Genomic DNA, 113,961 nt, shown 5'->3' on the forward strand with positions numbered 1-113,961 from the left:
GGACCGGAGTGGACGCATCACTGGTGTTCGGGTTGTCATGCCAATGGCACTGCCCGGTAGCTAAATGCGGAAAAGATAAGTGCTGAAAGCATCTAAGCACGAAACTTGCCCCGAGATGAGTTCTCCCTGAGACTTTAAGTCTCCTGAAGGAACGTTGAAGACGACGACGTTGATAGGTCGGGTGTGTAAGCGCAGCGATGCGTTGAGCTAACCGATACTAATGAACCGTGAGGCTTAACCTTACAACGCCGAAGATGTTTTGGCGAMGAGACGAACAATCAAAATTCAGCCTGATACAGATGAACAGAATTTGCCTGGCGGCTTTAGCGCGGTGGTCCCACCTGACCCCATGCCGAACTCAGAAGTGAAACGCCGTAGCGCCGATGGTAGTGTGGGGTCTCCCCATGTGAGAGTAGGGAACTGCCAGGCATCAATTAAGTGAAGAGGCCATCCGAAAGGATGGCCTTTTTGCGTTTATACGCCAAAAAAAAGGCAGGCCGGGTAAGGCAAAGCCGCCACCCAGCACGTCAGAGCGCACTCCACGTCACAATAAAGCCCGCAATCCCATCCACATCATTTAAGTCCAGCACCGGAACCTCAAGCGGCAATACCACATCACTGGCCACCGCAATGACATGTTCATCAAGCGTTAACTCGCTGAAATCATGTCCGGCATCGCTTCTGAACAGCAGGATCTTAGGTGCTGCCTCATGCTTAAATCCCTCAATCAGCACCAGATCCAGGGTGGAATGATCCATCCGACTGACCAGATAAGCGAGATCCAGCGGGGCCTCATCCGGCGTTTCTGTCATTAACGCCCAGCGCTGAGGACTTGCTACCATCGTTTGTGCTGCTCCGGCCTTACGCAGCTCATAGCTGTCTTTTCCTGGCGTATCGATATCCATGTTGTGATGACTATGCTTAATCAATCCTGGACGAAGGCCTCTGGCACACAGCGCGGGTATCAGCTTTTTCAGCAGCGTGGTTTTCCCGGTCCCACTCCATGCGGAAATGGCTAAAAGAGGTATCATTTTTTCTCCTGCATCATCTGCAAATCTTCATGCGTATTCACGTTCACGAACGCTGATTTCACATCGCTAAAATCAACGGAATGGCCGCCAGACTCACGCATGAAGACCATCACCCTGCGCTCTCCCGCAGCCAGATAGCTCTGCAGAGCAGGCACTAGCGATCGATGCATCAACGCGATAGCAGGATGGTCACGCTCGCCGTCATGTACCCAAACCACAGGTGCTGTACCACGAAGCAGGAACAGACGCTCGACGAGATCGGAGGGAATAAACGGGTTATCGCAGGGGCAGAAGATAAACCACTCTCCGTGCGACTGTTGCATGACCGAAAGCATACCGGCAAGCGGGCCCGGGTAATTCTCAAGGCTATCCTGATAAACGGTGTACCCGCTTTGCCGGTAAGTGTCGATATGCCTGTTCGCGCTGATGGTCATTGCCGTCACCTGGCCGGCGAGCGTATCGGCGACATGCTGCCACAAGGGTTTTCCATTAAGAAGCTGAAGCCCCTTATCTTTACCGCCCATTCGCGTTGCTCTGCCGCCTGCCAGAACGACCCCGATGATTTCCTGGCTAACATTCACGAATATCGCCTCTTTTATTGTGGGATTGACCCTGCTAACGTGTCACTCTAAATGAAAGGAGCACCACCATGAAATGTAAACGTCTGAATGAAGTTATTGAACTCCTCCAGCCCGCCTGGCAAAAAGAGCCAGAACTCAATCTGATGCAATTTTTACAGAAACTGGCGAAAGAGTCAGGTTTTGACGGCGATCTGGCAGACCTTTCTGACGACATCCTGATCTACCACCTTAAAATGCGCGACTCCGCCAAAGATGCTGTTATTCCTGGTATTCAGAAAGATTATGAGGAAGATTTTAAGACCGCATTGCTGCGCGCCCGAGGCGTAATTAAAGAGTAAAAGCTTGTAAGCGGCGGCACCGAAATCGCCACAAGATGATATCCTGAATCATTCGTATAATTTCCGGATGATCGGATGAACGACCAGGCTTTTACTTTCCAGACATTACACCCGGACACCATTATGGATGCCCTGTTTGAACAGGGTATTCGGGTGGATTCCGGGCTAACACCATTAAACAGCTACGAAAACCGCGTCTATCAATTTCAGGACGAGGATCGTCAGCGCTACGTCGTAAAATTCTATCGTCCTGAACGCTGGTCCGCTGAACAAATTCAGGAAGAGCATCAGTTTGCTCACGATCTGCTGGATGACGATGTCCCCGTTGCCGCGCCCCTGAAATTCAATAACCAAACGCTCCTCACACACGAAGGATATTACTACGCAGTATTCCCAAGCCTGGGTGGTCGTCAGTTTGAAGCGGATAATATCGATCAGATGGAGTGGGTTGCCCGCTATCTTGGGCGTATACACCAGACGGGGCGCAAAAAAGCCTTTATTGCCCGCCCGACGATGGGGATTCAGGAATACCTTCTTGAACCGCGCGAACTATTCGAAACGTCTGCAATGATCCCCGCTGCGCTAAAGGATGATTTCCTCAACGCCACCGATAAGCTTATTGCTGCAGTGAAAACCTGCTGGCGCGATGATATTTCCGTCCTGCGCCTGCATGGCGATTGTCACGCCGGGAATATTCTCTGGCGTGATGGACCGCTGTTTGTCGATCTCGATGATGCGCGTATGGGGCCAGCGGTTCAGGACCTGTGGATGCTGCTCAATGGCGACAAAGCCGAGCAACGCATGCAGCTTGAAACCATTATTGAAGCTTATGAAGAATTTAGCCCGTTTAATTCAGACGAAATTGCCCTGATTGAGCCTTTACGTGCGATGCGTTTTGTTTATTATCTCGCATGGTTAATCAGGCGTTGGGACGATCCGGCATTTCCTCGCAATTTCCCGTGGCTTACCGGAGAGGATTACTGGCGTAGCCAGATATCTACATTTACTGAGCAGGTTAAGGTTCTTCAGGAGCCCCCTCTGCAATTAACGCCGATGTATTAATTGGACACACCCAGGAGAGAGTTAATCATGAAAAAAATTTGGCTGGCGCTGGCAGGTATGATTCTGGCATTTAGCGCTTCTGCTGCGCAGTTTACCGACGGCAAACAGTTCATCACGCTGGACAAGCCGGTCGCTGGCGAGCCACAGGTTCTGGAGTTCTTCTCGTTCTATTGCCCACACTGCTATCAGTTCGAGCAGGTGCTGCATGTTTCTGACAACGTGAAGAAAAAGCTGCCGGAAGGCACCAAAATGACCAAGTACCACGTTGAGTTCCTGGGCCCATTGGGTAAAGACCTGACTCAGGCATGGGCGGTGGCGATGGCACTGGGCGTGGAAGATAAGATCACTTCGCCAATGTTTGAAGCCGTACAGAAAACCCAGACCGTTCAGACCACTGCGGATATCCGTAAAGTGTTCGTTGATGCGGGCGTGAAAGGTGAAGAGTACGATGCCGCATGGAACAGCTTCGTGGTGAAATCACTTGTTGCCCAGCAGGAAAAAGCGGCTGCTGATCTCCAGCTTCAGGGCGTTCCGGCGATGTTTGTTAACGGCAAATATCAGCTGAACATGCAGGGCATGGACACCAGCAGCATGGATATTTTCGTACAGCAGTATGCAGATACCGTGAAATACCTGGTTGAGAAGAAGTAATTTCGTTGATGTAAAAACGCCGGTCACTGACCGGCGTTTTTGTATGAAGATTTTATTTTGTCTATCTGTTCGTCTTTCTCTTTCCAGAGCGTATTAAGCCACTGCTGGAAACGACGTTTGAAGTTCTTATCGTTTACGTAATCACCGTGCAGTTCAGCGTCAATCGGAACCAGGTCGACGTGCACGACAATGCGCGTCAGTTTGCCGCTGAGCATATCGAAGAACGGCGTCCTGTCGTTTTCCGGATAGCAGAGCGTGACGTTAAGAAGTTTATCGAACTGTGCTCCCAGCACGTTAAGCGCCATCGCAATCCCTGCCGCTTTTGGTGGCAACAGGTGCTGATAAGGAGAGCGAGTTTGCTGGCGCTTCTCTTCCGTAAACCGGGAACCTTCAACAAAGTTCACGATGGTCGTAGGATGTGCGCGAAACTTTTCACAGGAACGGCGCGTGGTCTCCACATCCTTACCGCGACGTTCCGGATGACGAATCAAATAGCTGCGCGAATAGCGTTTCATAAACGGCATATCGAGCGCCCAGCAGGCTAGTCCGATAAAAGGCACCCAGGCGAGCTGCTGTTTCAGGAAGTATTTGTTCATCGGGATGTGTTTGCGAAAAAGCACGCATAACACCACGATGTCCGCCCAGCTGTGGTGATTGCAGATCAGCAGGTACCAGTTCTTTTTGTTGAGACTCTCCAGCCCTTTGACATCCCACTTCAGATGCGGGTTAAGGCACAACAGGATCGCCAGCCCTTCGCACCAGCAATACATCATGAAGTTACAAAATGCGGACACGGCTCGCCACACCACGGGTACGGGCAGCAGCAGTTTAATGATCCCAGCGAGAATGATAGGCACGGAACAGGCGATCGTCACCAGGATAGTTAAAATGATGCTTAGCAGTAATGTTATTGCAGCGAGCAATCTCGACATGATGAGCTTTTTCAAATAGTTAGCTGTAAGTGAGCGACCGGCTAGTCGACGCTGGGCGCTGATTTTACCAGAAAACAAACGAATGAATGGCGCTTTCACATGATGATTTGGCGGCTTTTACCCTGGCGCAGCAGATTTCTCTGGGGTTCTGCGCGAATCAAGGCTTATATCCACATAGACTAAATTGCCATCAGTTGACCATATAGATAAGATCTAACAACATAACAGCATGATAATTAAGATATAAATATTACCTCATATGTGTTTTTCGCGTCTGTTATTCATATGAAGTGAAAATATTCACAAACTTATCCACAGTTTTATTTTTGCGAGCGATCCTCATGATCGCAAAATCTTTTCCTGTATCTGGCGCTAATAACTGATGTTTTCATCCTTCTGTGGCATCCTTTACTCATAAATTGATTAAAGGCACGGACATTATGGTTCAGATCCCAGAAAACCCTCTTATTCTCGTCGATGGCTCTTCTTACCTGTATCGGGCATACCATGCGTTTCCTCCTCTGACCAATAGCGCAGGGGAACCTACCGGCGCAATGTACGGCGTGCTGAATATGCTGCGCAGCTTGATCCTGCAGTATCAGCCAACCCATGCGGCCGTTGTGTTTGATGCGAAAGGCAAAACGTTCCGCGATGAGTTGTTTGAACATTACAAATCCCACCGTCCGCCAATGCCTGACGATCTGCGTGCGCAGATAGAGCCGCTGCATGCCATGGTAAAAGCCATGGGGCTACCGCTGCTGGCCGTTTCTGGCGTTGAAGCCGATGACGTCATCGGTACGCTGGCGCGTGAAGCCGAAAAGATGGGGCGTCCCGTGCTGATCAGCACCGGTGATAAAGATATGGCACAGCTGGTGACGCCAGGTATTACCCTGATTAACACCATGACCAACACCATTCTGGGGCCTGAAGAGGTCGTCACTAAGTATGGCGTGCCGCCAGAGCTGATTATCGATTTCCTCGCGTTGATGGGCGACTCCTCGGATAACATCCCTGGTGTTCCTGGCGTCGGTGAGAAAACCGCGCAGGCGCTGCTTCAGGGGTTGGGCGGGCTGGATACGCTCTACGCGGAATCAGACAAAATCGCCGGGCTCTCCTTCCGTGGTGCAAAAACCATGGCCGGGAAGCTGGAAGAGAACAAAGAGGTGGCTTACCTCTCCTATAAGCTGGCAACCATCAAAACCGATGTCGAACTGGAGCTGGGCTGTGAGCAACTGGAAGTACAGCAGCCTTCTGCGGACGAGCTTCTGAGTCTGTTTAAGAAATACGAATTTAAGCGCTGGACCACTGACGTGGAAGCCGGCAAGTGGCTTCAGGCAAAAGGGGCGAAACCTGCGGCAAAGCCGAAGGAGACGATTGTCGTTGATGCAGAAGAGCAGGCGGAAGAAGAAGCTATGGTGCTTTCCTTCGACAACTACGAAACCCTTCTTGAAGAGTCGCAGCTCATTGCCTGGATCGAAAAACTGAAAAAAGCGCCGGTCTTCGCCTTTGACACCGAAACGGACAGTCTCGATAACATTTCTGCCAATATGGTAGGCCTGTCATTTGCGACAGAGCCTGGTCATGCGGCCTATGTTCCCGTGGCGCACGATTACCTGGACGCGCCGGAACAGATCTCCCGTGAGCGCGTGCTTGAGCTGCTGAAGCCGATCCTGGAAGACGAAAAGGCGCTTAAGGTTGGGCAAAACCTCAAGTACGACCGTGGCATTCTGCAAAACTACGGCATTGAACTGCGCGGGATCGCCTTCGACACCATGCTCGAATCCTACATTCTGGACAGCGTCGCGGGCCGCCATGATATGGATTCCTTATCTGACCGCTGGCTCAAGCACAAAACCATCACCTTTGAAGAGATTGCCGGTAAAGGGAAAAATCAGCTCACCTTTAACCAGATTGCTCTCGAAGAGGCAGGACGCTACGCGGCGGAAGACGCTGACGTTACGCTGCAGCTGCACCTGAAGATGTGGCCAAAGCTGCAGAAGCACGAAGGTCCGCTGAACGTGTTCCAGCATATTGAGATGCCGCTGGTGCCCGTGCTGTCCCGCATTGAACGCAACGGCGTGAAAATCGATCCAACGGTGCTGCATAACCACTCCGGGGAACTGGCGCAGCGCCTGACCGAACTGGAGCAAAAAGCGCATGAGCTTGCAGGCGAGCCGTTTAACCTCTCTTCGCCGAAGCAGCTGCAAACCATTCTGTTTGAAAAGCAGGGCATCAAGCCGCTGAAGAAAACCCCTGGCGGTGCGCCTTCAACCTCTGAAGAGGTGCTGGAAGAACTGGCGCTGGATTATCCGCTGCCAAAAGTGATTCTGGAGTACCGTGGTCTCGCGAAGCTGAAGTCTACCTACACTGATAAGCTCCCGCTGATGATTAACCCGAAAACGGGCCGCGTGCACACCTCATACCATCAGGCCGTCGCGGCGACCGGTCGTCTCTCGTCAACCGATCCCAACCTGCAGAACATCCCGGTACGTAACGAAGAGGGCCGCCGTATTCGCCAGGCTTTCATCGCACCAGAGGATTATCTGATTGTCTCGGCGGACTACTCGCAAATCGAACTGCGCATTATGGCGCACTTGTCCCGCGACAAAGGCCTGCTGAGCGCTTTTGCCGAAGGGAAGGATATCCACCGGGCGACTGCAGCCGAAGTCTTCGGTCTGCCGCTGGACAGCGTAACCAACGAACAGCGCCGCAGCGCTAAGGCGATCAACTTCGGGCTGATTTACGGCATGAGTGCATTCGGGCTTTCGCGCCAGCTCAACATTCCGCGTAAAGAGTCGCAGAAGTATATGGATCTCTACTTCGAGCGTTATCCGGGCGTGCTGGAATATATGGAACGTACCCGCGCGCAGGCGAAAGAGAAAGGCTACGTTGAAACCCTGGACGGTCGCCGTCTCTATTTACCGGACATCAAATCCAGCAACGCCGCGCGCCGCGCGGGTGCAGAGCGTGCCGCGATCAACGCCCCGATGCAGGGCACCGCGGCGGACATTATTAAGCGTGCAATGATCGCCGTTGATGCCTGGCTTGAGAAAGAGAAACCGCGCGTGAAAATGATCATGCAGGTACACGATGAACTGGTATTTGAAGTGCACAAGGACGACCTCGACGCCGTGTCGAAGAAGATCCACGAACTGATGGAAAGCAGCATGACGCTGGACGTGCCGTTGCTGGTGGAAGTGGGAAGTGGTGAAAACTGGGATCAGGCTCACTAACGGTTCTTCGCATAACGCGCTGTTTATGTAAGTTTGCAACATAAGAACGCGCGTTTTGTGACGATCATTAGAATTCCCTATGTAAAGAATGAAAAAAAACTACAAAAAGTGCTTTTTCTGCAGCACAAAAAGGGGTAGAGTTATCGGCGTAGGGTACAGAGGTAAGATGTTCTATCTTTCAGACCTTTTACTTCACGTAATCGGATTTGGCTGAATATTTTAGCCGCCCCAGTCAGTAATGACTGGGGCGTTTTTTATTGCGGCAAAGAAACTTTCGGGCAAAAAAAAGCGCGGCTATCGCCGCGCCCGGTATTACTCTTCTTCCGCTTCCGTCGCGGGTTCCAGCTCGTTAAACCAGGTGTCGAGCTTTTGACGCAGCTTGTCCACGCCCTGCTTTTTCAGCGAGGAGAACGGTTCAACCTGCACATCCCCGTTGAACGCCAGCACCGCTTCACGAACCATATTCACCTGCGCTTTACGCGCGCCGCTTGCCAGCTTATCGGCTTTTGTCAGCAGCACCAGCACGGCGATATCGCTTGCCACCGCCCAGTCGATCATCTGCTGATCCAGATCTTTCAGGGGATGGCGAATATCCATCAGCACCACCAGACCTTTCAGGCACAGGCGTTTTTCCAGGTATTCACCCAGCGCACGCTGCCACTTGATTTTCATCTCTTCGGGTACCTGCGCGTAACCGTACCCCGGTAAGTCGACCAGGCGTTTGCCCTCTGCGACTTCAAACAGGTTGATCAGCTGGGTACGGCCAGGTGTTTTTGAGGTACGCGCCAGGTTCTTCTGATTGGTCAGCGTATTCAGGGCGCTGGATTTCCCCGCATTAGAGCGGCCAGCAAAGGCCACTTCAATACCGGTATCAGAGGGGAGGTGGCGAATATCGGGCGCACTGGTGACAAAATGCGTCTGTTGGTAGTTCCAGGTAGTCACGTGGTCGTCTCCAAAATCGTAATCTGAGGGGGATTATACCTGAATGCAGGCAAAAGGCTTTTCTGATTGCTATGCCCTGTAGGCGAATGCCCCCACCGGTGTGAGAGATCGGCCAGTGATGCTATGGGAGATTTCAGAGAATTCGCAGGCGTTAAAAAACGCAAACTGTTTTAAATCATAAGCTTATTTTCGGGTAATTGTCTGAAAATCTCTTTTTATACCGTTTCGTTGCTTGTTAGTTTAACGGAACAAGGTAAAGTGTGCGTCAGGGCGAGGAAGCCAACAGGAAATCGACTTAAGGATTAGGGTCAGGAGCGCCAGGAGGCGAAGACGCAGGATTGTCAGGACGACCAGCGCCTGGAGGCGTTTTAACAGGAAATGGAACCGTATCACGGACGGTATTAGCCAAGGGATAAACAGGGTTTGTTGTTGGCAAACATGGAATGTCTGACCCGCTAAGGGTTGTGAGTCAGGAAAAAAGGCGACAGATTGCTCTGTCGCCTTTTTTCTTTGCTTGCTTTCTGCTAGATTTCGCCGCAATTCTATACTGAAGAAAACGACTTAAAGATAAAACATCATGAAAAAACCAACCTCCGCTGCGGGCGCGAAACGCCCTGCAAAAGCACGCCGCAAAACGCGCGAAGAACTGAACCAGGAAGCGCGCGACCGCAAACGCGACAAAAAACATCGCGGTCATGCTGCGGGTAGCCGTGCCAACGGTGGTGGTGCAGCGGGCGCTTCTGCAAAAGGCAAACAGCAGAAAGATCCTCGTATCGGCAGTAAAACTCCCATTCCACTGGGCGTGACAGACACCCCGGTCACTAAGCAGCACAAACCAAAGAGCGAGAAACCTATGCTTTCACCGCAGGCTGAGCTGGATTTGCTGGAGAACGATGAGCGCCTGGACGCGCTGCTGGAACGTCTTGAAGAGGGTGAAACCCTGACCGCTGAAGAGCAGTCATGGGTGGATGCCAAACTGGATCGTATTGATGAACTGATGCAGAAGCTGGGCCTGTCATACGACGAAGATGAAGAAGAAGATGAGAAGCAGGAAGATCTGATGCGTCTTCTGAAGGGTGGAAACTAACATTTGCACCCGGCAGGCACGATAGTCCTGCTTATAACCCTTCCGGTTATATGTTATCTGGTGTGGTTATTCGTTAAACTACGGCGGTTGTCGCGGCGACAGAAGTGGCTGCGCACCCGAATGATGGCCCGCAATGGGGTCAGAACGGGCCGCCGTATACGAACGCGACACCAACGGAAGGAGTGAGCATGTCAGCACCAACTATCGACTGGGATTTGGCCCTAATCCAGAAATATAACTATTCCGGGCCGCGTTATACGTCATACCCCACCGCGCTGGAGTTCTCCGATGCCTTCGGCGAGGGGGATTTTCAGCAGGCTGTTGCGCGCTATCCTGAGCGTCCGCTGTCGCTCTACGTCCATATTCCGTTCTGCCACAAGCTTTGCTACTTCTGCGGCTGCAATAAAATCGTGACCCGCCAGCAGCATAAAGCCGACCAGTACCTTGACGCGCTCGAACAGGAAATTGTGCATCGCGCGCCGCTGTTCAAAGGCCGTCACGTCAGCCAGCTGCACTGGGGCGGCGGTACGCCAACCTATCTGAATAAAGCGCAAATCAGCCGCCTGATGACGCTTCTGCGCGATAATTTCAGTTTTAACGACGACGCTGAAATCTCGATCGAAGTCGATCCGCGTGAAATTGAGCTGGATGTCCTCGATCACTTACGCGCCGAAGGCTTCAACCGCCTGAGCATGGGCGTACAGGACTTCAATAAAGAGGTTCAGCGTCTGGTGAACCGCGAGCAGGACGAAGACTTTATCTTTGCCTTACTCAACCATGCGCGTGAAATTGGCTTCACCTCGACCAATATTGACCTGATTTACGGCCTGCCAAAGCAAACGCCGGAAAGCTTCGCCTTCACGCTGAAGCGCGTGGCCGAACTTAACCCGGACCGTCTGAGCGTCTTTAACTACGCCCATCTGCCGACGCTGTTTGCCGCCCAGCGTAAAATCAAAGATGCCGATCTGCCTTCTGCCCAGCAGAAGCTGGATATCCTGCAGGAAACCATCACCTCGCTGACCGACACCGGCTATCAGTTTATCGGCATGGATCACTTTGCCCGTCCGGACGACGAACTGGCGGTCGCTCAGCGCGAAGGGGTCCTGCACCGCAACTTCCAGGGCTACACGACCCAGGGCGATACCGATTTGCTGGGAATGGGCGTCTCCGCCATCAGCATGATCGGCGACTGCTACGCGCAAAACCAGAAAGAACTGAAGCTGTATTACCAGCAGGTTGATGAGACGGGCAACGCGCTGTGGCGCGGCATCGCATTAACGCGCGATGACTGTATCCGTCGCGATGTGATTAAGGCGCTTATCTGCAACTTCCGTCTTGATTTCAGCGATGTGGAAGCGCAGTGGGCGCTGAACTTCAGCGATTATTTCGCGGAAGACCTGAAGCTGCTGGCGCCGCTGGCGAAAGACGGGCTGGTGGATATGTCGGAGAGCGCGATTGAGGTCACGCCAAAAGGGCGTCTGTTGATCCGCAATATCTGCATGTGCTTCGACGCGTATCTGCGTCAGAAAGCGCGTATGCAGCAGTTCTCGCGGGTGATTTAAACTGCAATGCCGGGTGGCGGCTTCGCCTTACCCGGCCTACAAAAGTGCGAAATGTAGGCCGGGTAAGCGAAGCGCCACCCGGCTTTTCATCGCCAACTCGCTAGCTAAACAGCCCAACCAGCGCCGCGCACAGCACCGCCGCAACGGCAGTTTGTGGCGTGTGGCTTTCAGCGGCTCCGCTAGAGAGCATATTCACGAATGTTTCCAGCATGATGTTCACCCCCAATTTCCGGGCACGATCATACAAAACTCATCGGAACAGTAAAGCGCAAAATAACGGCAATTTGCGCTCAATTAATAACCTTTACACAAGTGCGGATATTACTCCATTCCCAGCTCTTTCAGCTTGCGCGTCAGGGTATTACGTCCCCATCCCAACAGGCGAGCGGCTTCCTGCTTGTGGCCCTGCGTATGACGAAGCGCGGTAGTTAACAGTGTACGCTCCATCTCAGGCTGCGCTTCAGACAGCAGGTTTTGATGACCGGAACGCAGCGCGCGGTCGGCCCACTGCGCCAGCAGCGTTGCCCAGCTGTCCGGCAAAGCATGCCCGGTGCTGCTTTCAGGCGCGGTCGCTTCAAACAGCTCGGCCGGTAAATCCTGAATCAGCACTTCCTGCCCGGCGGCCATCACGGTTAACCAGCGGCAGGTGTTTTCCAGCTGACGCACGTTGCCCGGCCACGCCAGGCGGGTGAGGGCAGCATCGGTTTCCGGGTGAAGTTGCTTGGCTTCCACACCCAGCTCGCGGGCGGCTACCTGCAGGAAATGGCGCGCCAGGCGGGGAATATCTTCCCGGCGTTCACGCAGCGGCGGCAGATGAACGCGAATGACGTTCAGACGATGGAATAAATCCTCACGGAATTTGCCTTCCTGCACGCGCTGCTCCAGGTTCTGGTGGGTCGCGGCGATAATACGCACGTCCACCTTCACCGGCGCATAACCGCCCACGCGGTAAAACTGTCCGTCGGCCAGCACGCGCAGCAGGCGGGTCTGGACATCCAGCGGCATATCGCCGATCTCATCCAGGAACAGCGTGCCGCCGTCAGCCTGTTCGAAGCGCCCCTGGCGAATGGTATTTGCGCCGGTAAACGCCCCTTTTTCGTGCCCGAACAGCTCGGATTCAATCAAATCCTTCGGGATCGCCGCCATATTCAGGGCAATGAACGGTGCTTTTGCCCGCGGGCTGTGGCGATGCAGGGCATGCGCCACAAGCTCTTTACCGGTTCCCGATTCGCCGTTAATCAAGACGCTGATGGACGAGCGGGACAGACGGCCAATAATGCGAAAGACGTCCTGCATCGCCGGCGCTTCGCCGATGATGTCGGTGGTTGGCCCAAAATCGGGCGCGTGGCGCGGCTGTTGCTGCTCCTGATAGTGGCTAATCGCGCGCTCAACCAGCGCCACCGCTTCGTCGATATCAAACGGTTTGGGCAGATAATCGAATGCCCCTTGCTGATAGGCGCTCACCGCGGCATCCAGATCGGAGTGTGCCGTCATTATGATGACCGGAAGCATAGGGTGGCGTTGTTTGATCTGCTTTAACAGCGCCAGCCCGTCCATGCCCGGCATGCGAATATCCGACAGCAGAACATCGGGCGTTTTGGTGGTGAGTGCGTCGAGCACTTCGCTGCCGCTCTCAAACGTCGTGCAGCTTAATCCCGCCCCCGTGAGCGCGCGTTCAAGCACCCAACGGATGGAGCTATCGTCATCGACTACCCAGACTATCCCTCGTTGCATAAACGTCACCTTTATTTTTTAATCGGCAGGAAAACCGAAAACTCGGTATGTCCCGGCCAACTGGTAAATTCAATTTTTCCAGAGTGTTGATCGATCAAACTGCGGGCAATGGATAAGCCCAGGCCGGTTCCGCCTTCGCGACCGCTGACCATCGGGTAGAACAGGGTGTCCTGAAGATGCGATGGAATGCCGGGCCCGTTATCCTCGACGTCGATTCGGGCCGCAAGCCGGTAGCGCACGCCGTGTAACGTGAGCTGGAAGGCGGTACGGGTGCGTAAAATAATCTCGCCCCCGTCAGGCCCCAGCGCCTGCAGGGCATTGCGCACAATGTTCAACAGGACCTGCTCAATCTGATCCGGGTCATGGGCCAGTTCCGGCAGGCTTGGGTCGTAATCACGTACCAGCGTGACGTTCTCTGGCAGCTCCATCGAGACGAGCTTCACCACCCGTTCAGCCACTTTATGGATGCTTTCTGTGACGTGCATTCCTGGCTGCTGTGGCCCGAGAAGGCGGTCAACCAGATTCCGCAGACGGTCCGCCTGCTCAATGATGACGTTGGTGTACTCCGCCAGCGCAGGGTCTGGCAGCGCCTTGGTCAGAAGCTGCGCCGCACCGCGTAATCCGCCCAGCGGGTTTTTGATTTCATGCGCCAGACCGCGCACCAGGTCTCGGGCGGCAATTTGCTGTGCATGCTGAAGCTGTTCCTGGCTCAGTCGGCGCTGATTATCCATCGGTGCCATTTCCAGCAGGATCAGGCCTTCGGGAAGACGTTGCGCGGTCAGCGACAGAATGTGCGAACGCCCGTCGATCACCAGCGTCACTTCGTTATCGGTGAAACCCTGGCCTGCCTGTAAACTTTCCTGCATCAGGCCGATATTCAGCGAAAAATAGCTCAGGAGTTCCGGAAGTGGGGTGCCGAACAGTTTACGTGCGCTTTGGGCGAGCAGCTGCTGTGCCGCCGGGTTGGCGTAATGAACGGCCAGCTCGTCATCGACCAGCAAAATGCTGTTAATCAAAGAATTGAGGATCTGCCCAGCATCGGGCAGCGTGCCAGTTGCCATTCAGCAGTCTCCTGGAGTCGTTTGCACTAATTTAGTGCAGTATAGCGTTTTCGGCGTCAAAAGCGCGTGAGATCAGATTGTTGGTGGAGAAAAAAGCCCATCCGGAGATGGGCTAAAAGTTTCCACGGCAACTACTCCCGGCGCTTGTCACGCCGGGTAAAACAACTTAATTAAACGCTGTAGTACAGTTCGAACTCAACCGGATGCGGAGTCATACGCACGCGGTCGTTCTCTTCAGTGCGCAGCGCGATGTAAGCATCGATAGCGTCGTCAGTGAATACGCCACCTGCAGTCAGGAACTCGCGGTCTGCGTCAAGCGCCTGCAGGGCTTCTTCCAGAGAGCCAGCAACCTGTGGGATCTCTTTCGCTTCTTCTGGCGGCAGGTCGTACAGGTTTTTATCCATCGCTTCGCCTGGGTGGATCTTGTTCTTGATACCGTCCAGACCGGCCATCAGCAGCGCTGCGAAGCACAGGTATGGGTTAGCCGCTGGATCCGGGAAGCGCACTTCGATACGACGCGCTTTAGGAGATGCCACCACCGGGATACGGATAGAAGCAGAACGGTTACGCGCAGAGTAGGCCAGCATCACTGGCGCTTCGTAGCCCGGGACCAGACGCTTGTAGGAGTTGGTGGTTGGGTTCGCCAGGGCGTTGATCGCTTTAGCGTGTTTGATTACGCCGCCAATGTAATACAGCGCCTGCTCGGACAGACCGGCATATTTGTCACCAGAGAACAGGTTGGTACCGTTCTTGGACAGAGACATGTGGCAGTGCATACCGGAACCGTTGTCGCCAAACATTGGTTTTGGCATGAAGGTCGCGGTTTTACCGAAACGGTGCGCAACGTTGTGCACAACGTATTTGTAGATCTGAATTTCGTCCGCTTTTTTGGTCATGGTGTTGAAGCGGGTAGCCACTTCGTTCTGACCCGCCGTCGCCACTTCGTGGTGGTGCGCTTCAACAACCAGGCCCATCTCTTCCATCACCAGACACATGGTGGAACGAATGTCCTGTGCAGAGTCGACCGGAGGAACCGGGAAGTAACCGCCTTTCACGCCTGGACGGTGACCTTTGTTACCACCTTCGTATTTGGTGGAGGAGTTCCATGCGCCTTCGATGTCGTCGATAGCCACGTGGGAGCCAGAAATAGACGCACCAAAACGGATGTCATCGAACAGGAAGAACTCTGGCTCTGGCCCGAACAGAACGGTGTCTGCGATGCCGGTAGAACGCAGGTACTCTTCAGCGCGTTTCGCGATAGAACGTGGGTCGCGGTCGTAGCCCTGCAGGGTGCCTGGCTCGAGGATGTCGCAACGGATGATCAGGGTAGGTTCTTCGAAGAACGGATCAATGACCGCAGTGGTTGCATCTGGCATCAGAACCATGTCGGATTCGTTAATGCCTTTCCAGCCACCAATGGAGGAGCCGTCAAACATTTTGCCTTCTTCAAAGAATTCGGCGTTCACCTGATGAGCAGGGATTGTGACGTGCTGTTCTTTACCTTTGGTATCGGTGAAGCGCAGATCAACAAACTTCACTTCATGTTCGTTCAGCATCGTCAAAACGTGTTCAGCGGACATACTTAACTCTCCAGATTGGTCATTGTCGTCGTGGTAACGAGGTCTTCAATTTCTGTTTGTACTGGCTGGTGCCATGTATTTTTTATAAAGCGAAATCTGTGCCAACTTTTAAAACACCCCAAAAAGGCGTTATCATGCGCACCATAGTGCAAAAGGGCTGCACCACGATGGATTTGTTGCACCAGTATAGTGCTTCAATGTGAACATTGAGCACCATATTGGTGCAATTTACGTTAAAGTGCCCTTTTACCGCTCCGTGAAAGCGATCACAAAGCATCTCTGCAATACTTGTTTGCGGGGGATGTTTGTGATCCTGTTTTGTAGTGCGATTAATCCGTGTACAATAACGCGCTATTTCTAAATGCCTGAGGCAAAGTTGTGATCGAAAATTTGCGTAACATCGCCATCATCGCGCACGTTGACCATGGTAAAACTACCCTGGTCGATAAGCTGCTGCAGCAATCCGGTACGTTTGATGCGCGTGCCGAAACCCAAGAACGCGTGATGGACTCCAACGATTTGGAGAAAGAGCGTGGGATTACCATCCTCGCGAAAAACACCGCGATTAAATGGAATGACTACCGTATCAACATCGTTGATACCCCAGGGCACGCCGACTTCGGTGGTGAAGTTGAACGTGTAATGTCCATGGTAGACTCCGTTCTGCTGGTCGTTGACGCAATGGATGGCCCAATGCCACAGACGCGCTTCGTGACCAAAAAAGCATTTGCCCATGGTCTGAAGCCAATCGTTGTTATCAACAAAGTTGACCGCCCTGGCGCGCGTCCTGACTGGGTTGTTGACCAGGTATTCGACCTGTTCGTTAACCTCGACGCGACCGACGAGCAGCTGGACTTCCCTATCGTTTACGCCTCTGCGCTGAACGGTATCGCAGGTCTGGACCACGAAGACATGGCTGAAGACATGACCCCGCTGTATCAGGCGATTGTTGACCGTGTTCCTGCGCCAAACGTCGATCTCGACGGTACCCTGCAGATGCAGATCTCTCAGCTCGATTACAACAACTACGTTGGCGTTATCGGCATTGGTCGTATCAAGCGCGGTAAAGTGAAGCCGAACCAGCAGGTCACTATCATCGATAGCGAAGGCAAAACCCGTAACGGTAAAGTTGGTAAAGTACTGACTCACCTGGGTCTTGAGCGTATCGAGAGCGATATCGCTGAAGCGGGCGATATCATCGCTATCACCGGTCTGGGTGAACTGAACATCTCCGACACCATCTGCGATCCGCAGAACGTCGAAGCGCTGCCAGCCCTGTCCGTTGATGAACCAACCGTATCCATGTTCTTCAACGTCAACACCTCTCCGTTCTGTGGTAAAGAAGGTAAGTTCGTTACCTCTCGTCAGATCCTTGACCGCCTGAACAAAGAGCTGGTGCACAACGTTGCGCTGCGCGTTGAAGAAACCGAAGACGCTGATGCATTCCGCGTTTCGGGTCGTGGTGAGCTGCACCTGTCTGTTCTGATCGAAAACATGCGTCGTGAAGGTTTCGAAATGGCGGTTTCCCGTCCGAAAGTTATCTTCCGCGAAATCGATGGCCGTAAACAAGAGCCGTTCGAAAACGTGACGCTGGACGTTGAAGAGCAGCACCAGGGGTCTGTGATGCAGGCGCTGGGTGAGCGTAAAGGCGACCTGAAAAACATGAATCCAGATGGCAAAGGCCGCGTACGTCTCGACTACGTGATCCCAAGCCGTGGCCTGATCGGCTTCCGTTCTGAGTTCATGACCATGACTTCAGGTACCGGTCTGCTGTACTCCACCTTCAGCCACTACGACGACGTTCGTCCGGGTGAAGTGGGCCAGCGTAACAACGGCGTGCTGATCTCCAACGGTCAGGGTAAAGCGGTTGCGTTTGCGCTGTTCGGTCTGCAGGATCGCGGTAAGCTGTTCCTGGGTCACGGTGCTGAGGTTTATGAAGGCCAGATCATCGGTATTCACAGTCGTTCTAACGACCTGACCGTAAACTGCCTGACCGGTAAGAAACTGACCAACATGCGTGCGTCCGGTACTGACGAAGCAACGGTTCTGGTTCCACCGATCAAGATGACTCTGGAGCAGGCTCTGGAATTCATCGATGATGACGAACTGGTCGAAGTGACTCCACAGTCAATTCGTATCCGTAAACGTCACCTGACCGAGAACGATCGTAAACGTGCTATGCGCGGTGCGAAAGAAGACTAATACGGTTAATCCGTAGGCCGGGTAAGCGCATGCGCCACCCGGCAACGAAAAAGCCGCTGAGCGATCAGCGGCTTTTTTATTAGAACGAATACCGTAACCCTAAACGGATCCGGTACTGCTCCCGGTTGTAATCATTCCACCTGTCCAGCCACTGCAGTTCGAGGTACGGCAGCCAGTTCCTGTCGATTTTATAGCTGAACTTGTTGGTAATTTCCCAGTGATGGTCTTTGCCATTTTTGCTGTGGTAATCATTCACCCGCTGGAAAAAGTGCGGCTCAAAGGTGTAGAAAAACGCATCCGTCACTTTGAAATTCCAGTAGTTGGCAAATTCGTGCGTGTCATTCTTATCCATCTGCCCGTTATAGTCCGGCGTATCGTAGTTGTTATGGTTATAGCGATAGCGGAACGTCAGATTAAACCGGTCTGTAAATTTGTAGTTGGTATCTAAATAAACCGCACCGCCGGACCCTGCGCTGCTGTCATTAATCAATCCACCGGGCTGGAAGGTGAGTTTGTCGGTTGGTTTAAAGAGCGGATACCACCCCTCGATTTCGTTATAGCTGTGTTTCAGCTCATCCCATTTGCCCACGTTATAGGCGTTGGTGAACATCAGTCCCGCGCCCATATCGAAGTTATAGCCCGCACGCAGGATCACCTCGTGCAGCTCTGAGGCCGTATTGTAGGCTTCGCGGGTTTCGACATAGGCCCCGGCAAATACCGGGCAGGACACAGACGACACGATCAGTACAGTGATGATTCTTTTCATAATTTGTCCATGTATCAGGTACAGAAAGGCCTCCCTCCTGATAAACAGGAAGGACATAGTGGCCGGATTTATTGTTATAAAGTGACTGCTGACGCTTTATTGTTGGTGGTTATCTCAGGGGTATTCGCGGTTTGTTTCTTCCGTTTTCCAATCTCCTCGATAATAAAGGCGAAGCGCGCTTCGTTGAGTTTATAAAACAGCCCCATGGTCACGGCAGCAACAATCGCCAGGCCGCACGGCCAGAGGAAAATAAGCTGACGCAACCCAAGCAGCGTGCCCGCGCTCTGCACTGCATGGGGAACGTAGCCAATCTGGGTCAGCATAATCCCGGGCAGGAAACCGGCGAGCGCGGCGGAGATTTTGCGCGAGAAGGTATAGCCGGTATACACCGACCCTTCGGCGCGAATGCCGGTTTTCCACTCGCCGTAATCGACGGTATCCGGCACCAGCGCCCAGTTCAGGCTGTTCACAAACGCGGTGCCGAAGAAGGCCATGCAGGAAAACAGCACGAACAGCAGGGAGCTGGTCCCCCAGAAGAAATTCAGCACGTCGCCCACTGCCCACAGCGCCAGGCCACCCAGATAGACCGGTTTCTTGCCAAAGCGCTTCACTGCGCCGGGCACCAGAAACACGCCAATCAGGATGCAGCCCATGCTGAAAAAGCCCATCCACGACAGCAGATGCAGATCGTTCAGCACGTACTGGGTGTAATAGACCTGAATCGCTAGCTTGATGTTAAACGCGGCGAGGGTACACAGGTTGGCGATGCATAGCACCAGCAGCGGCGGATTGCGGAAAATCGCACAGAACGATTTCAGAATGCCGGGCTTGTGGTGATCGGGTGTGAGCTCCACATAGCGTTCTTTAACTCCGCTGTAGCACCACCACATGCAGAACAGACCGCCAGTGACGAACACCAGCGCGGCCACCAGATAGCCGAGGGAGGGCTGGTGGGCGAACAGCGCCTGAATGGGCATAAAGCCGACGGTGCAGAGTAACAGCCCCACCGTTGCGCCGCCCTGACGCCAGGCCGCCAGCTGCGCGCGCTCGTTCGGGTTTTTGGTGATGGCCGGGACCATCGCACCGTAGGCGCAGTTCATCAGGCTGTAGCAGAGGCCAAACATCATGAAGAGCACGGTGGCGAGCGCCGTTTTCACCGTCAGGCTAAAGTCGTTGGCCATAAACTGCGCCGTCGCGACCAGCGCCACCGGCACGGAGGCGTAAAGAATGAATGGCCGGAATTTTCCTCTTGCACCGATGTGACGCCGGGAATCGAGCAGTACGCCGGTTAGCATGTCGGTAAACGCGGTAAAAAACTTCGCCACCAGGAAAATAATGCCGCCATAGAACGCCGGCATGCCCAGTTCGTCTGTATAAAACTTCAGCAAATACAGCGTACCAATACACAGCATCAGGTTCGAGCCAAAATCGCCCATCCCGTAGGCGCACTTCTCTCGCAGGCTCAATTTCAGGGTTAACGGATCAGTGTTATGTGTCATGGTCGATCCTCAGAGCGCCCCGCAGGGCGCTCTATCACGTCATTTATGCCGTACGTTTGCGCAGTTCGATTTCTTCGACGATGCGCACATACATCTTCTCGTTGAGGTTATAGAAGCAGCCCATCGCCACGATGGTGATGACCGCCAGCAGGCTCGGGTAGATAAATATCAGCTGCCGCAGCCCTTCAACCGTGCCACTGGATTGCACCACGTTGGGCACATAGCCGATCTGCGTGAGCATGATCCCCGGGAAGAAGCCTGCCAGCGCCTGGGATACTTTCCTGAAGAAGGTAAAGCCGGTGTAGACCGTCCCTTCGGAGCGCACGCCGGTGCGCCACTCGCCGTACTCCACGGTATCGGACACCAGCGCCCAGTTCAGGCTATTCACAAACGCGGAACCGAAGAACGCCAGGCAGGAGAACGCCACAAAGCTCACCGAGCCGCCGCCGAAGAAGTAGTTGAGCAGATCGCCCGCCACCCAAATCGTCAGCCCGCTGATGTAGACTTTTTTCTTGCCGAAGCGCCGCACCGCGCCGGGCATCATAAAGACGCCGATAAAAATGCAGCCCATGCTGAAGAAGCCCATGTACGACAGCAGGATCGGGTCGTTCAGCACGTACTGCGTGTAGTAGACCTGAATGGCAAGTTTGACGTTAAAGGCACCCAGCGTGCACAGGTTCGCGATGCACAGGATAAACAGCGGACGGTTTCCGGCGATGGCGCGAAATGACTGCAGCAGCCCCGGTTTTTGCGCCGGGTTAGCGGGCTGCGCCTCGACGTAACGCTCGGTCACCCCCTTGTAGCACCACCACATAAAAAACAGCCCGAACAGCGAGAAGAGGGTGGCGGCAAAGATGTAGCCAAGCTGGTCATTGCCTTCAATCAGGTTCATCACCGGAACAAAACCCACGGTACAAAGCAGCAGGCCCAGTGTAGCGCCGCCCTGACGCCAGGCGGCCAGCGAGGCGCGCTCGTCCGGGTTTTTGGTAATGGCGGGTACCATCGCGCCGTAGGAGCAGTTCATCATGCTGAAGAACAGGCCGTACAGCATGAACAGCACCGTTGCCATCACCGTTTTACCGGTGATTTCAAACGGCGTGCCGACGAAGTTGGCAATCGCCAGTAAGGTCACCGGGAACGCCGCGTACAGCACGAACGGGCGAAATTTCCCTTTCGGGCCAATCTTGCGCCGGGAGTCGAGCATGATCCCGGTGCCCATATCGGTGAAGGCGGTAAAAAACTTCGCAATCAGGAAGATAATTCCGCCGTAGGTGCCGGGCAGCCCCAGCACGTCGGTGTAAAACTTCAGCAGATAAAGCGTGCCGATGTCCAGCAGGATGTTTGAGCCGAGATCGCCCATCCCGTAGGCGAGTTTTTCTTTAAACGGCAGGCGTAGGGTTGCCGGATCGGAAGTATGTTGACTCATTATTGTTCTCCGTCTGCCCGCAGGCTGCCCTGCGGGCGAGCCTTATCAAATATCACGTAAGGTGCTAAACAGATCTGCCCATTCGCTGTGCTGGCGGTAGAAGACAGGCGGCTTGCCGAGCGGGGCATCAACGGTCACGTCACCGCCCTGGCAGGTTTCCCCAGTCCACGCATTCACCCAGCCGTCCTGCGGCAGATAGAGCGACCAGTCGCGGCGCCCCTCTTCATAAACCGGCGCCACCAGCAGGTCGCGGCCAAACAGGTACTGGTATTTCAGCGTGTAGGCGCGCGCGTCGTCCTCATAGTGCAGGAACAGCGGACGCATCACCGGCAGGCCGCTTTTTGCGTTCTGCGCGACGGCGGCTTTGATATACGGCTTCAGGGTGGTGAAGACGGTGGTCATGCGCGCGAAGTGCGCGATGGTTTCCGCGTCGCCGTCGAACTGCCAGTTATCGCCTGGACGGTTGCCCTCATGGGTACGCATCATCGGCGTAAAGGCGCTGAAGTCGCACCAGCGCAGCAGCAGCTCTTTGCTGCGCTTCATCTCGAACAGCGTGGTATAGCCGCCGATGTCGCTGTGGTGCAGGCCGTGCCCGGTCATCGCCAGCGACAGCGCCGCAGGGATGACGGATGCCAGACCGTCGTCCAGGCTCCAGTCGACATTCTGATCCCCCGCCCACATCATCACCGAGTGCTTCTGGCTGCCGGTGTAGCCCGCGCGCATGAAGAACAGGATCTCGCCGAGCTTGCCGGTCTCTTCCAGCGCCTCGTAGTTACATTTGGCCCACAGGGCAGGCCAGGCGTTATGCATGATCTCCGCGCTCACGCCGTTATGCAGGAAGGTGTCGGTCGGCAGGTACTCCCCGAAATCGGCCATCCAGCCGCCGCAGCCCAGTTCGATCAGATTCTTTTTGATGACTTCTTTGTACCAGTCGTAGGCTTCCGGGTTGGTCAGGTCGATAACGCCCGCGTAGAACTCGCCGAACTCAACGTGGTAGTCCTTGCCGTCGGCGTTTTTGGTCAGATAGCCGCGCTTCGACGCCTCTTCGCAGAGATCTTTATCGCTGGCGACGTACGGGTTGATATAGGAGAGGAACTGCACGCCTTCCTCTTTCCACTTCGCAATCCGCGCATCAAGCTGCGGATAGAGCGCGCTGTTCCACTTCCAGTTCCACATCACGCGCTTGCCGAAGGAGGTCATGCGAATGCCGGACCAGTCCTGCGCCCAGATGCCGTTGACCTTTACGCCGCCGTTACGCATGGTGTCGAGCTTCTGCTGGCACACCTCGGTGCCGCCCTGAATGCCCAGCGTCACGCCGTCGTACACCCAGTCCGGTAGCTCTGGCTGACGCCCCAGCAGTCCGGTCAGTTTTTCCAGTAGATCGACGTACGTTTCCGCACATTCGAAGCGCAGCGTGGCGTTATCTTCCCAGAACGCCAGCTCGTGGAAGTCCGGCGCGCTGAAGTCAAAGTTCATATAGCAGCTGTTATCCACGTGGCAGTAGTACTTCTGGGTGCTCACGAAGGTAGGCTGCGGGAAGAAGGTCCAGTAGTAGTCGCCCCCCGCATTCTCTTTGCAGTCGGCCTGCCAGGTGATGTAGGTCTGCTTGTTACGGCCCACACCCTGCTCGCTGGTCCACAGCGGGAACGGCTTGCCGCGCAGGTCGAAGTAAGAGAACTGCTCGCCGCAACCGTAGATATGATCTTCCGGCTGTGCTGCCAGCCGCAGCCAGATGCGGTTATGGCTGGCGGCGTCATTTTTCAGCTTCAGCTCCAGACGGCCTTCCGCATCCACGCCCACCAGCAGCGTCGCGCTCACCGCGTCGCCGAGGGTAAAGCGGATTGCCCAGCCCGCGCTTTGCTGCGTGACGGTCGCGTTCGTCAGGGCAATCTTTTCGTTGAGCTTGTCTTTGATGCTGAAGTTGCCGCGAAACATCTCGATATCCGCCTCACCTGCGCCAATCCACAGGCAAGGGGCATCCGCGGTGTGGGATAAAATCAGACGGTCCTGCCAGCGCAGGGTGAAGCCACTTTCGTTATTTTTCAGGTCAATATTGTGTAGGGTACGCATAAACACTCCGTCTTTATTATTTAGCCTGACTGTCCAGTAATCCGGCGGCGACGGCAGGCGCTAAGCCCGGCGCCAGCGGCAGGCGGGGGATCACCAGGCAGTGCAGCAGGTGGTAAATATCCTGCTTGCCGTCCCAGACTTTGGTCGTCACTTCGTTATTGGTGTCCAGCTCCTGCCACCAGGAACCGTTTTCGTAATCCATCAGGTACTTGATGCAGTAATCCCACCACTTCTGATACCAGGCCTCGTACAGCGCTTCGCCGGTCACGGTATAGAGGGCATAGGCCGTGCCCATCGCCTCGACGATTGGCCAGCGCACGCGTTCACGCACAATAGGCTTGCCGTCCCAGCCCACGGAGTAGACAAACCCGTCCGCCCCGTCGGGTGCCCAGGCGTCGCGGATGGTGGCGTGGAACAGTCCTTTCGCATCTTCCAGCAGCCATTCTGGCGGGGTTTCAAAGCGCGCTTCCAGCGCGGCGCGCAGGTGCAGCATCAGGCGGCCCCATTCAATCCAGTGCCCCGGCGTGCCACCGTAGGCGCGGAAACGGTGGGCGGGATTATCAATGTTGTAGTCGCGGATCGGGTTCCAGTTGGTGTCGAAATGCTCGTTAACGCGATACTCACCTCTGCGCGCTACGTCATGAATAATCACCGACGCGATACGCAGGGCGCGGTCGAGCCATTTGCGGTCGTGGGTCACGTCATAAACGATCAGGAAGGCTTCTACGGCGTGCATGTTGGCGTTACCGCCGCGGTAATCTTCTGTTTTGCTGAAGGCTTCATCCCATGACTCCAGGCACATCTGCTCCTGTTCGCTCCAGAAGTAGCGCTCAATCACCTCGATGGCATCGTCCAGCAGCCTCCGCGCCTGCGGGTGGCCGGTGGTGACGGCGCTCGCCGCACCCAGCAGGACGAAGAAGTGCTGATAGCCCTGCTTGGACGCATCAATCACGCCTTCATCGTTAACGCAGGCGTACCAGCCGCCGTGCTGCTTGTCGCGCAGCGGGCCATTCAGGGCATTAATACCGTGCTCAACCAGGGCATACGCACCGGGACGCCCCATGTTCGCCGCCACCGCGTAAACGTGCAGCATACGCGCGGTGATCCACAGATGCGTGCCCATATCGCTACGCACCTGGCCGTTATTGCCCAGCCAGCCAAAGCCGGTCGGTACGGCGGCGTTTTTACCGAAATCGAGAATGCGGTCGGTCTCTTGCTCGAGCCAGCGGTTATGGCTCAGGGTGTTAAACCATTTCATGTTCGGGTCCTTTCTTAACGGCGAGCCATCATTTCGTCGACGATCTCACCCAGACGCTGAAGTTTGGGGACGGAGATATCACGCAGCATCAGCTCGGTGTCCGGCAGGCCAATCACAGAGGACCAGACGGCACGACCGGCTAAAAAACCCGATGCCCCCGCCTGCATGGCGACGCTTACGGCGCGCGGGAATAACTTATCGTCCACGCCGGACGAGAGGATCACCCACGGCATGGCGATGTTCTCATTCAGCTTTTGCGAGGCCGTCAGCAGCGCCTGCTGCGTGCCCTTGCCAAACAGCGGCATCTCCACTTTGTAGAGGTCGGCACCGCTGTCGCCCAGCTCTTTGGCCGCGTCGATAATCGCCTGTTCGCGGTTAAACGCGGCACCGCGACGTGGCGGACGCACCACCGGCTCGATAATGCTCAGCAGACCGTTATCGTGGCAGAGCGTGTTGAACGCTTTCACCATCTCAAGGCGCTGCTGCGGATCTTCATCGCTGCGCCACAGCACCAGCAACTTCAGCGCTTTGCCGCCATCGCGTTTGACCGCCTGCGCGTCGACGTTCTTGTCGATCACTACGCTGTCGACCGGAAGACCGTTCCCCGGGATAAACTCGTCGGCGGCCACAATCATTGCGCAGCTTTTAGCTACGGCCTGCTGCTCGACAATCTGGCGATAGCAGAACTGCTGGTCGACGAGAATGGCAGAGGCGTACGGTGACAGAATTTTTGCCGCGTTGACCTTAAAATCGGTCAGGTGCTGGTCGGTTACCGGAACCGGCGCGCCTGCTGCAGCAAACATCAGGCGCATCGCTTCGCGCTGATCCACGGCCAGCATCGCAAAACCGCCGGAAGGTCGGGTGATATCTTTCAGGGTGTACATCGTCATTCCTCAGTCCTTTCGTATCAGAGTGTTTTTTTCAGCCCGGCAGATGCGCGAACCTGTTCAAGAATGGCCGTCCAGTCCTCGCGCCCGCGCCCAGCGGCGCGTGCCTGGTTGTAAACCTCGCGGGAGGCCGCGCCCAGCGGCATCGGAACGTGGAGTTGGTTAGCCACGTCGAGGGCGATCCCCAGATCTTTATGCGCAAGGTCGATCATGAAGGCGGGTGAAAGATCCCCTTTCAACACCTTGTTCGGCCATGAGGTCGTGAAGTGGCCTTTACCCGCAGGCGTACCGCTCATAACCTTCAGCGCCACATCAAATGAGAGCCCCAGTGCTTCACACAGTACGGCCGCCTCCGCCGAGAGAGCGTTCAGGGCAATGCTCATGTAGTTATTGATAAGCTTCACGCGGATGCCCATGCCCGGCCCGCCGGCATTAATCAGCTCATTGCCCATCGCCATTAAGACCGGAGTGGCGCGCTCAATTTGCTGCGCCGTGCCGCCTGCCAGCAGGAGCAGCGTGCCGGCGATGGCATGATCTGAGGTGCGTCCGACAGGCACATCCATCAGGCTGAAGCCGCGTTCAGCCATGTCGCGGATCAGCGCGTCGGTTTGCAGTGGGTGTATGGTGGACATATCAATGACTAGCGCGTCGCGGGACAATCCTTCGCACACGCCGTTTTCGCCAAACAGCACGCTGCGTACCAGGTCGCCGTTTGGCAGCATGGTGATGACGAATTCGGCGTCCGTGGCGGCCTGCGCGGGTGTTGTCACCGCCCGTGCGCCACTCTCTACCAGCGCCTGAACCGCCTGCGGGTTCACATCGAAGACGTGAAGCTGATGACCTTGTTTCAACAGATTCTTCGCCATTGGCGCGCCCATCTGTCCTAAACCGATAAATGCGATTGCTGACATGCCTCTCTCCTGTCACATCGTGTCAATTTTTGCGCGTTTATGTTGTCTGTTTTTGATCGTATTTGTAATTTATAGTCAAAAAATTGACACGAGTCACTTTTTAAACATTTGATGAAATTAAAATGAAAGCATCAGAAATCGCAGAAGGAATCACCATGGCTCGCATCGTTTGTGTCGGTATTACCGTGCTGGATCGCATCTGGTATCTCGATGACTTACCCAAGGAAGGTGGGAAATATGTCGCAAAGGACTATACGGAAGTGGGGGGCGGCCCGGCGGCAACTGCGGCTGTGGCGGCGGCGAAACTGGGCGCGGAAGTGGATTTTATTGGCCGGGTGGGGGACGACGATACCGGCAGACGGCTGCTCGCGGAGCTGGAATCCCTGGGGGTGAAGACCCGTTACACCCGCGTATTTAAGGGTGCCCGATCGTCACAATCGGCGGTGCTGGTGGACGCGGGCGGAGAACGCGTGATTGCTAACTACCCCAGCCCCGATCTCCCTGCGGCGGCAGACTGGCTGCATGAAATCGACTTCTCGCAGTGGGATATTGTTTTAGCCGACGTGCGCTGGCATGACGGGGCGAAACAGGCGTTTACCCTGGCCCGTAAGCAAGGTGTGCCGACGTTGCTGGATGCGGATGTTACCCCACAGGATATTGCGGAGCTGATTACCTTAAGCGACCACGCGGCCTTCTCCGCGCCGGGGCTGCGGCGTTTAACGCAGCTGGATAAAACCGAAGATGCACTGAAAAAAGCACAAACGCTCACAAATGGACATGTGTATGTCACTCAGGGGCGAGACGGCTGCTTCTGGCTGGAAAACGGCGCATTGCGTCATCAGCCCGGCTTTGAGGTGGACGTGGTGGATACCACCGGGGCGGGCGACGTTTTCCACGGCGTGCTGGCGTTCAGTCTGGGGCAACAATCGTCCACTACAGACGCCGTCCGCTTTGCCAGTGCCGTCGCAGCGCTGAAATGCACGAAGCCCGGTGGGCGTGCAGGTATACCCGACTGTGATCAAACCCGCTCTTTTTTGTCACTTTTTGTATAAAATGCGGGGCGAGATGGTTTTCAGAGGACAGCCCATGAGTCTTACCGAACTGACCGGCAACCCGCGTCACGATCAGCTGCTGACGCTGATTGCCGATCGCGGCTATATGAACATTGATGAACTGGCGCAACTGCTGGATGTCTCCACGCAAACGGTGCGCCGGGATATCCGCAAGCTGAGCGAGCAGGGACTGATCACGCGTCATCATGGCGGGGCGGGCAGGGCATCCAGCGTGGTGAACATGGCGTTCGAACAGCGCGAAGTCTCGCTTACCGAAGAGAAGCGAGCGATTGCCGAAGCCATTGCGGACTATATTCCCGATGGCTCCACCATCTTCATCACCATCGGCACGACCGTAGAGCACGTTGCCCGGGCGCTGCTGAACCATAATCATCTGCGCATTATCACCAACAGCCTGCGGGTGGCGCACATTCTGTATAAGAACCCGCGTTTTGAAGTGATGGTGCCAGGTGGCACGCTGCGCCCGCACAATGGCGGGATTATCGGGCCTGCGGCGACGGCGTTTGTGTCTGGTTTTCGGGCGGATTATCTCGTGACGAGCGTGGGAGCCATTGAGCACGACGGCGCGATGATGGAGTTTGACGTCAATGAAGCCAGCGTGGTGAAAACCATGATCGCCCACTCCCGGCACATTCTTTTAGCGGCCGATCATACGAAATTTACCGCCTCCGCTGCGGTGGAAATTGGCAACGTGGCGCAGGCCACTGCACTCTTCACCGACGAGATGCCTGGCTCGGCTCTGCAAAATCATCTGAAATCCAGTAAAGTTGAAATCGTCCTGGCCAGCACCGGCGATGATATCGCCTGAAGCAAAAAAAGCCGCTGAGTAAATAGCGGCTTGAACATTGTTATTTAAAGCTGTATTTCACCCCCAGCATCCCCTGCGTATCGCTGTAGCCTTTGTCGCCTATCTGCTGAGCCACGTTGCCCCATACGCTAAGCTGCGGCGTAATCTGCCCCTCTACGCCTGTCTTGAGTTCACCGATATTGCGCGTACCACGCATCTCATTGCTAACGTCATCCATGCGGATACGCGTGGTCTGGGTGTTGTGGATCCAGTTCGCTTCGATAAATGGCTGGAAGGTCCGTGATTTACCGTCGTCAATCGCGTTATGTCCGCTGATGTAGGCCTTCACGCCGAGACGTGTCATCAGGTTGCCCTGAGTCTCGTCTTTCACCCGCGTGCCGTTGCGTTCGCGATGGTCGTCAGCCTGCACGTCCATCCAAACGGCCTGCGCTTTCGGCTGGAGCCAGTAGCTGTTGCGGCCGCTTTCGCCCACCTTAACGCTATAGCCTGCTTCTACAGAGGCGGTCACGCCGCTGGAGCGATAGTTTTCAGTGGCCTGATCCTGTCCCATCACCTTATTGTCGAACCAGTTATACAGCACCCAGCTATCAACATAAGTGCCACTTTTATCCGCGTCGTTTGCGTACCAGGTACCGTACAGACCGACGCTATAGCCATTCACTTCACCGCGTGAGTGGTAGCCGGTCAGGCTGGAAGCGCTCCGGCTCTGACTGTTGCCGTAGCCCGCCATCAGGCCAAGATGCCAACGGTCCAGACCGTCGGTGCTCCACTGGGCGACATCGCCACCCAACTGCAGCACGTAGCGATTGGCGGTGGTTTTTAACTGGCCGCCGTCTCTGAAACGCGTATGACCGCCGACGTTACGCATCCACAGGCTCGTCACTTTCTGCTCGCCAGTGAGCATGTCGGTGTACTGCGTTTCACCCAGACGATCGTGCAGGCGGGTCATAAACAGCGTATTTGCCGCATAGCTGTTTGCCAGATAGCTACCAAATTCCGGGCGATACTGATGCTCGCTTTTCGGTGGTGCAGGCGGTGGGACCGGCTCTTGCGGCGGAATCACCGGGTCAACGGGCGGATCTACCGGGTCGACTGGTGGGTCCACGGGGTCAACAGGCGGGTCTACGGGGTCGACCGGTGGGTCAACTGGATCAACGGGCTCGGCCAGGCTGGTCAGAAACCAGTTTTTACCTTTTTGCACCACGTTATAGTCATAACCGCCCGCCACGATACGGCTGACTTTCTCAAACGTCCCGTCAGAGTTACCGCCAACGCTGACAATTTCAATCCCTTCTACGGTTTGCGCGCCAGTACCGCCAATGTTGTTCACTTCCACCCCGGTATGACCGGACGTGTTGCCTTCAACAATCAGTTTGTCCGTTTCCGAAGTGTCGTCAAACAGCACGGTATTGAAAACCAGCTTGCCGCCGTTGCCGATAAAATCATCCTTGATGGTCAGCGTTTGCCACGCCGCGTCCTCTGCATGCTGAAAATTAATCGTGCCGCCCGCATTCAGCGTCAGGCTGGTTAGCGTGGAGCTGTCGCGCAGATTCCAGACGGCATCATTCATCGTCAGTGCGATAGTACCGGTACCCGCGGCGTTGCTCTCAATGAAGGACGCACCATTCCACAAGGAGTTGTCATCCATCGTCAGCGTAATGGTACTGTTTTGTGCGGGAAGTGTGCTGGTGGCCGCGACGCCGCCCGCGGAAAGGACATCGCCGTTGAGGATGAATTTGCCTCCAGCGGACGTGTCAATTACCCCGCCGTTACTGGCGTTCAGGGCATAGCTACCGTTGTCGCGATGGCCTGCGGTGGTAATGGTTGCACCACCCGCGAGGGCTATCACACCGCGTGACCAGGCATACATCCCGTGCGGCGCTTGCGCAGAGCTGCTGGTTTTCTCGCTGCTGTTTACCGCAATGGTGATGTTATCTCCAAGATTCACCGCACCGGTGTAAGCATAGACGCCATGCGCGCTGGCACCGTTGGTCGTGATAGTGGCACCTTCATCAAGGGTGATAGTTGACGAGCCGGTAGAATAAACCCCGGAAGCACTGGCCGCGTCGGTGGTAATCGTCGCGCTTTTGCCTAGCTCAATTTTTGACGCAGAGCCCGCATACAGGCCATAGGCCGATGTGCCGTACGTTTCGATGGTCGCCTCATCTCCCAGACGAACGTAAGAGCCGCTCTGGTTGGTGCGGATCCCTTCGGCGTAGGTACCGCGCGTCACAATATGGGCACGATCGCCGACGATAACGTTATTTTTTGCCTTCGACGCATCATTCAGTGCATAGGCGCTAATCCCGCGTCCTGTGCTGCCCGTGGTTTCGATATAGAGATCGTCCCCCACATAAATATTGGCGGAGCCAAGCGATCCCTGGCTGAAGGAGCTGTAGCCGGCATTGATGCCGTCACCGCTTTGGCCATTAACGTAAATATGGGTGCGGTCGCCGGTAATGATAAATACCGGGTTGTCCGGCGTGTTCATACCGTGAGTACGAATACCGTCGACGTCTTTACCATTATTGGCAGCCACTTTTGACTGGGTGCGAATAGTCAGATCGTCACCAAATATCACCCCCGGACTGCCGGACGTGGAGTTCTGAATAACGGTAACGGAATGCTCAAAGGCTTCCGCCCCAGGCCCTTCGAGGGTGATCCCATCTCCGTAGATCGGGATATTACCGGCGCTGTACTGGTAGACATAGTTAGGATCGCCGGTATTTTTGCTAAAGTTCGTGTTTGCCGTTGCAGGTATCATCGCCTGTATTTCTGCAGGCAAATCCGTTACCGCTCCGGAAGCGGGTAAATTAGAAAAATCTATTACCGCTGCATGTGCGGTAAATAGCGCTGACGACAACGCCAGCGAAATCGCAGCGGCGACTGGTGAGTGTTTCATTAAATATGGCATGACTGCCCCCTTTCTTTCAGGCGTAGAACATCCTCCACACCATTAAATGTGGGTAGGTAAACAGGTTGAAATTACAAAATAGAAACGAGAATTTTATGAATGCTGGTGCCTAACTTCCTCTCAAGTCGTATTTTATGGACGTAAATTTTTTTAACATCAATGCCGTCTGTTTTTATAATCTCCTGAAGGCACGCTCCTGACAAAAATCTGTTAAGTAACGTGAATTCAACAGCATTTAAGATACTGCCGCGTCTGCTATTCACTCGTCTCCCGGTGAATAGATGGCTAATTTTATCTTTTAATATAATGTCACTGTCATCCGAATAAATAACTCCCTTTATTTCACTGCGGTGAGTGAGAAAATAATTGGCCAATGCTTCCAGCTTGCGGTCTGAGATAATCACAATGTTCATGTTAGTTCTCGCCAGACGTTCAATCCATTGCGGATCGGCAAGTGCGCGCAGGTTGTACATCGAAAAGTCTACAAATATAAATCCGCGTAATAAGTGATTCTTGTTTCCTCGCACTATTTTATTTTCTACTGCAATCTGCAGGAAATGGTTATCACCTGGCCAAACTGCGAACGAGGCGTTTCCACAATATTGTGAACGTACTGCGTTATCTGGATATAACTGACAGGACAATTCACAACTTATACAGCGGACAACCTTATGCGACGATGTTATCATCCAGTCCACTCCTGTCTTATTTTCACCGTCAATATTTCACTGCCATGCAAATGTGTCAATCTTGAAACATATCCAGTGGCCCTCTCTTGTTTATGAAAAATAGTGATAAAGAATATAAATTCCTGGTGATGCCTATTCTGTCAGGCCATAGCCATCGCGAAAGGACATATGTTGGTCAACGTATTCCAGGAATATTCGTCAGTACCTTAAGATTATTCGACAAAAAAAATCCCAGGGGAAGATTCACGAAATAGCACTAAAAGCTAAAGATTCGTTTCTTTAATCTGCCGCAACGACCGTCTTTTCTCTTGTTGTGGCTCAATATAATTATTTGGTCTGGCGAAGTGTAATGAAATCTCATTATGTCGTTTTAGATGAGAAAAACCTAAGAAAAACACCTCTTAACCTATTGAAAATAAATGTGTTATTTTTAATCTTAGTTGGAATGGTATCGCGTCCTGATCCTTCTGACCTATACTCTTGTTAAATATACGTATGTCTTTTTGGTGTGTATGGTTAAGTATTGTTATTGCTGAGGAAAGGAAAATTGTATCTCATTAACAAATTGGTCGAGTATGATCCAGAAAACAAAACCCTGGTAAATCATATTTCCGGGCGCTCGATACAATTGCAGCTTCCTGCCAACCTCTGTTTTCTCTATCTCGTCACCCATCCCGGAGAAATAATTTCGCAAAATCAGTTAATGATAGTGGGATGGGGTGAGCGCAATGACGTCACCACACCGAATACCTTTTATCAGGCTATTTTGACATTACGCAACGCCCTGGCTGAGGTGGGGTTACCGCGCGATACGGTAAAAACGATTTCGCGTCGTGGGCTTATGCTTTCCGAAGCCACCCAGGTTGAACGATTTATCCCAGGCGCTGAGCCGATAATAGCCAATAAAGACGCAGTCGTTGCCGATAGCACCGCGGTGAAGAGTCCGGCCTGGATGATAATAACGACCGCAACGCTTTTGCTGATCGCGCTTATCAACGGGGGGATGTTATACAAACAGCACCAGAACATGCCGTTTAGTCACTACATTCCACTTTCTACGGGCAGCAGTGCCTGCCAGCTTTTTTTTGCGCCTAACGAACCTATGCAGGACCATTACTTGCGCTTGTTAAACAATAACCCTGGCCTGTGTGCCGAAAAACGATACGTTTTTCTCATTGGCTACAGTAAAACGGAGCGAATCGCGGCGTTTGCCTGTAATAAGGATCCGCGACGCGACGCGGCCGCGTTTTGTACCACCCATTATTTTTGGGCACACGAGCAATGATGACTCTTCGAAACCGAATTATTTTGCTGGGGGCGATTCTGGTGGCGGCTATTACCAGCGGCTGGTTAGCGTACTGGAATTTGTCGAGTACGCCGATACGGTGCACGGGAAATGTGGAATGGACGATTGGTAAAAACCGATTTGTGGGTACGGTTTCCTGGCGAATGCAGCATCGGGAGGGCGCGACCATCATTAACGGTAAATTATTTGGTCAGACGGTGTCTGAAGTTAACCGGACCATCTATTTTCACTACAGTTACCATCAGAATGCGCGCGTGTTAAATAACGATCGTATTGTTAAAACCTTCGCCGATAATGCGGATGAGGCTGATATCAACGCAACGCTACCGGGCTTTTACCGTACGCCGGGTCGGGACCTGAGCCTGATGATTGATGAGTACCGGGGGGCCTGGCTTTTTGCCGCGTCAAACGTCCCTTCACTTTACTGTCGTAAAAACGCGCCGTAAAAATCGATCGTACACCTTAGAGCGCACACATAGTCAAATCTCTTTATTCCCGCTACAGTTACTTCTCCACGGCGAGCAGGAGATAAACATGCTTTATATCTTTGATTTAGGAAACGTCATCGTCGATATCGATTTTAATCGCGTGTTGGGTGCATGGAGCGACTTTAGCCGCGTACCGCTGGCAACGTTAAAGCAAAATTTCGCGATGGGTGAGACCTTCCATCAGCATGAACGCGGCGAGATCAGCGACGAAGAATTCGCTGAACGTTTCTGTCAGGAGATGGATCTACCGTTAAGCTACGAGCAGTTTTCACACGGCTGGCAGGCCGTATTTGTCGCCATCCGGTCTGAGGTGATCGACATCATGCATAAGCTTCGCGAGCAGGGACATCGGGTCGTTGTGCTGTCAAACACCAACCGTCTGCACACCACGTTCTGGCCTGAGGAGTACCCTGAAGTTAAGGCGGCGGCGGATAAGATCTATCTCTCGCAGGAGATGGGGATGCGTAAGCCTGAAGCGCGAATTTATCAGGCTGTTCTGCAGGCAGAGGGATTCACCGCGGCCGATGCGGTCTTTTTCGATGACAACGCCGATAATATAGAGGGAGCTAACCAGTTGGGTATTACGTCAATTCTGGTGACCGGAAAAGAGACGATACCTGACTACTTTGCGAAGCAGCTATGCTAAAAACCGTTCATCAAAAAGCCACGCACCATACTCGCCCGCTGCGGGCCTGGCTGAAACTGCTCTGGCACCGGATTGATGAGGACAATATGACCACGCTGGCGGGTAACCTCGCTTACGTGTCATTGCTCTCGTTAGTGCCGCTGGTGGCGGTCATCTTTGCCCTGTTCTCCGCCTTTCCGATGTTTGCGGACGTCAGCGTGCAGCTTCGTCATTTTGTCTTCGCGAATTTCATTCCGGCAACCGGGGATGTTATCCAGAACTACATTGAGCAGTTTGTTGCCAATTCCAGCAAGATGACGGCAGTGGGGGCGTGCGGTCTTATCGTCACCGCGCTGCTGTTGATGTATGCCATCGATAACGCGCTAAACACGATCTGGCGGAGTAAAAAAGCGCGGCCAAAGGTCTATTCCTTTGCCGTGTACTGGATGATCCTCACGCTGGGGCCGCTGCTGGCCGGGGCGAGCCTGGCAATCAGTTCTTATCTGCTCTCCCTGCGCTGGGCGAGTGATTTAAACGGCGCTATTGATAATGTGCTTCGCATCTTTCCGTTGATCCTGTCGTGGCTCTCGTTCTGGCTGCTCTATAGCGTCGTGCCGACCACGCGCGTGCCTAACCGAGATGCGGTCGTGGGGGCGCTGGTGGCGGCATTGCTCTTTGAGCTCGGTAAGAAAGGGTTTGCCCTCTACATCACCATGTTTCCGTCCTATCAGCTGATTTACGGCGTGCTGGCGGTGATCCCCATTTTGTTTGTCTGGGTCTACTGGACCTGGTGTATCGTCTTGCTTGGTGCTGAAATAACTGTCACTCTCGGTGTATACCGCGAACTTAAAAAAGCAGCAGCAGCTGAAAAACAACAAGAAGCAGACCAACCATGATTGCATTGATACAGCGCGTAACCCGTGCCAGCGTCACCGTGGAGGGAGAGGTGACGGGTGAAATTGGCCCAGGACTTTTGGTGTTGTTAGGTGTCGAAAAGGATGATGACGAACAAAAAGCCAACCGCTTGTGTGAGCGCGTGCTGGGCTACCGTATTTTCAGCGATGCGGAAGGCAAAATGAACCTGAACGTCCAGCAGGCAGGCGGCAGCGTGCTGGTGGTTTCCCAGTTTACGCTGGCAGCGGATACCGAGCGCGGCATGCGCCCGAGTTTCTCCAAAGGGGCCGCGCCGGATCGTGCAGAAGCACTTTACGAGTACTTTGTTGAGCGTTGTCGCCAGCAGGAAATGAATACGCAAACCGGACGATTCGCTGCAGATATGCAGGTATCGCTGGTGAACGATGGCCCCGTCACATTCTGGCTCCAGGTATGAGCATACTTACGGCATGGCCGCGGGTAACAAGAGAGAGTACAGCTATGTATCACCTTCGAGTACCGCAAACGGAAGAAGAGTTAGACGCTTATTACCAGTTCCGCTGGGAAATGCTGCGCAAGCCACTGCATCAGCCAAAAGGCTCTGAACGCGACGCCTGGGACGCGATGGCCCACCATCAGATGGTGATGGACGAAGAGGGTAACCTCGTGGCCGTCGGGCGTTTGTATATCAACGCCGATAACGAAGCGTCTATTCGCTTTATGGCGGTTCATCCCTCCGTGCAGGACAAAGGTCTGGGTACGCTAATGGCGATGACCCTGGAATCCGTCGCCCGTCAGGAAGGCGTTAAGCGCGTCACCTGTAGCGCCCGCGAAGATGCCGTTGAGTTCTTCGCTAAACTCGGTTTTGTGAATCAGGGGGAAATCACGACCCCGCAAACCACGCCGATTCGTCATTTTTTGATGATCAAACCCATCGCCACCCTGGACGATATTCTGCATCGCGCCGACTGGTGCGGACAGCTCCAGCAGGCCTGGTATCAGCACATCCCGCTCAGTGAAAAAATGGGCGTGCGCATTCAGCAGTACACCGGACAAAAATTTATTACCACCATGCCGGAAACCGGCAATCAGAACCCGCACCACACGCTGTTTGCCGGCAGCCTGTTCTCACTGGCCACGCTCACCGGCTGGGGACTGATCTGGCTGATGCTGCGCGAGCGCCATCTGGGTGGCACCATCATTCTTGCCGATGCTCACATCCGCTATAGCGCACCGATCAGCGGCAAGCCGAGTGCGGTGGCCGATCTGGGGTCGCTGGGCGGCGATCTGGACCGTCTGGCTCGTGGCCGCAAGGCTCGCGTCCAAATGCAGGTTGAACTGTTTGGCGATAAAACACCGGGCGCGGTGTTTGAAGGCACCTATATCGTTCTTCCGGCGAAGCCTTTTGGCGCGTATGAAGAGGGTGGGAACGAGGAGGAGTAATCTCCTGTTCACGCTCCCCGGGCGTGCTGAATCCGCCCGGCGACATCCCGCATAACGTCTCGCGCTGACTGGCTCACGCCGCCAAGCTGAAAGAAGCCATGGATGACGCCCAGCCAGCGCTGAGCGGTACACTTCACACCCTGCTCCGTCAGATGCTGGAACAACATTTCGCCCTCATCGCAGAGCGGATCGTACTCTGCAGTAATAATGTGCACAGGCGGAAGACCGTAAAAATCATCGCGCCACAGCGGACTTGCTTCGGGGTGCTGGCGGTCGGTGTCAGCGAGGTACATTTCATACCCACTGAGCAGGGTATCGCGGGTGATGATGTAATCCGTGCCATTGAGGGCATAGCTTTCAAAACTGGCCGTGGCGTCAAGCATGGGGTAGATGAGAATGAGCTGCGCAGGTTGCCACAGCCCTTTAACCTTAAGCCGCAGCGCCGTTACCAGCGCAAGATGTCCCCCTGCGCTGTCTCCGCAAAGGGTGATCCGGTTTTTATCCACGCCCAGTTTGTCCGCATAGTGCCAGACCAGATCTGCACCTCTTTCCGCATCGTCATGTGCGGCGGGGAAAGTATGCTCCGGCGCCAGCCTGTACTGAATCGCAATCACCCGGCAGTTGCCGTAGCAGGCTAACTGACGGAGTTGGTTGTCATGGGTATCAAAGCCGCCGCTGATAAAGCATCCGCCGTGGTAGTAGATGGCAGCAGGCAATAGTTCAGGTGCATTGAGAGGTGAAAATACCCGAATGGTAAGACCCTCAAGAACAAGCGTCTCCACCTGAACGCGCGTTTCGGTCTCCCCGGCAAGCCCCGTGCTGGCAATATAGCCTGCTCGTCGCACCTCAATGCTCTGGCGACGTGACGAGGGTCGCCCTGCAGCGATAAATCCCTGAACCAGCTGTGCAATACCCTGTTCCAGCGCCATGAATAATCCCTTTTACTGTATGGATGAACAGTTTTATAGCCTGGTTTGATTCAAAAGAAAACAAGAATAGTGTTGAGGGCAACAATCTGGAAAGCGCCTCGCAAATGGAAGGCTAACTATTGCCAGGGACTTTAACCCTACTGGGAGAAAGCGTATGTTGCCTTGAAAATAGACAATGGTGATATACTGAGGTGATATATGAATTTACTGGCGGAGCTTAGCATGGGCAGAATTCTGATCGATTTGTCGGATGACGTTATTCAACGTCTCGATAACCTCAAACAGCTGCGTAACCAACCTCGTGCCGAATTACTTCGTGAAGCAATTGAGCAGTATCTCGATCAGCAAAGCTCGTCCGTTATCCGTGATGCGCTTGGTCTTTGGGGGAACCAGCAAGAAGATGGTTTAGAGTATGAGCGCAAGCTGCGTGAGGAGTGGTAGTGATGGAACACATGGCGGTTTTTGATACCAATATCCTGATCGACCTTTTCAACAATCGCGTCGAGGCAGCAAATACGATCGAAAACACAGCATCGCACCGGTCAATCAGTCTAATCACATGGATGGAAGTCATGGTACGGGCGCGCAAACATGGCCACGAAGCGAAAACCGCGGCGGTAATGGGCGCATTTGAGGTTATCGATGTAACCCGAGAGATCGCAGAAAGAAGCGTCGTGCTCCGTGAGAAGCATGGCATGAAACTGCCGGATGCCATTATTTTAGCGACTGCCCAAAGCAGAAATTGCCCGTTAATCACCCGGAATACCAAAGACTTTCAGGGGATTGCCGGGGTGGTTTTACCTTATCAATTGTAGGCCGGGCAAGCACGCGCCGCCCGGCACTGTCTCAGGGAATTACTCCCCTTCACCCGGGAACAGGAACGGGTTAATCGAGCTGCGGGCAAAGCCCTCCTGCTCCATCTTCGCGTCCAGAATCAGCGAGGCAAGATCGTCGGCCACCGCTTCGACTTTCGGGTCTTTTTCCTGATACAGAATCTTCAGGTAAGTGCCGCAGTCGCCACAGCTTTCGGCTTTCACCGCCGCGTCTTCATTTTCCAGCGACCAGTAGTTCAGATCGCGGGTCTGTTCGCAGTTGCTGCACTTGATGCGCACCACGTGCCACTCGGTTTCACACAGGTTGCAGTGCAGGTAGCGCAGCCCCTGAGTGGTGCCGATTTGCACCATGCTGGAGACCGGCATAGAGCCGCAGACTGGGCAGAACTGGCGCGCCTCGCCGTATTCGGCGCGCGCTTTACCCGGGATCAGGCTCGCCATTTGCGCCCAGTAAAGCGACAGCGCAGCCCAGATAAACGGCGCTTTATCGCTACTGACCAGTGAGAAGTCAGAGGCAAACAGCGCGCTCGCCATCTCTTCCAGCTCTTGTTCGGACGCTTTTTCCAGATTTTCAATGACCGCCAGCGCGGTACCGCTCATCTCCGGCTTCAGCTCGGCAATGAGCGAATGCAGCAGCTTTTGCCAGTGCTTGTCGCGCGGCAGGACGTGAATGTCCAGCGGTGGCTTGCCCTGCGCGTTGGCTTCTTTGATGCGCGCGGTCAGATCCATTTGCAAGGGGTGGTCATACAGCACCACTTCCTGCGCGTGGGCGACCAGTGCGGCAAAACGCAGAAAATCGCCCAGCGGGTTGTTCTCTGCCAGCTCGCGCAGACGCTCTGCGCGGCGGTTGTAGAGGTTCTTGAGTCTGGGGAATAACAACGGCGGAATATAATCCGCCGTGCGTTTCTCGCTCGACCCCAGCTCATCTTGCGGGATTATGCGAATACTCATTCAGATGACTTTTCCTGTTTCTGGCGGACTTCACGGTACCAGCGCGGGTGATGCTTCTTCGCCCACGTACTGGTTACCCATCCTTCCACCATCGCGGTAATGGTGCCTTTCACCCAAAGGGCGGCGTAGATATGCACCATGATAACCACAATTAACGCCACTGCGGCAAATGAATGCAGCATCAGCGCGAATCGGATCACCGGGATTGAGAAAGCAGGCGCAAAGTACGGACGCCAGATGATCACGCCGCTCACCAGCAACAGGACCAGGAAGATAATCGCCGCCCAGAATACGCATTTCTGGCCGAAGTTATAACGCCCGGTATCACCCACTTCCTCGTTGACGACGATCTTACGAATATTCTTCGCCCAAAAGATATCATCCCGATTGATTAGGTTATGGTGCCAGTAGCGGAAAAACATAATGATGAACGACGCGAACATGATGACGCCCACAAACGGGTGCAGGATGCGCGCCAGCTGTGGTGTCCCCATGATCTGCATCAGCCAGTTGAAGGACGGGAAGAAGAACCCCAGCCCGCTTATCGCCGCCAGCATGAAGCAGAAGGCGGTGACCCAGTGGTTGATGCGTTCCGGCGCGGTGTAGCGCACGATGGTGTCACGTTTTTTCATTTGCGCACCTCGTCTTTCTCTTCATGCAGGTTGTCGTCTTCCTCTTCCGCGCGGTTCGGACCGACGCCGACGTAGTGGAAGATGCTCGCTGCGAAGGTGGCAGCAAAGCCCACCGCTGCCAGCGGTTTCCAGATGCCTTTCCAGAACTTCACGGTGGCGCTGATTTCCGGGTTCTCCGGCAGGCCGTGATACAGATTCGGCTTGTCGGCGTGGTGCAGCACGTACATCACGTGCGTACCGCCAACCCCGGCCGGATCGTACAGGCCTGCGTTGTCGTAACCACGGGTCTTCAGCTCGCCCACGCGTTCTGCCGCCAGCGTTTTCATATCCTCTTTGGAGCCAAAGTGGATCGCGCCGGTTGGGCAGGTCTTCACGCATGCAGGCTCCTGGCCGACGGTAACGCGGTCCACGCACAGGGTGCATTTGTAGACGCGGTTGTCTTCCGGGTTCAGGCGCGGTACGTCGAACGGACAGCCCGCGATGCAGTAGCCGCAGCCGATGCACTGTTCGGACTGGAAGTCGACGATGCCGTTGGCATACTGAATGATAGCCCCTTCTGACGGACATGCCTTCAGGCAGCCCGGATCCGCACAGTGCATACAGCCGTCTTTGCGGATAAGCCATTCCAGTTTGTCGTTCTGCTCCACTTCCGAGAAACGCATCACCGTCCAGGACTTGGCGGTCAGGTCTGCCGGGTTGTCGTACACCCCGACGTTGTGACCCACTTCGTCACGCAGGTCGTTCCACTCAGAGCAGGCCACCTGACAAGCTTTACAGCCGATACAGGTCGTCACGTCGATAAGCTTCGCCACTTCCTGCTGGTGGTCCCGCGCCTGAGGCGCGGGCGTGAAACCGTTAGTCGCGGAACGACGGATAATGTCTTGAGATTGATAAGCCATAAGTCGTCTCCGTTACACCTTTTCCACGTTCACGAGGAAGGCCTTAAACTCCGGCGTCTGCGTGTTCGCATCACCGACGAACGGCGTCAGGGTGTTCGCAATGAACCCTTTCTTCGCCACGCCCTCATAACCCCAGTGAATCGGAATACCGATGGTATCCACCTGCTGACCGTGAACGTTCAGCGTGCGAATACGCTTGGTCACCACCGCCTTGGCCTTAATGTAGCCGCGGTTAGAGGAGACCTTAACGGTATCGCCATGGGCAATGCCGAGCTTGTTCGCCAGCTTCTCGCCGATCTCCACAAACTGTTCCGGCTGCGCGATGGCGTTAAGCAGCGCGTGCTTGGTCCAGTAGTGGAAGTGCTCGGTCAGACGGTAGGTGGTACCCACGTACGGGAACTTGTCTTTTTTACCCAGCGCTTCAAAGTCGCCCTTGAAGATACGGGCAGCCGGGTTAGAGACCACGTTCGGGTGCAGCGGGTTGGTGCCCAGCGGCGTCTCAAACGGCTCGTAGTGTTCCGGGAACGGACCTTCCGCCATCTTATCGATAGCGAACAGACGCCCCATCCCTTCAGGCTGCATGATAAACGGCCCAACGTCGCTGCCCGGTGCGGCAGTGCTGTAGTCCGGAATATCCACGCCGCCCCATTTCGCGCCGTCCCACTTCAGCAGCTGACGCTTCGGATCCCACGGGTTGCCCTGCGGGTCAGCGGACGCACGGTTATAGAGGATGCGGCGGTTGAGCGGCCACGCCCATGCCCAGCCCAGCGTATTGCCAAGGCCTGACGGGTCGGCGTTATCGCGGTTGGCCATCTGGTTGCCTTTCGGCGTCCAGCTACCGGCAAAGATCCAGCAGCCGCTGGAGGTGGTACCGTCATCGCGCAGGTGGGCGAAGGTACTAAGCTGATCGCCTTTCTTCGCCAGCACGGTGCCGGTGGCCGGGTCGATAACGTCCGCCAGTGCCTTACCGTTGCTCTCCATCGCCACTTCTTCTGGGGCAGGGTTTTCCGGCGTCGAGTAGTTCCAGGTCATGTTCAGGACCGGTTCCGGATTCGCGCCGCCTTCTGCCGCGTACATCTTACGCAGGCGCAAGAAGATACCGGCCAGGATCTCGCCGTCGTTCATGGCGATGCCCGGGGCATCAGCGCCTTTCCAGTGCCACTGCAGCCAGCGTCCGGAGTTGACGATAGACCCGTTCTCTTCCGCAAAGCAGGTCGAAGGCAGACGGAACACTTCGGTCTGAATCTTCGACGGATCAACGTCGTTCGATTCGCCGTGGTTCTGCCAGAAGGTCGAGGTCTCGGTATTGAGCGGGTCAATCGTCACCAGGAACTTCAGTTTCGACAGCGACTCAACAACCTTGTTCTTGTTCGGGAACGAGGCAACCGGGTTAAAGCCCTGGCACAGATAGCCGTTCACTTTGCCCTGGTGCATCATCTCGAAATACTGCAGAACGTCGTAACCTTTGTCCCACTTCGGCAGCCAGTCAAAGCCCCAGCTGTTTTCCGCCGTAGCTTTATCCCCGAAGAACGCTTTCATCATCGAGACGAAGAACTTCGGATAGTTGCCCCAGTAGTTCACCTGGCCTTCAAGCAGCGGTTTAGGCGTGCTGGCCGTCAGGTAGGTTTGCAGGTCGGTCTGTTTCTCGCTTGGCAGGTTCATATAGCCCGGCAGGCTCTGAGACAGCAGGCCGAGGTCGGTCAGACCCTGAATGTTGGAGTGACCGCGCAGGGCGTTCACGCCGCCGCCTGCCATTCCCATGTTGCCGAGCAGGAGCTGAACCATCGCCATGGTGCGGATGTTCTGCGCGCCGATGGAGTGTTGCGTCCAGCCGAGGGCATACAGGAACGACGCGGTTTTGTCTTTCGCGCTGGTTTCGGCGATCAGCTCGCACACCTTCAGGAAGTCCGCCTTCGGTGTACCACAGATGTTTTCGACAACGTCCGGCGTGTAGCGGGAGACGTGCTCTTTCAGCAGGTTCCACACGCAGCGCGGGTGTTGCAACGTGGTGTCGCGCTTCGCAAAGCCTTTTTCATCCAGCTCGTAGTTCCAGCTGGTTTTGTCGTACTTGCGTTTTTCAGCGTCGTAACCGCTGAACAGGCCATCTTCGAAGTGGTAATCCTCACGCACGATCAGGCTGGCGTTGGTATAAGCTTCGGTGTATTCGCGGTTGTATTTTTCGTTGGTCATCAGGTACAGCAGTACGCCTGACAGGAAAGTGATGTCAGTACCTGAACGAATAGGGGTGTAGAAATCCGCCACTGACGCAGTACGCGTAAAGCGGGGATCAATCACAATCAGTTTCGCACCGTTGTGGATTTTGGCTTCCATCGCCCAGCGGAACCCGACCGGGTGCGCTTCAGCGGCGTTACCGCCCATCACCACAATGAGGTTGGCGTTCTTGATGTCGACCCAGTGGTTGGTCATCGCACCGCGACCAAATGTTGGAGCAAGACTTGCTACCGTTGGTCCGTGTCAGACACGCGCCTGGTTGTCGACCGCGAGCATACCGAGTGCACGCGTAAATTTCTGGGTTAAATAACCGGTTTCGTTACTGGAAGCAGAAGCACACAGCATCCCGGTGGAGAGCCAGCGGTTGACCGTGACGCCGTCGGCGTTCTTCTCAACAAAGTTGGCATCGCGGTCTTCTTTGATCAGTTTAGCGATGCGGTCAAACGCCTCTTCCCAGCTGATTTGCTGCCATTTGTCGGAACCCGGCGCGCGATATTCAGGGAATTTCAGGCGGCTTTCGGAGTGGATAAAGTCCACCAAACCGGCCCCTTTCGGGCACAATGCGCCGCGGTTAACCGGGTGATCCGGGTCGCCTTCGATATGGAAAATAGACGCTTTGGCGTTTTTAGCACCGTCGCCGAGGCTATACATCAACAGCCCGCAACCGACAGAGCAGTACGTACAGGTATTACGGGTTTCACGGGTGCGCAGCAGTTTATACTGCCGCGTTTCCGCCAACGCTACGCCGGGCGCAAAGCCCAGTGCCGCTGCCGTGGTGCCTGCCATACCGCCAGCGCAGATCTTAAAGAACTGCCTTCTGCTGACCTGCATGGGTCACTCCTTGTTTCGACATTGCTTACATATGTAGTTTTGACTTCGCGGTTGAAGAATGACCGCAAAGGAGAAAAATTTGCGTTAATCCCTCAATTCCACGAGGGATATCATCAGAATACCACATTGTCGGTACCGCTGTTCTAATGGCGTTAATACAAAGTGAACGTATTATCACCATGTTGATTATAAAGTGTGATATCGATCACATTAACAGCTCTGCATGTTAAAGCGATGTAGCCGGTGTCAGGTTGCACCCCTGCTAAATGAGTAGGAGAATGGTTGTCGAAAAGTTGATCCATACTATGCGTACAGCCTGTGGTTTATGCTGCAATAGCACGCTCGCTTCCGTGGTTGTTCAGGAATACCGCTGTGTCTAAACAAAACCGTGATCCCCACTCGTCACCCCTGCCTGCCGGCATTGTGGAACTGTCGGTACACCGACCGCCCCGCATAACCGATGCCACGCCCGATTTTCTGGCGGAAGAAGTGCCCGTTGCGCTCGTTTACAACGGCATCTCGCATGTGGTGATGATGGCATCTCCGAAAGATCTTGAGCTGTTCGCCATCGGTTTTTCCCTCTCGGAAGGCATCATCGATCATCCGCAAGAGATCTACGGCATGGACGTGGTCCAGGCCTGCAACGGTCTTGAAGTGCAAATCGAACTCTCCAGCCGCCGCTTTATGGGGCTTAAGGAGCGTCGTCGCGCGCTGGCCGGGCGTACCGGCTGCGGCGTGTGCGGCGTTGAGCAGCTTAACGATATTGGCAAGCCCGTTGCGCCACTGCCGTTTACTCAGACCTTTAATCTGGCGCACCTCGACCCCGCCCTTGAGCATCTCAACGACGTACAGCCCATCGGCCAGCTGAGCGGCTGCACGCACGCGGCGGCATGGGTATTGCCGTCGGGAGAGATTGCCGGTGGGCATGAAGACGTGGGTCGCCACGTGGCGCTGGATAAGCTGCTCGGTCGTCGTGCGCGTGAAAGTCAGGTCTGGCAGCAGGGCGCTGCGCTCGTTTCCAGCCGGGCCAGCTACGAGATGGTGCAAAAGTCCGCCATGTGCGGTGTGGAAATTTTGTTCGCGGTGTCGGCGGCGACCACGCTGGCGGTAGAGGTAGCGGAGCGCTGTAACCTGACGCTGGTGGGCTTCTGCAAGCCGGGAAGGGCGACGATTTATACCCATCCTCAGCGATTAATAGTTGATCAGTAATTTTGAATAATATTAGCAAATCCTTCCGCTTTTAGTTGTTCGCGATGAGGTCTAGTATTTATCTCATCAAGGCACGGTGCCTTACCTAAACAACTTAATGAAAGGGTTTAAATCATGAAAAGCATCAAAACTTTTGTCGCTGTAATCGCTCTGGCTGCTTCTTTCGGTTCTTTCGCTGCGCAGACTGTGACCGCAACCGCCTCTACCATTGATGGTGCAGAAGCGAAAATCGCGGCTCAGGCTCAGGAAGCGGGCGCATCATCGTACAAAATTACCCAGGCATTCTCCGGTAACCGCGTACACATGACTGCTGAACTGAACAAATAAGCGAGTCACACCGTCGAAAGAGCGCCCCCGGGGCGCTTTTTTAGTTTATGCCCGCCACGCGCAGCAATGCCGTCACCACCGCCGCGGCCACAATGACCACGATTAACGGCATTTTCCGCCAGGCCAAAAACACCGCAAACGCCACGCCCAGCACGCGCGCCATGCCTGCGAAGTGTTCTCCCTCATAAAAGGTGGTCGCCAGCGCGACGGAGAACAGCAATACCGTTGCCGCATCTGACAGCAGCGCCTGAGAACGCTCCGACAGCGCCAGCCGGTTGCCGAGTTTGGCGCCGCCAAGGCGCATTAAATAGGTTCCGGCAGAAAGAATGGCGATGCCGAGAATAAAGACCGTCATGTTTTCCATTATTTTTTCCTCGCGGCAAGACCGAGTAAAGAGAGCAGTACCGGCAGGCCTACTGGGGCAAACGGCACGGCGGCCAGCGATAACACAGCGCCGCTGCAGGCGCGGATCAACGTGGTACGGTTTTTAAATGCGGGAACCACTAATGCCAGCAGAATGGCCGGAAATACCGCGTCCAGCCCGATGGTTTCCGGGTCGGGCAACAGTTTGCCCACCATGGCACCCAGCAGCGCGCCCAGCGGCCAGATGATGGCAACGCCTAAGCCGCATAGCCAGTAGGCGGCTTTACGCTGTTCGGCGGTTTTTTGCGACAGGCCAAACACCACGCTTTCATCGTTCATGATGTGGCAGCCCAGCAGGCTCAGACCGCGCTTGCCCACCAGCTCACGCACCGTCACGCCAAACGGCACATGCCGCGCGTTGACCAGCAAACCTGCCGCCGCAGCTGCCAGCGGATTGCCGCCGCTCGCCACGATGCCGATAAACATAAATTCAGACGCGCCCGCCAGCACGGTAATGGAGAGCACAAACGGCACCCAGACCGGGAAACCGTAGGCCATCGCCAGTGAGCCGTAGGACATCCCGACCACGCCCACCGCGAGGCAGACCAGAATGATTGCTTTTATGGTGTCGCCTTTCAGACAAGAGAGATGATGCTTCATACAATTTTAGCCATATCGAACGTGTATCCATTATAATGAACGCAACGAAACTGATTTTCAAGACGAACGATTTGTTCGTTTTATAGAACGCGAGGCCGTTATATGACGCAGCCGATCAGCCTGATCGCCAAAAGTCTGGTGCGAGAACGCCTGCGAACCGGGCTTTCACTGGCGGAAATTGCCCGCCGTGCCGGGATCGCAAAATCCACGCTTTCCCAGCTGGAGTCCGGCAACGGTAACCCTAGCCTGGAAACGCTGTGGTCGCTCTGCGTGGCGCTGGATATTCCTTTCGCCCGTTTGCTTGAGCCACAGTTGCCGACCACGCAGGTGATCCGCCGTGGTGAAGGGACAAAAGTGGTGGCTGGACAGGCTAACTATGAAGCCATTTTACTGGCGGCATGCCCCCCCGGTGCGCGCCGCGATGTCTATCTTCTGATGACCCAACCGGGAGCAGACCGTATTTCACAGCCGCATCCACCTGGCTCGGTTGAACATATTATTGTGACGCAGGGGCGGGCGCTGGTCGGTCTGCTCGACGCGGCGGAAGAGCTCGGCGCAGGGGATTACATTTGTTATCCCGCCGACCAGCCGCATATCTTCAAGGCCCTGGAGCCAGACACTTACGCGCTGCTGGTGGCGGAACAAAACTAACAGAGATACGGAAACTCATGTCGCTTAAAGCCATTGCCAAAGAACTGGGGCTGTCAGTCACCACCGTCAGCCGCGCCCTCAACGGATATGACGACGTCTCCGCCGAGACGCGCGCACGCGTGGAAGCAGAGGCCCAGCGCCGTGGTTACCGACCGAACACCTTCGCTCGCCGCCTGAAGATGGGCAAAATTGACGCCGTTGGGCTGGTGTTCCCGGTCCATCCTGTTCCGCTCAATAACAGCGTATTTATGGACATGGTCGGCGAAATTAGCCACGAACTGGCGCGACATGAAATCGATTTGTTGCTGATTGCCGATGACGATCTGGCCGATAAACACAGCTACATGCGCATGGTGCAAAGCCGCCGCGTGGATGCGCTGATCGTGGCACACACGCTGGATCACGATCCCCGTCTTGAGCAGCTGCAGGCGGCCGGTTTTCCATTCCTGGCGCTCGGGCGCAGCCATCTCCCGCAGCCGTACGCGTGGTTTGATTTCGACAACTACGCCGGTACGCATCAGGCTACCCGCTGGCTGATCGAGAAAGGCCATCAGCGTATCGCGCTACTTGGCGAAAGCAACAATCAGGCGTTTATCACCCAGCGCCGTCAGGGTTATCTGGACGCGTTGCGGGAAGCCGGGCTTTCCAGCGAATGGCTGCGCGCTATGCCGCCTTCGCGCCGTGTCGGGTATGCCATCACGAAAGAACTGCTTGCCCTGCCGCAGCCGCCCACTGCCATCATCACCGACTGCAACACCCACGGCGACGGCGCGGCGATGGCGCTGGCGCAGATGGGGCGTTTATCCGGCGACAACGCCGTCTCACTGGTGGTCTATGACGGACTACCCCAGGACAGCATCGTCGATATTGACGTGGCGTCGGTGATCCAGTCTACCCGCCAGGGCGTCGGGAAACAGATTGCCGATATGGTGCGCCAGCTGATTAACGGCGACGATATTGAACAGCTTCAGGTGCTCTGGCAGCCAGAATTCTCTCCGGGCCAGACGGCCTAAATAGCGCAAAATTTTAAAGCCGATCACAGAACCGAAACGTTTTGGTTTGTATCCGAAACGTTTCGGATCAACACTCAGATCATCCCGATGACAGGAGATGTCTGATGCAAGATTCCGTTTTACGTCTCGAAACCACGACGGTAGACGTGGTGATTAAAACCCATCCGTTCGCCGAAATTCTCTACTGGGGGCCTCACCTTCGGAACTTTTCGCCGCAGGATGTTGCTCTGCTCGCGCGTCCTGTTGCCAACGGCAGGCTTGACGTCGACTCCCCGGTCACGCTGATGGCCGAGCTGGGGCACGGCCTGTTTGGCTCGCCGGGCATTGAGGGGCATCGCCAGGGGCTGGACGGTTCCCCGGTGTTCAAAACCACCCAGGTGCAGCAGGGCGTAAATACCTTGACGATAACCGCCGAAGATGAGCATGCGGGACTGCGCCTGACCAGCGAGCTGGCGCTGGATGCCAGCGGCGTACTGGTGGTTCGTCACGGTTTAACGAATCTGAAAGCGATCCCCTGGCAGGTGGACCGTTTCGCCGTCACGCTGCCGGTGGCCGAGCGCGCGCAGGAAGTGATGGCCTTCCACGGACGCTGGATCCGTGAATTCCAGCCGCACCGCGTAAAGCTTGAACACGACAGCTTCGTGATTGAAAACCGCCGGGGTAAAACCTCCCACGAGCACTTCCCGGCACTGATTGCCGGTACGCCGTCGTTCAGCGAAATGCAGGGTGACGTCTGGGGCGTGCATCTGGGCTGGAGCGGTAATCACCGCCTGCGCGCGGAAGCGAAAACCGATGGTCGTCGCTACCTGCAGGCCGAAGCGCTCTACCTGCCGGGTGAAATGGCGGTTGAGGAGGGCGATACGCTCTGGACGCCGCGCCTGTATGCCAGCTACTCCACGCAGGGTCTGAACGGCATGAGCCAGCCGTTCCATCGCTACCTGCGCAACAACGTCATCCGCTTCCCGGAAAACAAACCGCGCCCGGTGCACCTCAATACCTGGGAAGGGATCTACTTCAACCACGATCCGGACTACATCATGCGCATGGCCGATGAGGCTGCCGCCCTGGGCGTTGAGCGCTTCATCATTGATGACGGCTGGTTCAAAGGCCGTAATGACGACCATGCCGCGCTGGGCGACTGGTATCTGGATGAGAAAAAATACCCGAACGGCCTGACGCCGGTGATCGACCACGTCAAGCGGCTCGGCATGGAGTTTGGCATCTGGGTAGAGCCGGAGATGATCAATCCGGATTCCGATTTGTACCGCGCGCATCCTGACTGGGTACTGGCGCTGCCGGGCTATCCCCAGGCGACCGGACGACACCAGCTGGTGCTCAATCTCAACATCCCGGAGGCCTTTGATTACCTGGTGGAGCGCATGAGCTGGCTGCTGGGCGAGCATGCGGTCGACTACGTGAAGTGGGACATGAACCGCGAGCTGGTGCAGCCGGGACACAACGGTAAAGCCGCTGCCGACGCGCAGACCCGCCAGTTTTACCGCCTGCTGGACGTGCTGGGCGAGCGCTTCCCGCATATTGAGTTTGAATCGTGCTCCTCCGGCGGTGGGCGCATTGATTATGAGGTACTGACCCGCAGCCATCGCTTCTGGGCGTCCGACAACAACGACGCGCTGGAGCGCAGCACCATCCAGCGCGGCATGAGCTACTTCTTCCCGCCGGAGGTGATGGGCGCGCATATCGGTCATCATAAATGTCACGCCACCTTCCGCCAGCATAGCATCCAGTTTCGCGGCTTGACGGCCCTGTTTGGCCATATGGGGCTGGAGCTGGATCCGCTCACCGTGGACGCACAGGAGCGCGAAGGCTATCGCCATTACGCCGCGCTGCACAAGCAGTGGCGAGAGGTGATCCACCATGGTACCCAGTGGCGTATTGATATGCCGGATGCCACCACGCTGGCGCAAGGGATGGTGAGCGAAGATAAGGCGCAGGGGCTGTTTATGGTCAGCCAGCTCGCGATGCCGGATTACAGCCTGATGATGCCGCTGCGCATGGCGGGGCTGGAGGCTAGCGCGCGGTACCGCGTCATGCTGCTCGATCACCCGAATATTCAGATTACGGGCGAGGGAGGGCACACCATGCGCAAGCTGCCAGCGTGGATGGAAACGCCGCAAACGGTGAGCGGCGAGTGGCTGATGCAGGCGGGCATTGCGCTGCCGATTCTGGATCCGGAAACCGCCGTTCTGATTGGCGTTGAACGCGTGTAAAGGTGACGGGCCGGGCAGCCGGCCCTCCGTTGAGGATAAAAATAATGAACACAACAACCTGTACCCACAAAGACAACCCTAACTTCTGGATCTTCGGGCTGTTCTTCTTTCTCTACTTCTTCATCATGGCCACCTGCTTTCCGTTCCTGCCGATTTGGCTGTCGGACATCATCGGCCTGAATAAAACCCATACCGGGATTGTCTTCTCCTGCATCTCGCTGTCGGCCATCGCGTTCCAGCCGCTACTGGGCGTTATTTCGGACAAGCTGGGGCTGAAAAAACACCTTCTGTGGATCATCGCGGTGCTGCTGGTTCTGTTCGCACCGTTCTTCCTGTACGTCTTCGCGCCGCTGCTGAAAGCCAATATCTGGCTGGGCGCGCTGAGCGGCGGGCTGTATATCGGTTTTGTATTTTCGGCCGGATCGGGGGCGATTGAGGCCTACATCGAACGCGTGAGCCGCAACAGCTTCTTTGAATACGGCAAGGCGCGGATGTTTGGCTGTCTCGGTTGGGGCTTGTGCGCCTCCACGGGCGGCATCCTGTTCGGCATCGATCCGTCGTATGTTTTCTGGATGGGATCGGGAGCGGCATTGCTGCTGATGCTGCTGCTGGTGGTCGCGAAGCCGAAGCCCAACCAGACGGCGCAGGTCATGAATGCCCTGGGCGCGAACCAGCCGCAAATCACCGCAAAAACCGTGTTCAACCTGTTCCGCCAGCGCAGAATGTGGATGTTTATCCTCTACGTGATTGGCGTGGCCTGCGTGTATGACGTTTTCGATCAGCAGTTTGCCACCTTCTTTAAAACCTTCTTCGCCACGCCGCAGGAGGGGACCCGCGCCTTTGGTTTCGCAACGACTGCCGGGGAGATTTGTAATGCCATCATTATGTTCTGTTCGCCGTGGATCATTAACCGCATCGGCGCGAAGAACACGCTGCTGATCGCCGGGGTGATTATGGCGACGCGCATTATCGGCTCGTCGTTCGCCACCACTGCCGTGGAGGTGATTGCCCTCAAGATGCTGCACGCGCTGGAAGTCCCGTTCCTGCTGGTGGGCGCCTTCAAGTACATCACCGGGGTGTTTGATACCCGACTGTCGGCGACTATCTATCTGATCGGCTTCCAGTTTGCCAAACAGTCGGCGGCGATTATTCTCTCCGCTTTTGCCGGGAATATGTATGACCGGATCGGCTTCCAGGAGACGTATCTGATGCTGGGCTGTTTCGTGCTGGCGATTACGGTGGTGTCGGCGTTTACGCTGAGCAGCAGGCAGGAGATTGCCGCCGCCGCGGGGGCGGCAGCGCTAACGCATCAGTCCAGGTAAAAGACCTCTTTAAGTTCCGCACTCACCGGGCTGTTATCCGGGTTCGACGGCATGACGTCGCCCATATGTTTCCACCAGCGCTGGCAGACGTCGGTATTCGCTACCGCGTTCCAGCGCTCCTCCGATTCAATCTCCACGGTCGCAAACAGCAGGTTACGGGCTTTGTCGAGATAAATGGCGTAGTGGTGAGCGCCGTGGTCTTTCAGCACCGCTTCAAGCTCGGGCCAAATTGGATTGTGGCGACGCGCGTACTCCTCGTGCGCATCCGGGTTCACCTGCATCACAAACGCTTTGCGGATCATAATGCCTCCAGATAGAGCTCGCGGACTTCATCGCGGCTGGCGGTGCGCGGATTGCATGGCGCACACGGATCCGCGAGGGCTTTATCCAGCCAGCCTTCGATATCGGCTTGAGTGACGCCGAGCTGGCTGAAGCCCGCAGGAATGCCGACGCGAGCGCTCAGGTCGCGAATCGCCTGAATGGCGGACATGCTGGCGGCTTCATCACTCATGCCGCGGGTATCGACGCCCATCGCCTGCGCCACGCGGGCGAAGCGGGTGATTGCGTTCGGACGGTTAAAGCTTTCGACGATCGGCAGCAGAATGGCGTTGCACACGCCGTGCGGCAGGTTATGCGTCGCGCCCGGCTGGTGCGCCAGGGCGTGTACCAGACCCAGACCCGCACTGTTAAACGCCATGCCCGCCAGATACTGGCCAAACGCCATCTGCTCGCGCGCCTCAAGGTTATGACCGTTATCAACCGCTTCCGGCAGCCACAGGTTGATCAGGCGAATCGCCTCCAGCGCGTTGGCATCGGTCAGCGGGTGCGCGCCAACGGACACATAGGCTTCAATGGCGTGGGTTAATGCGTCCATACCGGTTGCGGCGGTCACGGAGGCCGGAATATCCAGCATGACGCTGGCATCGTCCACGGCGATATCCGGGATGATGTTCGGGTCGATGATCACCTCTTTCACCTGACGCGCGGAGTCGATGATCACCGCATTACTGGTCATCTCCGCCGCCGTCCCTGCGGTGGTGTTGATCGCCACCAGCGGCACCCCCGCATTTTTCACCTTGCCGACGCCGGAATAATCGGTTGACGGGCCGGGGTTAGCGGTGAGGATTTTAATCGCCTTGGCGGTATCAATCGGGCTGCCGCCGCCAAAGGCAATGACGTAATCACACTCCGCGTCCCGGTAAGCCGAAAATCCTTTTTGCACCAGCGCTTCTGTTGGGTTCGGGAACACCTCATCGAACAGGTGATACGACATCTGATGGACGTCCAGCGCGGTAAACAGGCTGTCGAGCAGACCCAGCTTCACCAACTGGCCGTCGGTGACAATCAGCGCTTTTCCCCACTGCTTGTTCGCTACCAGATTGACCATATCGCCGATTGCGCCCGCGCCGTGAAGGCTGATTTTTGGAAGCGCCAACATAAAGCTCATGATAATTCTCCTTAACGATCAACGTTTGTCCTGCAAAGGCGTTATGCGTATAAATCCAGCGCGGATTGCAGCGGGCTCACGCCAAAGCGCTTGCCGAGGGCGATGAGCGCTTCCCGGGGAATGGTCTGCTTCATGCCGCCCATGGCGTACACCTTCACCAGCACTTCCGCTGATTTCTCAGCGGTGTCGATCAGGCCAAAGGTTTCATCCAGCGTTGGACCGCTGCCGAACACGCCGTGGAACGGCCATAGCACCAGAGAATGTTTTTGCATATCAACGGCGGTTGCCTGGCCGATTTCGTCGGTACCCGGTACCATCCACGGCAGAATGCCCACGCCATCCGGGAATACCACCAGACACTCGGTACTGCCTTCCCAGAGCTTGCGGGTGATGACATCGGCGCTGTTTTCCAGCACGTAGGTCAGGGCGATCAGGTTGGTGGCGTGGCAGTGCATGATCACGCGGTCCTTGCCATTGGTCGCCTTGATGCGCTCGCAGTGGGAGAGGAAGTGCGCCGGCAGTTCGGAGGTGGGCACCGCTTCATCCGTCAGCCCCCACAGAATGTGGTAACCCGCGCCGTCGCTGTCCACTTTCACCACGCCGAGGTTGGCCTCCGGGTCGAGCTGGACGTTACGGAAAAACTTGCCGGAACCGGTGACGATAAACGGCGTGTTGGCGAGCAGCGGCATCGGCTGGCTCAGCGCGATATAGCGCGGCTTCGCGTGGAAATCGGCCGCGAAAGGTTCGATATCCGCGTCGTCCAGGCGCAGCGTCAGGTTGCCGCCGTTGCGCTCGTCCCAGCCTTTCAGCCAGGCGTCGGAGGTGGCTTTGATCATGCCCTGGACGAACCAGGAGTGGGTGATAGTCTGCATACTGTGGTTCCTTTGAAAATGCCGGGTGGCGCTACGCTTACCCGGCCTACTCTTACCTGTAGACCCGGCAGGCAACGTGCTGCCGGGCGATGTTTTTACTGACGAGCGGCGAGAACGTCTTTCTCATACGCCCGCACGTTGTTCAGCCACTGGCTGCCCGCTGGGGCATCGTTACGCTGGCAGTACATCTCCCACACTGCCTGCCACGGCAGGGATTTCTGCTCTTCCAGCAGCGCCAGACGTGCGGTGTAGTCACCGTTAGCCTCCAGCTGTTTCAGCGTGGCGACAGGCTCCAGCAACGCGCGCAGCAGGGCTTTCTTCATATTGCGGGTGCCGATAACCCACGCCGCGATGCGGTTGATGGAGGCATCGAAGAAGTCGAGGCCGATGTGTACGCGGTCAAAGAGGTCGTGGCGGATGATTTCGCTGGCAATCGCCTGGGTTTCGTCATCCAGCAGCACCACGTGGTCGCTGTCCCAGCGCACCGGACGGCTGACGTGCAGCAGCAGACGCGGCACGTAGAGCATGGCGGCGGAGATTTTGTCGGAAATCACTTCGGTCGGGTGGAAGTGGCCAGCATCCAGACACAGCGCGGTCTGGCGGCTGGTGGCGTAACCCATATAGAACTCGTTCGAGCCCACGGTATAGCTCTCGGCGCCTATACCGAACAGCTTGCTCTCGACGGCGTCGATGTGGTGCGCCGGGTCCAGCTTCTCGCTGAGAGCCTCATCCAGCGCGGCCAGCAGGCGCTGGCGCGGAGCCAGACGATCGACGGTGATATCCTTCATGCCGTCCGGGATCCAGATGTTCATCACCGACGGCGTGCCGAGCTGCTCGCCGAAATACGCCGAAACGCGGCGGCTGGCCTTCACGTGATCGATCCAGAACTGGCGGATGTCGTTGTCCGCGTGGGCGAGAGTAAAACCGTCCGCACTCAGCGGATGTGAGAAGCAGGACGGGTTAAAGTCCAGGCCCAGCCTGTTGGTTTTGGCCCACTCTACCCAGTTCTTAAAGTGTTCCGGTTTGATTTCGTTGCGCGCCACCGGCTCATCGGATTCGAGATAGATTGCATGCAGATTCAGGCGCTTTGGCCCCGGGATCAGGCTCAGCGCCAGTTCAAGGTCGGCGCGCAGTTCGGTCGCGTTGCGCGCTTTGCCTGGATAGTTACCCGTGGCCTGAATACCCCCTGTCAGGGAACCGCCTGGGTTCTCGAAGCCAGCGACGTCATCGCCCTGCCAGCAGTGCATGGAGACGGGCAGACGGTCGAGCTGGCGCAGCGCCTCTTCGACATCCACGCCGACGGCGGCGAAACGCTGTTTAGCCAGATCCCAGGCTTGTTCTAATTGAGTTGTCATGCACAAAGCTCCTTAGTCAGTCGGTTTTGCTGAAACTGCGCGCGAAAGCGAGCAATTTCATGGCAGGGATTGGGTGTGAAGGTGGTCAGACTGGCGTTCGCCGTCACCACCGAACGGAAGTCGTCAACGTTGGAAAGTTCGTCCAGAGTCATCAGCTGAATGCCGATATTGCCGAGCGTGGAGGCCTCCACGGGACCTGCCACCACGGTGATGCCGCAGGCATCGGCGCAGAGCTGGTTCAGCAGCTGGTTCTGGCAGCCGCCGCCCACGATATGCAGCTGGCTGAAGGGTTTTCCGCGAAGGCTCGCCAGCTCGCTGAGGATGTCGGCATACAGCAGGGCGAGGCTGTCAAAAATGCAGCGCGCCAGTTCGGGAGGGCTGGACGGCACCGGCTGCCCGACCTCGACGCAGGCGGCCTGAATTTCGGCGCTCATGTGCGCCGGATTGATAAAGCGCTCATCGTTCGGGTTGATCAGGAACGTGCAGGCCTTCAGCTTCTCGGTTTCGGCGATAAGCGCAGGCAGGTCGGTAATATTCTGTTCTTTCAGTACCCGCTGGAGCAGCCACAGCCCCATGATGTTTTTCAGTACGCGGTAGCGGCCTTCGGCACCCCCTTCGTTGGTAATGTTTGCGGCCATGGCAGTATCGCTGGCGTACGGGGTTTTGCTCTCAAAGCCCATCAGCGACCAGGTACCGGACGAGAGGTAAGCCGCGTCTTTGCTCGCAAGTGGGGAAGCAATCACCGCGCTGGCGGTATCGTGGCTGGCGACGGCAACGACAGGAATTGCGTTCCCCTGTGGGCAAATCCAGTTACCGATCACATTACCCGGGTGGGTTGGTGTACCGAACCAGGAAGGCGACGCTCCCGTCCAGGCCAGCAGATGTTCATCCCAGTTATCCGAGTTGATGTTGACCAACTGCGTGGTGGTGGCGTTGGTATATTCCCAGTTCATGTTGCCGGTCAGGCGGTAGCTCAGGTAGTCCGGGATTAGCAGCGCATGGGCCACGTCCGCCACCAGCTCTGGCTGTTGCTCGACCAAAGCGCGTAGCTGATAAAGCGTGTTAAACGGCAGAAACTGAATGCCGCTTCGTCTGTAGATGTTGTCCTTGCCTAGCTGGGCGATAGCGTGCGCCATCAGGCCGTCGGTGCGGTTGTCGCGATAAGAAACCGGCAAACCGACGCGTTCGCCATGGCTATCAAGCAGAACGTAGTCCACGCCCCAGGTATCAATGCCGATGCTGTCGATGCGAATACCATCGTTGCAGACGTTGTTCAGTCCGATACGGATCTCCGCCTCCAGGGCATCGATATCCCAGGCAACAAAGCCGTCCTGCTTTTGCAGGCAGTTGGCGAAACGGTGCATTTCGCGAAGCGCAAGCGTGTGCTGCTCACGGTCCCAGCTCGCGAGCATTACGCGACCGCTGGATGCGCCTAAATCGACAGCCACACAATGGCGAAAAGTCATAGTCGGGTCCTTTCTTAAGTCATTAGCGGTGAGTGTAAAAAAGGGAAGAAAATGTCACCTTCTCACCACTGACAGGCCAAATCTCGCGCTGGCAAGAAAGCAAAGGTGAATGTGAGGGAGTTCACAGTTTCCAGTGGTGGCGGGATTTTCAGGCAGTGTGACGCTGACCGCATTTCCCGATCTTTCCCCCTGTTTCTTGAAAAATGGACAGCTTTTGCGAGGTTTACTGCCAAAAATTGAAGGTGAGTGCGGAAGGCCTTAATTACTATTTTGAGAACATTTTTCATTGGTGGAGGCCGTTATGACCGTACTGCACAGCGTGGATTTTTTTCCTTCAGGAGGGGCGCCTGTCGCGATTGAGCCACGGCTTCCTCAGGCCGCGTTCCCGGAGCATCACCATGATTTTCATGAAATTGTGATTGTTGAGCGCGGGACAGGTATTCATGTCTTCAATGGCCAGCCTTATACCATCAGCGGCGGTACGGTGTGCTTCGTGCGCGACCACGATCGGCACCTGTATGAGCATACCGACAACCTGTATCTGACGAATGTGCTCTACCGTTCCCCGGATGCGTTCCAGTTTCTTTCGCGGCTGAATCAGCTGTTGCCCCAGGAGCAAGACGGACACTATCCGTCGCACTGGCGCGTGAATCAGTCCACCCTGCAGCAGGTGCGTCAGCTGGTGGAGCAAATGGAGAAGAGCGAGGACGGGGGGGAGACGCACGCCATTGCCACGCGCGAACTGCTGTTTATGCAGCTTCTGGTGCTGCTGCGCCGCAGCAGCCTGCTGGAAGGGCTGGAAGATAACAACGCGCGCCTGAACCATCTGATGGCCTGGCTGGAAGATCATTTCGCTGAGGATGTCTGCTGGGAAACGCTTGCGGATGATTTTTCACTGTCGCTGCGCACCCTACATCGCCAGCTTAAACAGCATACCGGTATGACGCCGCAGCGATATCTCAACCGTCTGCGCCTGATCAAAGCGCGTCATCTTTTACGTCATACCGACGAAAGCGTCACGGATATCGCCTATTGCTGCGGTTTTGGCGACAGCAATCACTTTTCAACGCTGTTTCGCCGGGAATTTAACTGGTCGCCGCGTGATATTCGTCAGGGGAAAGACGCGATGCTTCAGTAACGCGAGGGCAGTCACCGTTTTATTTCCGCAAAAAAGCTAATAGTGTCAGGTTATTCGGTGTAGAGGTCGTGGTGTGGCTGCTCAGTTAATCCTTCGCAAAGATGATTTTTATGCCTCCGCGAGCCAGGCCGTGACGGTGGCCGACCGCTACCCGCAAGATGTCTTTGCCGAACATACCCACGAGTTTTGCGAGCTGGTGCTGGTATGGCGCGGTAACGGCCTGCACATCCTCAACGACCGTCCCTACCGCATCACGCGCGGAGATCTGTTCTACATTCGCGCGGAGGATAAGCATTCCTACGCCTCGGTTAATGACCTGGTGCTGCAGAACGTTATTTACTGTCCGGACAGGCTCAGGCTTAACGTAGACTGGGCCGCAAGCATCCCGGGTTTTCTTGATGCTAAGGGTTCTCCGCACTGGCGCTTAAGCAGTAACGGCATGGCTCAGGTACGGCAGGTTATTTCTCAACTGGAGCAGGAGAGCCAGAAGAACGACCCCGTTTCTAACCAGCTAGCGGAGTTGCTTTTCGCTCAGTTGGTGGTGACGTTAAAGCGCCATCGTTACGCCACTGATAACCCCTCTGCCACGACGCAGGAAGCGCTACTGGATAAGCTCATCACCACGCTTGCGGGCAGCCTGAATAAAAACTTTATACTGGAGAAATTCTGCGAGCAGGAGCAGTGCAGCGAGCGCGCGTTGCGCCAGCAGTTCCGCACCCTGACCGGGATGACGGTCAACCACTATCTGCGCCAGCTGCGCATCTGCCATGCACAATATCTCCTGCAGCATACGGAGTGGATGGTCAGTGATGTGGCGATGTGCTGCGGCTTTGAAGACAGTAACTACTTTTCAGTGGTGTTTAATCGTGAGGTGGGGATGACGCCGGTACAGTGGCGTCATCGCAGTCGAAAGGGGTCGTGATCAGTTTGCCATGCCGAGCCCAACGATATTGGCAGCGATAATGATCACCACGCAGCCGAGGCTCAGTACGCCAACCGGACGATGTCCGGCGTTCTTCCACTCTTTCAGCACCAGACCGACCAGCCCGCCACACAGTACGTAGAAACTCATGTGCAGCATCCAGCTGACGTAGTCGTATTGCACAGGAATGCTGGCATGGCCCCAGGCGTAGAAGAAAAACTGTAAATACCACATCAGGCCGCCGAGCGCGGAGAGTAACACGTTGGTGATGATAAGCGATGTTGCCAGCGAGAAGTCGGTTTTTACCGACAGGTTTTTCACTTTTGCGAGACGAATGAAGCAGAAGCCCAGGTTAACCATCGCGCCGCCACCCATAATCACGACATAGCTTGGCAGCGCAACATACAGTGGATCGACGCCCAGCGCGGCGGCGGCTTCATGCATAGGCCTGGCAGCATTCATCGCGAACGACATACCGGCCGAGAAGATGCCGCACATCACCGCCAGCAGCAGACCTTTCTTCAGGTTAAAATCTTCGGCTTTAATGCCCATCTTGCGCTCTTTCAGCTGCCCCGCGCGAGTCACAATTCCTACGCCAACGACCGCCACCAGCACGCCCAGGAGCGTCATCCGCCCACCCTGAGTATTAATAAGCACCTCGACGTTGCCGTTGAGAACTGGCGTCATCAGGGTTCCGACGATCAGCGTAATGCCAATCGCGATACCAATGCCCATCGACATGCCGAGATAGCGCATGGTGAGGCCATAGTTGATGTTACCGACGCCCCACATCGCGCCGAACAGGAACACCGGCAGCAGGGTGGAGGCGCTGAAGGAGGAGAAGTAGCCCCAGAAATCGGGCAGCAGCATGGCGCTAATGGTCCAGGGCAAAATCAGCCAGGACACGACCCCGCCAACGGACCACATGGTTTCCCATGACCAGCCTCTCACCTTTTTAAACGGAGCATAGAAACAGGCTGCACTGGCAGCGCCTATCAAATGCCAGAAGATACCCATCGTAATCGCATGATTCATTTTTACACCCTCATCGTTTTTATCGTCAGTGGCTTCTCTTCGACTTGAGGAGTGTAAAAATTAGGCAGTCCGGGAACCTTCAGAAGGTTGCCGCACAGGTGTTCTGGATGGCAATCAGCACGTTAACCGCGTGAGCAGACTCACATTTCCGCTATTAATCGAAAACTGAATAACCTTATAAAAACTACGGCATTGATAATCATTTTCAATATCATTTAATTAACTATAATGAACCAACTGCTTACGCGGCATTAACAGCTGTGCCGCCCGACAATAATGGAGAGGATTATGAGTTATACACTGCCATCCCTGCCGTATGCCTACGACGCACTGGAACCGCATTTCGACAAGCAGACGATGGAAATCCATCACACTAAACACCACCAGACCTACGTGAACAACGCGAACGCCGCGCTGGAAAGCCTGCCAGAGTTCGCTAACCTGCCTGTTGAAGAGCTGATCACCAAGCTGGACCAGCTGCCAGCGGACAAGAAAACCGTGCTGCGTAACAACGCGGGCGGCCACGCAAACCACAGCCTGTTCTGGAAAGGCCTGAAGACCGGTACCACCCTGCAGGGCGACCTGAAAGCGGCTATCGAGCGCGACTTCGGTTCTGTTGACAACTTCAAAGCGGAATTCGAAAAAGCCGCTGCAACCCGCTTCGGCTCCGGCTGGGCGTGGCTGGTGCTGAAAGGTGACAAACTGGCGGTGGTTTCTACCGCGAACCAGGACTCCCCGCTGATGGGTGAAGCGATCTCTGGCGCATCCGGCTTCCCAATCCTGGGTCTGGACGTGTGGGAACACGCTTACTACCTGAAATTCCAGAACCGTCGCCCGGACTACATCAAAGCGTTCTGGGACGTGGTGAACTGGGACGAAGCAGCAGCGCGTTTCGCCGCTAAAAAATAAGGTTGCATTGACGCCTGTGAGAAGCGAGTCTGATGGCTCGCTTTTTTTGTATCTGCGTAATGGAGGCAGCGATGCATTACCCGGTGAATGTATTTACAGGCAAGGTAAGGGAGTACGACGGCAGCCGCCCGAGCGCCATCGCCAAAATTCAGGTCGACGGTGAGCTGACGTTAACCGACCTTGGGCTTGCGGGCGACGAGCAGGCCGAAAAGAAGATCCACGGTGGGCCCGAGCGCGCGCTGTGCCACTACCCGCGCGAGCACTATCAGCACTGGAAAACCGAGTTCCCCGAGCAGGCGGACCTCTTCGTCGCCCCCGCGTTTGGCGAGAATCTCTCCACCGAAGGGCTCACCGAAAAGAACGTGTTTATAGGTGATATCTACCGCTGGGGCGATGCCCTGATTCAGGTGACGCAGCCGCGCTCGCCGTGCTTCAAGCTCAACTTCCATTTCGGTATTCATGACATGTCGGCTCAGATGCAAAGCGCGGTTAAAACCGGCTGGCTGTACCGTGTAGTGCTGGCTGGGCAGGTGTCAGCGGATGCGCCGCTTGAGCTGGCATCACGCCTGAGTGAAGTGTCTGTTTACGACGCCTGCGCCATTGCCTGGCATATGCCGTTTGATGACGAGCAGTATCATCGCCTGCTGTCGGCGGCGGGGTTATCGACCAGCTGGACAAGAACGATGCAGAAGCGGCGTTTAAGCAGCAAGATCGAGGATAATTCGCGGAGGTTGTGGGGTAAATAGTCCTCTGTAAAGAGTAGGCCGGGTAAGGCGAAGCCGCCACCCGGCACTAACAGCTACGAACGCTTATACAACGGTAGCCACAGTGTTAACCGCAGCCCACCCAGCGGACTGTCATCGGCTTTCACCCATCCACGGTGCTGCTGCATGGCGGTTTCCACAATCGCCAGACCCAGTCCCGTACCGCCCGATTCCCGGTCGCGCGCTTCGTCGGTACGGTAGAACGGACGGAAAATCTGCTCGCGGTCTTCCGGGCTGACGCCAGGACCGTCGTCGTCGACAATGACGGTGATCCCGTCTTTATCCACCGAGAACGCCACCTCAATCTTCGTGTGCGAGTAGCGCAGGGCGTTACGCACGATATTCTCCAGCGCGCTTTCCAGCGTGTTGGGGTTACCGTACAGCGGCCATGGACCCGGCGGGAAGTTGACGGTGAAGGATTTGCCCATCTGCTCCGCTTCGAACGCCGCGTTATCCAGCACTTCATGCCACAGATGATTGGCTTTCACCGTTTCGCTCACCAGCGCGTTTTTCTGCTGATTGCGCGACATGACCAGCAGATCGTTGATCATGCTGTCCAGACGATGCGCTTCGGTTTCGATACGCTCCAGCTCTTTGCTCTCCCCGCTGCGGCGGCGCAGCAGCGCGGTGCCAAGCTGTAAGCGCGTAAGCGGGGTGCGCAGTTCATGCGAGATATCCGACAGCAGACGCTGTTGTGCCGTCATCATGCGATCGAGAGCGCTCACCATCTGGTTAAAACTGGTCCCGGCGGCAAGGAACTCCTGCGGTCCGGCTTCCAGTTCAGGGTGTTGTCGCAGGTTACCCTGGGCCACTTCGTCAGCCGCATTTTTCAGCTTACGGGCCGGTTTTGCCAGGCTCCACGCCAGCCATAACAGCAGCGGCGAGCTGACCAGCATAGTAACAATCAGCAGCAGGAGAGGGCGGTCAAACAGCAGGTTGATGAAGTCGGACTGGGAGCTGCTCGCGGGGCGAATCAGGTAGAGCTGATAGTTATCCTCGCCATCTCTGACGGAGAACGGCCCCACCATCTCTACGCGGCCATATTTTTTCTTCTGGGGGTGATCGGCGTTATCTGCCTGGCCAATGAAGTTGCGGATGATCTGCATTTCATTGCGATCGGCGCCAATCACGCGGCCTTCGCTGGTCACCAGCAGCAGGCGTTGTCCGGGCGGCGCCCACTTGTCGATAGCGCGAAATAGCCTGCGCCACCACATTAAATCGTTTGGCGGATCGTTTGCCAGCTCGGCTTCCACGTGCTGCTCGATCATCACGCCCTGACGTTGCTCGCTGTCGAGAAGCTCCGTCATCTGGCGTGAGTCGAGTTTTGGCAACATCAGTACGAGCATTAAAACCAGTGCCAGCGTCAGCCAGAAGATGGCGAAGATGCGGGCGGTTAAGCTTCCTATCATGAAGCGGAAACCATCAGATAACCGCGACCACGCAGGGTTTTAAACCATGGGTGACCGTCTTTACGCTCCGGCAGCTTACGGCGCAGGTTAGAGATGTGCATGTCGATGGCGCGGTCAAACGGGGTCAGACGTTTGCCCAGCACTTCCTGGCTTAAATGTTCACGCGAAACCACCTGGCCGAGGTGCTGCGCCAGAAGATACAGCAGGGTGAACTCCGTGCCGGTAAGTTCCAGCGTCTGGCCATCAAAGCTCGCTTCCTGACGGCCCGGGTTCAGGCTCAGGGAGTCGACTTCAAGGGTAGGTGAGCTATTGTCGGTATTCTGCTGCTGCTCGCTCCAGTGGGAACGACGCAGGATCGCGCGAATACGGGCGACCAGTTCGCGGTCGTTAAACGGCTTCGGTAAATAGTCGTCCGCGCCCAGTTCAAGACCGAGTACGCGATCGAGTTCGCTGCCGCGAGCGGTCAGCATGATAACGGGAGTCTGGTGTGTCTGGCGAAGCTCTTTCAACGTATCAATACCGTTTTTCTTCGGCATCATCACGTCGAGCAAAAGTAAATCGATGCTGTCGTCAAGGAGACTCAGCGCCTGCTCGCCATCATGGGCAACCAGGACGTTGAAACCTTCCATGTCGAGCAACTCCTTTAAAAGGGATGTGAGCTCTCGGTCATCATCAACTAACAGGATTTTATTCATTGTTTAAATACCTCCGAGGCAGAAATTACGACATCAAGGCTGTCTAATCCATGACTTTACGTTGTTTTACACCCCCTGACGCATGTTTGCAGCCTGAATCGTAGACTGTCTCTCGTTGAATCGCGACACGAAAGATTTTGGGAGCAAGTGATGCGCAAAGTTACCGCTGCCGTCATGGCCTCAACGCTGGCGTTCAGTGCGTTTAGCCAGGCTGCTGTAGCTATCATCAGCGATAACGGTTCCTCACAAGAGGACACAACGCAGCACAGTAGCCAAAGCCATATGTTTGACGGCATAAGTTTAACCGAACATCAGCGTCAACAGATGCGAGATCTGATGCAGAGGGCGAGACACGACCAGCCCCCTGTTAATGTTAGCGAAATGGAGACAATGCATCGCCTTGTCACCGCAGAAAATTTTGACGAAAGCGCTGTGCGCGCTCAGGCCGAAAAAATGGCACAGGAACAGGTTGCTCGCCAGGTTGAAATGGCGAAGGTCCGCAACCAGATGTTCCACCTGCTAACGCCCGAGCAGCAAGCGGTTTTGAACACCAGACATCAGCAGCGTATGGATCAGCTGCGTGAGGTTGCACGGATGCAGCGAAGCTCAGAAACGACGTTTTTCAGTAGCAATAGCAGTACCCGTAGTAACCAGTAAACCCTGTTTTCCTTGCCATAGACACCATCCCTGTCTTCCCCCACATGATGTGGGGGTTTTTTTTGTCCCGCATTCTGATTTGTTAACCGTTTATTCATCCTTCGACTCCACATGCTTCCGTTATACTAGCGGCATGACATGACAGGAGCGTTTATGAATCAATCCTATGGAAGACTGGTAAACCGGGCCGCCATGGCCGCGACGATCATGGCGTCGTGTTTGCTGGTCATTAAGGTTTTTGCGTGGTGGTATACCGGTTCGGTCAGTATTCTGGCGGCGCTGGTGGACTCGCTGGTCGATATTGCCGCCTCGCTGACCAACCTGCTGGTGGTGCGTTACTCGCTGCAGCCAGCGGATGAAGAGCACACGTTTGGGCACGGCAAAGCGGAGTCGCTGGCCGCGCTGGCGCAGAGCATGTTTATATCCGGTTCTGCGCTGTTCCTGTTTCTCACCGGCATTCAGCATCTCGTCTCGCCGACACCGATGAACGATCCCGGCGTCGGCGTCGTTGTGACGATTGTCGCGCTTATATGCACACTTGTTCTGGTAACGTTCCAGCGCTGGGTCGTTCGCAAAACGCAAAGTCAGGCTGTACGGGCGGATATGCTTCATTATCAATCTGATGTTATGATGAATGGGGCTATTCTTATTGCGCTCGGTCTGGCCTGGTATGGCTGGCATCGGGCCGATGCGTTGTTTGCGTTAGGGATTGGTATCTATATTTTATATAGCGCCCTGCGGATGGGGTATGAAGCGGTGCAATCACTGCTTGACCGCGCCCTCCCGGACTCAGAACGCAATGAAATTTTTTCTATCGTGACCGCCTGGCCCGGCGTCAGCGGTGCGCACGATCTTCGAACGCGGCAGTCAGGGCCGACCCGCTTTATTCAGATTCATATTGAAATGGAAGACAACCTGCCACTGGTTCAGGCTCACGTGATTGCTGAGCAGGTAGAGCAGGCGATTTTGCAGCGTTTTCCTGGTTCAGACGTCATCATTCACCAGGATCCCTGCTCGGTTGTACCCGGACATGTTGGGCTTTCGTAATTCGTTGTAAAAAAGTGAGCCAGGCCAGCATTTTGTGTATAAATTACCGCCATTTGGTCTGACCTGAATCAATTCAGCTGGAAGGGATTGATATACTATTTGCAGTATTCGTTGGTCGATAAGTTTCTTCCGGCAACAGATTTCAATTTTGCATTCCTAAGTTCAGAGGTAGTCATGATTAAGAAAATCGGTGTGTTGACAAGCGGCGGTGATGCGCCGGGCATGAACGCGGCAATTCGTGGGGTTGTTCGCGCGGCGCTGACGGAAGGTCTGGAAGTTTTTGGTATCTATGATGGTTACCTGGGTCTGTATGAAGACCGTATGGTTCAGCTCGACCGTTACAGCGTGTCTGACATGATCAACCGTGGCGGTACCTTCCTTGGGTCTGCACGCTTCCCGGAATTCCGTGATGAACACGTTCGTGAAGTGGCTATCGAGAACATGAAAAAACGTGGCCTGGACGCACTGGTGGTAATCGGTGGTGACGGCTCGTACATGGGTGCAAAACGTCTGACAGAAATGGGCTTCCCGTGCATCGGTCTGCCAGGCACTATCGACAACGATATCAAAGGCACCGACTACACCATCGGTTACTTCACCGCGCTGGGAACCGTTGTGGAAGCAATTGACCGCCTGCGTGACACCTCTTCTTCTCACCAGCGTATCTCTATCGTTGAAGTGATGGGGCGTTACTGCGGTGACCTGACCCTGGCTGCGGCGATTGCGGGTGGCTGTGAGTTTGTCGTGGTTCCGGAAGTGGAATTCAGCCGTGAAGATCTGGTAGCTGAAATCAAAGCGGGCATCGCGAAAGGCAAGAAACACGCGATCGTAGCTATCACCGAGCACATCTGTGACGTTGACGAGCTGGCCAAGTACATCGAAACCGAAACCAAACGTGAAACCCGTGCCACCGTACTGGGGCACATCCAGCGTGGCGGTTCCCCTGGCCCGTACGACCGTATTCTGGCGTCCCGTATGGGCGCGTACGCAATCGAACTGCTGCTGCAGGGCCACGGCGGCCGCTGCGTCGGTATTCAGAACGAGAAACTGGTTCACCATGACATCATCGACGCGATTGAAAACATGAAGCGTCCGTTCAAAGGTGACTGGCTGGACTGCGCGAAAAAACTGTACTGATTGGCTCTGTTGCCCGGTGGCGCTGCGCTTACCGGGCCTACAACAGCACGACTCGTAGGCCGGGTAAGGCGTAGCCGCCACCCGGCTTTTTTATGCGTGCACGCTTTTTTATTCCACTACGTTATAGCCAATCTTTTTTTATTCTTTAATCCTCGATTCGCTTTCTGGCACGCTGCATTCATCAAAACACTACACAAGAGAGCTGGGCGATGAATAAATGGGGCGTGGGTTTAACATTATTGCTGGCATCGACCAGCGTTCTGGCTAAGGACATCCAGTTACTGAACGTGTCATACGACCCGACGCGTGAACTGTACGAACAATACAACAAAGCGTTTGCGGCACACTGGAAACAGGAAACCGGCGACAATGTCGTGGTTCGCCAGTCTCACGGCGGTTCTGGCAAGCAGGCGACCTCCGTCATCAACGGTATCGAAGCTGACGTGGTGACCCTGGCGCTGGCCTACGATGTTGACGCGATCGCCGAGCGTGGCCGTATCGACAAAAACTGGATCAAACGCCTGCCGGATAACTCCGCGCCATACACCTCGACCATCGTTTTCCTGGTCCGTAAAGGCAACCCGAAACAGATCCATGACTGGAATGACCTGATTAAGCCAGGCGTGTCCGTCATCACCCCTAACCCGAAAAGCTCTGGCGGCGCTCGCTGGAACTACCTGGGCGCGTGGGGCTACGCGCTGCACCACAACAATGGCGACCAGGCCAAAGCGCAGGAATTCGTGAAAGCGCTGTATAAAAACGTTGAGGTGCTGGACTCCGGCGCGCGTGGCGCCACCAACACCTTCGTCGAGCGCGGGATCGGCGACGTGCTGATCGCATGGGAAAACGAAGCCCTGCTGGCCACTAACGAGCTGGGTAAAGACAAGTTCGAAATCGTGACCCCAAGCGAATCGATTCTGGCTGAGCCGACCGTCTCTGTTGTCGATAAAGTGGTTGAGAAGAAAGACACCAAAGCGGTGGCAGAAGCTTACCTGAAGTATCTCTATTCGCCAGAAGGCCAGGAAATTGCGGCGAAAAACTTCTATCGTCCACGCGATCCGGCGGTGGCGAAGAAATACGAAAGCGTCTTCCCTAAACTGAAACTCTTCACCATTGATGACGAGTTCGGCGGCTGGACGAAAGCGCAGAAAGAGCACTTCTCTAACGGCGGCACGTTCGACCAGATCAGCCAGCGCTAACCATTAGCCAATGACACGGTAACCCGGCGTGAGAAATCCGCCGGGTTTTTTATTTGGTCATCATTTTGCGTTACTCTTTTGCCTCTATTGAAAACAGGGAACGCGTTGTGAAAAAAATTATCTTATTGATCCTCATTGTCATCGCCCTTGCCGCTGGCGGCGTGTACTGGATGAAAGCGGGTAATCCGAATGCGTTGCGACATATCGTTCTCGACCAGTGCGTGCCGAATCAGATCCAGAATCGTAACCCGGCACCGTGTGCGCAGGTGAAAACGGATGCAGGCTATGTGGTCTTTAAAGACCGCAACGGGCCGCTGCAATATCTGCTGATGCCGACATATCGCATCAACGGCACCGAGAGCCCGCTGTTGACCGAAGCGCACACGCCGAACTTTTTCTGGCTGGCCTGGCAGTCGCGCAGCTTTATGACCCTGAAGCGTGGATCCGAGGTGCCCGACAGCGCCATTTCGCTGACGATTAACTCGCCGACTGGTCGCACGCAGAACCATTTTCATATTCATATCTCCTGCCTGCGCCCGGACGTGCGCGAGAAACTCAACGCCGCGCAGGGAGAAATCAGCACCCAGTGGCTGCCGCTTCCTGGCGGGCTGGAAGGGCATGAGTATCTTGCTCGTCGGGTGACGGAGAATGAGCTGGTGCAGCGCAGCCCGTTCATAATGCTGGCTGAAGAGCTGCCGGAAGCGCGCGACCATATGGGGCGCTTCGCCCTGGCGATGGCGCAGCAGTCGGATGGTTCGTTTGTGTTGCTGGCAACCGAACGTAACTTGCTGATGCTTAACCGCGCGTCCGCTGAGGAACTGCAGGATCATCAATGCGCTATTCTGAATTGACCCCACCATAAATAGCGTTTACTCGCCCTGCCTGTCGCCGTAGACTTGCTGAAAAATTCTACAGGAGACAGGTATGTCGCTCTGGTCAACGTATCCTCTGCTGGTACCCTCACTGATCGTTGGCGTCACTATCGTGCTATGGGCGACGTCGCTGTTGCCGGAATTCATCACCGCGCTGCTGTTCTTTACGGCGGCAATGACCGCGAAGATCGCCCCGCCGGAGGTGATTTTCGGCGGTTTTGCTTCGTCGGCCTTCTGGCTGGTCTTCAGCGGATTCGTGCTCGGCGTGGCGATCCGTAAAACCGGTCTGGCAGACCGGGCCGCCCGGGCGCTGTCGGCAAAGCTCACCGACTCCTGGGTATTAATGGTAGCGAGCGTGGTGCTGCTGAGCTATGCGCTGGCGTTTGTGATGCCGTCGAACATGGGACGAATTGCGCTGCTGATGCCGATTGTCGCCGCAATGGCAAAACGCGCCGGTATCGCCGACGGCACCCGCGCCTGGTTTGGTCTGGCGCTGGCGGTAGGGTTCGGGACGTTCCAGCTTTCGGCGACGATTCTGCCCGCAAACGTGCCTAACCTTGTGATGAGCGGTGCGGCGGAAGGCTCGTACGGCATCCATCTGAACTATGTCCCGTATCTGCTGCTGCACACGCCGGTGCTGGGCATTCTCAAAGGTCTGATTCTGATTGGCCTGATCTGCTGGCTTTTTCCCGGCAGCCCAAAACCGCCGAAGGAACAGGCACCGTCTGAGCCTATGGGGCGGGACGAAAAGCGTCTTGCCTGGCTGCTGGCGGTGGTGCTGGGGATGTGGGTGACGGAGAGCTGGCACGGCGTGGGGCCCGCCTGGACCGGGCTGGCGGCGTCGGTCATCGTTATGCTGCCGCGCGTTGGCTTTATCTCCGGGGAAGAATTTTCAGCGGGGGTGAATATGCGCACCTGCATTTACGTCGCGGGCATTCTTGGGCTGGCGATCGTGGTGACGCAAACCGGCATCGGAACGGCGGTGGGCGAGGCGTTGCTCCGCATTATGCCGCTGGATGCAGATAGACCGTTCACCAGTTTCCTGGCGCTGACCGGGATCACCACCGCACTCAACTTCATTATGACCGCCAACGGCGTTCCTGCGCTGTATACCACCCTGGCGCAAAGCTTCTCGGATGCGACCGGCTTCCCGCTGCTGTCGGTGATCATGATTCAGGTGCTCGGCTATTCCACGCCGCTGCTGCCGTATCAGGCGTCGCCGATCGTGGTGGCGATGGGGTTAGGAAAAGTGCCTGCCAGGGCGGGGATGGTGCTCTGTCTGGCGCTGGCGATAGCGACGTATCTGGTGCTGCTGCCGCTGGATTACCTGTGGTTTAGCCTGCTGGGACGGCTGTAAAAAAGCCCGGTGGCGCTGACGCTTACCGGGCTTACATAACCGTAGGGCGGGTTAGCGAAGCGCCACCCGCCACAAAGGCAATTACGCCTGTTTAGCCGCTTCTGCCGCTTTAACGATTACCGCGAAAGCGTCCGCTTTCAGGGATGCACCGCCAACCAGCGCGCCATCGATGTCTGGCTGGGTGAACAGCTCAGCAGCGTTAGACGCGTTAACGGAACCGCCGTACTGGATGATCACTTGCTCAGCCACTTTGGCGTCAGCTTTCGCAATGTGGTCACGGATGAATTTGTGAACCGCCTGAGCCTGCGCAGGAGTGGCTGATTTGCCGGTACCGATCGCCCAGACTGGCTCGTAAGCGATAACCGCGCCTTCGAACGCTGCTGCGCCCTGGGTTTTCAGCACAGCGTCGATCTGACGTGCGCACACTTCTTCGGTTTTACCTGCTTCGTTTTCTGCTTCAGTTTCACCGATGCACAGAACCGGGATCAGACCCTGCTCTTTCAGCACGGCGAATTTCTTCGCGATGAACTCGTCGGATTCTTTGTGGTAGGTGCGACGCTCGGAGTGGCCGATGATGATGTATTTCGCGCCGATATCTTTCAGCATTTCAGCGGAGGTTTCACCGGTGAACGCGCCAGACAGGTTAACGTCAACGTTCTGCGCGCCCAGAATGATGTGGCTGCCGTCTGCGGCACGTTTAGCCAGATCCAGATACATATCCGGCGGAGCGATAGCAACCGCGCAGCCGGTCACGCCAGCCAGCTCTTTACGCAGGTTCGCAACCAGTTCGTTTACCATGTGGCGGCTGCCGTTCAGTTTCCAGTTACCCATCACTAAAGGATGTCGCATTTCAATTCTCCACGCTCAATAAGCGAATTAAGGAATATGGCCACCCTGTCGGGCAGCATGGTCTGTGAATCAGTATAGAGATTTTCCCTCGAAAGGCTTTGCTTTTTGTCATTAATTCGCCCCGCCAAGGGTGTCAGATAGTGCCAGCTTAATCGGTTCAACAGCGAAGGTCAGTCCTTTTTCGCCGTTGTCCGCCACAACATAGCGGATCGCGCCTTCGGTATCGGCGTAGTAACGCTTGTTTTTACCAGCGGTGAGGAGTTTTTGCAGCTTTTGCTGGCTTTGCTTTTTCGTCAGCGCAGGGGTAAACGCCTGCAAGACCGCGCTCATGTACTCCAGGGCTTTTGCCTTCGCGGCTTTCTGCTCTGGCCCCTGTATTGGCAGCCAGGTGATTTGCATGCTTTTGATTTTTAAAGTCCCGCGCTCCAGCGCCGTGGAGGCATACAAATTCTCGTTAATCTTGCTTGCCGCACGGGTCAGGGTAGGCGTGTCGCGGGGGCCATCAATGGCACGAAACTCATCCAGCGGCAGCGTGGGGTTGGCCTGATTGAAGGCTTCACGAAACTGACTGATGGACTGATCGAACGACGGTGCGCCCGCCAGCAGATACGGTGCGGTGGTCGGGGCTGTGGTTTCGGCGGCGTGCAGGGTAAAGCCCGCGCTGAGTAGCGCTAAACACAGGAAAAGAGAATGTGTCGAACTTTTCATCAACATTGCCCCTGGCCGTAAGTGCTCATGATTAAAACGATATCTGGTCGGCTTGTCAAAAGGTCACAACTCCAGGGTAAAATGCGCGCGATATGATAATAAGGAACCTTACATGACCATACAGCAGTGGCTGTTTTCATTCAAAGGGCGTATTGGACGCCGTGATTTCTGGATCTGGATGGTGACGTGGGTTGTCGCCATGCTGCTTCTGTTTTTCGTTGCCTATAACGCATGGCTAAGCACGCAAACGGCGGCCTTCGCGCTGGTCTGCCTGCTCTGGCCAACGGCGGCTGTCGTCGTGAAACGCCTGCACGATCGCGGACGTTCCGGCGCGTGGGCATTTCTGATTATTCTGGCGTGGATGCTGGTGGCGGGAAACTGGGCGATGCTGCCGTCCATCCTGCCGTGGGTTGTGGGCAGGCTGCTGCCGTCGGTCATCTTCGTGATGATGATTGTCGATCTGGGCGCGTTTATTGGCACCCAGAGCGAAAACAAATACGGTAAAGACACCGTTGAGGTGAAATACCGCTGATCACCAGTAGTGTTCGGCGGTCATATGGCCTGGCCGGCGGCGAAGATGTTTCGTCATCTGCCGGGTATCCTTCAGAAGCTGCTGCGTGTCCCGTACCATCTGCGGGTTGCCACACAGCATGACGTGGCTGGTTTCAGCGTTCAGCGGCAAACCCACCGCCTCTTCCAGGGCACCACTCTCAATAAGCGCCGGCACGCGGCCGGTCAGCGTTCCTGCTACGGTTTCACGGCTGACCACCGTCTGAATCTTTAACTTTCCGCCGTACTGCTGCTCCAGCGCCTGCATCTGCGGCAGGTAGCTCAGATCTGCAGCGTAGCGCGCGGCGTGCACCAGCACGATGTTTTTAAAGCGCTCGAGGTCTTTGCCGTACTGCAAAATAGAGAGATAAGGACCGATGGCCGTGCCGGTTGCCAGCATCCAGAGCGTGTCACAATCCGGGATCTCTTCGAGCACAAAGAAGCCTGCTGCTTCACTCACGATCTGCACCTCGTCGCCGGGCTTAAGGGCGGCAAGGCGCGGGCTGAGTTTACCGTCAGGAACGGTGACCAGATAGAACTCGAGATCCGGGTTATCAGGCGAGTTAACGTAAGAGTAGGCGCGCTGCACGCGCTCGCCGTCGACATCCAGCCCCAGCTTCGCAAATTGCCCGGCTTTAAACGGGTGGACGGGAGCATGCACGGTGAGACTAAATAGCGCATCGGTCCAGAACTGTACCTTTGTGACTTTACCTGTTACCCAGTCCGCCATGATCTTCTCCTGTGCTGTTTCTCTGTTCTATCTTCCGTACTTAACGGGGAGATTTCCAGCCCATTTGGGCCGGAAAGCTCTATCGATCAAACGGTTTTACAGAATGTGCGTCTGTACGTCCGGGTCTTTGCGGTCGAGATAGTGGATAGACTGGATGCGGCGAATGGTGCGCGATTTGCCGCGGATCAGCAGCGTTTCGGTGGTCGCCATATTGCCCTTGCGGCTGATGCCGTCCAGCAGATCCCCTTTGGTGATACCGGTCGCCGAGAAGACCACGTTATCGCTACGGGCCATATCATGTAGCGCCAGCACTTTGTTGGCCTCGATACCCATCGCTTCGCAGCGTGCCAGCTCGTTTTCCCCGATACGGCGATTCTCTTCGCTGTCGCCTTTCACCTCGTGGCGGGGCAGCAGACGAGCCTGCATATCGCCGTCCAGCGCGCGGATCACTGCCGCAGAGACTACGCCTTCCGGCGCGCCGCCGATGCCGTACAGCACGTCCACTTCACTGTCCGGCATGCAGGTCAGGATCGAGGCGGCAACGTCACCATCCGGAATGGCAAACACGCGCACGCCGAGCTTTTGCATCTGCGCGATAGTGGCGTCGTGGCGCGGTTTTGCCAGAATGGTGACGGTGAGTTCGCTCAGCGGTTTGTTCAGCGCGCTGGCGACGTTACGCAGGTTCTCTTCCAGCGGCAGGCTGAGGTCGATTGCGCCTTTTGCGCCAGGACCGACAATCAGCTTTTCCATGTACATATCCGGCGCGTTAAGGAAGCAGCCCTTATCGCCTACGGCCAGCACCGCGAGGGCGTTGGCCTGACCCATTGCCGTCATGCGCGTACCTTCGATCGGGTCGACGGCGATATCCACAGCATCACCTTTGCCGGTACCGACTTTTTCACCGATATAGAGCATTGGCGCTTCGTCGATCTCGCCTTCGCCGATCACGATAGTGCCGTCGATGTTGACCTGGTTAAGCACAATGCGCATGGCATGGACGGCTGCGCCGTCGGCGGTATTTTTGTCACCACGACCCAGCCATTTATAGCCTGCAAGGGCGGCCGCTTCGGTGACGCGGGAAAACTCGATAGCAAGTTCACGTTTCATGAGGTACTCGTGCAATCAAAAGGAATTGCACGAAGTTTATCACAGAGTGGGGAGGGGGGTTTTAAGTCCCCTCTCCCCAAAGGGGAGAGGGGTAAGTTTGTCTTACTCGTCGTGCTCTTCCCACGCAAGGGCGCGTTTGACCGCTTTCTTCCAGCCGCTGTAGCGGAAGTTACGCTCGGTGGTTTCGATGCCCGGACGGAATTCGCGTTCGATCACCGCTTTTTCCTGCAGCTCGTCCAGGTTCTGCCAGAAGCCTACCGCCAGACCGGCAAGGTACGCCGCGCCCAGCGCCGTCACTTCACGCACTTCAGGACGCTCAACGCGGGTGCCCAGAATGTCGGACTGGAACTGCATCAGGAAGTTATTCGCGACCGCACCGCCGTCCACGCGCAGGGCGTGCAGACGAATGCCAGAGTCCGCCTGCATCGCTTCCAGCACGTCGCGCGTCTGGTAGGCGATGGATTCCAGGGTGGCGCGAATAATGTGGTTAGAATTCACGCCACGCGTCAGACCGAAAATCGCACCACGTGCATACGGGTCCCAGTACGGTGCGCCCAGACCGGTGAACGCAGGCACCACGTACACGCCGTTGGTGTCTTTCACTTTGGTCGCGAAGTACTCGGAGTCGAACGCATCGCTGATCAGCTTCATCTCGTCACGCAGCCACTGAATAGACGCGCCGGCCATGAATACCGCACCTTCCAGGGCATAGTTCACTTCACCGCGCGGGCCGCAGGCGATGGTGGTCAGCAGACCGTTTTCTGATTTCACCGCTTTCTCGCCGGTGTTCATCAGCATAAAGCAGCCGGTGCCGTAGGTGTTCTTCGCCATCCCTTCCTTGACGCACAGCTGGCCGAACAGCGCCGCTTGCTGGTCACCGGCGATACCGGCGATAGGAATACGGGTGCCGCCTTTACCGCCGATGTTGGTCTGGCCATATACCTCAGAAGATTTGCGCACTTCAGGCAGCATCGCGCGTGGGATATCCAGCGCGTCCAGCATCTTGTCATCCCACTCCAGGGTGTTGATGTTGAACAGCATGGTACGCGAGGCGTTGGTGTAGTCGGTGACGTGAACGCGTCCCTGGGTCATCTTCCAGATAAGCCAGGTGTCAACGGTACCGAACAGCAGCTCGCCGCGCTTTGCACGCTCACGTGAACCTTCCACATGGTCGAGGATCCATTTCACTTTGGTGCCGGAGAAATACGGGTCAACCACCAGGCCGGTGGCGCTGCGCACGTACTCTTCCATGCCGTCGCGCTTCAGCTGTTCGCAAATCTCAGAGGTACGGCGGCACTGCCAGACGATGGCGTTGTAAATAGGCTTACCGGTTTCACGTTCCCAGACAATCGTCGTTTCACGCTGGTTAGTGATACCAATCGCGGCAATCTCGTCGGAACTGATATCGGCTTTCGCCAGCACTTCGACCAGCGTGGAGCTTTGTGACGCCCAGATCTCCATTGGGTCGTGTTCTACCCAGCCTGGACGAGGGTAAATTTGCTCAAATTCGCGCTGTGACACGCTGACGATGTTCGCGTCATGATCCATTACGACAGCGCGGGAGCTGGTAGTGCCCTGGTCGAGCGCAACGATATATTTTTTTTCGGTCATGGTATGTGTCCCGTAGTCAGATTACAGCGAAGCTTTTTGTTGTGCGGTAGAAGTCGTTTCCTTCTCCTCTTCCACACAGGTGTCGCACGGTAAATGGCGACCAATTAATTTGCGGTAACTGAACGCACCCAGCGCAGCCCCGACAACTGGCGCAAACAGCGGTACCAGGAAGTAAGGAATGTCTTTGCCGCCGGTGAAGGCGACGTCGCCCCAGCCTGCGATAAAGGCGAACGCTTTAGGTCCGATATCACGTGCCGGGTTCATCGCGAAGCCGGTCAGCGGGCCCATGGAAGCGCCAATCACCGCGATCAGCAGGCCAATCAGCAGTGGGGCCAGCGGGCCGCGCGGAATGCCGTTTCCGTCGTCGGTCAGCGCCAGGATAACGCCCATCAGAATAGCGGTAATCACCATTTCAACTGCGAACGCCTGCACAAAATTGATATGCGGGTTTGGATAGGTTGAGAAGATGCCTGCCAGATCCAGACTTTCGACGCTGCCGCGCACCATATGATGCGTCTGTTCGAAGTCGATGAAAAGATTGTAATAAAGCCCGTAAACTAACGCCGCTGCGCAAAACGCGCCGGCAAACTGAGAAAGAATGAAAGGAACTACTTTGCGTCCGTCGAAGCACGCGAACAGCCACAGTGCGATAGTCACCGCCGGGTTAAGATGTGCACCAGAAACCCCTGCAGTCAGGTAGATGGCCATCGCCACGCCCAGACCCCAGATGATACTGATTTCCCACTGACCAAAACTGGCACCCGCCACTTTCAGTGCAGCGACACAGCCCACTCCGAAGAATATCAACAACCCGGTACCAAGGAACTCGGCAATGCACTGGCCTTTTAAGGTTGATGTCTGACTCATAATCGGAATCCTGAAGAAATTGATGTTTATTGTTAGCATGGCCGCCCGTGACAGCCACGATGCCCTGTAGACATAGTGTTAATTTATCGTTAACGAGCAAAAACGAGAAATATCGAAATCAAAATGTGTGGTCTGTGTCAATAAAATGAGCGTTTTCGCGCCATAAAGCACATTTTTACAGCAGTACAGGATCGGTACAGGAATGAGAGCTGAATCATTTCATTAACGAATGAGTTAACAATTTAGGGGGATATGACGCGAACGCACCAGGACCAGACCTAAAAGTGTTGCAAACCGCGATCTGCGCGGTGTGTCGCTGGACACAGAGCGCCGCGCTCCATACAATCGACGGTATATGTCGTGCGCGTTTATGTTAAAGCGTCGCCTTGCAATTCAGGAGAGGTAGCATCATGTCTTTAGAAGTGTTTGAGAAACTGGAATCGAAAGTACAGCAGGCGATTGACACCATCACCCTGCTGCAGATGGAAATTGAAGAGCTGAAAGAGAAGAACAACAGCCTGGCGCAGGAAGTACAGAACGCGCAGCACGGCCGCGAAGAACTGGAGCGCGAAAACAACCAGCTGCGCGAACAGCAGAACGGCTGGCAGGATCGCCTGCAGGCGCTGCTGGGACGTATGGAAGAAGTCTGATCCCCTCAGGGATGACTAAGTAGGCCGGGTAAGGCGAAGCCGCCACCCGGCTTTTTTATGGTTATTGCACGCTGATTTCAACCATAAAAAAGGCCGCCCGAGGCGGCCTTAACGCTACTTGTCCTGCGCTGTCATAGCAAAAGCAACGAACACATTCGGTTCATCACTCTTTACAACGAGTACGCTGGCGACAATGAACGCGATACATAAATAGCGTTTCATTATGCGGTCCCTGCTGCTAACCGCTCCACCGTTCACCACCGTTGATAAGTCGGTGGACACAAGCCCGGTTAAAGGTTGCTTAACGGTTGTGAATACACCTTTCCCTGGACCGATGCCCATGTGCGAGATGGCGGAAAGGGACGATGCATCATAATGAGCAGCAGCAGCGTAGTTAAGGTTTTAATAGTTAATTAGGAATTTATAAAGGGTCGATGGGGTTACCTGAGATTTGAACCAGGGTAAGATAAAAATCCTGGTTAAAGGTTGCAAACCTTCCCAACGGACCGCGAATCCCGAGGGACAAAAAAACCGCCACATTGCTGTTGGCGGTTTTTTTATGGTCCACGCTTACGGTTTTATTACTCGATATCCAGCGGATCTTCGGAAAGAATAATGCCGGTATTATCGGCGTAGAGATGGTCGCCGGAGAAGAAGGTCACGCCGCCGAAATTGACGCGCACGTCGCTTTCGCCGATACCGTCACCCGCCGCCCCTACCGGTATGGCCGCGATGGCCTGAATCCCGATATCGAGGTCTTCCAGATCGTCCACCTGACGCACGGAACCGTACACCACAAGGCCTTCCCACTCGTTCTGCACGGCAATACCGGCCAGCTCAGCATCAATCAATGCGCGCCGCACGGAACCGCCGCCATCGACCACCAGTACGCGGCCGCGGCCGTTCTGTTCGAGCAGATCGTACAACAACCCGTTATCCTCGAAACATTTCACCGTGACGATCTGTCCGCCAAACGACGACCGCCCACCAAAGTTGGAGAACAGCGGTTCAACGACGTTGACATCTTCCTGGTAGATGTCACAAAGCTCGGAGGTATCGTATTTCATAGGTTTAACGCTCAGTTGCTGCGAATGTGTTCAGTATATCGTGCGAAATGCGTTGTTGGCAAAATCATCAATTGTTAATTGATATTTGTCAGCTAACTGAGCGTCTGGCTTAAGACAATCCCGATGACGAACAACAGGTTAGTCAGCAGTGCGCCTTTTACGGTTCGCTCCAGCATCGGCGGCATGGCGGCCGGGCTACGTTCACGCATCACAAAACGGGCCTGCTTAATCAGCAGCGGCGCGGCAAGCACAAACAGCCAGCCCCACAGACTGTGCAGGGAAATCAGGTTAAACAACGCCAGGCAGACCAGGGCCCCCATCAGCAGGCAGGCATGGTAACGACGCGCATTCACTGGCCCCAGACGGACCGCCAGGGTGTTTTTACCGTTCTCGCGATCGCTGTCGATGTCGCGCAGGTTGTTGATGTTGAGCACCGCTGTCGCCAGCAGACCGCAGGCGGTCGCAGGCAGGAACAGGGCAGGGATTACCGTATGCGCCTGTAAGTACCAGCTTCCCATGACGCTCAGCCAGCCGAAGAAAACCAGGACGGAGATATCACCGAGCCCAATATAACCGTAAGGTCGCGTGCCGACGGTGTAGGTGATGGCCGCGATAATGGCCAATAAGCCCAGCACCAGAAAACCAATGAAATCGCTGGGAGTCTTAGATGCCACCGTCACCAGCGCCAGACCCGATAAACAGATCAGCACCACGGTGATGATTAACGCGCGCTTCATCTGCGCCTGGGTAATCACCCCTTTTTGCATTCCACGCAGCGGCCCGATACGGTCAGGTTTGTCGCTGCCTTTCACCGCGTCGCCGTAGTCGTTGGCGAGGTTGGAGAGGATTTGCAGCAGGCCGGCGGTAATCAATGCCAGCGCGGCGACCAGCGGATCGAAATAACCCTGCCACCAGGCAAGCGCCGTACCAACGATAATCGCGGCGAAGGCCAGAGGAAGTGTTTTAGGGCGCAGACTTTCGAGCCACGCCTGCGTACGGCTGATGTCAGTCATAAGTATTTAGCCAATAAAAATGGGGGCATTAGCCCCCATTAAACGTGATGAGAATCCAGTAACCGCGATTATAGGATAAAACGGCTCAGATCTTCATCTGCCACTAACGCATCCAGATGTTTACTCACATATTCTGCGTCAATGGTAACGGTTTGACCGTTCAGGTCGCTCGCGTCGTAAGAGATATCTTCCACCAGGCGTTCCAGTACGGTATGCAGACGACGCGCACCGATGTTTTCGGTGGTTTCGTTCACCTGCCATGCAGCCTGGGCAATACGTTTGATACCGTCTTCGGTGAACTCGAGGTTCACGCCTTCGGTCGCCATCAGCGCTTTGTACTGTACGGTGGCAGAGGCGTTTGGCTCGGTCAGGATACGCTCGAAATCTTCGGTGGTCAGCGCCTGCAGCTCAACGCGGATAGGCAGACGGCCCTGCAGTTCCGGGATCAGATCCGACGGGCTGGCAACCTGGAAGGCACCTGATGCGATAAACAGGATGTGGTCCGTTTTCACCATGCCGTGCTTGGTGGAGACGGTGCAGCCTTCAACCAGCGGCAGCAGGTCGCGCTGAACGCCTTCGCGGGACACGTCCGGGCCGGAGCTGTTGCCGCCGCGCTTACAAATTTTGTCGATTTCGTCGATAAACACGATACCGTGCTGCTCAACCGCGTCGATAGCGTCCTGCTTCAGCTCTTCCGGGTTCACCAGCTTCGCCGCTTCTTCTTCAATCAGCAGCTTCATCGCGTCTTTGATTTTCAGCTTACGCGCTTTTTGCTTCTGACCGCCCAGGTTCTGGAACATGGACTGCAGCTGGCTGGTCATCTCTTCCATGCCAGGAGGCGCCATGATTTCCACACCCATTGGCGCGGCAGCAAGATCGATCTCAATCTCTTTGTCATCCAGCTGGCCTTCACGCAGTTTTTTGCGGAACGCCTGACGTGCAGCAGACGGTTCCGCCTGCTGTTCAGCCTGACCCCAGTTGTTTTTTGCTGGCGGGATCAGCACGTCGAGAATGCGCTCTTCGGCCATCTCTTCCGCGCGATAGCGGTTTTTCTCAATCGCCTGGACGCGCACCATTTTGATCGCCGAGTCGGTCAGATCGCGGATGATGGAGTCCACTTCTTTACCCACATAGCCCACTTCGGTGAACTTGGTGGCTTCAACTTTGATGAACGGCGCGTTAGCCAGCTTCGCCAGACGACGGGCGATTTCGGTTTTACCGACGCCGGTCGGGCCGATCATCAGAATGTTTTTCGGCGTAACTTCGTGGCGCAGCTCTTCGTCAAGCTGCATACGACGCCAGCGGTTACGCAGGGCGATAGCCACGGAGCGCTTGGCGTTATCCTGGCCGATAATGTGTTTGTTCAGTTCGCTGACAATTTCGCGTGGGGTCATTTCAGACATGGGAGATCCTTACGCTTTGGAGGTCAATTCTTCGATGGTGTGGTTGTGGTTGGTATAGATGCAGATATCACCTGCAATATCCAACGCCTTCACCGCGATATCACGCGCGTTCATGTCGGTATTTTCCAACAGCGCGCGGGCAGCAGCCTGGGCATAAGGGCCGCCAGAGCCGATGGCAATCAGGTCATTTTCCGGCTGAATCACGTCACCGTTACCGGTGATGATAAGCGATGCGGTCTCATCGGCGACCGCCAGCAGCGCTTCGAGCTTGCGCAGCATGCGGTCGGTACGCCAGTCTTTCGCCAGCTCAACGGCGGCTTTCACCAGATGACCCTGGTGCATTTCCAGTTTACGTTCAAACAGTTCAAACAGCGTGAAAGCATCCGCCGTGCCGCCTGCAAAGCCGGCGATCACTTTGTCGTTGTAGAGACGACGCACTTTCTTCACGTTGCCTTTCATGACGGTATTACCCAGCGTGGCCTGGCCATCACCGGCGATTACCACATGGCCGTTACGGCGTACACTTACTATTGTTGTCACGAGCAGACCCCCTGGTTACAGAATCGGGAAACAGAAGCCCTGAGCCTGTGCTCAGGGCTGAATTAAATGATAGATGGGGGGGAATTTGGGGGTTTCAACCCCCGGAGGCGAGTCGAATGCAGTTTGTGTGACCGGCGATTTTCAAACGAGAAAGGGTGCCATCGGCATTTTCTTTGCCTTTGACCGGACCAATCACCACGCGATTCCAGCCGTTATTGGTGGTAATACGCGAATCAAACCCTTCAAAGGCCAGCTGCGCGCGCACCGTTTCCGCCTGCTCCGCACCTTTGAACGAACCGCACTGTACCATCCAGCGACGTTCGTCTTTTTTCTCCGCCGTCTGCTTCGGCGCTTCGGTCTCTTTCGTTACCGGCGCGGCCTGCTGCGTTTTCGGCTGCTGGGCGGTGGTATGCGCTGGCGTCTGGAGCAGATCCTGATACGGCTGAGCCGCCTGCTTCTGCGGCTGCGTTTTAGGCTGCTGCTGGACAGGCTGAGACTGCACCGTACGCGTCGGCTGCTGATACGGCTGTTCCGTGACCCGCGGCTGTGCCTTAGGCTGCTGTACCGGCTGAGTTTGCGCCCACTGCTGTTGCTGCTGAATCTGCTGTTGTGCCTGGCGACGCTGCAGCGTTTGCTGACGCTGTTCCGGCGTCTGCTCATTCCACGGCACTTCGTTCAACTGCGTAGGCTGCTGGCGCATATCGGCCTGCATTTGTGCCAGCAGCTGACGCTGTTCATCCGTCAGCTGATTCGCATTCTGCACTTCACCACCCGCAGAAGGTTCGGTTGGCGCACGCACCCCAGGCTGACGGCTCTCCAGCTCTTTGATATAGCGCCAGCGCTCTTCAGGCTTCGGAGGGAGGCCATTTCCGGCGACTTTACTGGCCTGAAGCGCCTCGGACTCTTCTTTTTTATGGTGCGTGATAAAGTACAGGCCACCAATAAAGGCGACGACTACAGCCGCAGCAATAGCGACCATTGCTGGCGAGACAGCAGGCAGGTTACGTTGCTTTTTTCTTGAGCTACTCTTTTTGCGTCGCGAAGGTGCCGGCTGGCCGCGACGTACATAATCTCGTTGTGCCACTATCGTTTCGCTGTATTTATTCGTTCGTCAGTCCGCCATGTTACTTAAGCGGCGGGGCTTTGACCAGATAAGGGTATCCGAAAGACGTTTACTTTAAGTCAATGCCTGGGTCGTGCCGCGGACGATCAGTTCGCAGTCCAGCAACCGTGAGCCGCTGCTAACTGTTTGACCGTGAAGCTGATCCAGCAGAAGCAGCATCGCTTCGCGGCCGATTTGGTAGCGCGGCTGAGCGACCGTTGAGAGCGGCGGATCGCAAAATTCCGAAAGCGAAATATTATCGAATCCGATGATGGATAAATCTTTCGGTATGCGAAGACCGCGGCGTTTGGCATACGATAATGCGCCCAGCGCCATCACGTCGCTGTGACAAAATACGGCGGTTGGCGGCTCAGGCAGGTCCAGAAGTTTCTCCAGCGCCTGTCCACCCGCAGCGAAGGTAAAATCACCGCGCGCAATGTAGTGCGGATCGACGGTGACGCCGGTCCGGCGCAGCGCCTGAACGTAGCCCTGCAAACGGTAGTGACACAGCGGCATCTCTTCCGGCCCGGCGATACAGCCAATACGCTTATGCCCCAGCTCCTGGAGATAGTTTACGGCGTTGAACGCGGCGGTAAGGTTATCGATATGGACCGTCGGCAGCTCCAGCTCTGGCGCAAACTCGTTGGCCATGACCATCGGCGGTAAATTACGCTGCTCTTCGATGCTGGCATCAAACGGCAGGCGAGAGCCAAGCAGCAGCATGCCGTCAATCTGCTTGGTGATGATGAGGTCGATGAAGGTTTTTTCCTGCTGGTTCTGGTGGGCGCAGTCGCCAATCAGCACCAGATACCCCTGTTCCGCCGCGGTGACTTCAATACCGCGGATAATCTCGCTAAAGAAAGGGTCACAGATGTCCGGCACAATCACCAGGATAGTGCGCGACTCGTTGCGTTTGACGTTACGCCCCATTGCCTGCGGAAAATAGCCCACTTCAAGCGCAGCCTGCTCCACCCGATTACGGGTCGCCTGGGAGACTTTATCCGGGTTCATTAATGCGCGGGATACTGTTGCCGTAGAGACCTGTGCTTTCTGGGCAACGTCTTTCATGGTCGCAGTCGCAACCTCTTTCCTGGACTTCAACGTCTTCTCCTCGCCTGAACACCGAACTTCTGACATCACCATTTTTACAGATAGTTAATGGAATCGGTTACAGAATTTTCATAAAAAGTGTGAGGAGCGTTAAATTTTTCGATCCAGCTTCAGCCTTCGATGGGGTCGACGTCCAGGACCCACTTCACTTTTCGCGCTTCGGGCAGGGTGTTTATCAGTACCAGCGCGCCGCTGACGATATGCTGAAGACGAATACGCGAGGGGTGCTGGAGCAAGATCTGCCAGCGGAAACGACCGCCGCGTTTTGGCGCGAGGGCAGGCACCGGGCCCAAAATCCACAGCTGGTTATCCACCAGCGGGCTGGCCTGCAGGAGGTTTCTCAACTGCTGCAGGAAAAGTGGCGCCTGCTGGTTGTTATGATCTTCCGCGCGGATGATGACGTGGCTGGTCCACGGCGGCAGTTGCATGGTCTGGCGTTCCGCCAGCGCCTGCTCGGCAAAGGCGTCATAGCCTTTGTGCAGCAGGGTTTGCAGCAGCGGGTGCTCCGGGTGGTGCGTTTGCAGCACCACTTCGCCCTGTTTACCGGCGCGTCCTGCGCGTCCGGCTACCTGGGTGTAAAGCTGGGCGAAGCGCTCGGCGGAGCGGAAATCTGCCGAGAACAGCGCGCCGTCCACGTCCAGCAGGGCGACCAGCGTCACGTCCGGGAAGTGGTGGCCCTTGGCCAGCATCTGGGTGCCAATCAGGATGCGCGCGCCGCCGCGATGCACTTCCGCCAGCTGTTGTTCCAGCGCGCCTTTGCGGCTGGTGGTGTCCCGGTCGATACGCGAAATCGGCACGTCCGGGAAGAAGGGCCCAAGCGCCTGTTCCAGCTGTTCCGTCCCCAGACCGACCGGCACAATATGCGTTGAACCACATGACGGGCACTGGCGCGGCACCGGACGCTGGCTGTCGCAGTGGTGGCAGCGCAAATGCCGCTGGGCCTGATGGAAGGTGTAGTAGTGATCACAGCGCGGGCATTCGGCAATCCAGCCGCAGTCGTGGCACAGCAGGGCGGGGGCAAACCCGCGACGGTTGAGGAACAGAATGACCTGATTCCCCGCCTGCAAATGCTGGCGCATGCGGGTAATCAGTGCAGGCGCTAGCCCCGCCTGAACCTGCTGACCTTTCAGATCCAGCACGTGCTGAATGGCCGGGCGGGCATTCCCTGCCCGGCGCGTCAGGCGCAGCATGTGGTATTTACGCTGGCGCACGTTGTGCAGCGTTTCCAGCGCAGGCGTGGCGGATCCCAATACAATAGGAATTTGCTCGCTGTGCGCGCGGTAGACGGCCAGATCGCGGGCGTGATAGCGCCAGCCTTCCTGCTGTTTATAGGAGCTGTCGTGCTCTTCGTCGATCACGATTACGCCAAGATTTTTAAACGGCGTGAACAGCGACGAACGGGTGCCAATCACAATCGCCGCTTCGCCGTTTTTCGCTTTCAACCAGGCGCTGAGGCGCTCGCTGTCGTTCAGGCCGGAGTGCAGAACCTCAACCGGCGCGTTAAAGCGCTCGCGGAATCGGGCGATGGTTTGCGGCGTCAGGCCAATTTCCGGCACCATCACCAGCGCCTGTTTGCCCTGCGCGAGCACGTTTTCCAGCACGCTCAGGTAAACTTCGGTCTTGCCGGAACCGGTGACCCCCGCCAGCAGCCAGGCAGAGAAATGATCGGAGGCGCTATGAATCGCGCCTACCGCGGTGGCTTGCTCGGTATTCAGACGCAGGCGATCCCCTGAAACGGAGAAATTTTCCCGCCAGTCGTAAAGGGCAGGCGCTTCGCTTGCCAGGTCGCTCAGTCCTTTCTTTCTCAATGCCTGTAGCGCCGTTTCGCTGACCTCAAGCTCGTCGACCTGATGCCGCCAGATTTTCCCCTGACGCAGCGCCGCCAGCGCCTGCTGCTGTTTCTGCGAACGCTTGAGGCTGTTGATGTCGACGGCCTGACCTTCCTCCGTGGCAAACCAGTACCACATCGGCGCGTGGCTGGCACTTTTGCCCTGACGCAGCATCATTGGCAGGGCGTGGAACAGGACGTCGCCAATCGGGTGATGATAATAATCTGCCGCCCACAGCAGCAGTCGCCAGGTGCTGGTGGAGTAAACAGGCTCGCTGTCCAGCACCTCAACGACCGATTTCAGTTCGTTAAGCGGCAGTTCGCTTTTATCGCTGACGGAGACAACGATCCCAACGCGCTGCTGTTTGCCAAACGGCACGGTCACGCGGCAGCCCGCTTTGGCGTTCATGCTGTCGGGCAGCAGATAGTCAAAGGTGCGGGGAAGCGGAACGGGCAGGGCAACGTGAGCGACGGGCATCGAATCTTCCTGACTTGAAAAGTGGCGCGTTAGTATACACATTAGTAAAAGCGGCGTGCGGATCAGTTTGCATACGTTGGTCAAATTCTGTATGATTCGCCGCCTTTGGTGTACTTTACGCCAAAGAACTTACAATCAACATCGCGTGGTGTCTGGCGTTAGGGCTGGAAGAGCGACGCGGCCTTAACTGAGGTTCTCCCATGAAAAAAGATATTCACCCGAAATACGAAATGATTACTGCAAACTGTTCTTGCGGTAACTCTATCCAGATCCGCTCTACCGTGGGTCACGATCTGAACCTGGACGTGTGCGGCAAATGCCACCCGTTCTACACTGGTAAGCAGCGTGATGTTGCAACCGGTGGCCGTGTTGACCGCTTCAACAAGCGTTTCAGCATCCCGGGCGCTAAATAAGCATCCAGAAAAAACCGCCTACGGGCGGTTTTTTTGTGCCTGTTATATCCCTTCTGAATAAATCACACTTGGATATTTCTATCTAAAATAATTAATTACGCATCATTGTATTAAAATATTTGTCTGATGTATTCTTTAACGGATAGTGAACTGCATCTCTCATTTCTTTAATTCTTTGCCACCTTTTAATGAGTGTGTCAAAAATTAAAAGGTTTCTCTCGTTTCGTAAAATTACACTTCGCCCGTCATACATTCTTATTCGCCATTACGACAAGGTGGCTTTCAGGGCGCATTTACTTCGAGGGAACTGTTATGAAATTGAAGCAAGTCTTATTTGTGCTTCCGTTAATATCGTGCGCGGCGCAGGCGGGATATGTGGATTACCGACACGAGTATTACGACGATGGGCGTAACTATGACCGTGTATACATGTCACACCGCTTTGGCACCGGCTTTGGCGTAGCGGTTGAGGCGGTATCGCGCTCCGATAACAAGCAGTCTAACGACGCGCTTAATAATATGGAAAGTAACAGCAACGAATATACCGCAAGCTATCAATTTACCTGGCAAGGTTTTATATGGCAGCCGGGCGTCGCCGTTGAAATGGGTGATGATATGGCCATCTATAAGCCTTATCTGCGCGTACAGTATAATATTAATGACAGCTGGTGGACGGCGTTTCGTTATCGTACGGAGTACACTCGCCGTAATGCTGACGGTAAAGATGACCGTATGGTTTATCGTCCGGAAGTGTGGCTGGGTTATAATATTGATAGCTGGATGTTCGAGTTAAACGGCATTTATAAATTCGCCGATAACGAAGACCTGTATAACAATAAAAAAGAAGATTACGAATATAACTTCCGCGTGGCGTATAACATTGACTCGTGGATCCCGTTTATCGAAGTGGGCAATGTCTCTTCCGGCTATAACACCGCCACCAGCGACGATCGCCAGACGCGTCTGCGCGTGGGTTTAGGCTACAACTTCTAAAAACTATCCCGCTGAGTCACCTCAGCGGGATCACACCGCAGTTAGTATTCCCACGTCTCCGGGTCAATACCCAGTTCACGCATGATTACTTTCGCCTCTTCCGGGATTTCGTCACTACGCTCTTTGCGCAGATCGTCATCGTTCGGCAACGGTTGACCGGTAAACGCATGCAGAAACGCTTCGCACAGCAGTTCGCTGTTGGTTGCGTGGCGCAGGTTATTCACCTGACGACGCGTACGTTCATCGGTGAGGATCTTCAACACCTTCAGAGGAATGGAAACCGTAATTTTCTTTACTTGCTCACTCTTCTTACCGTGCTCAGCGTATGGGCTGATATATTCGCCGCTCCATTCAGCCATGAGATACCTTTAATCCTCTCAGTCATTTATTTAAAGGTGCAAAACCGGTAACCACCCGTTTTGAACCGCAATCTTGCCTAGTTTACCGTAGAGACGATACCGTGGCACGGATATTGCCGCTGCAGCGTGCACTAAAGCATATAATTTTAACGGCTATTTGCGCATTGCTCAATCTATACGCAAAGAAGTTTAGATGTCCAGATGTATTGACGTCCATACTTTCAGTGTTTACTCTGGTGCCTGACTTTTCACCTCATTCGCCAGGAAGCCCTCACCATGACGCGTAAACAGGCCACTATCGCAGTGCGTAGCGGATTAAATGATGACGAGCAGTACGGCTGCGTTGTCCCGCCCATTCATCTTTCCAGTACTTACAACTTCACCGGATTTAATGAACCCCGCGCGCATGATTACTCGCGTCGTGGCAACCCTACGCGTGACGTGACCCAGCGTGCGCTGGCCGAACTGGAAGGTGGCGCAGGTGCTGTGTTAACCAACACGGGGATGTCCGCCATTCACCTGGTGACCACCGTGTTCCTGAAACCAGGCGACCTGCTGGTTGCGCCGCACGATTGCTACGGCGGCAGCTATCGCCTGTTTGATAGCCTGGCGAAACGCGGCTGCTATCGCGTATTGTTTGTCGATCAAAACGACGAACAGGCGCTGAAACAGGCGCTGGCAGAGAAACCGAAGCTGGTTCTGGTAGAAAGTCCAAGCAATCCATTGTTGCGCGTTGTCGATATTGCGAAAATTTGTCAGCTCGCAAGGGATGCGGGAGCGATAAGTGTAGTGGATAATACATTCCTCAGTCCGGCCCTTCAGAACCCACTCGCACTGGGTGCCGATCTGGTATTGCATTCATGCACTAAATATCTGAACGGCCATTCTGACGTGGTAGCAGGCGTGGTGATTGCCAAAGATCCGGATGTTGTCACCGAACTGGCATGGTGGGCCAATAATATTGGCGTCACCGCAGGCGCCTTCGACAGCTACCTGCTGTTGCGCGGTATCCGCACGCTGTCGCCGCGCATGGACGTGGCGCAGCGCAATGCTCAGGCGATTGTCGACTTCCTGAAAACCCAGCCGCTGGTGAAGAAGCTGTATCACCCGTCGCTGCCGGAAAATCAGGGGCACGAGATTGCCGCGCGCCAGCAGAAAGGGTTTGGCGCGATGTTAAGTTTTGAACTGGACGGTGACGAGCAAACGCTGCGTCGCTTCCTGAGCGGGCTGTCATTGTTTACGCTGGCGGAATCCTTAGGTGGGGTTGAAAGCTTGATCTCCCACGCCGCGACTATGACGCACGCAGGAATGGCACCCGAAGCACGTGCCGCCGCCGGTATTTCTGAGACGCTGCTGCGGATCTCAACCGGTATTGAAGATTCTGAAGATTTAATTGCCGATCTGGAAAATGGCTTCCGGATCGCAGCCAAGGGGTAATCATGAGTGTGATAGCGCAGGCAGGGGCGAAGGGTCGTCAACTGCACAAGTTTGGTGGTAGTAGTCTTGCTGATGTGAAATGTTACCTGCGTGTCGCAGGGATCATGACGGAATATTCACAGCCGGGTGACATGATGGTTGTCTCGGCGGCGGGCAGCACCACCAACCAGTTGATTAGCTGGCTGAAACTGAGCCAGACCGATCGCCTTTCTGCGCATCAGGTGCAACAGTCCTTACGTCGTTACCAGAGCGAGCTGATTGCTGGCTTGCTGCCTGCGGACGTAGCGGACGGGCTGATCAGCGCCTTCACGCATGACCTTGAGCGTCTGGCCGCCCTGCTGGATAGCGGCATTACCGATGCGGTGTATGCCGAAGTGGTGGGGCACGGTGAAGTGTGGTCCGCGCGCCTGATGGCTGCGGTTCTGCAACACCTGGGTGTGGACGCCGCCTGGCTCGACGCGCGTGATTTCCTGCGCGCCGAACGCGCCGCGCAGCCACAGGTGGATGAAGGCCTGTCCTACCCGCTGCTGCAACAGCTGCTGGTGCAGCATCCGGGCAAACGCATTGTGGTTACCGGCTTTATCAGCCGCAGCAACGCGGGTGAAACCGTGCTGCTGGGCCGTAACGGCTCCGACTACTCGGCAACGCAAATCGGTGCGCTGGCGGGCGTGTCCCGCGTCACCATCTGGAGCGACGTGGCCGGTGTTTACAGCGCGGACCCGCGCAAAGTAAAAGATGCCTGCCTGCTGCCGCTGCTGCGCCTGGATGAAGCCAGCGAACTGGCGCGTCTGGCCGCACCGGTGCTGCACGCGCGCACGCTGCAGCCGGTTTCCGGCAGCGATATCGACCTCCAGTTGCGCTGCAGCTACACCCCGGATCAAGGCTCCACGCGCATTGAGCGCGTGCTGGCGTCCGGTACCGGGGCGCGTATTGTCACCAGCCACGACGACATCTGCCTGATTGAATTCCAGGTGCCTGCGGGCCAGGACTTCAGGCTGGCGCATAAAGAGATCGACACGATCCTGAAACGCGCCCAGGTGCGTCCGCTGGCCGTGGGTGTTCACAATGACCGCCAGCTGCTGCAGTTCTGCTATACCGCAGAAGTGGCGGACAGCGCCCTGAAAATTCTGGATGAAGCCGGTCTGCCGGGCGAGCTTCGCCTGCGTCAGGGGCTGGCGCTGGTGGCGATGGTGGGCGCGGGCGTCACCCGTAACCCGCTGCACTGCCACCGCTTCTGGCAGCAGCTGAAAGGCCAGCCGGTGGAATTTACCTGGCAATCGGAAGAGGGCATTAGCCTGGTTGCCGTTCTGCGCAAAGGGCCAACCGAAAGCCTGATTCAGGGTCTGCATACCTCCCTGTTCCGCGCGGAAAAACGCATCGGCCTGGTGCTGTTTGGTAAAGGCAACATCGGTTCCCGCTGGCTGGAGCTGTTTGCCCGCGAACAGGTCACGCTTTCGGCGCGTACCGGGTTCGAATTCATTCTCGCAGGCGTAGTGGACAGCCGCCGCAGCCTGCTGAACTACGAAGGGCTGGATGCCAGCCGCGCGCTTGCCTTCTTTAATGATGAAGCCGTCGAGCAGGATGAAGAGTCGCTGTTCCTGTGGATGCGTGCACACCCATATGACGATCTGGTGGTGCTGGACGTTACCGCCAGCGAACAGCTTGCCGATCAGTATCTTGATTTCGCCAGCCACGGTTTCCACGTCATCAGCGCCAACAAGCTGGCGGGGGCAAGCAGCACCGACAAATACCGCCAGATCCACGACGCGTTTGAAAAAACCGGTCGTCACTGGCTGTATAACGCAACCGTGGGTGCGGGCCTGCCGGTAAACCACACTGTGCGCGACCTGATTGAAAGCGGTGACAGCATTCTGGCGCTGAGCGGTATCTTCTCCGGCACGCTCTCCTGGCTGTTCCTGCAGTTTGACGGCACCGTACCGTTCACCGACCTGGTGGATCAGGCGTGGCAGCAGGGCTTAACGGAACCCGATCCGCGCGTTGACCTCTCCGGTAAAGACGTGATGCGCAAGCTGGTGATCCTGGCGCGTGAAGCGGGTTATGACATCGAACCGGATTCCGTCCGCGTCGAGTCACTGGTGCCTGCCGGCTGTGAAGAAGGTTCTGTGGACCATTTCTTTGAAAATGGGGAAGAACTTAACGAGCAGATGGTGCAGCGTCTGGAAGCCGCAAACGAGATGGGGCTGGTGCTGCGCTACGTGGCGCGTTTCGAGGCCAACGGAAAAGCGCGAGTCGGTGTCGAGGCGGTGCGTCCTGAACATCCGCTGGCGGCGCTGCTACCGTGCGATAACGTCTTCGCCATCGAAAGCCGCTGGTACCGCGATAACCCGCTGGTGATCCGCGGCCCGGGCGCCGGGCGCGACGTTACCGCCGGGGCCATCCAGTCCGACATCAACCGTCTGGCTAAGCTGCTGTAAAAAATCAATTTCCCTCTCCCTATGGGAGAGGGTTAGGGTGAGGGCATCAGACTGCACTCACCCCCATCATGAATTTCCCTCATCTTCCCTGAGCAAACCTCACCGTTATTGTTGATTATTTCTATTGACGTCCCTCTGCTTTTCCGTCATTTTTACATCTGGACGTCTAAACGTATAGAAGTTCACAACACAACAGACAATGACACGCGATTGATAGGGGTAGGGTATGAGCTTTTTTCACGCCAACCAGCGGGAAGCACTGAACCAGAGCCTGGCCGAAGTAAACGGCCAGATTAACGTCTCTTTTGAATTTTTCCCGCCGCGCACCAGTGAAATGGAGCAAACCCTGTGGAGCTCTATCGATCGTCTCAGCAGCCTGAAACCGAAGTTTGTCTCCGTGACCTACGGTGCGAACTCCGGCGAGCGTGACCGTACCCACAGCATCATTAAAGGCATCAAAGATCGTACCGGTCTGGAAGCGGCGCCGCATCTCACCTGTATCGACGCCACCCGCGACGAGCTGCGTGCCATCGCCCAGGATTACTGGAATAACGGCATTCGGCATATTGTTGCGCTGCGCGGCGATCTGCCGCCGGGCAGCGGTAAGCCGGACATGTATGCCGCCGATCTGGTTGGGCTGTTGAAGGGCGTGGCTGACTTTGATATCTCCGTTGCCGCCTATCCTGAGGTTCATCCGGAAGCGAAAAGCGCCCAGGCGGATCTGCTTAACCTCAAGCGTAAGGTGGATGCCGGCGCGAACCGCGCCATTACCCAGTTCTTCTTTGATGTCGAAAGCTATCTGCGCTTCCGTGACCGCTGCGTCTCCGCGGGCATCGACGTTGAAATTATTCCGGGTATTCTGCCGGTCTCTAACTTCAAACAGGCGAAGAAATTTGCTGATATGACCAATGTGCGTATTCCGCTTTGGATGTCTAAAATGTACGAGGGGCTGGACGATGACCCGGAAACACGCAAGCTGGTGGGCGCAAACATCGCGATGGACATGGTGAAGATCTTAAGTCGTGAAGGGGTGAAGGATTTCCACTTCTACACGCTGAACCGTGCTGAGATGAGTTACGCCATATGCCACACGCTCGGCGTTAGACCAGGCGTGTAACAAAAAAGAGCCCTCTTCGGAGGGTTTTTTGATTTATAAGGGTTTTATTTTCCTGCCATATCAGCAATGCTGCCTTTGACGTACAAAACTCATGTATTTTCCATGGGAAATTAAACGGATTTAACTATCGAATCTGTGGGTTATCTCAACTATACCTTATCAACAAGGGCGTATATCGTAACGGTAACACTGTAAAAGGGAGCATAGCGATGAGCACGTCAGACGAGACCAATAAAGCGGCATCAGTCGGCAAATGCCCGTTCCATCAGGGCGGCGTCGATCACAGCGCGGGCGCAGGTACAGGCAGCCGCGACTGGTGGCCAAAACAACTCCGCATCGATCTTCTTAACCAACATTCCAATCGTTCGAACCCGCTGGGTGAAGACTTCGACTACCGCAAAGAATTCAGCAAACTTGATTACTCTGCCCTTAAAGGCGACCTTAAAGCACTCCTAACCGACTCTCAGCCGTGGTGGCCAGCCGACTGGGGCAGCTACGCGGGCCTGTTTATCCGCATGGCGTGGCACGGCGCGGGTACCTATCGCTCCGTTGACGGGCGCGGCGGGGCTGGACGCGGTCAACAGCGCTTTGCGCCGCTGAACTCCTGGCCGGATAACGTGAGCCTGGATAAAGCGCGCCGTCTGCTGTGGCCCATCAAGAAAAAATACGGACAAAAAATCTCCTGGGCTGACCTGTTTATCCTCGCGGGTAACGTGGCGCTGGAGAATTCGGGCTTCCGCACCTTTGGTTTCGGTGCCGGGCGTGAAGACGTCTGGGAACCGGATCTGGACGTGAACTGGGGTGATGAAAAAGCCTGGCTGACCCACCGCGATCCGGAAGCGCTGGCGAAGCGTCCTCTGGCCGCCACCGAAATGGGCCTGATCTACGTGAACCCGGAAGGGCCAAACGCCAGCGGTGAACCGCTGTCAGCGGCGGCAGCGATTCGCGCGACCTTCGGCAACATGGGCATGAACGATGAAGAGACCGTGGCGCTGATTGCAGGCGGCCACACCCTCGGCAAGACTCACGGCGCGGGTGAAGCCACCCACGTGGGCACCGACCCGGAAGCCTCACCAATTGAAGCGCAGGGCCTGGGCTGGGCGAGCACGCTCGGCACGGGCGTGGGCGCTGATGCCATTACCTCCGGTCTGGAAGTCATCTGGTCACAAACCCCGACGCAGTGGAGCAACTACTTCTTCGAGAACCTGTTCAAATACGAATGGGTGCAGACCCGCAGCCCGGCAGGGGCGATTCAGTTTGAAGCCGTTGATGCACCGGAAATCATGCCCGATCCGTTCGACCCGTCGAAAAAACGCAAGCCGACCATGCTGGTCACCGACCTGACGCTGCGTTTTGACCCGGAATTCGAAAAGATTTCCCGCCGTTTCCTGAACGATCCGCAGGCCTTCAACGAAGCCTTCGCGCGCGCGTGGTTCAAACTGACCCACCGTGATATGGGGCCAAAATCGCGTTACCTTGGCCCGGAAGTGCCGAAAGAAGATCTGATTTGGCAGGACCCGCTGCCGCAGGCGGTATTCAATCCGACCAAAGAGGACATTGAAAGCCTGAAAGCGGAAATTGCGGCCTCGGGTCTATCCGTGAGCGAACTGGTTTCTGTGGCCTGGGCGTCGGCATCGACTTTCCGCGGTGGCGATAAACGTGGCGGTGCCAACGGCGCGCGTCTGGCGCTGGCGCCTCAGCGTGACTGGGATGTGAACGCCGCGGCGGTTCGCGCGTTACCGGCGCTCGAAGCTATCCAGCGCACCACCAACAAAGCCTCTCTGGCCGATATCATCGTGCTGGCGGGCGTGGTAGGCGTTGAGCAGGCCGCAAAAGCGGCGGGCGTGTACGTCACCGTGCCGTTCACGCCGGGCCGCGTGGATGCGCGTCAGGATCAGACGGATATCGATATGTTTAACCTGCTCGAACCGATTGCCGATGGCTTCCGCAACTACCGTGCGCAGGTGGATGTGTCCACCACGGAGTCGCTGCTGGTTGATAAAGCCCAGCAGCTGACGCTGACCGCGCCGGAGCTGACGGTGCTGATTGGTGGCCTGCGCGTGCTGGGTGCCAACTTTGATGGCAGCAAGAACGGCGTGTTCACCAACCGCGAAGGCGTGCTGAGCACTGATTTCTTCGTGAATCTGCTGGATATGAACACCCAGTGGAAGGCGACCGACGAATCCAATGAGCTGTTTGCCGGAAGCGATCGCGCCAGCGGTGAAGTGAAATATACCGCCACCCGCGCCGATCTGGTCTTCGGTTCTAACGCCGTCCTGCGTGCGCTGGCAGAGGTTTACGCCAGCGATGATGCGCATGAGAAGTTCGTTCGCGACTTCGTTGCCGCATGGGCGAAGGTAATGGATTTGGATCGGTTTGACGTGAAGTAACCTTTGTGCCGGGTGGCGGCTACGCCTTACCCGGCCTGGAAATTAAAGTGCCATGTAGGCCGGGTAAGCGCAGCGCTACCCGGCTTTTTTATTACTCCCACTCCTGCAGGAATCGCTGTCCATACTGGTCGGCCACCAGCAGTGCCGCATACACCTGATCCGGCGTGACGCCGCCGGGCATGTTGTGGATGGTTTCTCCTTCCGCACAGGACGCTTCGGCGATCAGACGCATTTTGGCCGGAATATCCTCTTTGATGTTCAGCTGTGCCAGCGTGATTGGCAGCCCAACGCTGTGGCAAAGCGCCGCGACGGTTTCAATTTCTTCTACCGGCGCATTTTCCAGCACCAGCTGCGTCAGGGTACCAAACGCCACTTTCTCCCCATGATAGAAGTGATGCGCGTCCGGTACCGCCGTCATACCGTTATGAATAGCGTGTGCCGCCGCCAGCCCGCCGCTTTCAAAGCCGACGCCGCTGAGATAGGTGTTGGCTTCGATAATGCGTTCCAGCGCAGGCGTCACCACATGCTGTTCCGCCGCCAGCATCGCTTTTTCACCCTCTTCAACCAGCGTGTTGTAGCACAGCTCCGCGAGCGCCAGTGCCGCCTGGGTGCATTTACCCCCGGCCATGGTGGTCGCACCGCTGCGCGAGCAGGCGCGTGCTTCAAACCAGGTCGCCAGCGCGTCGCCAATCCCGGCGGCCAGCAGACGTGCAGGCGCACCTGCTACCACTTTCGTATCCACAATGACCATGTTCGGGTTGTGTGGCAGCATCAGGTAGCGATCGAACTCGCCGCTGTCGGTGTAAATAACGGAAAGGGCGCTGCACGGCGCGTCGGTGGAGGCAATAGTCGGCGCAATGGCGACCGGCACGTTCATAAAGTGGGCCAGCGCTTTGGCGGTATCCAGCGTTTTCCCGCCCCCAATACCCAGCACCGCCAGGCAGTCGGCGCTATCGGCCAGTCTTTTCAGCCGATCGATTTCATTTTGTGAACACTCGCCGCCAAACGGCGCGATTTCGGCATGCAGTTCAGCTTTTTTAAAACTTTGTCGTAGGGTTTCTTCGGCAAAACCCAGCACAAATTTATCGCCGACGACCAGCCAGCGGTTGGCTAGCGGTTTCAGATAGTCGCCGAGACGGGTCAGTACGTCAGCGCCCTGGATATATTTCCCCGGCGATTGAATGATACGGTCCATAACAGTTCTCCCTTAGAGGTTGAGGTTACCAAACGCGTTTTTCCAGTCCTGCTCGAACTTCTCTATGGCTGACTCTACCGCCGGTGTGCCGAGCATGTGTTGCGCTACGTCTAAGGGAAGCGTGATTGCTTCACATCCTGCCAACAGGCAGTCCAGCGCCTGACGCGGCGTTTTGAAGCTGGCGGCCAGCACCTTGCTTTCCGGCGCGTGCAGTTCCAGCAGGGACTGCAGTTCCTGAACCATGCGAATGCCGTCACCGCCCTGCGCGTCGACGCGGTTTACATACGGCGCGACATATTTCGCCCCTGCGAGTGCGGCGAGCAGGCCCTGCGCCGCGCTGTAAACGGCGGTTCCCAGTGTGGTTATCCCCTCTTTTTTCAACGCTTTAATTGCGATAAGCCCCTGAGCCGTCACCGGGATTTTCACCACAATGCCCGGAATGGCGTTACTCAGACGTTTGGCTTCTGCCACCATGCCTTCGGCATCGCGGCTCATGGTTTGAGCAAACAGCGTGCCTTCCGGCCCGATGGCTTGTTGCAGGCGCGGCAGCACGTCCCAGATGGATTCACGGCTGGCGGCAATGATGCTCGGGTTGGTGGTGACGCCCACGATGGGAAAGATGCGCGCCAGGCGTTCTACTTCCGCCACGTTGGCGGTATCCAGGTACAGTTCCATTATTTTTCCTTAAGTCAGAAAGGTTGAATAAAGGATACGGCGCACCCAGGCGCGGCGAATACAGGTCAATTTTGCCAAATACTGGACAAATGTAATGTCCTTAGAGAAGTGAGAGAGCGATCACAATGCTACTTTTTGGCGATCAGCTGGCTGTGGTACTGTCGTCGATATTCGGAAGGGGAACGTTCGGTGTGCTTGCGAAAGAGACGACAAAAGTAGTTGCTGTCCGTAAATCCGCAGCGTGTGGCGATATCTTTAATTTTGAGATCGTAGCCTTTCAGCAGCTGACGCGCATGTTCCAGGCGCGTTTTTGTTAAATATTCATTGAATCCGACGCTGCCGACTTTCTGGAATAGATGGGAAAGGTAGTTTGGGGAGATGTAGAACGCCTGTGCCACGGATTCGCGAGTTAACAAAGAGGCATAATTTTCTTCGATATAGCTCCGAACGGCTTCGAACAGCGCCCGGCTGCGGCTGTCGGTGTGAATTTCGCTTCCAAGCAGATCCCGGCAGTGGCTGAGCAGGCTTAAAACTACCAGCCTTGCTGTGTCTTGTTCCTCAGGCTGCATCTGTAATTCAGTGAGCGTTTGCAGAAGAAAAGCTCCCGTTCGTGGGCCACGTCGGGCAACCTGGAGTTGTTGTAAGAGCACATTGTCACGCTGTAGCTCGATTGTAAGCTGCTGCTTACCGAAATGTATGCTCAGGACGTGAGGCGCAGGATGCGTGATTTGTCCAAAAAAAGAAAAAAACGCCTCGCAGGGAGTGCCAAGGGTAATGCCGAGGCAGGGAGAGGTTCTGGGATGCTGTTCAGCCAGCGCTGAGAAACGAATCTGACCCAGCGGTAACGTGCGGTTCACCAGGTCAGTCAAAATCTGGGTGATATCGGAATGCATAAGGAGACTACCGAAATTTGCCGGGTGGCGCTAACGCTTACCCGGCCTACTTATCGTAGGCCCGTGCAAGCGCAGCGCCGCCGGGCGTAAAGCATTAGCCGGTGTTACGCATACCCGCCGCAACGCCTGCAATCGTCACCATCAGCGCCTGTTCAACGCGTGGATCCGGCTCTTTTCCTTCTTCTTCCGCCAGACGCGAACGGTGCAGCAGCTCTGCCTGCAGGACGTTCAGCGGATCGGTGTAGATATTACGCAGCTGGATAGACTCGGCAATCCACGGCAGGTCCGCCATCAGGTGTGAGTCGTTGGCGATATCCAGCACTACTTTGATGTCGCCTTCCAGCAGTTCGCGCAGCTCTTTACCCAGCGCCCACAGCTCTGGCTTCACCAGGCGTTGATCGTAGTATTCCGCCAGCCAGAGGTCAGCTTTCGAGAAGACCATCTCCAGCATTCCCAGACGGGTAGAGAAGAACGGCCAGTCGCGACACATGGTCTCCAGTTCGCTCTGTTTACCGTCTTCCACCACTTTTTGCAGTGCGGCACCGGCACCCAGCCAGGCAGGCAGCATCAGACGGTTCTGCGTCCAGGCAAAGATCCACGGGATTGCACGCAGAGACTCTACGCCGCCGGTCGGACGACGCTTGGCAGGACGTGAGCCCAGCGGCAGTTTACCCAGCTCCTGTTCAGGCGTGGCTGAACGGAAGTAAGGCACGAAATCTTTGTTTTCGCGCACGTAGCCGCGGTACAGATCGCAGGAGATAGCCGACAGCTCGTCCATGATGTGGCACCAGGAGGCTTTCGGCTCCGGCGGTGGCAGCAGGTTGGCTTCCAGGATCGCGCTGGTATAAAGCGACAGGCTACTGATGGTCACTTCCGGCAGGCCGTACTTGAAGCGGATCATCTCACCCTGCTCGGTCACGCGCAGGCCGCCTTTCAGGCTTCCCGGCGGCTGTGACAGCAGCGCCGCGTGTGCTGGCGCGCCGCCACGGCCAATTGAGCCACCGCGTCCGTGGAACAGGGTCAGCTCGATACCGGCTTTTTCGCAGGTTTTGATCAGTGCATCCTGCGCCTGATACTGCGCCCAGGACGCCGCCATCACGCCCGCATCTTTCGCGGAGTCGGAATAGCCGATCATCACCATCTGTTTGCCCTGAATAAAGCCGCGATACCAGTCGATGTTCAGCAGCTGGCTCATCACGTCGTTGGCGTTGTTCAGATCGTCGAGGGTTTCAAACAGCGGGGCGACCGGCAGGGCGTAGTCGATGCCCGCTTCTTTCAGCAGGAGGTGAACGCCCAGCACGTCGGACGGGGTTTTCGCCATGGAGATCACATAGGCGGCGACCGATCCTTTTGGTGCGTCCACGATCGCTTTACAGGTGTTGAGCACTTCACGGGTATCGTTGCTTGGCTCCCAGTTGCGCGGCAGCAAAGGGCGCTTGGAGTTCAGCTCGCGGATCAGGAACGCCTGCTTGTCAGCTTCGGACCAGCTTTCATAGTCACCGATGCCGAGATAGCGGGTCAGCTCGCCCAGCGCTTCGGTATGACGGGTACTTTCCTGACGCACGTCGATACGCACCAGCGGCACGCCAAAACACTTCACGCGACGCAGGGTGTCGAGCAGTTCGCCGTTGGCGATGATGCCCATCCCGCAGGCCTGCAGCGATTTATAACAGGCGTAAAGCGGCTCCCAGAGCTGTTCGTTCTGGCTGAGCAGGCCTTCTGGTTTTGGCAGGCGCTGGCCTTTCAGGCGCGCTTCCAGCCAGGCCTGAGTGGCCATCAGCTGACCACGCAGCTTTTTCATCAGGAAACGGTACGGCTCGCTGGCGCCTTCTTCACCGGCCAGCGCGCGCAGTTCCGGCGTCGCTTCAACCATCGACAGCTCGGAGATCAGCACCTGAATGTCTTTCAGGAACAGGTCGGTCGCTTTCCAGCGGCTCAGCAGCAGGACGTGGCGGGTGATTTCCGCGGTAACGTTCGGGTTGCCGTCGCGGTCGCCGCCCATCCAGGAGGTGAAGCGGACCGGCACGAAATCGACCGGCAGGCGGTAGCCCAGGTTCGCTTCCAGCTGTTCGTTCAGCTCGCGAAGGTAGTTCGGTACCCCTTCCCACAGGCTGTTTTCCACCACCGCAAAGCCCCATTTGGCTTCGTCGACCGGGCTTGGGCGATGCTTACGAATTTCATCGGTGTGCCAGGACTGGGCAATCAGTTGGCGCAGACGGCGCATCAGCTGGTTGCGTTCATAGTCGGCAATGTCTTTGTTATCCAGCTGCTTCAGGCAGTTGTTCACTTCCACCATTTTGTGGATCAGGGTGCGACGGGTGATCTCGGTTGGGTGAGCGGTCAGTACCAGCTCCAGCGAAAGCGACTCCACCGCTTTTTTGATGGTGGCTTCGTTGAGGTCGGGCTGGTCTTTCAGTTTACGAAGGGTGCGGGCAATGACTTCCGGGTTGCTGGCCGCTTCGCCGTTTGGCGAAATGCTGTGGTATTGCTCAGCGGTGTTGGCCAGGTTCAGGAACTGGCTGAAGGCGCGCGCAACGGGCAGCAGCTCATCGTTAGAGAGGTTCTGCAAGGTGGTGAGCAGCTCCTGACGACTGGCCTCGTTACCGGCACGGGAAGATTTAGACAGCTTGCGGATGGTTTCAACGCGGTCGAGGATGTTTTCCCCCAACGCATCTTTGATGGTATCTCCAAGCACTTTGCCGAGCATACTGACATTACTACGCAACGCGGAATATTGTTCGTTCATAAAAACCCAGTCACCCCATCATTTTTGTTTATGCCCATGTGAAAATCTTTTGGACATTATTTTGTCATCTCCCTTTATAAAGCCACGTAAAACCCCCGTCGTCAATTGCTGCGAAAACGGTTCAGCAAACGAATAAATGTGGGCAATTTACGAAATTTAATTCGCATTGCGTCAGATAAGAGATGCTTATGGAAATGTGACGGAGATCATGCGATCTGTTGCCCTCACCCTAACCCTCTCCCACAGGGAGAGGGGACTCTTCGGTGCGGTTTTAATGCCAGCAGAAGTGATGCACAACCTGGGTAATCAGTTCGCGGGTGGGTTTGATAAAGCGGGTTTCCAGATATTCATCCGGCTGGTGCGCCTGGTTGATGGAGCCTGGGCCTAGAACCAGCGTCGGGCAAAGCGTCTGAATAAACGGCGCTTCGGTACAGTAGTTCACCACGTCGGTTTTCTGGCCGAGCAGCTTTTCTACCACATCGACCAGCTGATGGTCCGGCGGGCATTCGTAACCCGGGATGGGCGGATGCAGTTCGGAGACCGTCAGGCGACCCGGCCAGCGTTCGCTCACCGGGGCCAGCGCCTCATTCAGCAGGCCGTCGAGATCGCTCAGGGTCATGCCCGGCAGCGGTCGGATGTCCATGTGCAGCTCGCAGCAGGCGCAGATACGGTTCGAGGCATCACCGCCGTGCAGGCTGCCGAGATTGAGCGTTGGATACGGCACGGTGAACGCCTCATAGTGGTAACGCTCTTTCAGATCGTCGCGCAGGGTCATGATGCGGCCGATGGCGTCATGCATCAGCTCAATGGCGTTCACGCCGCGCGCCGGATCGCTGGAGTGGCCGGACTGGCCGAGCACGCGCACGGCGGTAGAGATATGGCCTTTATGCGCGCGAATCGGCTGCAGAGACGTCGGTTCGCCGATGATCGCGCAATCCGGGCGAATCGACGTGTTTTCAGAGAAGTAGCGCGCGCCCGCCATGCTGGTCTCTTCATCAGCGGTCGCCAGAATGTAGAGCGGTTTTTTCAGCTTCGTCACGTCCACGTCACGCAGCGCGTCAAGGATAAAGGCGAAGAAGCCTTTCATGTCGGCGGTGCCCAGACCGTAGAGCTTGTTGTCGTGCTCGGTCAGGGTGAACGGATCGCGCGTCCAGCGGCCATCGTCGAACGGCACGGTGTCGGTATGACCGGCCAGCAGCAGGCCGCCCGCACCGGTTCCGGTACTGGCGAGCAGGTTAAATTTGTGGCGAGTGCCGGGGACGGGCTGAACCTCAACGTCAAACCCAAGATCGCTAAACCAACCCGCCAGCAGATTGATTAAAGACTCATTGCTCTGATCCAGCGCTTCTTCCGTTGCGCTGATAGACGGTGTGGCAATCAGGGCGCGGTAGATCTCGATAAATGGCGGTAAGTTCATTTTCATTGTTGACACACCTTAGGTCGTGATAGTATCAATATTCATGCAATAAATGTGAATAAAAATACATTAACGTTGAGCATAAAGGAACCCGATGTTGAATACGCTGATTGTAGGCGCTAGCGGTTATGCGGGCGCAGAGCTTGTAAGCTACGTGAATCGCCATCCACATATGACCATAACCGCTTTGACCGTGTCAGCGCAAAGCAATGATGCAGGAAAGTTAATTTCCGATTTGCATCCGCAACTTAAGGGCCTGGTCGATCTGCCGCTGCAGCCCATGTCTGACATCAGCGAGTTTACTGACGGCGTCGACGTGGTGTTTTTAGCCACCGCGCACGAGGTCAGCCACGACCTGGCGCCGCAGTTCCTGGCGGCTGGCTGCGTGGTCTTCGACCTCTCCGGCGCGTTCCGCGTTAACGACGGCGCGTTCTACGAAAAATATTACGGTTTCACCCATCAGCACCCTGATCTGCTTGAAAAAGCGGTGTACGGCCTGGCGGAGTGGAGCGCAGATAAACTGAAAGAAGCGGATCTGATTGCCGTTCCGGGCTGCTACCCGACGGCGGCGCAGCTTTCCCTGAAGCCGCTGATCGACGCGGGTCTGCTGGATCTGAACCAGTGGCCGGTGATCAACGCCACCAGCGGCGTGAGCGGTGCAGGACGCAAGGCGGCGATCTCTAACAGCTTCTGCGAAGTGAGCCTTCAGCCGTATGGCGTGTTTAATCACCGTCATCACCCTGAAATCACGACGCATCTGGGCGCGGACGTCATTTTCACCCCGCACCTGGGCAGCTTCCCGCGTGGGATCCTCGAAACCATTACCTGTCGCCTGAAGCCTGGCGTGACCAAGGAGCAGGTGAGCGAGGTCTTCACGCAGGCGTATGCGGACAAACCGCTGGTACGTCTGTACGACAAAGGCGTGCCGGCGCTGAAAAACGTGGTCGGTCTGCCGTTCTGCGATATCGGCTTTGCCGTTCAGGGTGAGCATCTCATCGTGGTGGCCGCAGAAGATAACTTACTGAAAGGCGCTGCCGCACAGGCAATGCAGTGTGCAAATATTCGTTTCGGTTTCCCTGAAACGCAGGCTCTTATTTAAGGTGTGATGATGAATCCATTAATTATCAAACTCGGTGGTGTACTGCTGGACAGCGAAGAAGCGCTGGAGCGTCTGTTTACCGCGCTGGTGAACTATCGCGAATCACACCAACGTCCACTGGTGATTGTGCACGGCGGCGGCTGCGTGGTGGATGAGCTGATGAAAGGGCTCAACCTGCCGGTGATCAAGAAAAACGGCCTGCGCGTGACGCCTGCGGATCAGATTGACATTATCACCGGTGCGCTGGCGGGTACGGCGAACAAAACCCTGCTGTCCTGGGCGAAGAAACACCACATTGCCTCCGTTGGCCTCTATCTGGGCGATGGCGACAGCGTAAAAGTGACCCAGCTCGACGAAGCGCTCGGTCATGTTGGACTGGCGCAGCCGGGTTCGCCTAAGCTGATTAACACGCTGCTGGAAGGCGGTTTCCTGCCGGTGGTGAGCTCTATCGGCGTGACCGAAGAGGGTGAGCTGATGAACGTTAACGCTGACCAGGCGGCAACCGCACTGGCGGCAACGCTGGGCGCGGACCTGATCCTGCTCTCCGACGTGAGCGGCATTCTGGACGGAAAAGGCCAGCGCATCGCAGAAATGACGGCAGAGAAAGCCGAGCAGCTGATTGCGCAGGGCATCATCACCGACGGCATGATCGTCAAAGTGAACGCCGCGCTGGATGCGGCACGCACGCTGGGTCGCCCGGTAGATATCGCCTCCTGGCGTCACGCGGAGCAGCTCCCGGCGCTGTTTAACGGCACGCCGATTGGCACGCGTATTTTAGCGTAATCGATTTAATGTTTTGTAGGCCCGGTAAGCGCAGCGCCACCGGGCAATGAAATTCAAAGATATTAAGGAAGCATGTTATGGCACTTTGGGGTGGGCGTTTTACACAGGCAGCGGATCAGCGGTTCAAACAGTTCAACGACTCTTTGCGCTTCGACTACCGCCTGGCCGAACAGGATATTGTCGGCTCTGTGGCCTGGTCCAAAGCGCTGGTGACGGTGGGCGTGCTGACCCCAGAGGAACAGCTGCAGCTGGAAGAGGCGCTGAACAATCTGCTGGAAGAAGTGCGTCTGGATCCGCAGCAAATTCTGCAGAGCGATGCCGAAGATATTCACAGCTGGGTTGAAGGTAAACTGATCGACAAGGTCGGCCAGCTGGGTAAAAAGCTGCATACCGGCCGGAGCCGTAACGACCAGGTCGCCACCGACCTGAAGCTGTGGTGTAAAGATACCGTTGGCGAACTGCTTGCGGCGAACCGTCAGCTGCAGACCGCGCTGGTGGAGACCGCACAAAATAATCAGGACGCGGTGATGCCGGGTTATACCCACCTGCAGCGCGCGCAGCCGGTGACCTTTGCGCACTGGTGTCTGGCCTATGTAGAGATGCTGGCGCGTGACGAAAGCCGTCTGCAGGATACCCTGAAGCGTCTGGACGTCAGCCCGCTGGGCAGCGGCGCGCTGGCGGGTACCGCTTACGAAATCGACCGTGAACAGCTGGCAGGCTGGCTGGGCTTTGCCTCCGCTACCCGTAACAGCCTGGATAGCGTCTCCGATCGTGACCATGTGCTGGAACTGCTCTCTAACGCGTCTATCGGTATGGTGCACCTGTCGCGCTTTGCCGAAGATCTGATCTTCTTTAACTCCGGCGAAGCGGGCTTCGTCGAGCTGTCTGACCGTGTGACGTCCGGCTCTTCGCTGATGCCGCAGAAGAAAAACCCGGACGCGCTGGAGCTGATCCGCGGGAAATGTGGCCGCGTGCAGGGCGCACTGACCGGCATGATGATGACCCTGAAAGGGCTGCCGCTGGCGTACAACAAAGATATGCAGGAAGACAAAGAAGGGCTGTTCGACGCGCTCGACACCTGGCTGGACTGTCTGCATATGGGCGCGCTGGTGCTGGATGGCATTCAGGTGAAGCGTCCGCGCTGTCAGGAAGCGGCGCAGCAGGGCTATGCGAACGCGACCGAGCTGGCAGATTACCTGGTGGCGAAGGGCGTGCCGTTCCGTGAAGCGCACCATATTGTCGGTGAAGCGGTAGTGGAAGCCATTCGTCAGGGTAAAGCCCTTGAAGAGCTGGCGCTTGCCGACCTGCAAAAATTCAGCGCGGCGATCGGGGAGGATGTATATCCGATTCTGGCGCTGCAGTCCTGCCTGGATAAGCGTGCGGCGAAAGGCGGCGTGTCGCCTAAGCAGGTGGCGCAGGCGATTGCGGATGCGAAAAACCGCCTGATTTGATGCCTGAAACGTCGGGTGGCGGCTTCGCCTTACCCGACCTACAAAACCCCAGCCCAACCCTGAGTTGGGCTTTTTTACGCAAAAAAAAGCGGACCACGGGGTCCGCAAAAGTTCACGTTGGCTTTAGTTGTTCGAGTTTTGAGAGAAACTCGCTGACGGTGCGGGGACGTCAAGGGTCAAACACGTGCCGCCTCGTCTATGTGGTGTATTATTCAACAGAATGCTTGATAGGGATAATCGTTCGTTGCTATGCTATCTATCGCCATGAACTATCGTGGCGACGGAGGATGAATAATGAATATTCGTGATCTTGAATACCTGGTAGCGTTAGCCGAGCATCGTCACTTTCGCCGCGCGGCAGATTCCTGCCACGTCAGCCAGCCCACGCTGAGCGGCCAGATCCGTAAGCTGGAAGACGAGCTGGGCGTGATGCTGCTGGAGCGCACCAGTCGTAAGGTTCTGTTCACACAGGCAGGTCTTCTGCTGGTGGATCAGGCGCGCACCGTGCTGCGCGAGGTCAAAGTGCTCAAGGAAATGGCAAGCCAGCAGGGGGAGGCCATGTCCGGCCCGCTGCATATTGGCCTGATCCCAACCGTTGGCCCGTACCTGTTACCGCACATCATTCCGATGCTGCACCAGACGTTCCCGAAACTCGAAATGTACCTGCACGAAGCGCAAACCCATCAGCTGCTGGCACAGCTGGACAGCGGCAAGCTCGACTGCGCCATTCTGGCACTGGTAAAAGAGAGTGAAGCCTTTATTGAAGTGCCGCTGTTCGATGAGCCAATGATGCTGGCGATCTATGAAGATCACCCGTGGGCGAACCGCGATCGCGTGCCGATGGCCGATCTGGCGGGTGAAAAGCTGCTGATGCTGGAAGATGGCCACTGCCTGCGCGATCAGGCGATGGGCTTCTGCTTCGAAGCGGGTGCGGATGAGGATACCCATTTCCGCGCAACCAGCCTGGAAACGCTGCGTAATATGGTCGCGGCGGGAAGCGGTATTACGCTGCTGCCTGCGCTGGCGGTACCGCACGAGCGTAAACGTGATGGCGTGGTTTATTTGCCGTGCATTAAACCAGAGCCGCGTCGTACGATTGGCCTGGTCTATCGCCCTGGGTCACCGCTGCGCAGCCGCTATGAGCAGCTGGCAGAGGCCATCCGTGGTGCGATGGATGGCCATTTTGACAGCGCGTTAAAACAGGCGGTTCAGGCCGTTTAGTGCCGCGACCCGATAGGCTTCCGCCATGGTCGGGTAGTTAAAGGTGGTGTTAACGAAGTACTCAATGGTGTTACCACCACCTTTCTGCTCCATGATGGCCTGGCCGATATGAATGATTTCCGCGGCGCGTTCACCAAAGCAGTGAATCCCGAGGATCTCTTTCGTCTCGCGATGGAACAGAATCTTCAGCGTACCCACGCTCATCCCCACGATTTGCGCCCGCGCCAGATGTTTAAACTGCGCACGACCCACCTCGTAAGGCACCTTCATTGACGTCAGCTGCTGCTCGGTTTTCCCTACGGAACTGATTTCCGGGATGGTGTAGATGCCCGTCGGGATATCTTCAATCAGATGCGCCGTCGCTTCGCCTTTCACCAGCGCCTGAGCCGCAATGCGTCCCTGGTCGTAAGCGGCTGAGGCCAGGCTTGGATAGCCAATGACGTCGCCGACCGCGTAAACGTGCGGTAGGGCGGTCTGATACATGCTGTTGACCTTCAGCTGACCGCGGCTGTCGGTTTCAAGCCCGATATTTTCCAGCTGCAGGGAATCGGTGTTGCCGGTACGGCCGTTGGCGTACAGGAGGCAGTCCGCTTTCAGCTTCTTGCCGGACTTGAGGTGCATGATCACCCCGTCGTCGCAGCCTTCGATCTTCTCGTACTCTTCGTTGTGGCGAATGACCACGCCGCTGTTCCAGAAGTGGTAGGAGAGGGAGTCCGACATCTCCTGATCGAGGAAAGCCAGCAGGCGGTCGCGAGTGTTGATCAGGTCAACTTTGACGTCCATTCCGCGGAAGATCGACGCATATTCGCAACCAATGACCCCTGCGCCATAGATAATGACGTGGCGGGGTTCATGGTGCAGGCTGAGAATCGAGTCGCTGTCGTAGACGCGCGGGTGCGAGAAGTCCACGTCGGCCGGATGGTACGGGCGTGAACCGCAGGCAATCACAAATTTTTCAGCGGTGATAGTTTCAACCGACCCGTCGTGGCATTCGAGTGCCAGGGTGTGTTCATCCACAAAATGCGCGTTGCCCTGCAAAATTTCACAGTGGTTACGCTCATAAAACCCCTGACGCATGCGCGTCTGCTGGTTAATGACGGTATCCGCGTGGTTCAGGATGTCGGCAAAGGAGGAACGAAGAAGTCGGGAGTGGTCGCTGTAAAGAGGGTTCTGGTTAAATTCGATAATGCGGCTAACGGCGTGGCGGAGGGCTTTCGAAGGGATGGTGCCCCAGTGGGTGCAACCGCCGCCGACATTATGGTAGCGCTCAATGACCGCTACTCTGGCTCCCTGTTTCACCAGACCCATAGCAGCGCCTTCGCCGCCGGGGCCGGAACCAATAACTATTGCGTCGTAATCGTAGGAATGTGGCATGGCAAGGCTTACCTGTTCTTATACATAAAAGCAACAGAATCATAACATCATTGCCAGAGTAACCCAATTATCGTTGTGCTTTTTTCCGGCAGTGGAGCACAAACCGCACGTAAACAATCATTCACAAAGCCAGGCAAACAGATTAATTTTATTCTCTGGTATAGTGCCATCAGGCCTTTGGAAGGATTCAACTATCGTGATGGGCGTAAGAGCACAACAAAAAGAGAAAACCCGGCGTTCGCTGGTGGAAGCCGCATTCAGTCAACTGAGTGCTGAGCGAAGTTTTGCCAGTTTGAGCCTGCGCGAAGTCGCACGCGAGGCCGGGATTGCGCCAACGTCCTTCTATCGTCACTTCCGTGATGTGGATGAACTGGGCCTGACCATGGTCGACGAGAGCGGTTTGATGCTGCGTCAGCTGATGCGCCAGGCGCGTCAGCGTATCGCCAAAGGGGGCAGCGTGATCCGTACCTCCGTGTCGACCTTTATGGAATTTATCGGCAATAACCCCAACGCGTTTCGTCTGCTTCTGCGCGAGCGTTCGGGCACGTCGGCGGCGTTTCGTGCCGCCGTCGCGCGCGAAATTCAGCACTTCATCGCGGAACTTGCCGACTATCTTGAACTCGAAAACCATATGCCGCGTGCGTTTACCGAAGCACAGGCCGAGGCGATGGTGACGATTGTTTTCAGCGCAGGTGCCGAAGCGCTGGATGTCAGCATTGAACAACGCAAGCAGCTTGAAGAGCGACTGGTATTGCAGCTCAGGATGATCTCCAAAGGCGCGTACTACTGGTATCGCCGTGAACAAGAGAAACTGGCACATCAAACCGAAGAGTGAAGGTGAGTAATGAAACAGTCAGGTCAGGATAAAGGGACGCTGTTGCTGGCATTGATCGCTGGCTTATCCATTAATGGTACGTTCGCCGCTATTTTTAGCTCCATCGTGCCGTTTTCGATTTTCCCGCTGATTGCGCTGGTGCTGACGGTGTACTGCCTGCATCAACGCTACCTGAACCGCACCATGCCGGTGGGGTTACCGGGGCTGGCCGCCGCCTGCTTTATTCTGGGCGTATTGCTGTACAGCACGGTGGTGCGCGCGGAGTATCCGGATATCGGCTCTAACTTCTTCCCTGCGGTACTGTCTGTGGCGCTGGTGTTCTGGATTGGCTCGCGTATGCGTAGCCGTAAAAGCCAGTTACCGGAATAAAGGTTTTTGTCATTGTAGGCCGGATAAGCGAAGCGCCATCCGGCTTTTTGGCAGGTGGCGCTTCGCTTACCTGCCCTACAAGGCCACATTACTTCGCCGTGAGCAGTACACCGCACTCCATATGGTGCGTATACGGGAACTGATCGAACAGCGCCAGACGTTCAACCTTGTGCGTCTGGCCTAACGTTTCCAGGTTCTTGCACAGCGTCTCCGGATTACAGGAGATGTACAAAATACGCGGGTACGCCTGCACCATCTTCTCGGTTTCGCTGTCCAGGCCACTGCGCGGCGGGTCGACAAAAATCGTCTCACACTGGTAGCTCTTCAGATCGATGCCTTCCAGACGGTTAAATTGACGTACACCGTTCATCGCCTGTGTGAACTCTTCTGCGGCCATACGAATGATCTGCACGTTGTCGATATGGTTGGCGGCAATGTTGTACTGCGCGGCGGCAACCGACGGTTTGGCGATTTCCGTTGCCAGGACGCGATCGAAGTTACGCGCCAGCGCCAGCGAGAAGTTGCCGTTACCGCAGTAGAGCTCAAGCAGATCGCCCGTTGATCCTTCCGTCGCCTTCAGCGCCCACTCCAGCATCTGCACATTCATTGCAGCGTTCGGCTGGGTGAAGCTGTTCTCGACCTGACGATACACCATCTCTTTACCCGCCACCGGCAGACGCTCGTCGATGTAGTCCTGATCCAGCATGATTTTGGTTTTTGTCGCGCGACCAATCAGGTGAACGTTGATGTTCTGCGCACGCAGCGCATCGCGCAGCGCTTCTGCCTGCTCGCGCCACTCGTCGTTCAGGGCTTTGTGGTACAGCAGGGAGACAATCGCCTGATTGCTTTGCGTGGTCAGGTAGTCAATCTGGAAAAGCTTGTTACGCAGTACCGGGTTGTTACGCACGCCGTCCATTATCAGCGTCATTAATTGGTTAATGAGCTCACTCGCTGCCGGGAAGCTGTCCACGCGGATACGGGACTTCGTCTGCTGATCGAAAATGATGTGGTACAGGTCGTCACCGTCATGCCAGATGCGAAACTCGGCACGCATGCGGTAGTGGCTGACAGGAGAGCGGAACACCTCGGGAACGGGCGCGTTGAAAGGCGTCATCATACTTTGCAGGCGGACAACTTTCTCTGCCAGCTGCGCGTCGTACTGTTCTGTCGGGAGGTGTTCTGGGGTCATGATGCGTCCTGAGTGATAAAGAATTACGCGGCGATTGTAGGGATTGTTCAGGGGATGTCCAGATTTAATGGCCAATAGCTGTCTGGACATCCATACGTGTCTAATTGTAGCATTCTGTTTCCGGTCTCCTGAGAGTGAAAAGGGAATCCAGTGTAAATCTGGAGCTGACGCGCAGCGGTAAAGACTGGCGGGATGAGCGTTGTAGACACTGTGAAAATGGGAAGTCTTCATCCTTATATAGCCACCTAGCCCGAAGACCTGCCGGGATCACGTCGCATTTGGTTTCATCATCGCGTGCTATCGATGAGGCCTGCGGCATCCTTCTTATATTGTGGATGCTTTAACAATGATTAAAAAAGTATCGCTGTTGACGGCGTTGTCCGTCACGGCATTTTCGGGCTGGGCGCAGGATAGCGCAGACTCGTTGGTGGTGACGGCAAATCGTTTTGAACAACCTGAAAAAACTATTCTGGCTGCAAACACGGTTGTTACGCGTGCCGATATTGACCGTTGGCAGTCAACCTCGCTCCTGGATGTTATGCGTCGCCTGCCCGGCGTGGATACGGCGCAAAGTGGTGGGATGGGGCAACTCTCTTCTCTCTTTATCCGTGGCACCAACTCCAGCCACGTCCTGATCCTTGTTGATGGGATCCGCCTTAACCAGGCGGGCGTCACGGGGTCGTCCGATCTCAGCCAGTTCCCGATCTCTCTGGTGCAGCGTATCGAATATGTTCGTGGACCGCGTTCTGCGGTATACGGCTCGGACGCAATCGGCGGCGTCGTAAACATTATTACCACTCGCGCGAAGGACGGTACCACGCTGAATGCTGGCGTAGGCTCGCACGGCTACCAGAATTATGGTGGCAGTACTCAGCAAACACTGGGCGACAGCACGCGCGTCACGCTTGCGGGTGATTACACCTATACCAAAGGGTTTGATGTGGTTGCGGACGGCAACAATGGTGGCCTTGCCCAGACCGATCGCGACGGCGTTATGAATAAAACGCTCTATGGCGCACTGGATCACGCATTCTCAGATCAGTGGAGCGGTTTTGTTCGCGGCTTTGGCTACAGCAACCGTACGGCCTACGACGGCTACTACAGCTCATTTACGCCTGACGTGCTGGTTGATACCCGCCAGCTCTATAGTCAGACCTGGGATGCAGGATTGCGCTTCAACGATGACATCTTCCATTCACAGCTGCTCACCAGCTATAGCCACAGCAAGGACTATAACTACGACCCGAATTTAGGCCGCTACGATTCGACAGCCACGCTGGATGAAATCAAGCAGTACAATGTCCAGTGGCTCAACTCCGTTGATGTTGGCCAAGGGAACATTGGCGCGGGCGTTGACTGGCAGAAGCAGAGCACCGAGCCGGGTACAAACTACGTGACCAACGGCTACGACCTGCGTAACACCGGCGTCTACCTGACCGGGCTGCAGCAGTTTGGTGACTTCACCCTGGAAGGAGCGGTTCGCAGCGATGACAACTCTCAGTTCGGTCGTCATGGCACCTGGCAAAGCAGTGCGGCCTGGGAGTTCGTGGAGGGTTACCGCTTCGTTGCTTCTTATGGTACGGCCTATAAAGCACCGAATCTGGGTCAACTCTATGGTTTCTATGGCAATGACCATCTTGATCCAGAAGAGAGCAAGCAGTGGGAAGGTGCGTTTGAAGGCCTGACGGCAGGCGTGAGCTGGCGCGTATCCGGCTACCGTAATGACGTTGATAATCTCATCGACTTCGATAATAACCTCCAGCAATATTACAACGTCGGTAAAGCACGCATTAAAGGTGTGGAAGCGACAGCATCGTTTGACACGGGGCCGTTGACGCACACCGTTGGCTACGACTACGTGGATGCCCGCAATGCCGCAACCAACGAACTTCTGGACCGTCGTGCTAAGCAGCAGGTGAAATATCAGCTCGACACGCAGATCTATGATTTCGACTGGAGCCTGACTTATCACTATCTCGGTACGCGTTACGACACTGACTTTGGTACTTACCCGTCTGAGAAAGTAAAAATGGGCGGTGTAAGCCTGTGGGATGTCGCAGTTTCGTATCCTGTCACCTCACACCTTACAGTTCGTGGTAAAATAGCCAACCTGTTCGATAAAGATTACGAGACAGTTTATGGCTACCAAACTGCAGGACGGGAATACACCTTGTCTGGCAGCTACACCTTCTAATCCGCGCCCTACCGTGCTGGTGTTTGATTCCGGCGTCGGTGGGCTTTCGGTCTATGATGAGATTCGGCATCTCCTGCCGGATCTCCATTACATCTACGCCTTCGATAACGTCGCTTTCCCGTATGGGGAAAAGAGCGAAGATTTTATTGTTGAGCGCGTGGTGGAAATCGTCACTGCGGTGCAAAAGCGCTATCCCCTTGCGCTGGCCGTCATCGCGTGTAACACGGCGAGCACCGTTTCTCTTCCCGCCCTGCGTGAAAAATTCCAGTTCCCGGTTGTGGGCGTCGTCCCGGCAATAAAGCCTGCCGCGCGTCTGACGGCGAACGGCATTGTGGGCCTGCTGGCCACGCGAGGTACGGTAAAGCGCCCTTATACCCGCGAGCTGATCGACCGTTTCGCTAATGAATGCCAGATTGCGATGCTCGGTTCGGCTGAGCTGGTGGAGATGGCGGAAGCGAAGCTGCATGGCAAGTCGGTATCACTCGACGAGCTGCGTCGTATTCTTCGTCCGTGGCTGAGGATGCCCGAACCCCCGGATACCGTTGTGCTGGGCTGTACCCACTTCCCGCTACTCCAGGAAGAGCTATTAGAGGTACTGCCGGAGGGGACGCGTCTGGTGGATTCCGGAGCGGCTATAGCCCGTCGTACGGCATGGTTGCTGGAGCATGAAGCCCCGGATGCGAAATCTACCGATGCGAATATCGCGTTTTGTATGGCGTTAACAAAAGAAACTGAACAACTTTTACCCGTTTTACGCCGTTATGGCTTTGAAACGCTCGAAAAACTGGCGCTATAGCACGGTTTTGAGCAAAAAAGAGACGGTTGAAAGTTTTTTTTAAAAGAGGGGTTGTCAACGTCTGAGAACTCCCTATAATGCGCCTCCACTGACACGGAACAACGGCTTACAGGCCGCCGGGTTAGCGGGGTTCAGAGATGAACGCCAACAGAGAAAAGCGAAAATAATCACTTGACTCTGAATGAGGAAAACGTAATATACGGGACCTCGCAACGGTGAGCGAAAGCCGCGTTGCACTGCTCTTTAACAATTTATCAGACAATCTGTGTGGGCACTCAAAGTGACATGGATTCTTAATGTCTTCGGACAATAAATGAATACCAAGTCTCTGAGTGAACATGCGTAATTCATTACGAAGTTTAATTCACGAGCATCAAACTTAAATTGAAGAGTTTGATCATGGCTCAGATTGAACGCTGGCGGCAGGCCTAACACATGCAAGTCGAGCGGCAGCGGAAAGTAGCTTGCTACTTTGCCGGCGAGCGGCGGACGGGTGAGTAATGTCTGGGAAACTGCCTGATGGAGGGGGATAACTACTGGAAACGGTAGCTAATACCGCATAATGTCGCAAGACC

Annotated in this window: 102 protein-coding genes, 3 rRNA genes and 1 riboswitch; of the genes, 52 read left to right on the top strand and 53 right to left on the bottom strand. The window is 55.9% G+C overall.

Annotated features, from left to right (window positions below):
• Both BFG58_RS10090 and rrf read left to right on the top strand, forming a co-directional pair.
• Positions 1-242, top strand: a 23S ribosomal RNA gene (locus BFG58_RS10090); the annotation flags it as partial.
• Between the two features lie 71 nt (positions 243-313).
• Positions 314-429, top strand: a 5S ribosomal RNA gene (gene rrf / locus BFG58_RS10095).
• A gap of 98 nt (positions 430-527) precedes the next feature.
• Here rrf and mobB read toward each other — a convergent pair.
• Entirely contained in the window at positions 528-1,031 is a 504-nt protein-coding gene (mobB, locus tag BFG58_RS10100) for a molybdopterin-guanine dinucleotide biosynthesis protein MobB (protein WP_069719759.1), read from the bottom strand.
• Positions 1,028-1,612 (bottom strand): molybdenum cofactor guanylyltransferase MobA, encoded by a 585-nt coding sequence (mobA, locus tag BFG58_RS10105; protein WP_069719760.1) that lies wholly within the window; start codon positions 1,610-1,612, stop codon positions 1,028-1,030. Before mobA ends, mobB begins: the two co-directional genes overlap by 4 nt.
• 68 nt (positions 1,613-1,680) lie before the next feature.
• On the opposite strand from mobA, the gene BFG58_RS10110 reads away from it, so the two are divergent.
• The 3 genes from BFG58_RS10110 to dsbA all read left to right on the top strand — a co-directional run bounded on the left by BFG58_RS10110 (position 1,681) and on the right by dsbA (position 3,663).
• The gene (locus BFG58_RS10110; RefSeq protein WP_008501866.1) at positions 1,681-1,950 is read left to right on the top strand and encodes a YihD family protein; all 270 of its coding nucleotides are present in this window, start codon (positions 1,681-1,683) and stop codon (positions 1,948-1,950) included.
• 75 nt (positions 1,951-2,025) lie between these two features.
• Positions 2,026-3,012, top strand: coding sequence for a serine/threonine protein kinase (locus BFG58_RS10115; RefSeq protein ID WP_045909080.1), 987 nt, complete (start codon positions 2,026-2,028; stop codon positions 3,010-3,012).
• 27 nt (positions 3,013-3,039) lie between these two features.
• Entirely contained in the window at positions 3,040-3,663 is a 624-nt protein-coding gene (gene dsbA / locus BFG58_RS10120) for a thiol:disulfide interchange protein DsbA (protein WP_045909081.1), read from the top strand.
• Positions 3,664-3,686: 23 nt separating this feature from the next.
• Here the strand turns inward: dsbA and BFG58_RS10125 are convergent, their stop codons facing one another.
• A complete protein-coding gene (locus BFG58_RS10125) occupies positions 3,687-4,595 on the bottom strand; it encodes an acyltransferase (protein WP_024909221.1) in 909 nt (302 codons plus the stop codon).
• 440 nt (positions 4,596-5,035) lie between these two features.
• Between BFG58_RS10125 and polA the strand changes: the two genes are divergently transcribed.
• A complete protein-coding gene (gene polA / locus BFG58_RS10130) occupies positions 5,036-7,828 on the top strand; it encodes a DNA polymerase I (RefSeq protein WP_069719761.1) in 2,793 nt (930 codons plus the stop codon).
• Between the two features lie 312 nt (positions 7,829-8,140).
• On the opposite strand, the gene yihA is transcribed toward polA, so the two are convergent.
• Entirely contained in the window at positions 8,141-8,770 is a 630-nt protein-coding gene (gene yihA, locus BFG58_RS10135; protein WP_048226811.1) for a ribosome biogenesis GTP-binding protein YihA/YsxC, read from the bottom strand.
• Between the two features lie 577 nt (positions 8,771-9,347).
• On the opposite strand from yihA, the gene yihI reads away from it, so the two are divergent.
• Together yihI and hemN are read left to right on the top strand one after the other, a co-directional pair.
• Positions 9,348-9,857: a Der GTPase-activating protein YihI gene (yihI, locus tag BFG58_RS10140; protein ID WP_069719762.1), complete on the top strand. Its 510-nt coding sequence runs from the start codon at positions 9,348-9,350 to the stop codon at positions 9,855-9,857.
• A gap of 188 nt (positions 9,858-10,045) precedes the next feature.
• A complete protein-coding gene (gene hemN / locus BFG58_RS10145; RefSeq protein ID WP_069719763.1) occupies positions 10,046-11,419 on the top strand; it encodes an oxygen-independent coproporphyrinogen III oxidase in 1,374 nt (457 codons plus the stop codon).
• A 100-nt stretch (positions 11,420-11,519) separates the two neighbouring features.
• Here the strand turns inward: hemN and BFG58_RS23820 are convergent, their stop codons facing one another.
• The 4 genes from BFG58_RS23820 to glnA all read right to left on the bottom strand — a co-directional run bounded on the left by BFG58_RS23820 (position 11,520) and on the right by glnA (position 15,794).
• Positions 11,520-11,630 (bottom strand): YshB family small membrane protein, encoded by a 111-nt coding sequence (locus BFG58_RS23820; RefSeq protein WP_032622955.1) that lies wholly within the window; start codon positions 11,628-11,630, stop codon positions 11,520-11,522.
• A 110-nt stretch (positions 11,631-11,740) separates the two neighbouring features.
• Positions 11,741-13,153, bottom strand: a complete 1,413-nt coding sequence (gene glnG, locus BFG58_RS10155) for a nitrogen regulation protein NR(I) (RefSeq protein WP_023309765.1) — start codon at positions 13,151-13,153, stop codon at positions 11,741-11,743.
• An 11-nt stretch (positions 13,154-13,164) separates the two neighbouring features.
• Complete coding sequence (glnL, locus tag BFG58_RS10160) at positions 13,165-14,214, bottom strand: nitrogen regulation protein NR(II) (RefSeq protein WP_032644301.1); 1,050 nt, start codon at positions 14,212-14,214, stop codon at positions 13,165-13,167.
• 170 nt (positions 14,215-14,384) lie between these two features.
• On the bottom strand, positions 14,385-15,794 hold the full coding sequence (gene glnA, locus BFG58_RS10165) for a glutamate--ammonia ligase (RefSeq protein ID WP_008501856.1): 1,410 nt from the start codon (positions 15,792-15,794) through the stop codon (positions 14,385-14,387).
• Between the two features lie 378 nt (positions 15,795-16,172).
• Here glnA and typA point away from each other — a divergent pair, with 378 nt between their 5' ends.
• On the top strand, positions 16,173-17,996 hold the full coding sequence (gene typA, locus BFG58_RS10170; RefSeq protein WP_023331638.1) for a ribosome-dependent GTPase TypA: 1,824 nt from the start codon (positions 16,173-16,175) through the stop codon (positions 17,994-17,996).
• Between the two features lie 79 nt (positions 17,997-18,075).
• Here typA and ompL read toward each other — a convergent pair whose 3' ends face one another.
• From ompL to yihU, 7 genes are all read right to left on the bottom strand, one after another.
• A complete protein-coding gene (ompL, locus tag BFG58_RS10175; protein WP_069719764.1) occupies positions 18,076-18,762 on the bottom strand; it encodes a porin OmpL in 687 nt (228 codons plus the stop codon).
• Positions 18,763-18,836: 74 nt separating this feature from the next.
• Positions 18,837-20,261, bottom strand: coding sequence for an MFS transporter (locus tag BFG58_RS10180; protein WP_069719765.1), 1,425 nt, complete (start codon positions 20,259-20,261; stop codon positions 18,837-18,839).
• Between the two features lie 43 nt (positions 20,262-20,304).
• Positions 20,305-21,687, bottom strand: coding sequence for an MFS transporter (locus BFG58_RS10185; protein WP_023326344.1), 1,383 nt, complete (start codon positions 21,685-21,687; stop codon positions 20,305-20,307).
• 45 nt (positions 21,688-21,732) lie between these two features.
• A complete protein-coding gene (locus BFG58_RS10190) occupies positions 21,733-23,757 on the bottom strand; it encodes an alpha-glucosidase (protein ID WP_069719766.1) in 2,025 nt (674 codons plus the stop codon).
• 16 nt (positions 23,758-23,773) lie between these two features.
• Positions 23,774-25,015, bottom strand: coding sequence for a sulfoquinovose isomerase (gene yihS, locus BFG58_RS10195; protein WP_069719767.1), 1,242 nt, complete (start codon positions 25,013-25,015; stop codon positions 23,774-23,776).
• A 14-nt stretch (positions 25,016-25,029) separates the two neighbouring features.
• Positions 25,030-25,905 carry a sulfofructosephosphate aldolase gene (gene yihT, locus BFG58_RS10200; protein ID WP_069719768.1) on the bottom strand — a complete coding sequence of 292 codons (876 nt, stop codon included), beginning with the start codon at positions 25,903-25,905 and terminating at the stop codon, positions 25,030-25,032.
• Positions 25,906-25,922: 17 nt separating this feature from the next.
• Entirely contained in the window at positions 25,923-26,813 is an 891-nt protein-coding gene (gene yihU, locus BFG58_RS10205) for a sulfolactaldehyde 3-reductase (RefSeq protein WP_069719769.1), read from the bottom strand.
• Positions 26,814-26,968: 155 nt separating this feature from the next.
• Here yihU and BFG58_RS10210 point away from each other — a divergent pair, with 155 nt between their 5' ends.
• The gene (locus BFG58_RS10210) at positions 26,969-27,865 is read left to right on the top strand and encodes a sugar kinase (protein WP_069719793.1); all 897 of its coding nucleotides are present in this window, start codon (positions 26,969-26,971) and stop codon (positions 27,863-27,865) included.
• Between the two features lie 34 nt (positions 27,866-27,899).
• Entirely contained in the window at positions 27,900-28,694 is a 795-nt protein-coding gene (locus tag BFG58_RS10215) for a DeoR/GlpR family DNA-binding transcription regulator (protein WP_069719770.1), read from the top strand.
• Between the two features lie 40 nt (positions 28,695-28,734).
• Here BFG58_RS10215 and BFG58_RS10220 read toward each other — a convergent pair whose 3' ends face one another.
• Both BFG58_RS10220 and BFG58_RS10225 read right to left on the bottom strand, forming a co-directional pair.
• Entirely contained in the window at positions 28,735-31,608 is a 2,874-nt protein-coding gene (locus tag BFG58_RS10220) for an autotransporter outer membrane beta-barrel domain-containing protein (RefSeq protein ID WP_069719771.1), read from the bottom strand.
• A gap of 71 nt (positions 31,609-31,679) precedes the next feature.
• Positions 31,680-32,297, bottom strand: coding sequence for a transcriptional regulator (locus tag BFG58_RS10225; protein ID WP_069719772.1), 618 nt, complete (start codon positions 32,295-32,297; stop codon positions 31,680-31,682).
• Positions 32,298-32,844: 547 nt separating this feature from the next.
• On the opposite strand from BFG58_RS10225, the gene BFG58_RS10230 reads away from it, so the two are divergent.
• The 6 genes from BFG58_RS10230 to fabY all read left to right on the top strand — a co-directional run bounded on the left by BFG58_RS10230 (position 32,845) and on the right by fabY (position 37,032).
• Positions 32,845-33,582, top strand: a complete 738-nt coding sequence (locus BFG58_RS10230) for a winged helix-turn-helix domain-containing protein (protein ID WP_069719773.1) — start codon at positions 32,845-32,847, stop codon at positions 33,580-33,582.
• On the top strand, positions 33,579-34,049 hold the full coding sequence (locus BFG58_RS10235) for a hypothetical protein (RefSeq protein WP_069719774.1): 471 nt from the start codon (positions 33,579-33,581) through the stop codon (positions 34,047-34,049). The genes BFG58_RS10230 and BFG58_RS10235 overlap by 4 nt, the downstream gene beginning before the upstream one ends.
• A gap of 88 nt (positions 34,050-34,137) precedes the next feature.
• Positions 34,138-34,737 (top strand): glucose-1-phosphatase, encoded by a 600-nt coding sequence (yihX, locus tag BFG58_RS10240; RefSeq protein WP_069719775.1) that lies wholly within the window; start codon positions 34,138-34,140, stop codon positions 34,735-34,737.
• Complete coding sequence (locus BFG58_RS10245) at positions 34,731-35,612, top strand: virulence factor BrkB family protein (RefSeq protein WP_045909090.1); 882 nt, start codon at positions 34,731-34,733, stop codon at positions 35,610-35,612. Before yihX ends, BFG58_RS10245 begins: the two co-directional genes overlap by 7 nt.
• Entirely contained in the window at positions 35,609-36,046 is a 438-nt protein-coding gene (dtd, locus tag BFG58_RS10250; protein WP_008501836.1) for a D-aminoacyl-tRNA deacylase, read from the top strand. Before BFG58_RS10245 ends, dtd begins: the two co-directional genes overlap by 4 nt.
• 44 nt (positions 36,047-36,090) lie before the next feature.
• Positions 36,091-37,032 carry a fatty acid biosynthesis protein FabY gene (gene fabY, locus BFG58_RS10255; protein WP_023309755.1) on the top strand — a complete coding sequence of 314 codons (942 nt, stop codon included), beginning with the start codon at positions 36,091-36,093 and terminating at the stop codon, positions 37,030-37,032.
• A gap of 8 nt (positions 37,033-37,040) precedes the next feature.
• Here fabY and BFG58_RS10260 read toward each other — a convergent pair whose 3' ends face one another.
• Entirely contained in the window at positions 37,041-37,961 is a 921-nt protein-coding gene (locus BFG58_RS10260) for an alpha/beta hydrolase (RefSeq protein WP_048226825.1), read from the bottom strand.
• A 198-nt stretch (positions 37,962-38,159) separates the two neighbouring features.
• Between BFG58_RS10260 and BFG58_RS10265 the strand changes: the two genes are divergently transcribed.
• Together BFG58_RS10265 and BFG58_RS10270 are read left to right on the top strand one after the other, a co-directional pair.
• Positions 38,160-38,402, top strand: a complete 243-nt coding sequence (locus tag BFG58_RS10265; protein WP_069719776.1) for a ribbon-helix-helix protein, CopG family — start codon at positions 38,160-38,162, stop codon at positions 38,400-38,402.
• 2 nt (positions 38,403-38,404) lie between these two features.
• Positions 38,405-38,776, top strand: a complete 372-nt coding sequence (locus BFG58_RS10270) for a type II toxin-antitoxin system VapC family toxin (RefSeq protein WP_083261473.1) — start codon at positions 38,405-38,407, stop codon at positions 38,774-38,776.
• Positions 38,777-38,815: 39 nt separating this feature from the next.
• On the opposite strand, the gene fdhE is transcribed toward BFG58_RS10270, so the two are convergent.
• From fdhE to fdnG, 4 genes are read right to left on the bottom strand one after another with little or no spacing between them, the layout of a single operon-like run.
• Positions 38,816-39,745, bottom strand: coding sequence for a formate dehydrogenase accessory protein FdhE (gene fdhE / locus BFG58_RS10275; protein ID WP_008501833.1), 930 nt, complete (start codon positions 39,743-39,745; stop codon positions 38,816-38,818).
• Positions 39,742-40,377 carry a formate dehydrogenase cytochrome b556 subunit gene (gene fdoI, locus BFG58_RS10280; RefSeq protein ID WP_014172232.1) on the bottom strand — a complete coding sequence of 212 codons (636 nt, stop codon included), beginning with the start codon at positions 40,375-40,377 and terminating at the stop codon, positions 39,742-39,744. The genes fdhE and fdoI overlap by 4 nt, the downstream gene beginning before the upstream one ends.
• Positions 40,374-41,276 carry a formate dehydrogenase subunit beta gene (fdxH, locus tag BFG58_RS10285; protein ID WP_008501831.1) on the bottom strand — a complete coding sequence of 301 codons (903 nt, stop codon included), beginning with the start codon at positions 41,274-41,276 and terminating at the stop codon, positions 40,374-40,376. The genes fdoI and fdxH overlap by 4 nt, the downstream gene beginning before the upstream one ends.
• Before the next feature lie 12 nt (positions 41,277-41,288).
• The gene (fdnG, locus tag BFG58_RS10290; RefSeq protein ID WP_090393126.1) at positions 41,289-44,339 is read right to left on the bottom strand and encodes a formate dehydrogenase-N subunit alpha; all 3,051 of its coding nucleotides are present in this window, start codon (positions 44,337-44,339) and stop codon (positions 41,289-41,291) included.
• A 372-nt stretch (positions 44,340-44,711) separates the two neighbouring features.
• On the opposite strand from fdnG, the gene fdhD reads away from it, so the two are divergent.
• Positions 44,712-45,548 carry a formate dehydrogenase accessory sulfurtransferase FdhD gene (gene fdhD, locus BFG58_RS10300; protein ID WP_069719778.1) on the top strand — a complete coding sequence of 279 codons (837 nt, stop codon included), beginning with the start codon at positions 44,712-44,714 and terminating at the stop codon, positions 45,546-45,548.
• A 114-nt stretch (positions 45,549-45,662) separates the two neighbouring features.
• Positions 45,663-45,875, top strand: a complete 213-nt coding sequence (locus BFG58_RS10305) for a DUF1471 domain-containing protein (protein WP_021242795.1) — start codon at positions 45,663-45,665, stop codon at positions 45,873-45,875.
• Between the two features lie 40 nt (positions 45,876-45,915).
• Here BFG58_RS10305 and BFG58_RS10310 read toward each other — a convergent pair whose 3' ends face one another.
• Both BFG58_RS10310 and BFG58_RS10315 read right to left on the bottom strand, forming a co-directional pair.
• The gene (locus BFG58_RS10310) at positions 45,916-46,239 is read right to left on the bottom strand and encodes an AzlD domain-containing protein (RefSeq protein ID WP_008501826.1); all 324 of its coding nucleotides are present in this window, start codon (positions 46,237-46,239) and stop codon (positions 45,916-45,918) included.
• Complete coding sequence (locus BFG58_RS10315; RefSeq protein WP_045909098.1) at positions 46,239-46,898, bottom strand: AzlC family ABC transporter permease; 660 nt, start codon at positions 46,896-46,898, stop codon at positions 46,239-46,241. The genes BFG58_RS10310 and BFG58_RS10315 overlap by 1 nt, the downstream gene beginning before the upstream one ends.
• A gap of 102 nt (positions 46,899-47,000) precedes the next feature.
• Between BFG58_RS10315 and BFG58_RS10320 the strand changes: the two genes are divergently transcribed.
• From BFG58_RS10320 to BFG58_RS10335, 4 genes are all read left to right on the top strand, one after another.
• Entirely contained in the window at positions 47,001-47,549 is a 549-nt protein-coding gene (locus tag BFG58_RS10320) for a helix-turn-helix domain-containing protein (protein ID WP_023309744.1), read from the top strand.
• Between the two features lie 17 nt (positions 47,550-47,566).
• Positions 47,567-48,562, top strand: coding sequence for a LacI family DNA-binding transcriptional regulator (locus BFG58_RS10325; protein WP_045909099.1), 996 nt, complete (start codon positions 47,567-47,569; stop codon positions 48,560-48,562).
• A 104-nt stretch (positions 48,563-48,666) separates the two neighbouring features.
• Positions 48,667-50,790 carry an alpha-galactosidase gene (locus BFG58_RS10330; RefSeq protein ID WP_069719779.1) on the top strand — a complete coding sequence of 708 codons (2,124 nt, stop codon included), beginning with the start codon at positions 48,667-48,669 and terminating at the stop codon, positions 50,788-50,790.
• A gap of 44 nt (positions 50,791-50,834) precedes the next feature.
• Entirely contained in the window at positions 50,835-52,112 is a 1,278-nt protein-coding gene (locus tag BFG58_RS10335; protein WP_048226833.1) for an MFS transporter, read from the top strand.
• On the opposite strand, the gene rhaM is transcribed toward BFG58_RS10335, so the two are convergent.
• The 5 genes from rhaM to rhaB form a co-directional block, all read right to left on the bottom strand.
• Positions 52,100-52,414: an L-rhamnose mutarotase gene (rhaM, locus tag BFG58_RS10340; RefSeq protein ID WP_069719780.1), complete on the bottom strand. Its 315-nt coding sequence runs from the start codon at positions 52,412-52,414 to the stop codon at positions 52,100-52,102. The two genes, BFG58_RS10335 and rhaM, sit on opposite strands and share 13 nt — an antisense overlap.
• Positions 52,411-53,559, bottom strand: coding sequence for a lactaldehyde reductase (gene fucO, locus BFG58_RS10345; RefSeq protein WP_069719781.1), 1,149 nt, complete (start codon positions 53,557-53,559; stop codon positions 52,411-52,413). The genes rhaM and fucO overlap by 4 nt, the downstream gene beginning before the upstream one ends.
• A 41-nt stretch (positions 53,560-53,600) precedes the next feature.
• A complete protein-coding gene (gene rhaD / locus BFG58_RS10350; protein WP_048028382.1) occupies positions 53,601-54,431 on the bottom strand; it encodes a rhamnulose-1-phosphate aldolase in 831 nt (276 codons plus the stop codon).
• A 95-nt stretch (positions 54,432-54,526) separates the two neighbouring features.
• Positions 54,527-55,786, bottom strand: a complete 1,260-nt coding sequence (gene rhaA / locus BFG58_RS10355; protein ID WP_045909105.1) for an L-rhamnose isomerase — start codon at positions 55,784-55,786, stop codon at positions 54,527-54,529.
• A complete protein-coding gene (rhaB, locus tag BFG58_RS10360; RefSeq protein WP_069719782.1) occupies positions 55,783-57,252 on the bottom strand; it encodes a rhamnulokinase in 1,470 nt (489 codons plus the stop codon). The genes rhaA and rhaB overlap by 4 nt, the downstream gene beginning before the upstream one ends.
• 301 nt (positions 57,253-57,553) lie before the next feature.
• Between rhaB and rhaS the strand changes: the two genes are divergently transcribed.
• Complete coding sequence (gene rhaS, locus BFG58_RS10370) at positions 57,554-58,390, top strand: HTH-type transcriptional activator RhaS (RefSeq protein ID WP_069719783.1); 837 nt, start codon at positions 57,554-57,556, stop codon at positions 58,388-58,390.
• Positions 58,391-58,463: 73 nt separating this feature from the next.
• Positions 58,464-59,312: an HTH-type transcriptional activator RhaR gene (rhaR, locus tag BFG58_RS10375; RefSeq protein ID WP_045909109.1), complete on the top strand. Its 849-nt coding sequence runs from the start codon at positions 58,464-58,466 to the stop codon at positions 59,310-59,312.
• Here rhaR and rhaT read toward each other — a convergent pair whose 3' ends face one another.
• Complete coding sequence (gene rhaT / locus BFG58_RS10380; protein WP_069719784.1) at positions 59,313-60,347, bottom strand: L-rhamnose/proton symporter RhaT; 1,035 nt, start codon at positions 60,345-60,347, stop codon at positions 59,313-59,315.
• Between the two features lie 288 nt (positions 60,348-60,635).
• Between rhaT and sodA the strand changes: the two genes are divergently transcribed.
• Together sodA and yiiM are read left to right on the top strand one after the other, a co-directional pair.
• Positions 60,636-61,256 (top strand): superoxide dismutase [Mn], encoded by a 621-nt coding sequence (sodA, locus tag BFG58_RS10385; protein ID WP_003861999.1) that lies wholly within the window; start codon positions 60,636-60,638, stop codon positions 61,254-61,256.
• Between the two features lie 71 nt (positions 61,257-61,327).
• The gene (yiiM, locus tag BFG58_RS10390) at positions 61,328-62,002 is read left to right on the top strand and encodes a 6-hydroxyaminopurine reductase (protein WP_069719785.1); all 675 of its coding nucleotides are present in this window, start codon (positions 61,328-61,330) and stop codon (positions 62,000-62,002) included.
• A 53-nt stretch (positions 62,003-62,055) separates the two neighbouring features.
• On the opposite strand, the gene cpxA is transcribed toward yiiM, so the two are convergent.
• Together cpxA and cpxR are read right to left on the bottom strand one after the other, a co-directional pair.
• Positions 62,056-63,429 (bottom strand): envelope stress sensor histidine kinase CpxA, encoded by a 1,374-nt coding sequence (gene cpxA / locus BFG58_RS10395; RefSeq protein ID WP_014885717.1) that lies wholly within the window; start codon positions 63,427-63,429, stop codon positions 62,056-62,058.
• Positions 63,426-64,124, bottom strand: a complete 699-nt coding sequence (cpxR, locus tag BFG58_RS10400) for an envelope stress response regulator transcription factor CpxR (protein ID WP_006179159.1) — start codon at positions 64,122-64,124, stop codon at positions 63,426-63,428. Before cpxR ends, cpxA begins: the two co-directional genes overlap by 4 nt.
• A 150-nt stretch (positions 64,125-64,274) precedes the next feature.
• Between cpxR and cpxP the strand changes: the two genes are divergently transcribed.
• From cpxP to BFG58_RS10430, 6 genes are all read left to right on the top strand, one after another.
• Positions 64,275-64,781 carry a cell-envelope stress modulator CpxP gene (gene cpxP, locus BFG58_RS10405; RefSeq protein WP_045909112.1) on the top strand — a complete coding sequence of 169 codons (507 nt, stop codon included), beginning with the start codon at positions 64,275-64,277 and terminating at the stop codon, positions 64,779-64,781.
• A 153-nt stretch (positions 64,782-64,934) separates the two neighbouring features.
• Positions 64,935-65,828, top strand: coding sequence for a CDF family cation-efflux transporter FieF (fieF, locus tag BFG58_RS10410; RefSeq protein ID WP_045909114.1), 894 nt, complete (start codon positions 64,935-64,937; stop codon positions 65,826-65,828).
• 174 nt (positions 65,829-66,002) lie between these two features.
• On the top strand, positions 66,003-66,965 hold the full coding sequence (gene pfkA / locus BFG58_RS10415) for a 6-phosphofructokinase (protein WP_008501816.1): 963 nt from the start codon (positions 66,003-66,005) through the stop codon (positions 66,963-66,965).
• A gap of 209 nt (positions 66,966-67,174) precedes the next feature.
• Positions 67,175-68,164 (top strand): sulfate ABC transporter substrate-binding protein, encoded by a 990-nt coding sequence (locus BFG58_RS10420; RefSeq protein ID WP_024909198.1) that lies wholly within the window; start codon positions 67,175-67,177, stop codon positions 68,162-68,164.
• A gap of 107 nt (positions 68,165-68,271) precedes the next feature.
• Complete coding sequence (locus BFG58_RS10425; protein ID WP_048226875.1) at positions 68,272-69,015, top strand: CDP-diacylglycerol diphosphatase; 744 nt, start codon at positions 68,272-68,274, stop codon at positions 69,013-69,015.
• 73 nt (positions 69,016-69,088) lie between these two features.
• Complete coding sequence (locus tag BFG58_RS10430) at positions 69,089-70,393, top strand: SLC13 family permease (RefSeq protein WP_069719786.1); 1,305 nt, start codon at positions 69,089-69,091, stop codon at positions 70,391-70,393.
• 81 nt (positions 70,394-70,474) lie between these two features.
• Here the strand turns inward: BFG58_RS10430 and tpiA are convergent, their stop codons facing one another.
• A complete protein-coding gene (tpiA, locus tag BFG58_RS10435; RefSeq protein WP_003862019.1) occupies positions 70,475-71,242 on the bottom strand; it encodes a triose-phosphate isomerase in 768 nt (255 codons plus the stop codon).
• Positions 71,243-71,353: 111 nt separating this feature from the next.
• Entirely contained in the window at positions 71,354-71,950 is a 597-nt protein-coding gene (locus BFG58_RS10440; RefSeq protein WP_045909117.1) for a DUF1454 family protein, read from the bottom strand.
• A gap of 112 nt (positions 71,951-72,062) precedes the next feature.
• Here BFG58_RS10440 and BFG58_RS10445 point away from each other — a divergent pair, with 112 nt between their 5' ends.
• Positions 72,063-72,482 carry a DUF805 domain-containing protein gene (locus BFG58_RS10445; RefSeq protein ID WP_023293600.1) on the top strand — a complete coding sequence of 140 codons (420 nt, stop codon included), beginning with the start codon at positions 72,063-72,065 and terminating at the stop codon, positions 72,480-72,482.
• On the opposite strand, the gene fpr is transcribed toward BFG58_RS10445, so the two are convergent.
• The 4 genes from fpr to BFG58_RS10465 form a co-directional block, all read right to left on the bottom strand.
• Positions 72,483-73,229 carry a ferredoxin--NADP(+) reductase gene (gene fpr / locus BFG58_RS10450; RefSeq protein WP_048028397.1) on the bottom strand — a complete coding sequence of 249 codons (747 nt, stop codon included), beginning with the start codon at positions 73,227-73,229 and terminating at the stop codon, positions 72,483-72,485.
• 96 nt (positions 73,230-73,325) lie between these two features.
• Positions 73,326-74,336, bottom strand: a complete 1,011-nt coding sequence (glpX, locus tag BFG58_RS10455; protein ID WP_023293599.1) for a class II fructose-bisphosphatase — start codon at positions 74,334-74,336, stop codon at positions 73,326-73,328.
• A 102-nt stretch (positions 74,337-74,438) separates the two neighbouring features.
• Entirely contained in the window at positions 74,439-75,947 is a 1,509-nt protein-coding gene (glpK, locus tag BFG58_RS10460; RefSeq protein WP_014885706.1) for a glycerol kinase GlpK, read from the bottom strand.
• A 21-nt stretch (positions 75,948-75,968) separates the two neighbouring features.
• Positions 75,969-76,814 carry an MIP/aquaporin family protein gene (locus BFG58_RS10465; RefSeq protein WP_014885705.1) on the bottom strand — a complete coding sequence of 282 codons (846 nt, stop codon included), beginning with the start codon at positions 76,812-76,814 and terminating at the stop codon, positions 75,969-75,971.
• Positions 76,815-77,224: 410 nt separating this feature from the next.
• Here BFG58_RS10465 and zapB point away from each other — a divergent pair, with 410 nt between their 5' ends.
• Complete coding sequence (gene zapB / locus BFG58_RS10470; protein WP_010436935.1) at positions 77,225-77,464, top strand: septal ring assembly protein ZapB; 240 nt, start codon at positions 77,225-77,227, stop codon at positions 77,462-77,464.
• A 581-nt stretch (positions 77,465-78,045) separates the two neighbouring features.
• Here the strand turns inward: zapB and rraA are convergent.
• From rraA to priA, 7 genes are all read right to left on the bottom strand, one after another.
• Complete coding sequence (gene rraA, locus BFG58_RS10475) at positions 78,046-78,531, bottom strand: ribonuclease E activity regulator RraA (RefSeq protein ID WP_023309687.1); 486 nt, start codon at positions 78,529-78,531, stop codon at positions 78,046-78,048.
• Positions 78,532-78,623: 92 nt separating this feature from the next.
• Positions 78,624-79,544, bottom strand: a complete 921-nt coding sequence (gene menA, locus BFG58_RS10480) for a 1,4-dihydroxy-2-naphthoate polyprenyltransferase (protein WP_008501804.1) — start codon at positions 79,542-79,544, stop codon at positions 78,624-78,626.
• 68 nt (positions 79,545-79,612) lie between these two features.
• Positions 79,613-80,947, bottom strand: coding sequence for an HslU--HslV peptidase ATPase subunit (gene hslU, locus BFG58_RS10485; protein WP_023309685.1), 1,335 nt, complete (start codon positions 80,945-80,947; stop codon positions 79,613-79,615).
• A 9-nt stretch (positions 80,948-80,956) separates the two neighbouring features.
• A complete protein-coding gene (gene hslV / locus BFG58_RS10490; RefSeq protein WP_008501802.1) occupies positions 80,957-81,487 on the bottom strand; it encodes an ATP-dependent protease subunit HslV in 531 nt (176 codons plus the stop codon).
• Positions 81,488-81,581: 94 nt separating this feature from the next.
• Entirely contained in the window at positions 81,582-82,571 is a 990-nt protein-coding gene (ftsN, locus tag BFG58_RS10495; RefSeq protein ID WP_032635441.1) for a cell division protein FtsN, read from the bottom strand.
• A gap of 93 nt (positions 82,572-82,664) precedes the next feature.
• Positions 82,665-83,690, bottom strand: a complete 1,026-nt coding sequence (gene cytR, locus BFG58_RS10500) for a DNA-binding transcriptional regulator CytR (protein ID WP_021242811.1) — start codon at positions 83,688-83,690, stop codon at positions 82,665-82,667.
• Positions 83,691-83,809: 119 nt separating this feature from the next.
• Entirely contained in the window at positions 83,810-86,005 is a 2,196-nt protein-coding gene (priA, locus tag BFG58_RS10505; RefSeq protein ID WP_069719787.1) for a primosomal protein N', read from the bottom strand.
• A 200-nt stretch (positions 86,006-86,205) separates the two neighbouring features.
• Between priA and rpmE the strand changes: the two genes are divergently transcribed.
• Positions 86,206-86,418, top strand: coding sequence for a 50S ribosomal protein L31 (gene rpmE, locus BFG58_RS10510; protein ID WP_003862040.1), 213 nt, complete (start codon positions 86,206-86,208; stop codon positions 86,416-86,418).
• A gap of 312 nt (positions 86,419-86,730) precedes the next feature.
• Positions 86,731-87,411 (top strand): oligogalacturonate-specific porin KdgM family protein, encoded by a 681-nt coding sequence (locus tag BFG58_RS10515; RefSeq protein ID WP_028015662.1) that lies wholly within the window; start codon positions 86,731-86,733, stop codon positions 87,409-87,411.
• Positions 87,412-87,452: 41 nt separating this feature from the next.
• Here BFG58_RS10515 and metJ read toward each other — a convergent pair whose 3' ends face one another.
• The gene (gene metJ / locus BFG58_RS10520; RefSeq protein WP_003862042.1) at positions 87,453-87,770 is read right to left on the bottom strand and encodes a met regulon transcriptional regulator MetJ; all 318 of its coding nucleotides are present in this window, start codon (positions 87,768-87,770) and stop codon (positions 87,453-87,455) included.
• A 276-nt stretch (positions 87,771-88,046) separates the two neighbouring features.
• Between metJ and metB the strand changes: the two genes are divergently transcribed.
• The 4 genes from metB (at position 88,047) to katG (ending at position 95,149) form a co-directional block, all read left to right on the top strand.
• Positions 88,047-89,207 carry a cystathionine gamma-synthase gene (gene metB / locus BFG58_RS10525; protein WP_045909121.1) on the top strand — a complete coding sequence of 387 codons (1,161 nt, stop codon included), beginning with the start codon at positions 88,047-88,049 and terminating at the stop codon, positions 89,205-89,207.
• Between the two features lie 2 nt (positions 89,208-89,209).
• Positions 89,210-91,642, top strand: coding sequence for a bifunctional aspartate kinase/homoserine dehydrogenase II (locus BFG58_RS10530; protein ID WP_008501797.1), 2,433 nt, complete (start codon positions 89,210-89,212; stop codon positions 91,640-91,642).
• A gap of 226 nt (positions 91,643-91,868) precedes the next feature.
• Complete coding sequence (metF, locus tag BFG58_RS10535) at positions 91,869-92,759, top strand: methylenetetrahydrofolate reductase (RefSeq protein ID WP_024909186.1); 891 nt, start codon at positions 91,869-91,871, stop codon at positions 92,757-92,759.
• Positions 92,760-92,968: 209 nt separating this feature from the next.
• Positions 92,969-95,149: a catalase/peroxidase HPI gene (katG, locus tag BFG58_RS10540; RefSeq protein ID WP_069719788.1), complete on the top strand. Its 2,181-nt coding sequence runs from the start codon at positions 92,969-92,971 to the stop codon at positions 95,147-95,149.
• 91 nt (positions 95,150-95,240) lie between these two features.
• Here katG and BFG58_RS10545 read toward each other — a convergent pair whose 3' ends face one another.
• From BFG58_RS10545 to argE, 5 genes are all read right to left on the bottom strand, one after another.
• Complete coding sequence (locus BFG58_RS10545; RefSeq protein ID WP_045909123.1) at positions 95,241-96,344, bottom strand: glycerol dehydrogenase; 1,104 nt, start codon at positions 96,342-96,344, stop codon at positions 95,241-95,243.
• 12 nt (positions 96,345-96,356) lie between these two features.
• Complete coding sequence (fsa, locus tag BFG58_RS10550; RefSeq protein ID WP_069719789.1) at positions 96,357-97,019, bottom strand: fructose-6-phosphate aldolase; 663 nt, start codon at positions 97,017-97,019, stop codon at positions 96,357-96,359.
• A 128-nt stretch (positions 97,020-97,147) separates the two neighbouring features.
• Positions 97,148-97,912, bottom strand: a complete 765-nt coding sequence (locus BFG58_RS10555) for an AraC family transcriptional regulator (protein WP_048226862.1) — start codon at positions 97,910-97,912, stop codon at positions 97,148-97,150.
• A 94-nt stretch (positions 97,913-98,006) separates the two neighbouring features.
• On the bottom strand, positions 98,007-100,658 hold the full coding sequence (gene ppc, locus BFG58_RS10560) for a phosphoenolpyruvate carboxylase (RefSeq protein ID WP_008501791.1): 2,652 nt from the start codon (positions 100,656-100,658) through the stop codon (positions 98,007-98,009).
• Between the two features lie 271 nt (positions 100,659-100,929).
• Positions 100,930-102,081: an acetylornithine deacetylase gene (gene argE, locus BFG58_RS10565; RefSeq protein ID WP_069719790.1), complete on the bottom strand. Its 1,152-nt coding sequence runs from the start codon at positions 102,079-102,081 to the stop codon at positions 100,930-100,932.
• Between the two features lie 88 nt (positions 102,082-102,169).
• Here argE and argC point away from each other — a divergent pair, with 88 nt between their 5' ends.
• From argC to oxyR, 4 genes are all read left to right on the top strand, one after another.
• Positions 102,170-103,174: an N-acetyl-gamma-glutamyl-phosphate reductase gene (gene argC, locus BFG58_RS10570; protein WP_024909174.1), complete on the top strand. Its 1,005-nt coding sequence runs from the start codon at positions 102,170-102,172 to the stop codon at positions 103,172-103,174.
• Between the two features lie 6 nt (positions 103,175-103,180).
• A complete protein-coding gene (gene argB, locus BFG58_RS10575) occupies positions 103,181-103,957 on the top strand; it encodes an acetylglutamate kinase (protein ID WP_086374972.1) in 777 nt (258 codons plus the stop codon).
• A gap of 77 nt (positions 103,958-104,034) precedes the next feature.
• On the top strand, positions 104,035-105,408 hold the full coding sequence (gene argH, locus BFG58_RS10580; RefSeq protein ID WP_069719791.1) for an argininosuccinate lyase: 1,374 nt from the start codon (positions 104,035-104,037) through the stop codon (positions 105,406-105,408).
• 294 nt (positions 105,409-105,702) lie between these two features.
• Positions 105,703-106,629 (top strand): DNA-binding transcriptional regulator OxyR, encoded by a 927-nt coding sequence (gene oxyR, locus BFG58_RS10585; RefSeq protein ID WP_044597477.1) that lies wholly within the window; start codon positions 105,703-105,705, stop codon positions 106,627-106,629.
• Here the strand turns inward: oxyR and sthA are convergent.
• Positions 106,603-108,003 carry a Si-specific NAD(P)(+) transhydrogenase gene (gene sthA, locus BFG58_RS10590; protein ID WP_008501785.1) on the bottom strand — a complete coding sequence of 467 codons (1,401 nt, stop codon included), beginning with the start codon at positions 108,001-108,003 and terminating at the stop codon, positions 106,603-106,605. The genes oxyR and sthA overlap by 27 nt on opposite strands.
• A gap of 196 nt (positions 108,004-108,199) precedes the next feature.
• On the opposite strand from sthA, the gene fabR reads away from it, so the two are divergent.
• Positions 108,200-108,838, top strand: coding sequence for an HTH-type transcriptional repressor FabR (gene fabR / locus BFG58_RS10595; protein WP_008501784.1), 639 nt, complete (start codon positions 108,200-108,202; stop codon positions 108,836-108,838).
• A 9-nt stretch (positions 108,839-108,847) separates the two neighbouring features.
• A complete protein-coding gene (locus BFG58_RS10600) occupies positions 108,848-109,207 on the top strand; it encodes a YijD family membrane protein (RefSeq protein WP_008501783.1) in 360 nt (119 codons plus the stop codon).
• 88 nt (positions 109,208-109,295) lie between these two features.
• Here the strand turns inward: BFG58_RS10600 and trmA are convergent, their stop codons facing one another.
• Complete coding sequence (gene trmA / locus BFG58_RS10605) at positions 109,296-110,396, bottom strand: tRNA (uridine(54)-C5)-methyltransferase TrmA (RefSeq protein WP_023333837.1); 1,101 nt, start codon at positions 110,394-110,396, stop codon at positions 109,296-109,298.
• A 104-nt stretch (positions 110,397-110,500) separates the two neighbouring features.
• A riboswitch (cobalamin riboswitch) is annotated at positions 110,501-110,677 on the top strand.
• A 65-nt stretch (positions 110,678-110,742) separates the two neighbouring features.
• Between trmA and btuB the strand changes: the two genes are divergently transcribed.
• The 3 genes from btuB to BFG58_RS10620 form a co-directional block, all read left to right on the top strand.
• Positions 110,743-112,590, top strand: coding sequence for a TonB-dependent vitamin B12 receptor BtuB (gene btuB / locus BFG58_RS10610; protein WP_069719792.1), 1,848 nt, complete (start codon positions 110,743-110,745; stop codon positions 112,588-112,590).
• Positions 112,535-113,386 (top strand): glutamate racemase, encoded by an 852-nt coding sequence (murI, locus tag BFG58_RS10615; protein WP_048028420.1) that lies wholly within the window; start codon positions 112,535-112,537, stop codon positions 113,384-113,386. The genes btuB and murI overlap by 56 nt, the downstream gene beginning before the upstream one ends.
• A gap of 381 nt (positions 113,387-113,767) precedes the next feature.
• Positions 113,768-113,961: ribosomal RNA gene (locus BFG58_RS10620) — 16S ribosomal RNA — on the top strand; the annotation flags it as partial.

Origin of the sequence: Enterobacter sp. ku-bf2, assembly GCF_001742765.1 — a bacterium.
Classification (GTDB): Bacteria; Pseudomonadota; Gammaproteobacteria; order Enterobacterales; family Enterobacteriaceae; genus Enterobacter; species Enterobacter quasiroggenkampii.

Bases quoted from the DNA above. Each gene is read 5' to 3' on its own strand.
- rhaD (WP_048028382.1), bottom strand. From the start codon at position 54,431: ATGCAGACTATCACCCACTCCTGGTTCGTCCAGGGCATGATCAAAGCC.
- BFG58_RS10220 (WP_069719771.1), bottom strand. From the start codon at position 31,608: ATGCCATATTTAATGAAACACTCACCAGTCGCCGCTGCGATTTCGCTG.
- glnL (WP_032644301.1), bottom strand. From the start codon at position 14,214: ATGGCAACTGGCACGCTGCCCGATGCTGGGCAGATCCTCAATTCTTTG.
- btuB (WP_069719792.1), top strand. From the start codon at position 110,743: ATGATTAAAAAAGTATCGCTGTTGACGGCGTTGTCCGTCACGGCATTT.
- dsbA (WP_045909081.1), top strand. From the start codon at position 3,040: ATGAAAAAAATTTGGCTGGCGCTGGCAGGTATGATTCTGGCATTTAGC.
- BFG58_RS10420 (WP_024909198.1), top strand. From the start codon at position 67,175: ATGAATAAATGGGGCGTGGGTTTAACATTATTGCTGGCATCGACCAGC.
- BFG58_RS10310 (WP_008501826.1), bottom strand. From the start codon at position 46,239: ATGGAAAACATGACGGTCTTTATTCTCGGCATCGCCATTCTTTCTGCC.
- BFG58_RS10215 (WP_069719770.1), top strand. From the start codon at position 27,900: ATGAGTCTTACCGAACTGACCGGCAACCCGCGTCACGATCAGCTGCTG.
- glpX (WP_023293599.1), bottom strand. From the start codon at position 74,336: ATGAAACGTGAACTTGCTATCGAGTTTTCCCGCGTCACCGAAGCGGCC.
- BFG58_RS10235 (WP_069719774.1), top strand. From the start codon at position 33,579: ATGATGACTCTTCGAAACCGAATTATTTTGCTGGGGGCGATTCTGGTG.
- cpxR (WP_006179159.1), bottom strand. From the start codon at position 64,124: ATGAATAAAATCCTGTTAGTTGATGATGACCGAGAGCTCACATCCCTT.
- fpr (WP_048028397.1), bottom strand. From the start codon at position 73,229: ATGGCGGACTGGGTAACAGGTAAAGTCACAAAGGTACAGTTCTGGACC.
- zapB (WP_010436935.1), top strand. From the start codon at position 77,225: ATGTCTTTAGAAGTGTTTGAGAAACTGGAATCGAAAGTACAGCAGGCG.
- argB (WP_086374972.1), top strand. From the start codon at position 103,181: ATGATGAATCCATTAATTATCAAACTCGGTGGTGTACTGCTGGACAGC.
- yiiM (WP_069719785.1), top strand. From the start codon at position 61,328: ATGCATTACCCGGTGAATGTATTTACAGGCAAGGTAAGGGAGTACGAC.
- rraA (WP_023309687.1), bottom strand. From the start codon at position 78,531: ATGAAATACGATACCTCCGAGCTTTGTGACATCTACCAGGAAGATGTC.
- fabY (WP_023309755.1), top strand. From the start codon at position 36,091: ATGTATCACCTTCGAGTACCGCAAACGGAAGAAGAGTTAGACGCTTAT.
- rhaT (WP_069719784.1), bottom strand. From the start codon at position 60,347: ATGAATCATGCGATTACGATGGGTATCTTCTGGCATTTGATAGGCGCT.
- yihT (WP_069719768.1), bottom strand. From the start codon at position 25,905: ATGACGATGTACACCCTGAAAGATATCACCCGACCTTCCGGCGGTTTT.
- BFG58_RS10445 (WP_023293600.1), top strand. From the start codon at position 72,063: ATGACCATACAGCAGTGGCTGTTTTCATTCAAAGGGCGTATTGGACGC.
- ompL (WP_069719764.1), bottom strand. From the start codon at position 18,762: ATGAAAAGAATCATCACTGTACTGATCGTGTCGTCTGTGTCCTGCCCG.
- glnG (WP_023309765.1), bottom strand. From the start codon at position 13,153: ATGCAACGAGGGATAGTCTGGGTAGTCGATGACGATAGCTCCATCCGT.
- BFG58_RS10335 (WP_048226833.1), top strand. From the start codon at position 50,835: ATGAACACAACAACCTGTACCCACAAAGACAACCCTAACTTCTGGATC.
- polA (WP_069719761.1), top strand. From the start codon at position 5,036: ATGGTTCAGATCCCAGAAAACCCTCTTATTCTCGTCGATGGCTCTTCT.
- BFG58_RS10440 (WP_045909117.1), bottom strand. From the start codon at position 71,950: ATGAAAAGTTCGACACATTCTCTTTTCCTGTGTTTAGCGCTACTCAGC.
- ppc (WP_008501791.1), bottom strand. From the start codon at position 100,658: ATGAACGAACAATATTCCGCGTTGCGTAGTAATGTCAGTATGCTCGGC.
- BFG58_RS10265 (WP_069719776.1), top strand. From the start codon at position 38,160: ATGAATTTACTGGCGGAGCTTAGCATGGGCAGAATTCTGATCGATTTG.
- BFG58_RS10315 (WP_045909098.1), bottom strand. From the start codon at position 46,898: ATGAAGCATCATCTCTCTTGTCTGAAAGGCGACACCATAAAAGCAATC.
- glnA (WP_008501856.1), bottom strand. From the start codon at position 15,794: ATGTCCGCTGAACACGTTTTGACGATGCTGAACGAACATGAAGTGAAG.
- BFG58_RS10600 (WP_008501783.1), top strand. From the start codon at position 108,848: ATGAAACAGTCAGGTCAGGATAAAGGGACGCTGTTGCTGGCATTGATC.
- menA (WP_008501804.1), bottom strand. From the start codon at position 79,544: ATGACTGACATCAGCCGTACGCAGGCGTGGCTCGAAAGTCTGCGCCCT.
- BFG58_RS10110 (WP_008501866.1), top strand. From the start codon at position 1,681: ATGAAATGTAAACGTCTGAATGAAGTTATTGAACTCCTCCAGCCCGCC.
- BFG58_RS10270 (WP_083261473.1), top strand. From the start codon at position 38,405: ATGGAACACATGGCGGTTTTTGATACCAATATCCTGATCGACCTTTTC.
- BFG58_RS10530 (WP_008501797.1), top strand. From the start codon at position 89,210: ATGAGTGTGATAGCGCAGGCAGGGGCGAAGGGTCGTCAACTGCACAAG.
- dtd (WP_008501836.1), top strand. From the start codon at position 35,609: ATGATTGCATTGATACAGCGCGTAACCCGTGCCAGCGTCACCGTGGAG.
- rhaB (WP_069719782.1), bottom strand. From the start codon at position 57,252: ATGACTTTTCGCCATTGTGTGGCTGTCGATTTAGGCGCATCCAGCGGT.
- BFG58_RS10180 (WP_069719765.1), bottom strand. From the start codon at position 20,261: ATGACACATAACACTGATCCGTTAACCCTGAAATTGAGCCTGCGAGAG.
- cpxP (WP_045909112.1), top strand. From the start codon at position 64,275: ATGCGCAAAGTTACCGCTGCCGTCATGGCCTCAACGCTGGCGTTCAGT.
- fdhE (WP_008501833.1), bottom strand. From the start codon at position 39,745: ATGAGTATTCGCATAATCCCGCAAGATGAGCTGGGGTCGAGCGAGAAA.
- rhaM (WP_069719780.1), bottom strand. From the start codon at position 52,414: ATGATCCGCAAAGCGTTTGTGATGCAGGTGAACCCGGATGCGCACGAG.
- fdoI (WP_014172232.1), bottom strand. From the start codon at position 40,377: ATGAAAAAACGTGACACCATCGTGCGCTACACCGCGCCGGAACGCATC.
- BFG58_RS10465 (WP_014885705.1), bottom strand. From the start codon at position 76,814: ATGAGTCAGACATCAACCTTAAAAGGCCAGTGCATTGCCGAGTTCCTT.
- fdxH (WP_008501831.1), bottom strand. From the start codon at position 41,276: ATGGCTTATCAATCTCAAGACATTATCCGTCGTTCCGCGACTAACGGT.
- hemN (WP_069719763.1), top strand. From the start codon at position 10,046: ATGTCAGCACCAACTATCGACTGGGATTTGGCCCTAATCCAGAAATAT.
- BFG58_RS10190 (WP_069719766.1), bottom strand. From the start codon at position 23,757: ATGCGTACCCTACACAATATTGACCTGAAAAATAACGAAAGTGGCTTC.
- murI (WP_048028420.1), top strand. From the start codon at position 112,535: ATGGCTACCAAACTGCAGGACGGGAATACACCTTGTCTGGCAGCTACA.
- yihS (WP_069719767.1), bottom strand. From the start codon at position 25,015: ATGAAATGGTTTAACACCCTGAGCCATAACCGCTGGCTCGAGCAAGAG.
- BFG58_RS10115 (WP_045909080.1), top strand. From the start codon at position 2,026: ATGAACGACCAGGCTTTTACTTTCCAGACATTACACCCGGACACCATT.
- metF (WP_024909186.1), top strand. From the start codon at position 91,869: ATGAGCTTTTTTCACGCCAACCAGCGGGAAGCACTGAACCAGAGCCTG.
- sthA (WP_008501785.1), bottom strand. From the start codon at position 108,003: ATGCCACATTCCTACGATTACGACGCAATAGTTATTGGTTCCGGCCCC.
- BFG58_RS23820 (WP_032622955.1), bottom strand. From the start codon at position 11,630: ATGCTGGAAACATTCGTGAATATGCTCTCTAGCGGAGCCGCTGAAAGC.
- metB (WP_045909121.1), top strand. From the start codon at position 88,047: ATGACGCGTAAACAGGCCACTATCGCAGTGCGTAGCGGATTAAATGAT.
- tpiA (WP_003862019.1), bottom strand. From the start codon at position 71,242: ATGCGACATCCTTTAGTGATGGGTAACTGGAAACTGAACGGCAGCCGC.
- argH (WP_069719791.1), top strand. From the start codon at position 104,035: ATGGCACTTTGGGGTGGGCGTTTTACACAGGCAGCGGATCAGCGGTTC.
- BFG58_RS10210 (WP_069719793.1), top strand. From the start codon at position 26,969: ATGGCTCGCATCGTTTGTGTCGGTATTACCGTGCTGGATCGCATCTGG.
- pfkA (WP_008501816.1), top strand. From the start codon at position 66,003: ATGATTAAGAAAATCGGTGTGTTGACAAGCGGCGGTGATGCGCCGGGC.
- oxyR (WP_044597477.1), top strand. From the start codon at position 105,703: ATGAATATTCGTGATCTTGAATACCTGGTAGCGTTAGCCGAGCATCGT.
- BFG58_RS10245 (WP_045909090.1), top strand. From the start codon at position 34,731: ATGCTAAAAACCGTTCATCAAAAAGCCACGCACCATACTCGCCCGCTG.
- BFG58_RS10545 (WP_045909123.1), bottom strand. From the start codon at position 96,344: ATGGACCGTATCATTCAATCGCCGGGGAAATATATCCAGGGCGCTGAC.
- fieF (WP_045909114.1), top strand. From the start codon at position 64,935: ATGAATCAATCCTATGGAAGACTGGTAAACCGGGCCGCCATGGCCGCG.
- priA (WP_069719787.1), bottom strand. From the start codon at position 86,005: ATGCCCGTCGCTCACGTTGCCCTGCCCGTTCCGCTTCCCCGCACCTTT.
- BFG58_RS10515 (WP_028015662.1), top strand. From the start codon at position 86,731: ATGAAATTGAAGCAAGTCTTATTTGTGCTTCCGTTAATATCGTGCGCG.
- BFG58_RS10185 (WP_023326344.1), bottom strand. From the start codon at position 21,687: ATGAGTCAACATACTTCCGATCCGGCAACCCTACGCCTGCCGTTTAAA.
- yihX (WP_069719775.1), top strand. From the start codon at position 34,138: ATGCTTTATATCTTTGATTTAGGAAACGTCATCGTCGATATCGATTTT.
- BFG58_RS10330 (WP_069719779.1), top strand. From the start codon at position 48,667: ATGCAAGATTCCGTTTTACGTCTCGAAACCACGACGGTAGACGTGGTG.
- argC (WP_024909174.1), top strand. From the start codon at position 102,170: ATGTTGAATACGCTGATTGTAGGCGCTAGCGGTTATGCGGGCGCAGAG.
- yihU (WP_069719769.1), bottom strand. From the start codon at position 26,813: ATGTCAGCAATCGCATTTATCGGTTTAGGACAGATGGGCGCGCCAATG.
- sodA (WP_003861999.1), top strand. From the start codon at position 60,636: ATGAGTTATACACTGCCATCCCTGCCGTATGCCTACGACGCACTGGAA.
- BFG58_RS10305 (WP_021242795.1), top strand. From the start codon at position 45,663: ATGAAAAGCATCAAAACTTTTGTCGCTGTAATCGCTCTGGCTGCTTCT.
- mobB (WP_069719759.1), bottom strand. From the start codon at position 1,031: ATGATACCTCTTTTAGCCATTTCCGCATGGAGTGGGACCGGGAAAACC.
- argE (WP_069719790.1), bottom strand. From the start codon at position 102,081: ATGAAAATGAACTTACCGCCATTTATCGAGATCTACCGCGCCCTGATT.
- rhaA (WP_045909105.1), bottom strand. From the start codon at position 55,786: ATGACAACTCAATTAGAACAAGCCTGGGATCTGGCTAAACAGCGTTTC.
- cpxA (WP_014885717.1), bottom strand. From the start codon at position 63,429: ATGATAGGAAGCTTAACCGCCCGCATCTTCGCCATCTTCTGGCTGACG.
- trmA (WP_023333837.1), bottom strand. From the start codon at position 110,396: ATGACCCCAGAACACCTCCCGACAGAACAGTACGACGCGCAGCTGGCA.
- fsa (WP_069719789.1), bottom strand. From the start codon at position 97,019: ATGGAACTGTACCTGGATACCGCCAACGTGGCGGAAGTAGAACGCCTG.
- rhaS (WP_069719783.1), top strand. From the start codon at position 57,554: ATGACCGTACTGCACAGCGTGGATTTTTTTCCTTCAGGAGGGGCGCCT.
- metJ (WP_003862042.1), bottom strand. From the start codon at position 87,770: ATGGCTGAATGGAGCGGCGAATATATCAGCCCATACGCTGAGCACGGT.
- rpmE (WP_003862040.1), top strand. From the start codon at position 86,206: ATGAAAAAAGATATTCACCCGAAATACGAAATGATTACTGCAAACTGT.
- BFG58_RS10325 (WP_045909099.1), top strand. From the start codon at position 47,567: ATGTCGCTTAAAGCCATTGCCAAAGAACTGGGGCTGTCAGTCACCACC.
- BFG58_RS10555 (WP_048226862.1), bottom strand. From the start codon at position 97,912: ATGCATTCCGATATCACCCAGATTTTGACTGACCTGGTGAACCGCACG.
- BFG58_RS10225 (WP_069719772.1), bottom strand. From the start codon at position 32,297: ATGATAACATCGTCGCATAAGGTTGTCCGCTGTATAAGTTGTGAATTG.
- yihI (WP_069719762.1), top strand. From the start codon at position 9,348: ATGAAAAAACCAACCTCCGCTGCGGGCGCGAAACGCCCTGCAAAAGCA.
- hslU (WP_023309685.1), bottom strand. From the start codon at position 80,947: ATGTCTGAAATGACCCCACGCGAAATTGTCAGCGAACTGAACAAACAC.
- BFG58_RS10320 (WP_023309744.1), top strand. From the start codon at position 47,001: ATGACGCAGCCGATCAGCCTGATCGCCAAAAGTCTGGTGCGAGAACGC.
- BFG58_RS10260 (WP_048226825.1), bottom strand. From the start codon at position 37,961: ATGGCGCTGGAACAGGGTATTGCACAGCTGGTTCAGGGATTTATCGCT.
- BFG58_RS10430 (WP_069719786.1), top strand. From the start codon at position 69,089: ATGTCGCTCTGGTCAACGTATCCTCTGCTGGTACCCTCACTGATCGTT.
- BFG58_RS10125 (WP_024909221.1), bottom strand. From the start codon at position 4,595: ATGTCGAGATTGCTCGCTGCAATAACATTACTGCTAAGCATCATTTTA.
- glpK (WP_014885706.1), bottom strand. From the start codon at position 75,947: ATGACCGAAAAAAAATATATCGTTGCGCTCGACCAGGGCACTACCAGC.
- fucO (WP_069719781.1), bottom strand. From the start codon at position 53,559: ATGAGCTTTATGTTGGCGCTTCCAAAAATCAGCCTTCACGGCGCGGGC.
- katG (WP_069719788.1), top strand. From the start codon at position 92,969: ATGAGCACGTCAGACGAGACCAATAAAGCGGCATCAGTCGGCAAATGC.